The 115,343-nt window shown below is 42.1% G+C and carries 97 protein-coding genes, 7 tRNA genes and 3 pseudogenes (2 of these 107 running past the window's edge); 24 read left to right on the top strand and 83 right to left on the bottom strand.

All coding sequences use genetic code 11. From position 1 onward, the window contains the following. The 3 genes from HXT57_RS01040 to HXT57_RS01030 all read right to left on the bottom strand — a co-directional run. A protein-coding gene (locus HXT57_RS01040; RefSeq protein WP_102703341.1) for a peptidase crosses the window boundary here: on the bottom strand, positions 1-2,697 show its 5' portion. It extends 156 nt beyond the left edge of the window; 2,697 of the gene's 2,853 nt are visible here — the first part of the coding sequence; the start codon lies at positions 2,695-2,697; the stop codon falls past the left edge of the window. A 306-nt stretch (positions 2,698-3,003) separates the two neighbouring features. Further along, positions 3,004-3,090 (bottom strand) — tRNA-Ser (locus tag HXT57_RS01035). Positions 3,091-3,202: 112 nt separating this feature from the next. Then, positions 3,203-4,135, bottom strand: a complete 933-nt coding sequence (locus tag HXT57_RS01030) for an EamA family transporter (protein ID WP_004105538.1) — start codon at positions 4,133-4,135, stop codon at positions 3,203-3,205. Between the two features lie 109 nt (positions 4,136-4,244). Between HXT57_RS01030 and dinB the strand changes: the two genes are divergently transcribed. Continuing rightward, positions 4,245-5,555: a DNA polymerase IV gene (gene dinB / locus HXT57_RS01025; RefSeq protein WP_064621618.1), complete on the top strand. Its 1,311-nt coding sequence runs from the start codon at positions 4,245-4,247 to the stop codon at positions 5,553-5,555. 34 nt (positions 5,556-5,589) lie between these two features. Here the strand turns inward: dinB and fdxA are convergent, their stop codons facing one another. The 10 genes from fdxA to HXT57_RS00975 form a co-directional block, all read right to left on the bottom strand. Further along, positions 5,590-5,922: a ferredoxin gene (gene fdxA / locus HXT57_RS01020; RefSeq protein ID WP_004109733.1), complete on the bottom strand. Its 333-nt coding sequence runs from the start codon at positions 5,920-5,922 to the stop codon at positions 5,590-5,592. Between the two features lie 122 nt (positions 5,923-6,044). Next, positions 6,045-7,676 carry an amino acid permease gene (locus HXT57_RS01015; RefSeq protein WP_116431935.1) on the bottom strand — a complete coding sequence of 544 codons (1,632 nt, stop codon included), beginning with the start codon at positions 7,674-7,676 and terminating at the stop codon, positions 6,045-6,047. A 290-nt stretch (positions 7,677-7,966) separates the two neighbouring features. Next, a complete protein-coding gene (locus HXT57_RS01010; RefSeq protein WP_421783603.1) occupies positions 7,967-9,238 on the bottom strand; it encodes an FAD-binding protein in 1,272 nt (423 codons plus the stop codon). A 124-nt stretch (positions 9,239-9,362) separates the two neighbouring features. Then, a complete protein-coding gene (rpmG, locus tag HXT57_RS01005; RefSeq protein ID WP_004105548.1) occupies positions 9,363-9,533 on the bottom strand; it encodes a 50S ribosomal protein L33 in 171 nt (56 codons plus the stop codon). A 53-nt stretch (positions 9,534-9,586) separates the two neighbouring features. Beyond that, positions 9,587-9,660 (bottom strand) — tRNA-Met (locus tag HXT57_RS01000). Positions 9,661-9,664: 4 nt separating this feature from the next. Next, positions 9,665-9,736 (bottom strand) — tRNA-Thr (locus HXT57_RS00995). Position 9,737: 1 nt separating this feature from the next. Next, positions 9,738-9,819, bottom strand: a tRNA-Tyr gene (locus HXT57_RS00990). Between the two features lie 110 nt (positions 9,820-9,929). Then, entirely contained in the window at positions 9,930-11,027 is a 1,098-nt protein-coding gene (gene hisC / locus HXT57_RS00985) for a histidinol-phosphate transaminase (RefSeq protein ID WP_076002616.1), read from the bottom strand. A 193-nt stretch (positions 11,028-11,220) separates the two neighbouring features. After that, positions 11,221-11,514 (bottom strand): co-chaperone GroES, encoded by a 294-nt coding sequence (groES, locus tag HXT57_RS00980; protein WP_004114319.1) that lies wholly within the window; start codon positions 11,512-11,514, stop codon positions 11,221-11,223. A 172-nt stretch (positions 11,515-11,686) separates the two neighbouring features. Continuing rightward, on the bottom strand, positions 11,687-12,769 hold the full coding sequence (locus HXT57_RS00975) for a hypothetical protein (protein WP_421783601.1): 1,083 nt from the start codon (positions 12,767-12,769) through the stop codon (positions 11,687-11,689). 309 nt (positions 12,770-13,078) lie between these two features. Between HXT57_RS00975 and HXT57_RS00970 the strand changes: the two genes are divergently transcribed. Then, positions 13,079-13,255: an FmdB family zinc ribbon protein gene (locus tag HXT57_RS00970; RefSeq protein WP_004574103.1), complete on the top strand. Its 177-nt coding sequence runs from the start codon at positions 13,079-13,081 to the stop codon at positions 13,253-13,255. A gap of 112 nt (positions 13,256-13,367) precedes the next feature. Beyond that, positions 13,368-14,147 (top strand): SAF domain-containing protein, encoded by a 780-nt coding sequence (locus HXT57_RS00965; RefSeq protein ID WP_421783599.1) that lies wholly within the window; start codon positions 13,368-13,370, stop codon positions 14,145-14,147. Positions 14,148-14,278: 131 nt separating this feature from the next. On the opposite strand, the gene HXT57_RS00960 is transcribed toward HXT57_RS00965, so the two are convergent. The 21 genes and pseudogenes from HXT57_RS00960 to HXT57_RS00860 all read right to left on the bottom strand — a co-directional run bounded on the left by HXT57_RS00960 (position 14,279) and on the right by HXT57_RS00860 (position 40,094). Continuing rightward, positions 14,279-14,482 carry a hypothetical protein gene (locus tag HXT57_RS00960; protein WP_004109746.1) on the bottom strand — a complete coding sequence of 68 codons (204 nt, stop codon included), beginning with the start codon at positions 14,480-14,482 and terminating at the stop codon, positions 14,279-14,281. After that, positions 14,479-18,237, bottom strand: a complete 3,759-nt coding sequence (locus HXT57_RS00955) for a helicase (RefSeq protein WP_421783597.1) — start codon at positions 18,235-18,237, stop codon at positions 14,479-14,481. Before HXT57_RS00955 ends, HXT57_RS00960 begins: the two co-directional genes overlap by 4 nt. Before the next feature lie 17 nt (positions 18,238-18,254). Next, positions 18,255-19,604 (bottom strand): FHA domain-containing protein, encoded by a 1,350-nt coding sequence (locus HXT57_RS00950; RefSeq protein WP_116773827.1) that lies wholly within the window; start codon positions 19,602-19,604, stop codon positions 18,255-18,257. A 553-nt stretch (positions 19,605-20,157) separates the two neighbouring features. Beyond that, positions 20,158-20,331: pseudogene (locus HXT57_RS00945) on the bottom strand (peptidase); the annotation flags it as partial. A gap of 150 nt (positions 20,332-20,481) precedes the next feature. Next, a complete protein-coding gene (gene rplL / locus HXT57_RS00940; protein WP_004105575.1) occupies positions 20,482-20,862 on the bottom strand; it encodes a 50S ribosomal protein L7/L12 in 381 nt (126 codons plus the stop codon). 97 nt (positions 20,863-20,959) lie between these two features. Further along, entirely contained in the window at positions 20,960-21,481 is a 522-nt protein-coding gene (gene rplJ / locus HXT57_RS00935) for a 50S ribosomal protein L10 (protein WP_004109752.1), read from the bottom strand. 389 nt (positions 21,482-21,870) lie between these two features. Next, entirely contained in the window at positions 21,871-23,265 is a 1,395-nt protein-coding gene (locus HXT57_RS00930) for an NCS2 family permease (protein WP_076002611.1), read from the bottom strand. 253 nt (positions 23,266-23,518) lie between these two features. After that, positions 23,519-24,298: a phosphate ABC transporter ATP-binding protein PstB gene (pstB, locus tag HXT57_RS00925; protein ID WP_004109757.1), complete on the bottom strand. Its 780-nt coding sequence runs from the start codon at positions 24,296-24,298 to the stop codon at positions 23,519-23,521. Positions 24,299-24,386: 88 nt separating this feature from the next. Beyond that, entirely contained in the window at positions 24,387-25,424 is a 1,038-nt protein-coding gene (gene pstA, locus HXT57_RS00920; protein ID WP_004109758.1) for a phosphate ABC transporter permease PstA, read from the bottom strand. Next, positions 25,425-26,372 (bottom strand): phosphate ABC transporter permease subunit PstC, encoded by a 948-nt coding sequence (gene pstC / locus HXT57_RS00915; RefSeq protein ID WP_421783762.1) that lies wholly within the window; start codon positions 26,370-26,372, stop codon positions 25,425-25,427. Between the two features lie 106 nt (positions 26,373-26,478). Beyond that, positions 26,479-27,705, bottom strand: a complete 1,227-nt coding sequence (gene pstS / locus HXT57_RS00910) for a phosphate ABC transporter substrate-binding protein PstS (RefSeq protein WP_004109760.1) — start codon at positions 27,703-27,705, stop codon at positions 26,479-26,481. Between the two features lie 206 nt (positions 27,706-27,911). Next, positions 27,912-28,622 carry a 5'-methylthioadenosine/S-adenosylhomocysteine nucleosidase gene (mtnN, locus tag HXT57_RS00905; RefSeq protein WP_415697934.1) on the bottom strand — a complete coding sequence of 237 codons (711 nt, stop codon included), beginning with the start codon at positions 28,620-28,622 and terminating at the stop codon, positions 27,912-27,914. Then, a complete protein-coding gene (locus HXT57_RS00900) occupies positions 28,615-29,121 on the bottom strand; it encodes a hypothetical protein (RefSeq protein WP_415697933.1) in 507 nt (168 codons plus the stop codon). Before HXT57_RS00900 ends, mtnN begins: the two co-directional genes overlap by 8 nt. Before the next feature lie 113 nt (positions 29,122-29,234). Further along, a complete protein-coding gene (locus HXT57_RS00895; RefSeq protein ID WP_064621722.1) occupies positions 29,235-30,416 on the bottom strand; it encodes a 3-deoxy-7-phosphoheptulonate synthase in 1,182 nt (393 codons plus the stop codon). 271 nt (positions 30,417-30,687) lie between these two features. Next, the gene (locus HXT57_RS00890) at positions 30,688-32,022 is read right to left on the bottom strand and encodes a C1 family peptidase (protein WP_103013784.1); all 1,335 of its coding nucleotides are present in this window, start codon (positions 32,020-32,022) and stop codon (positions 30,688-30,690) included. Between the two features lie 111 nt (positions 32,023-32,133). Beyond that, positions 32,134-33,558 carry a cell division protein gene (locus tag HXT57_RS00885; protein WP_033888563.1) on the bottom strand — a complete coding sequence of 475 codons (1,425 nt, stop codon included), beginning with the start codon at positions 33,556-33,558 and terminating at the stop codon, positions 32,134-32,136. A 176-nt stretch (positions 33,559-33,734) separates the two neighbouring features. Further along, positions 33,735-34,700 carry a polyphenol oxidase family protein gene (locus tag HXT57_RS00880; RefSeq protein ID WP_116431943.1) on the bottom strand — a complete coding sequence of 322 codons (966 nt, stop codon included), beginning with the start codon at positions 34,698-34,700 and terminating at the stop codon, positions 33,735-33,737. 14 nt (positions 34,701-34,714) lie between these two features. After that, a complete protein-coding gene (locus tag HXT57_RS00875; RefSeq protein WP_076002605.1) occupies positions 34,715-35,578 on the bottom strand; it encodes an aldo/keto reductase in 864 nt (287 codons plus the stop codon). Between the two features lie 246 nt (positions 35,579-35,824). After that, complete coding sequence (locus tag HXT57_RS00870) at positions 35,825-38,605, bottom strand: polyribonucleotide nucleotidyltransferase (protein ID WP_116431944.1); 2,781 nt, start codon at positions 38,603-38,605, stop codon at positions 35,825-35,827. Between the two features lie 345 nt (positions 38,606-38,950). After that, positions 38,951-39,220: a 30S ribosomal protein S15 gene (gene rpsO, locus HXT57_RS00865; RefSeq protein WP_004109774.1), complete on the bottom strand. Its 270-nt coding sequence runs from the start codon at positions 39,218-39,220 to the stop codon at positions 38,951-38,953. Between the two features lie 130 nt (positions 39,221-39,350). After that, the gene (locus HXT57_RS00860; protein ID WP_119504599.1) at positions 39,351-40,094 is read right to left on the bottom strand and encodes a teichoic acid transporter; all 744 of its coding nucleotides are present in this window, start codon (positions 40,092-40,094) and stop codon (positions 39,351-39,353) included. Positions 40,095-40,321: 227 nt separating this feature from the next. Between HXT57_RS00860 and HXT57_RS00855 the strand changes: the two genes are divergently transcribed. Both HXT57_RS00855 and HXT57_RS00850 read left to right on the top strand, forming a co-directional pair. Further along, positions 40,322-41,008, top strand: a complete 687-nt coding sequence (locus HXT57_RS00855; protein ID WP_004109778.1) for a DedA family protein — start codon at positions 40,322-40,324, stop codon at positions 41,006-41,008. Positions 41,009-41,123: 115 nt separating this feature from the next. Further along, a tRNA-Ala gene (locus HXT57_RS00850) sits at positions 41,124-41,196 on the top strand. A gap of 89 nt (positions 41,197-41,285) precedes the next feature. Here the strand turns inward: HXT57_RS00850 and HXT57_RS00845 are convergent. The 10 genes from HXT57_RS00845 to HXT57_RS00800 form a co-directional block, all read right to left on the bottom strand. Continuing rightward, complete coding sequence (locus HXT57_RS00845) at positions 41,286-43,619, bottom strand: hypothetical protein (RefSeq protein WP_421783593.1); 2,334 nt, start codon at positions 43,617-43,619, stop codon at positions 41,286-41,288. Positions 43,620-43,645: 26 nt separating this feature from the next. Then, entirely contained in the window at positions 43,646-45,559 is a 1,914-nt protein-coding gene (locus tag HXT57_RS00840; RefSeq protein ID WP_421783591.1) for a serine/threonine protein kinase, read from the bottom strand. Between the two features lie 190 nt (positions 45,560-45,749). Further along, positions 45,750-47,111, bottom strand: coding sequence for a UDP-N-acetylglucosamine 1-carboxyvinyltransferase (gene murA / locus HXT57_RS00835; protein ID WP_004109784.1), 1,362 nt, complete (start codon positions 47,109-47,111; stop codon positions 45,750-45,752). Positions 47,112-47,202: 91 nt separating this feature from the next. Further along, positions 47,203-48,495, bottom strand: a complete 1,293-nt coding sequence (locus HXT57_RS00830; protein WP_410310238.1) for a metallophosphoesterase — start codon at positions 48,493-48,495, stop codon at positions 47,203-47,205. A gap of 531 nt (positions 48,496-49,026) precedes the next feature. Beyond that, a tRNA-Gln gene (locus HXT57_RS00825) sits at positions 49,027-49,098 on the bottom strand. A gap of 40 nt (positions 49,099-49,138) precedes the next feature. Next, positions 49,139-49,211 (bottom strand) — tRNA-Glu (locus HXT57_RS00820). A gap of 185 nt (positions 49,212-49,396) precedes the next feature. Then, positions 49,397-50,959, bottom strand: a complete 1,563-nt coding sequence (gltX, locus tag HXT57_RS00815) for a glutamate--tRNA ligase (protein ID WP_102155476.1) — start codon at positions 50,957-50,959, stop codon at positions 49,397-49,399. A 56-nt stretch (positions 50,960-51,015) separates the two neighbouring features. After that, complete coding sequence (locus HXT57_RS00810; RefSeq protein ID WP_102155478.1) at positions 51,016-51,984, bottom strand: hypothetical protein; 969 nt, start codon at positions 51,982-51,984, stop codon at positions 51,016-51,018. 28 nt (positions 51,985-52,012) lie between these two features. Beyond that, positions 52,013-52,705 carry a histidine phosphatase family protein gene (locus HXT57_RS00805; protein ID WP_004109791.1) on the bottom strand — a complete coding sequence of 231 codons (693 nt, stop codon included), beginning with the start codon at positions 52,703-52,705 and terminating at the stop codon, positions 52,013-52,015. A gap of 34 nt (positions 52,706-52,739) precedes the next feature. Continuing rightward, the gene (locus tag HXT57_RS00800) at positions 52,740-53,246 is read right to left on the bottom strand and encodes a GtrA family protein (RefSeq protein ID WP_033888629.1); all 507 of its coding nucleotides are present in this window, start codon (positions 53,244-53,246) and stop codon (positions 52,740-52,742) included. Positions 53,247-53,330: 84 nt separating this feature from the next. On the opposite strand from HXT57_RS00800, the gene HXT57_RS00795 reads away from it, so the two are divergent. Further along, a complete protein-coding gene (locus HXT57_RS00795; protein WP_004574134.1) occupies positions 53,331-53,678 on the top strand; it encodes a phenylpyruvate tautomerase MIF-related protein in 348 nt (115 codons plus the stop codon). A 113-nt stretch (positions 53,679-53,791) separates the two neighbouring features. Here HXT57_RS00795 and brnQ read toward each other — a convergent pair whose 3' ends face one another. Both brnQ and argS read right to left on the bottom strand, forming a co-directional pair. Next, positions 53,792-55,348: a branched-chain amino acid transport system II carrier protein gene (gene brnQ / locus HXT57_RS00790; protein WP_100066718.1), complete on the bottom strand. Its 1,557-nt coding sequence runs from the start codon at positions 55,346-55,348 to the stop codon at positions 53,792-53,794. Positions 55,349-55,605: 257 nt separating this feature from the next. Further along, positions 55,606-57,402, bottom strand: coding sequence for an arginine--tRNA ligase (gene argS / locus HXT57_RS00785; protein ID WP_012913790.1), 1,797 nt, complete (start codon positions 57,400-57,402; stop codon positions 55,606-55,608). A gap of 112 nt (positions 57,403-57,514) precedes the next feature. On the opposite strand from argS, the gene relB reads away from it, so the two are divergent. After that, on the top strand, positions 57,515-57,754 hold the full coding sequence (gene relB / locus HXT57_RS00780) for a type II toxin-antitoxin system RelB family antitoxin (RefSeq protein WP_119504603.1): 240 nt from the start codon (positions 57,515-57,517) through the stop codon (positions 57,752-57,754). Positions 57,755-57,853: 99 nt separating this feature from the next. Here relB and valS read toward each other — a convergent pair whose 3' ends face one another. The 4 genes from valS to HXT57_RS00760 form a co-directional block, all read right to left on the bottom strand. After that, positions 57,854-60,631: a valine--tRNA ligase gene (valS, locus tag HXT57_RS00775; RefSeq protein ID WP_410310953.1), complete on the bottom strand. Its 2,778-nt coding sequence runs from the start codon at positions 60,629-60,631 to the stop codon at positions 57,854-57,856. A 48-nt stretch (positions 60,632-60,679) separates the two neighbouring features. Next, the gene (locus HXT57_RS00770; RefSeq protein ID WP_415707474.1) at positions 60,680-62,167 is read right to left on the bottom strand and encodes an ABC transporter substrate-binding protein; all 1,488 of its coding nucleotides are present in this window, start codon (positions 62,165-62,167) and stop codon (positions 60,680-60,682) included. A 130-nt stretch (positions 62,168-62,297) separates the two neighbouring features. Then, positions 62,298-62,972: an endonuclease III gene (gene nth, locus HXT57_RS00765; protein ID WP_415707399.1), complete on the bottom strand. Its 675-nt coding sequence runs from the start codon at positions 62,970-62,972 to the stop codon at positions 62,298-62,300. Further along, positions 62,972-63,763: a winged helix-turn-helix domain-containing protein gene (locus HXT57_RS00760; protein ID WP_421783588.1), complete on the bottom strand. Its 792-nt coding sequence runs from the start codon at positions 63,761-63,763 to the stop codon at positions 62,972-62,974. Before HXT57_RS00760 ends, nth begins: the two co-directional genes overlap by 1 nt. Before the next feature lie 240 nt (positions 63,764-64,003). Between HXT57_RS00760 and HXT57_RS00755 the strand changes: the two genes are divergently transcribed. Next, positions 64,004-64,795, top strand: a complete 792-nt coding sequence (locus HXT57_RS00755) for a beta-carotene 15,15'-monooxygenase (RefSeq protein WP_415707398.1) — start codon at positions 64,004-64,006, stop codon at positions 64,793-64,795. Positions 64,796-64,938: 143 nt separating this feature from the next. On the opposite strand, the gene HXT57_RS00750 is transcribed toward HXT57_RS00755, so the two are convergent. Continuing rightward, positions 64,939-65,433, bottom strand: coding sequence for an inorganic diphosphatase (locus HXT57_RS00750; RefSeq protein ID WP_004105658.1), 495 nt, complete (start codon positions 65,431-65,433; stop codon positions 64,939-64,941). Between the two features lie 321 nt (positions 65,434-65,754). On the opposite strand from HXT57_RS00750, the gene HXT57_RS00745 reads away from it, so the two are divergent. The 5 genes from HXT57_RS00745 to HXT57_RS00725 all read left to right on the top strand — a co-directional run bounded on the left by HXT57_RS00745 (position 65,755) and on the right by HXT57_RS00725 (position 73,300). Next, positions 65,755-68,181, top strand: a complete 2,427-nt coding sequence (locus HXT57_RS00745; protein WP_119504654.1) for an acyltransferase family protein — start codon at positions 65,755-65,757, stop codon at positions 68,179-68,181. A gap of 103 nt (positions 68,182-68,284) precedes the next feature. Beyond that, on the top strand, positions 68,285-69,865 hold the full coding sequence (gene zwf / locus HXT57_RS00740) for a glucose-6-phosphate dehydrogenase (RefSeq protein ID WP_064621464.1): 1,581 nt from the start codon (positions 68,285-68,287) through the stop codon (positions 69,863-69,865). Beyond that, positions 69,862-70,803, top strand: coding sequence for a glucose-6-phosphate dehydrogenase assembly protein OpcA (locus HXT57_RS00735; protein ID WP_004109831.1), 942 nt, complete (start codon positions 69,862-69,864; stop codon positions 70,801-70,803). The genes zwf and HXT57_RS00735 overlap by 4 nt, the downstream gene beginning before the upstream one ends. A 54-nt stretch (positions 70,804-70,857) precedes the next feature. After that, on the top strand, positions 70,858-71,682 hold the full coding sequence (gene pgl / locus HXT57_RS00730) for a 6-phosphogluconolactonase (protein ID WP_004109833.1): 825 nt from the start codon (positions 70,858-70,860) through the stop codon (positions 71,680-71,682). A gap of 280 nt (positions 71,683-71,962) precedes the next feature. Then, entirely contained in the window at positions 71,963-73,300 is a 1,338-nt protein-coding gene (locus HXT57_RS00725) for an ATP-binding protein (protein ID WP_004109838.1), read from the top strand. 89 nt (positions 73,301-73,389) lie between these two features. Here HXT57_RS00725 and gndA read toward each other — a convergent pair whose 3' ends face one another. Next, complete coding sequence (gndA, locus tag HXT57_RS00720) at positions 73,390-74,844, bottom strand: NADP-dependent phosphogluconate dehydrogenase (protein ID WP_004109841.1); 1,455 nt, start codon at positions 74,842-74,844, stop codon at positions 73,390-73,392. A 425-nt stretch (positions 74,845-75,269) separates the two neighbouring features. Between gndA and nrdH the strand changes: the two genes are divergently transcribed. The 5 genes from nrdH (at position 75,270) to HXT57_RS00695 (ending at position 80,486) form a co-directional block, all read left to right on the top strand. Further along, positions 75,270-75,530: a glutaredoxin-like protein NrdH gene (gene nrdH, locus HXT57_RS00715; RefSeq protein ID WP_033888558.1), complete on the top strand. Its 261-nt coding sequence runs from the start codon at positions 75,270-75,272 to the stop codon at positions 75,528-75,530. A gap of 3 nt (positions 75,531-75,533) precedes the next feature. Then, the gene (gene nrdI, locus HXT57_RS00710; protein WP_004109846.1) at positions 75,534-76,034 is read left to right on the top strand and encodes a class Ib ribonucleoside-diphosphate reductase assembly flavoprotein NrdI; all 501 of its coding nucleotides are present in this window, start codon (positions 75,534-75,536) and stop codon (positions 76,032-76,034) included. Between the two features lie 103 nt (positions 76,035-76,137). After that, positions 76,138-78,363 (top strand): class 1b ribonucleoside-diphosphate reductase subunit alpha, encoded by a 2,226-nt coding sequence (nrdE, locus tag HXT57_RS00705; RefSeq protein WP_415697922.1) that lies wholly within the window; start codon positions 76,138-76,140, stop codon positions 78,361-78,363. Between the two features lie 82 nt (positions 78,364-78,445). Beyond that, on the top strand, positions 78,446-79,525 hold the full coding sequence (nrdF, locus tag HXT57_RS00700) for a class 1b ribonucleoside-diphosphate reductase subunit beta (protein WP_421783585.1): 1,080 nt from the start codon (positions 78,446-78,448) through the stop codon (positions 79,523-79,525). A 367-nt stretch (positions 79,526-79,892) separates the two neighbouring features. After that, positions 79,893-80,486 carry a hypothetical protein gene (locus tag HXT57_RS00695; RefSeq protein WP_041160459.1) on the top strand — a complete coding sequence of 198 codons (594 nt, stop codon included), beginning with the start codon at positions 79,893-79,895 and terminating at the stop codon, positions 80,484-80,486. Between the two features lie 212 nt (positions 80,487-80,698). Here the strand turns inward: HXT57_RS00695 and HXT57_RS00690 are convergent, their stop codons facing one another. Continuing rightward, the gene (locus HXT57_RS00690) at positions 80,699-80,986 is read right to left on the bottom strand and encodes an addiction module antidote protein (RefSeq protein ID WP_004109873.1); all 288 of its coding nucleotides are present in this window, start codon (positions 80,984-80,986) and stop codon (positions 80,699-80,701) included. Continuing rightward, entirely contained in the window at positions 80,980-81,258 is a 279-nt protein-coding gene (locus HXT57_RS00685; protein ID WP_004109878.1) for a type II toxin-antitoxin system RelE/ParE family toxin, read from the bottom strand. Before HXT57_RS00685 ends, HXT57_RS00690 begins: the two co-directional genes overlap by 7 nt. A 408-nt stretch (positions 81,259-81,666) precedes the next feature. Between HXT57_RS00685 and HXT57_RS00680 the strand changes: the two genes are divergently transcribed. Both HXT57_RS00680 and HXT57_RS00675 read left to right on the top strand, forming a co-directional pair. Further along, entirely contained in the window at positions 81,667-81,879 is a 213-nt protein-coding gene (locus HXT57_RS00680) for a hypothetical protein (RefSeq protein ID WP_004105675.1), read from the top strand. Between the two features lie 189 nt (positions 81,880-82,068). Beyond that, on the top strand, positions 82,069-82,329 hold the full coding sequence (locus HXT57_RS00675; RefSeq protein WP_174182684.1) for a hypothetical protein: 261 nt from the start codon (positions 82,069-82,071) through the stop codon (positions 82,327-82,329). A 38-nt stretch (positions 82,330-82,367) separates the two neighbouring features. Here HXT57_RS00675 and HXT57_RS00670 read toward each other — a convergent pair whose 3' ends face one another. Then, positions 82,368-83,585 carry a histidine kinase dimerization/phosphoacceptor domain-containing protein gene (locus tag HXT57_RS00670; RefSeq protein ID WP_248893081.1) on the bottom strand — a complete coding sequence of 406 codons (1,218 nt, stop codon included), beginning with the start codon at positions 83,583-83,585 and terminating at the stop codon, positions 82,368-82,370. Continuing rightward, the gene (locus HXT57_RS00665; protein WP_421783583.1) at positions 83,579-84,319 is read right to left on the bottom strand and encodes a response regulator transcription factor; all 741 of its coding nucleotides are present in this window, start codon (positions 84,317-84,319) and stop codon (positions 83,579-83,581) included. The genes HXT57_RS00670 and HXT57_RS00665 overlap by 7 nt, the downstream gene beginning before the upstream one ends. A 194-nt stretch (positions 84,320-84,513) precedes the next feature. On the opposite strand from HXT57_RS00665, the gene HXT57_RS00660 reads away from it, so the two are divergent. Both HXT57_RS00660 and HXT57_RS00655 read left to right on the top strand, forming a co-directional pair. Next, entirely contained in the window at positions 84,514-85,017 is a 504-nt protein-coding gene (locus HXT57_RS00660; RefSeq protein WP_116431960.1) for a hypothetical protein, read from the top strand. A 179-nt stretch (positions 85,018-85,196) separates the two neighbouring features. Next, positions 85,197-85,433 carry a hypothetical protein gene (locus HXT57_RS00655; protein WP_004109891.1) on the top strand — a complete coding sequence of 79 codons (237 nt, stop codon included), beginning with the start codon at positions 85,197-85,199 and terminating at the stop codon, positions 85,431-85,433. A 12-nt stretch (positions 85,434-85,445) separates the two neighbouring features. Here the strand turns inward: HXT57_RS00655 and HXT57_RS00650 are convergent, their stop codons facing one another. The 13 genes and pseudogenes from HXT57_RS00650 to HXT57_RS00590 all read right to left on the bottom strand — a co-directional run bounded on the left by HXT57_RS00650 (position 85,446) and on the right by HXT57_RS00590 (position 100,898). Beyond that, positions 85,446-86,045, bottom strand: coding sequence for an FMN-binding protein (locus HXT57_RS00650; protein ID WP_103013773.1), 600 nt, complete (start codon positions 86,043-86,045; stop codon positions 85,446-85,448). 44 nt (positions 86,046-86,089) lie between these two features. Continuing rightward, positions 86,090-86,935, bottom strand: a complete 846-nt coding sequence (locus HXT57_RS00645) for an ABC transporter ATP-binding protein (protein WP_103013772.1) — start codon at positions 86,933-86,935, stop codon at positions 86,090-86,092. A gap of 40 nt (positions 86,936-86,975) precedes the next feature. Continuing rightward, positions 86,976-88,343, bottom strand: coding sequence for an ABC transporter permease (locus HXT57_RS00640; RefSeq protein WP_410310247.1), 1,368 nt, complete (start codon positions 88,341-88,343; stop codon positions 86,976-86,978). After that, positions 88,333-89,667: an ABC transporter permease gene (locus HXT57_RS00635; RefSeq protein WP_421783581.1), complete on the bottom strand. Its 1,335-nt coding sequence runs from the start codon at positions 89,665-89,667 to the stop codon at positions 88,333-88,335. The genes HXT57_RS00640 and HXT57_RS00635 overlap by 11 nt, the downstream gene beginning before the upstream one ends. Before the next feature lie 12 nt (positions 89,668-89,679). Continuing rightward, positions 89,680-90,951, bottom strand: coding sequence for a DUF2318 domain-containing protein (locus tag HXT57_RS00630; RefSeq protein WP_012913769.1), 1,272 nt, complete (start codon positions 90,949-90,951; stop codon positions 89,680-89,682). A gap of 72 nt (positions 90,952-91,023) precedes the next feature. Then, the gene (locus tag HXT57_RS00625; RefSeq protein WP_012913768.1) at positions 91,024-91,668 is read right to left on the bottom strand and encodes an iron transporter; all 645 of its coding nucleotides are present in this window, start codon (positions 91,666-91,668) and stop codon (positions 91,024-91,026) included. Positions 91,669-91,763: 95 nt separating this feature from the next. Next, positions 91,764-93,482: an FTR1 family iron permease gene (locus HXT57_RS00620; protein WP_410310248.1), complete on the bottom strand. Its 1,719-nt coding sequence runs from the start codon at positions 93,480-93,482 to the stop codon at positions 91,764-91,766. 239 nt (positions 93,483-93,721) lie between these two features. Continuing rightward, entirely contained in the window at positions 93,722-97,012 is a 3,291-nt protein-coding gene (locus HXT57_RS00615; protein ID WP_421783580.1) for a type I restriction endonuclease subunit R, read from the bottom strand. A 58-nt stretch (positions 97,013-97,070) separates the two neighbouring features. Then, entirely contained in the window at positions 97,071-98,024 is a 954-nt protein-coding gene (locus tag HXT57_RS00610; protein WP_102703316.1) for an Abi family protein, read from the bottom strand. 111 nt (positions 98,025-98,135) lie between these two features. Beyond that, the gene (locus HXT57_RS00605) at positions 98,136-99,347 is read right to left on the bottom strand and encodes a restriction endonuclease subunit S (RefSeq protein WP_102703315.1); all 1,212 of its coding nucleotides are present in this window, start codon (positions 99,345-99,347) and stop codon (positions 98,136-98,138) included. Next, positions 99,344-100,258, bottom strand: a pseudogene (locus tag HXT57_RS00600) (type I restriction-modification system subunit M); the annotation flags it as partial. The pseudogene HXT57_RS00600 and the gene HXT57_RS00605, both read right to left, overlap by 4 nt. Positions 100,259-100,334: 76 nt before the next feature. Then, entirely contained in the window at positions 100,335-100,496 is a 162-nt protein-coding gene (locus HXT57_RS00595) for a hypothetical protein (protein WP_421783577.1), read from the bottom strand. A 201-nt stretch (positions 100,497-100,697) separates the two neighbouring features. Then, on the bottom strand, positions 100,698-100,898 hold the full coding sequence (locus tag HXT57_RS00590) for a hypothetical protein (RefSeq protein WP_033888430.1): 201 nt from the start codon (positions 100,896-100,898) through the stop codon (positions 100,698-100,700). A 238-nt stretch (positions 100,899-101,136) separates the two neighbouring features. On the opposite strand from HXT57_RS00590, the gene HXT57_RS00585 reads away from it, so the two are divergent. Both HXT57_RS00585 and HXT57_RS00580 read left to right on the top strand, forming a co-directional pair. Continuing rightward, the gene (locus HXT57_RS00585; RefSeq protein WP_004109026.1) at positions 101,137-102,033 is read left to right on the top strand and encodes a hypothetical protein; all 897 of its coding nucleotides are present in this window, start codon (positions 101,137-101,139) and stop codon (positions 102,031-102,033) included. 62 nt (positions 102,034-102,095) lie between these two features. Then, on the top strand, positions 102,096-103,673 hold the full coding sequence (locus tag HXT57_RS00580; RefSeq protein ID WP_102703314.1) for an Eco57I restriction-modification methylase domain-containing protein: 1,578 nt from the start codon (positions 102,096-102,098) through the stop codon (positions 103,671-103,673). Positions 103,674-103,678: 5 nt separating this feature from the next. Here HXT57_RS00580 and HXT57_RS00575 read toward each other — a convergent pair whose 3' ends face one another. The 14 genes and pseudogenes from HXT57_RS00575 to HXT57_RS00510 all read right to left on the bottom strand — a co-directional run. Next, positions 103,679-103,864, bottom strand: coding sequence for a head-tail adaptor protein (locus HXT57_RS00575; protein WP_080551010.1), 186 nt, complete (start codon positions 103,862-103,864; stop codon positions 103,679-103,681). After that, on the bottom strand, positions 103,861-103,989 hold the full coding sequence (locus HXT57_RS00570) for a hypothetical protein (protein WP_255408308.1): 129 nt from the start codon (positions 103,987-103,989) through the stop codon (positions 103,861-103,863). The genes HXT57_RS00575 and HXT57_RS00570 overlap by 4 nt, the downstream gene beginning before the upstream one ends. 12 nt (positions 103,990-104,001) lie before the next feature. Then, positions 104,002-104,289, bottom strand: a complete 288-nt coding sequence (locus HXT57_RS00565; RefSeq protein WP_199172869.1) for a terminase TerL endonuclease subunit — start codon at positions 104,287-104,289, stop codon at positions 104,002-104,004. 640 nt (positions 104,290-104,929) lie between these two features. Further along, positions 104,930-105,622 (bottom strand): annotated as a pseudogene (locus HXT57_RS00560) (type I restriction-modification system subunit M); the annotation flags it as partial. A gap of 248 nt (positions 105,623-105,870) precedes the next feature. Continuing rightward, the gene (locus tag HXT57_RS00555) at positions 105,871-106,920 is read right to left on the bottom strand and encodes an FAD:protein FMN transferase (protein ID WP_012913760.1); all 1,050 of its coding nucleotides are present in this window, start codon (positions 106,918-106,920) and stop codon (positions 105,871-105,873) included. Positions 106,921-106,950: 30 nt separating this feature from the next. Continuing rightward, positions 106,951-108,201: a Fic family protein gene (locus HXT57_RS00550; RefSeq protein ID WP_012913759.1), complete on the bottom strand. Its 1,251-nt coding sequence runs from the start codon at positions 108,199-108,201 to the stop codon at positions 106,951-106,953. A 294-nt stretch (positions 108,202-108,495) separates the two neighbouring features. Next, positions 108,496-109,215: a Fic/DOC family protein gene (locus tag HXT57_RS00545; protein WP_012913758.1), complete on the bottom strand. Its 720-nt coding sequence runs from the start codon at positions 109,213-109,215 to the stop codon at positions 108,496-108,498. A gap of 18 nt (positions 109,216-109,233) precedes the next feature. Continuing rightward, positions 109,234-109,419, bottom strand: a complete 186-nt coding sequence (locus HXT57_RS00540; RefSeq protein WP_012913757.1) for an antitoxin VbhA family protein — start codon at positions 109,417-109,419, stop codon at positions 109,234-109,236. A gap of 739 nt (positions 109,420-110,158) precedes the next feature. Then, positions 110,159-110,473 carry a F0F1 ATP synthase subunit epsilon gene (locus HXT57_RS00535; RefSeq protein ID WP_033888552.1) on the bottom strand — a complete coding sequence of 105 codons (315 nt, stop codon included), beginning with the start codon at positions 110,471-110,473 and terminating at the stop codon, positions 110,159-110,161. A gap of 2 nt (positions 110,474-110,475) precedes the next feature. Further along, on the bottom strand, positions 110,476-111,963 hold the full coding sequence (gene atpD, locus HXT57_RS00530; RefSeq protein WP_012913756.1) for a F0F1 ATP synthase subunit beta: 1,488 nt from the start codon (positions 111,961-111,963) through the stop codon (positions 110,476-110,478). 6 nt (positions 111,964-111,969) lie between these two features. Further along, positions 111,970-112,974, bottom strand: a complete 1,005-nt coding sequence (locus HXT57_RS00525; protein ID WP_004574170.1) for a F0F1 ATP synthase subunit gamma — start codon at positions 112,972-112,974, stop codon at positions 111,970-111,972. 3 nt (positions 112,975-112,977) lie between these two features. Beyond that, a complete protein-coding gene (gene atpA / locus HXT57_RS00520; protein ID WP_012913755.1) occupies positions 112,978-114,639 on the bottom strand; it encodes a F0F1 ATP synthase subunit alpha in 1,662 nt (553 codons plus the stop codon). Between the two features lie 16 nt (positions 114,640-114,655). After that, positions 114,656-115,237 carry a F0F1 ATP synthase subunit delta gene (locus HXT57_RS00515; protein ID WP_064621453.1) on the bottom strand — a complete coding sequence of 194 codons (582 nt, stop codon included), beginning with the start codon at positions 115,235-115,237 and terminating at the stop codon, positions 114,656-114,658. Between the two features lie 99 nt (positions 115,238-115,336). Continuing rightward, positions 115,337-115,343, bottom strand: the end of a protein-coding gene (locus HXT57_RS00510) for a F0F1 ATP synthase subunit B (protein ID WP_004109948.1). It continues 536 nt past the right edge of the window; only the last 7 of its 543 coding nucleotides appear in the window; its start codon lies beyond the right edge, outside the window; the stop codon is at positions 115,337-115,339.

Below are 115,343 nucleotides of genomic sequence, written 5' to 3'. Positions count from 1 at the left end.
AGAAGCACCAGTAACAGCAAGCGATGTTGGAATTGTATTACTTCGATTAACATAATTCTTATTAGCATTTTCGTTGCTATTTGTGCTGTCGTGTTGATTGGAAGCATTATCATTCACATCATTTTTCGAATCAGTTGAATCATCACTGCTAGCCGTTTCATCACTGCCAGTTTTACTATGATTTTCTTCTACATTTTCTTTGTTTTCTTTATTATTCTCCTCATTTTCATCATTCTTAGAACGATCCTCGCCGCCGGAAACTTGCACAGTCTCTCCTTCTACACCCAATGCGTGAGTTGCTAAAGGATTACCCTGAGCATCGTAAACTTCAGCTTTCCAATAAACAGTTCCTTCATGATCTAATGTAATATCTGCAGAACTTACAGAAATAGAAGACTTTTTACTTTCTTCAGCTTGTTTATTTGTAATATTTACGCGAGATTGAGGCATTTTTTTCTCAATTTCAGCAGATATTACAGTTTCCTTAGTCTCTTTAGTTTCCTTAGCTTCCTTAGCTTCCTTAATCTCCTTAGTTTCAGAATCACTGCCCTTCTTAGCATCACCATTCTTAGCATCGCTACATTTAGCTCCACTAGAATCACTCTTATTCCCCTTACCATCTTCATACTCGTATGCACTAAACACTACGTAACTTCCTTTTGGCAACGTGCCAGTAATACGAGCATTATCGTGAAACTTTTCACCAGCCTTAACTTTTTCATCGCTTACTCTAGTTGTAACAGATACAGGGGTAGTTAAAACATCCGGTTCAACTAAGGCACGGCTCCACAATCCGTCATACGCGGATTTATGAGCTAAAGCGCGTGAAGAACCAGGAAAATCATAAACAAACACATACCATCCTGACTCACTATTTTTATTAGCGCGAATATGCACGTTATTTTCCAAAACTTTCGGCTCAGTAGTAGACCTATCAGTTCCAGCAATAGGTCTAAGCGTAATATTTCCGTTGCCAATCTTGTACACGCCATTAACTGCAGGAACATCCCACTTTGCAATCAAACGATGATGACTATCTTCTTTTGGCTCTTGATAAGACGGCTCGCCTTTAGATCCCGGCATATAATTTTCGTTGTCTTTTTTAGTAGGATTTTCGCTACCTGCACCAGCCCACCAAACGCGAATATGCGCTTTTTTATCTTCATTAAAGCCGTAACTGTTATTTCCCTTAAAAGATCCGTAAGTTTCAGGAAGACCTCTTACAGTAATCTCATTAACAATTTCCGTATTAAGCCCAACAGTTTGCTGCTTAGCAACAATATCTGAGCTCACGGTTGCTTGATGAACAGCCGTAGTGTCTGTAGAACCAAATAGCTGCACAACATCATCTTTCAGAAACTCTCGGTCAGATTTATTCTGAGAATCGCGAGAAATAATCCAAACCCATGTGCCAAACAAACCTGCTTCTAAATCATTTACTTTATAAGCTTCTGCTTTATCAAGATCAGATGATGTAATATCGCCATTAGCGCGTTTTGCTACTGCAGTTATAGTTTCGCCAGAATTAGAGAAATTAGCTTTAGCCGCAGCAACTTGGCGCAAATTAGGCATAGAACGCATGCGATTCAAGTACTCTTTAGCAGATTCACCACTATTTCGCTGTTGAATATGCAAAATATCTTCAGCTGAACCTACAAAATAGTAGCCTTGCGCGCGAAGACGAACATTTTCTGGCCAAGAATCATTTCCTGCAACACTGCTAGTTACAGTACTATCTACCTGCTCTCCTGCACGCAGCTCATGCTTTGATATTTTCGACTTAAGTAACGGCTGGAAAGTTTTTTCTACACCAAAAGAAAAATCTTGCGGATACCATGTATTTTCAAAAGATCTAATCACATCTTGACCATCTGGAGAGAATAAACGTTCAGCTTTTGGAGCGTTAAAAGAAACTTCAATTCGAGCGTTTCCAGCATCAAGTGCGTTCCAAGTAATATCTAAACCTTCTTTTTTAGATTTTCCTTCAAAAGACTCAGATCCGTTAGCAAATTTAATAAGATTATTTGAGGATTTTACTTTAATAGGTACTCCTCCTAAAGAATCTCCATTAGAATTTTGCAGACTAATATGCATTACGCCAATGCGCTTGCCCTTAGTGTAATCATTTTTTAGCACAGCCTTAACCGGAGTTTCTTTAACACCCTGCTGCCACAACTTATCTGCCTTATTCCTTAAAGTTTCTGTTTCAACGTCTACAAATCCGTTTTCAACAGCCTCCTTCCATCTATCTTGATTAATATCAAAATGATTATGAATCATAAACGCCAAAGCAGCCTGAGTTAAATCATCGTCATTGTTGTTGTGCGTTTTAATAATATTTGCAGCAATACGATAATCTTCACCATTCATCTGCTTAATATTGCCTTTGTAATCTATAAACACGGAAGATTCCATGCAAAAAATAGAATTCTTTCTACCCTCCCACTTATCCGTAACAGGACCGAGCCTTAGCCTTGCAATCTTTTCGCTTAGCCATTCAACAGTATTCGACTTTTTGTAATAATAACCCGTTAATTTATCGACAGATCCCATAGCAATTTGCGAACAAAGCACCGAAGGAACTAGTACTGCGGAAGTAAACAATGCCAACATTTTGCGAATATTTTTTTGTTTCATGAGGTTTCGCAATTTATTCGCACAACTAAAATTAGTATGCTTCCCCAAATATGTTTCCATAAAAATCTCCTTTAACCCAACCCTTAATGCAATAGCGAATTATGAGAATAATTTTCTATTTGCATTGAACACTAGAGTAAGCGCTCATGACATCAACTATGACTTTAGAAAAGATTTGCGTAAATATTTTTTTAGTATTGTGGTTAAAAGGTAGTATTTGGATAAAAGTTATGCACAAATCCACAATTTTGCTTAAATCTCTTGCCTAAATTTTTGCCGTTTACCCGCCGCTTACCCAATTTTTTCATGTGGAGATTTTTAAAAAACAAAAACTCCGGACTGCAAAAAGCAATCCGGAGTAATCCGCGGAGTCAGAGAGATTCGAACTCTCGAGCCGCTTACACGACTAACACCTTAGCAGGGTGCCCCTATCGGCCACTCAGGCATGACTCCACTTGTTTACTGTACATAACAGCAACAGATTGACACTATAGCACCTCTTAAGGACTGTAAACAAGCTTGGCGACACACTTTAAGATAACATTTAATATAACAATATCCAGTGCTACACAGGATTGTGATCTCCAGAAAACGTTACAACTACAGCAAACATAACAAGAATTATTCCTGCAATATCAGTCAATGTTGGAATTTCACCAAATCCCATTCCAATAATAACCGCGATTGCAGGATACAACGCTTGCATAACAGAGTATTTTGCAGAAGTAACACGTTTCAATAAAACCTGATCAAGCAAAGTTGGGAAGAAAGAAGCACATATTGCAATAACCAACATTAACGCAAGTAAAGCAAAAGAACCACCAGGGCGAGCAGCCCAAGTAGCTTCTGGTTTAGGCGAAATAACATGCTGCACTGCAGGAACAGCAAGAACAACAGATTGCAACAGCCAACCAATAAGAGCTGCAACACTTACACGATCAATAGCGTGCGAACTTTTTGCCAACATGCGACCTGAAACAATATATAGGCCCCACATTGAACCGCCAACAAGAATGGCGAATAACCCAATTAGAAAATGCGGGCTTACTGAACTATGTATAGAAGCGCTAGCTAACAGCATAATGCCACAAACAGCAATCACAATTCCCACACGCTCTCGCCATTCATGACCTGTAATAACAGCTACAAGCAAGGGACCTATGAATTCTATAGTTACCGCAACACCAACAGCCATGCAACTAATAGCAACATAGAACATAGTGTTCATAGCAACTAACGACACGCCAACAGCTGCAACAATCCCCCATTCTCGTAGCGTTTTTGGCAAAAGACTACGTTTGCTGCGAGAAAATGGTCTTCTCCAAGCCAAAAGCAACAATGTCATAAATCCTACGCGATACCACACTGCATACAGAGGATCCAATTGGCTAAAAGCTACTTTTGCAACAGAAGTTGCTGTATACACCATTGAAGCCTCAATGACGATAATAAGCAGCACAGGCATGCGATGTAAAAGATTGACGACAAATTGCTTCATAGCAACAACCCTACATGAATATTGATTCGACATACGCTTTTTTACAAAAACATTAGTTTAATCCACAAATTTTTTCCATAAAATCGAACGTTTGTTCTATTATAAACTTATGAGTACAGCACCGAGAGTACAAGCAGCGAAACGTGATTGGGGGCACGACACCTCAGGTTGTAACATACTTCATGTCGACATGGATGCATTTTATGCTTCTTTAGAAGTTGCAAGACACCCGGAGCTTAAAGGAAAGCCGCTTATTATCGGCACAGGCAATCGCGCTGTTGTTTCTGCAGCAAGCTACGAAGCGCGCGCTTACGGCGTTAATTCCGCTATGCCCGTTGTTAAAGCTAGAAATCTTTGTCCACAAGGAGTTTTCTTGCCAGTTGACATTCCTTACTATTCAAGCGTTTCCAAAAGTATTTTTGAAAATATTTTTTTGCATATTACTAATCAAGTTGAAAAAGTTTCTGTTGACGAATGCTATATGAATGTTAAATCGGCTTTATTACAGTGGAAATCGCCTGTAAATATTGGAACTTGGGTACGAAAAGAAGTATTTGAAAAGTATCATATTACATGCTCGGTTGGCATTGCCAGCAATAAACTTATTGCAAAGATGGCTTCAACTAACGCAAAACCTAACGGAATGCTTCTTATTCCGCAAAAATGTAATGAAGATTTTGTGTCAATAATGCCATTGCGCGCAATACCAGGAATTGGCTCATCTTTAATACATAAGCTTGAGGATTGGGGCTTATCTACTGTTGCGTCGCTTAAAAATGTTGACGAAGCAACGCTTACTCGCATAACGGGTTCGCAAATCTTAGCAAGAATGATATATCAATCAGTTAGGGGCATAGACGAGCGCACTGTGACTGCACATGCCCCTGAAAAATCCATTGGAACTGAGCGAACTCTTGATACAGATACCACGAACGAGAATGCTGTTAAACAATTACTACAGCAATGCTGCAGCGAAGTAACTCAACAGTTGCGAAACAGAAAACTTATGGCACGCACTATAACGTTAAAACTACGCTTTGGCGACTTGCATTATGTTACTAGATCTTCTACTTTGCAAAACGCAACTGATTCAACACACGAGTTTTACGAGCATGTCGTTGTTTTGCTTTCTAAAGCTAATCCAACTGTGCATAATTACATTCTTGGAGGCAATAACACAAAGCTTTTAAGCCCAGTTCGTTTAGCTGGTGTTACAGCGAATAATCTTGTGCCAGCAAACAAAGTTTCACTTCAGCCTTCTCTAAACGATATTCTGGAGGAAAATACTCGCGAATCTAAAAATCCTACACAAAACATCATGTCCACAATGAATAAAAATACTAGATTGCGTCACGCAGAACACGCTTTAGATGCCGTTCGCAAAAAATACGGCAACAACGCTGCCCACATTGGATTGTAAACTCGCGCCACATTAAATAATACTTTGCAAATAATTAATTACTTGCTTTATCTGAACGCGGAGGCAAGGCTGCAACGCGAGCTTCATCCCATCCGGAAGCTCCAGCATCTGTAGCTCCTCCCAAATCTCCGAGCTTGTCGAAATAATCAACCGCAGCATCGCGATACCACTCCCAGTCTTCTGGCAAATCATCTTCATAAAAAATAGCTTCTACTGGGCAAGCCGGTTCACAAGCTCCACAATCCACACACTCGTTTGGGTTAATATAAAGCGTTCGATCGCCTTCATAAATGCAGTCTACAGGGCATTCATCTACACACGCTTTATCTTTTACATCAACGCAAGGCTCTGCGATTACATATGGCATAACGCCCTCCTTTCTGCTTTTATGCAACTTTTCTATTATAGAACATTTTTGAAAAGTCTATGACACAAAAAGTCGGCATGCGATATAACCGTATGCCGACTTCTTGCTAAATAAATAATTTATTAATTTTGACTATCTTGCGAGGCCGCAGCAGTCGCCTCAGCTTGAGCTTCTGCACGAGCCTGCTCCTCTGTTTCTCCTTCAGCTACCTTCTCTGCAGCAGCAGCATCTTGAGCAAACAAAGTTTCAACCGGAACACCGAGCTGCTTAGCTTTACGCAACTGCCTGCCAAGCAAAGAATTGCGGTAAGAGTAGCCGAAGTATACCGCAAAGCCTATTGCCAGCCACACTGCAAAACGAATCCAAGTCAATACAGACAAGTTAAGCATGAGCCAGAATGTAGAAAGCGCTGCAAACAGCGGAAGCCATGGATTGCCAGGAACGCTAAATGAACGGTGCAAATCTGGTCTGCGCATACGCATAATCGGCACACCAGCAGAAACAAGCAGGAATGCAGAAAGCGTACCAATGTTCACCATGTCGGAAAGAATGCCAATATCGAGAGTGGAAGCAACGACTGCCACAACAATACCAGCAACAATCTGAAGTCTTGCAGGAATACCACGCTTGCTTACCTTAGAGAAGCTACGTGGAAGCAAGCCATCGCGGCTCACAGCGAAGATAATGCGCGTAAGACCGAGCAAAAGCACCATCACAACGGTTGTTAAACCAATAACAATACCGAGGGAAATAATCTTTGCAGCCCAAGTAGCACCCACAAGTTCGAAACTTGTAGAAAGCGAAGGAGCGGCTTGCTTTGCCAAATCCTTGTAGGAAACCATACCAGTTGTTACGACTGCGACGAGGATGTAAAGAACAGTAACAATAAACAATCCAAGACCAATGCCTCGTGGAATGTTCTTGTGCGGATCCTTAGTTTCTTCTGCTGTTGTTGCAACAACATCAAAACCGATGAATGCGAAGAACACGAGAGCCGCGCCGGAAAGAATACCTGGAACGCCATAAACAGCTGGCTGCATGCCTGTTACCCACTGCCACAAAGGTTGTGCCATAACCCCAGAGACTTCTATTCCCTTTACACTTGCAGCGTCGGTTGCAGGTGGCACAAATGGCGTAAAGTTGGAAGCTTTAATGTAGAAGAAGCCCACAACAACCACGAATAGAACGATACCAATCTTCAAGATTGTTAAAGCGCCGTCGAAGCGTGCAGAAAGCTTAGTTCCAAGGACAAGCATAGTTGTAAAGAATGCAACGATTATGATTGGAGCAACATCAATAGTGAAACCACCTAAGTTAAAAGTCGTGGTCATATTCAAACCGAAAAGCTTCATTAAATCGTTAAGATAAACGCCCCAATACTTTGAAATTACTGAGCCAGCCATCAGCATTTCCAGGATCATATCCCAGCCAATAATCCAAGCAATAAGCTCACCAACTGTAGTATATGTAAACGTATAAGCAGATCCAGCAACTGGAATCATAGATGCAAATTCCGCATAGCACATTGCAGCAGAACCGCATACAATGCCTGCAATAATAAAGCTAATAATTACAGCAGGACCAGCATGGAATGCTGCAGCCTGAGCGCCGACAGAGAAAATACCGGCACCAACAGCGACAGCAACACCCATAACTGCCAAATCCCAAGCATTTAATGTACGTTTAAGATGGCGTTCACCATCCATAGTCTCAGCGATAGTCTGTTCAACAGACTTTTTTCTCCATATTTGCATAATAAACGCACTTTCGTTGAGGTATAGGTATAAAGGTATGCCGCAATCAGAAGCGCATCAACAAATTTGCGAAACAGTTGCGACTTCACCTATATAAAATTTCTACTTACTTTTCTTTATTTATTCCTGTAAATGTAATTAAATAAAAAATTTATATAGATAATGTAGGTAAATATTACACAAAACATTGCTTACACGGTAGTTTTACCGTGTGTTCCTTTATTATTTGTGAAAATTTAAATAATAAACTTATATATTACTGCATAAAACGCATCATATTCGTAAAATTTTCAGTTTATAGAAATATTTATTACAACAGGTTCAGGAATAAGCGTTACACCAAACTTACTTTGCACACCACGGATAATAGTTTTTGCCAAATTTGCAATATCTTCACAAGAAGCATTATTACGATTGGTAAGTGCCAAAGTATGCAATGAAGAAAGCCCCGCAGGCGAAGGTTTCCCATTTTCTATAAGCCTAAAACCCTTATGGAATCCAGCATGGTCAATAAGCCAAGCTGCAGAAGTTTTTATACCATGCGATCCATCTTGCATAATTGCATCAAATTTAGGAGCATCTTCTGGCAAAGTATCGGCTTCACTAGTACTAAGCATTGGATTCATAAAGAAACTACCGCAACTATGACGATCACTGTAAATATTATCGCCCTCTAAAAATTCGCCAGTAACATAGTCTTCACTTTGCAATCGCAAAGCAAATTCAACACCTTCAGCACACTTTGTACCACGCATCCACGGCTTATCGTAACGAGAAGCATCCTCAAGCATGCCTTTAGAGGCACGAACGCGCAAAACTTCACGACGTATTGCTGCTGTTTGCATGCGCTCACCCAATTCTACGTGCAAAGCATTAGCTAATTGCGAATGAGAGACAACGCCGGTTGAATTATGTTTCAAACAAAAAGTAACAGACAGCACAACGTAACGAGGAGTAGGAAAATACGAGTCCGCAGGAACTCCTACTGAAGAGTACATGCTTTTTTTAAGCAATGAAGTGCGATACCCAAAATTTAAAGCATCCTTCTGCAGCTCTATAGTTGATTTTGTTTTGCGGTCCCAGACTTCTACGGAAGTAACACTTTGAGATACTTCTTGACCATAAGCGCCAATATTTTGCACAACAGAAGCCCCAACAGTGCCTGGTATGCCAGAAAGACCTTCTACACCCTCTAAGCCAAGAGAAATCGTATGGGAAACAAAATCATCCCAATTACAACCAGCTTCAGCATTGATATGCACTAAATGAGCACCACTTTGCAAATCAATGCCATCTTCTGAAGGTGCTGCTTCATCAAGCACATGAATATCACGTCTAGCATCTCGCACAACAACGCCATTGAAATTCTCATCGCTAACAAGCATATTAGAGCCGCCACCGATAACGCATAAAGGCAGACCAAGCTCATCAGCATCTTCTACCGCTTCAATAACAGCAACGCGACTTTTTGGCTCTATAAAACGCGCAATTTTGCCACCTACGCCAACAGTTGTTATATCTGCAAAGGATGGATTACTTACTAAAGATGCTTGCATACTCATGGTTTAAATATTAACAGCAATAAATAACAAAAACCCCGCATTAAGCGGGGTAATAAGCATAAAATCTGCGCAACCAGCAATAAGCTTAAACAAGCCAAAATCGTGAGCGCAGTAAGCTGAAGATTCAGCGAGTCTCGCGATGAAGCGTATGCTTGCCGCAGCGTGGGCAGAACTTGTTCAACTCAAGACGATCAGGCGTATTGCGACGATTCTTCGTCGTGATGTAATTACGCTCTTTGCACTCCGTGCATGCCATCGTAATGCCCGGACGGATGTCGGCGCTCTTGCTTGCCATTTCGTTCACCTCTACAATTCATTATTGGCCAGCCAGTCTCCTACTGGCCGTTGTAGCGAGGAAGAGACTCGAACTCTTGACCTTACGATTATGAGTCGTACGCTCTAGCCAGCTGAGCTACCCCGCCAGAGAGCCTCGAGTGAGAATCGGACTCACGACCTCTTCCTTACCAAGGAAGTGCTCTACCACTGAGCTATCGAGGCGTGGCGGGTAGTGGATTCGAACCACTGAAGCACGAAGCGGCTGATTTACAGTCAGCTCCCTTTGACCACTTGGGAAACCCGCCAGCAGTCTCCGTAAGAAGTGAACTTCAAACGGCAACTTTGTTATTTTGCCACGAAATCGCGACTAATGCAAGATTAAGACACGCCGAAAGCAAAACTTTTATGCAAAAAGCTAGTTATTTAGCGAAAAACCTTCTTTTTTTAAATTTTCGCAAACTGTCAAAACCCTGTCATTAGCCTCGCGCTCGCCGATACTAATGCGAATACCTTCACCAGCAAAAGCGCGAACAGACAATCCTGCAGCAATAAAATGTTCTGTTGCACGCTCGGTATCTGCCCCAAATGGCATCCAGAAGAAGTTTGCATACGCATCTTCAATATTCCAACCTTGCTCGCGCAAAGCTTCAAGAATGCGCTCACGCTCAGCAACAAGAGATGCAACACGAGTACTCATCTCCTTGCTTGCGTCATCTTCCAAAGAAGCCAAAGCTGCGACCTGCGCTATTTGAGACACTCCAAATGGCACAGCAACTTTACGCATACCGTCTACGACTTCAGCCGGAGCAATACCATAACCAATGCGCAAACCTGCCAATCCATAAGCCTTGGAGAACGTTTGAGCAACAACTACATTTGGATACTCATGGTACAGTTTTATGCCATTTGCAGTGCCTTTTGCTGTGTTAAACTGCACATAAGCTTCGTCAATAAGTACGAGAACGTCGCTTGGCACAGCATCTAATACCTTGCGAGCTTCCTCCTCGCTAAGCGAAGCAGAAGTTGGATTATTAGGATTATTCAAAATAACCAAACGCGTGCGATCGCTAATAGCTGCAATCATAGCGTCAACATCATGGGAACCATCAGCACGATTAGGAATCTGAACGCTTGTAGCACCAGCTCCAGTCACAATAATCGGATAAGCTTCAAAGCTTCTCCAAGGATATATGACCTCATCTCCCGGACCTGCAACTAAATCAACAAGCTGCGTAATAACTTCCGTAGAGCCGCAACCAAGCACTACTTCGTCTGCAGTCACACCAAAACGCTTAGCAAGTTCTTCAACAACTTCTGTGCCACGCATATTAGGATAACGGTTTATTACATTAAGAGCGCGATTTGAGATCGCTTCTTTTACGCTTTGCAAAGGCTCATAAGGATTTTCGTTACTAGAAATCTTATACGCACGAATGCCGTCTAATTTAGGAGCTGGCTTACCCTGCTTGTAGCTAGGAATTGTATCTACAATATTGCGGTGTTTGTATGTCATACTTCTCCATCATACTCTACACATGCCTTAACTGTGCAATAGTAAAAATCCGACCAAAACCTTACAACCGCGTAAAGTTTCTGCCGCCTATCCAAATATTCCACAGACATTCTTACGTACCGCAATAAAAAACGCTGGGAACAACGTTTCCGTCATTTCCAGCGTAAGTTTTATTGTTTCAACCGGCTAAATACTAGCCAAGAATTGCAAGCACATCACGAGAAGACACGATTAAGTAGTCCTCACCTTCATAATGCACTTCAGTTCCGCCGTACTTGGAATAAAGAACCTTGTCTCCAACCTTAACATCCATAGGAATGCGCTCGCCCTTATCGTCGCGACGACCAGGACCTACGGCAAGAACTTCACCCTGCTGTGGCTTTTCCTTGGCATTATCTGGAATATACAAGCCAGAAGCAGTCTGAGTTTCCGCTTGAGCTTGCTTAACAATAATCTTATCCTCCAACGGTGTGAGCTTAATCGACACTGTTGCCACCCCTTTCATAAGAGATACTATTTCGTACGCAAGAAACAATCCGACGAGGCTGACGATCACGTCCGCAACCGCACTTACGTTCTATGCCTCATAATACCGCGAATTTAGCACTCTAACAACTCGAGTGCTAATCTTTTAAGAAAATTTTTAGAAAACTCTTAAATCATGCATTTCGACGAGCAAGAACATCATGCAAATTTGCCACGCCGAGTGAGTCTTCAGAACTCTCTGGGGCATCCACTTCGCTCACTTTTTCTTTTTCGTGGAACTGAGAAGAGTTTGTAGCAGCAAAATTAGCAGCGTCATCGGCATTATCAACATTAGCAACTGGTACAGCTTTAACTACTTGCTTAGTTGACTTAATTTCCAAACTTTCTGGAGTACGAGATGCTAAATTAGCATTACCTGAATCAGACTTAGTTTGTGAATCAAGCGAGAACGAAATTAAATCTTGATTAGACTGATAGTTTTGCTCCGAAGCCACAAAAGCGTTAGAAGAATCGTATGCGTCTTTATTTTCCGCCTCAACGATATTAGACTCTTTAGATTCAGATTCTTCTTTATACAAACGCTCACGCAACGCTGCATTGCGCTCTTGCTCCGCACGATGTAACGCAACACGAATTTCGCTCTGCTCCATAACCGAAGTTTCAGTATTGTCACGAGACGCATCATTTCGAACAGGCACTACAGTCTGAGATACAGAATATTCAGCACTGTCGTTTTGAGAAATCGCATCACTACTGTTGATTTCTCCATTAAAATCAGAATCAGATGCAGAAGAATAATCTTTCAACTGGCATATAACAGCACTATTGTGGCGTTCGCACAGCTCATCCTCAGCTTTGCATTTCGAAGCAGCGCGCATTGTTGCAATACGCGCCTCCCAAGCACGAGCATGCTTAGAAGCACGAGCTCCAAAATAAAGCACTACTGCCAATATAGCTCCAGGAATAAGAGCAAAAACTGGAGAAAATATACCAGAGCATCCTGCTAAGAATACAACAAAAGTCAAGGCAGCAAGCGCAACTACCAACACACAACGGCGGCGTATTGCAGCACGCCTAGCAGCGCGAATGCGCGCAATATATTCAGGAGTTAATGTTCGTTTTTGTTGTGTCGGTTGCATACAAGCCCCTTTTGCCAACATACTAGTACCGTCGCAAATGCGCGCAGTACTCCACTCACCTACAAGATGAAGTGTTGGTGAAAACCTATCCTCGCGATGTTCAAGCATAGACTTCATGCCGTTAACCGTGCGTTTAGGCAACCACCCGAACCATAAGGCTACGAGGATGACTAATACGAGTACCGCACTCACCGATTCATAACCCATAACTATTAATATAAAGAAGTCATAGGATGTGTAGCAACATAAACATTTCGGCGTGTCGCCAAAATGTGGGATTATTGCGCGCGACATCACACAATATGCTGTGCCGCAATCATTCACTAAGCAAATTTAACACCTATAATAACTGTCATAGTATGTACTAGGATATGTGAAGGAACAGTAAGTTTCTACTTACGTGCTCGTGTAACTTCGGAGGGACTTTTGCCTACTTATCATTATCGTTGCAAGCAATGCGGATACGATTTTTCAGAACATCAATCATTTTCAGATGACCCTATTACCATTTGCCCTCAGTGCGGAAAAGATGCAGTGCACAAAGTGTACTCTGCTCCTCCAATCAACTTTAAAGGCAAAGGCTTTTATCGGACCGATAAATGATTTTGTAAAATTATAAATATTAATTATTGTTTAAATATTGCGCGCTAATAGGTTTTATCCACAGCGCGCAATTTTTCTTGCTCTTGCATTTTTTATATTTCAAAATGCAGGTATGAGCATAAATTTTTCTTTATTTAAATCTCAAAATAACGCAAAAAATAGTGCGTTATTGCAGCGAAGACAACGCGCTTTCGTGCGGAAAATCATTATTGTGCTATGTGCTGGAATGATGGCTTTACTCGTTGTGTCAACTATTATTGACTCACAAGAAACTCAAGTTATAGCAGTAGCTAAACACAATATTCAGCAAGGTTCACGCATTAGCGTAAACGATATTGCATACGTTCGAGTGCCTAAGCATAAAGTATTTAATCAAGCGCTATCTAATAATATAAGCGCGAATGCTTCTATTATTGCAACATGCGAAATACGTAAAGGCATGCCAATTTTGCAAACACTATTGAGTAAAATTCCGCGCATTCCAGAAGGATTCACTTCTATTACCATTCATTTAGCTAGTGCAGATCACACACTGCTTCCTGGCGAAAAAATTGATCTAGCTTTTAGCAAGCCGGTACAAGATGAAGAAATTTCTAACTCTAAAAATGCAGAAAGTCACAACAGCGAAAAATCTAAAAGCAGCACTGTAGAAAATAACGATAAAAACAAAAACCAGGATATTGAAGAAAACAATATTTCAGAAATTGATGAACACTATGTTAGCGTAGTTCATAATGTTACGGTAATGCAAATAACTCAAAGCACCCAAGTTTCACAAAATCAGCAAAATACTACCACTCTTGCTATGCCTGCTGCAGATGCGTTGCGATTATTACAAGCTCAGTCTGCAAACCCCTCTTTGGCAATTGTTGCCATGAAATTGTCACAATGAGATTGCCGTCATGGAATACGTACACGATTAGTAGAAATCAGCGGTAATTATTAGCAATTAGCGATAATGACCAGTCAGCAACAAGCAGCAACAAGAATAAATCATTCTGCTACTTCTCGCGTATTTCAAGCTCAACTAATACGCTCGGAAAACACCGCCCAGTGAGGCGGCAATTCGCTTAAAATACGATTATCGTCGTCTTGATTACGCTGTTGCAAAGTAAGCTCGTCAGAAGGCTCGAGTTTAACGCCATCTGCATCAAAAAGCTCCGAGCCTTCACGAACAACCCTAACTGACCTGCGGGGAGATCTTCTATTGGGATCGTATTTACTCATTCGTTGTCACCATACAATTCCCCGAGACGAGAAACAACACGATCAACCTCTTTTTCAGGATTGACAAAAGCTCCAACGCTCCACACTGTCATAACTGACCAGCCCAAGGACTCCAAATCCTGAATAATCATGCGATGACGTTCACGAGTTGATTGCACGCTCATAAATTGCGCATCATCCGTAAGCACAGCAACAGCAAATGACTTGTCCGCAAGTCCAACTACTAGAGGAATTCTAACGCCATTATCGAAGCCATAGTTGACTGCAACTTTTAATCCACGCGAGCGAATACGCTCAGCTAAATCAGTAAATAGCACATTTCTTTGTGCAGCTTCTGCAGCAATTTGCGCTTCAACATCGTTGGCATCTTCTGGACGAAGCGGCTTATCACTTAACTTCTCAGCCCATTGCAAAAGGTTCTTCAAAAGCTTTGGACCATCTTGGTGCAAACGCTCATCTTCCATATCTTTAGATGTAAACGCACTAACAATATCTAGATGACGACGAGCTAGAGCCAAAGCGTCAAGAAGCATACTGCTTCCACCTTCTTCTTCAAGCAATCCAAACTGCTGAAGAAGTCTGCCATGAGATGTTTTTGCATAGCAAAGCGACATAATTACATCTGTTGCTATTGCTCCAGAAGCTTCATTAACGCCCAAAAGTCTCACATGTCGCAAGAATCTAGCCATGTTTTCGTCTTTAATAGACAAAGACTTCAACTCTGCTCCCAAACGACTGCGGAACACGTTTGTCAACGTAACTACGACAAGCACATAGCTTGAAGGAACAACCGTAAACGTATTCGCACGCTGACGAATAAGCTCAACTACTTCATCAATTTCACGCTGGCTGCTTTCAATAAGCCCAGAAGACATTACTGGAACTCCAGTTGCTTCAATTTGATGCAAACGAACTTTACCTTGCAAACGCTCAACAGGAACGTCGTGACGCAACTTTCCGTAACCATGTTCTTCCAAGAATCGCGCTAAACGAAGCGAGCGCCTTGTTGCTCTAGAAACTACTGTTACAGATGGTAGTAATGAAATAAGCGAACGCAAACTTTCAGAACTTACTGTTTGCTTATGCGCTAAAACTACTACTTGACGAGCACGAGACAAAACAGATAGCAACTCAATATTTGATATATGAGATGCCGAATCAATTATTACAGTATCTGCAATAGGTCTCAACGGAGTCATCATAGTAAGAGTAGATGGCATAGCTACAAGTATTGGTTTCGCAGCCAACACAAGTTCCGCATAATTGCGCAATAATTTATTAAAAGTAATTCCAGAACGGTTTCCTGCAAGCATAGTATGTAACTGATTAGCTTCTTGCGTGTGCGAGAACAATAAATCGCACAAATGCCTCATAGCTTCTTGCTGAACCATTGGACCGATTGAACGCACATGTTCTGTATCAACTTGCACGAATCGATCAGAGACATCTTGCATTGCGGAGCCATCTTGGTGAGAAATAATTGCAGAAGAATTAACGATATCTTCAAAAACAGTAGTCCACCAAGCCAATTGCAACTCACCGTCAATTGCATTACCCGTAACGTTGCGACGACGCAAATCGCTAACTAAATCAGATAAGCCCGCTTTGCTGAACTCACGCTCCAAATTGCAACGACCAGGGAGAGTATCTAGAGATGCTCTGTCGTCATGCAAATCTTGCAAACGAGCTTCAAGCTGCGCAAATTCAATATTTTCAAGATCTGCGCCCTTAAGAGTTGTTGCTAACACTGCATCAAGAGCAACTAAATGCCTTGCTAATAATTCTTGAGTATTTACAATATCATCCAATTTTGGAGGCAAAACAGGCCATCCGCCGTGAGGCACGAAAGTACGCCACTGAGCTGCTTGCTGCGCAACAATCTTTAATGCCTCATGCAAATCATCGACTTTAGCTCCAACTCTTAGCAAGCTGCGCGCTTCTCGAACATGATGTCTACGTTCCCAGAAGCCCATAATTGTGCCTTCGGCTTTACGCTGAACTTTCGGCTTACTCGCTTCAATCATTGCATCTAAATCGCGCTCAAAAATTTCAGGCTGGAATACGTCAAGTACACGTCGCAAATTTTTGAGAACTGTAACTTGACGACTCCACTCACGAGCTGTTGTTGGCACAGGGAAACCACAGCTTTGCACAGTGCTTTTAACTTGTTCTCGAGTTGCTGGAAGAAGCTTAAGAAGCACGTCTACAACACGCTGATATACAGATATAGCTTCATTTTCGTCAAATATCGACGCGCCAAACCAAGGAGTATCTTCAGGATTTATCCTAAACTCTCCAAGTTCATCGGCTTGGTGGAATTTCTTCGACCACTCTTCAATATGACCGGTCATGGCGTGCGCTGCGGAAACATCTAAACGCACATGCGTAGACGGATGGGTTGGAAACATTGCAATTGCTGCAAGATTCTGGATTGTTTGATATGCAGATACTCCCCAAGTTTCGTTGATACCATGAAGATCGCCTAAATAACGAGTAAGGCGAGAACGCACTCCAACCAACTCATCTGCAACCTGCTCAAATCGTGAAGTCGCAATACTATGTCTAGCACCAACTGCTGCAATCAACTGCGCATCGACATGCTTAGCAATATGACCATCCGCAACGTCTAATGCTAATGAGGAAATTTCATGCGTATTCAACGTGTAACGGAAACGCCTCTGCTGCTCAACAACATTAGGCACATACAACACAGAACGTCCTGCAATCACAGAACGAGAAGCAATCGCAGCAGCAATCGCAGCTGAATCTGAGCCCGAATCAATATCCACGAACAGAGAATTTCCAGAAGCAACAAGATCCGCTGCATAACGCACAACGTTATCTACTTCACCAACTTCGCATTCGCTATGAGGATCTGCGTCGAAAGGACTATATTCTAGCTTATTTGCAGACTGAAGCTTATGAATAGCTCGATCATCGCCAGCCATAGCGTCAATCATCGCATTTCCAACATTGCCAGATTGCAAAGCGTTAATAATTTGTTCACTTTCTGCTACAAAACGCGAACCAGCATCTGTAAAGCAGCCAAGTATAATATCGCGCTCAATATCAAAATCTGTAAAAGCTGATCGAGCTTGCTTACAAATAGCATCAAACACTACAGAAGTTTCTGGCGTTCCACTTTCATATTGAGATCCGTCGAATAAAACATCTTCCCTAAGTTGAACACCACGCTCACTTAAACGCGACACAAGCGAATTGTTCAGCCCAACACTTCCAGAGAAATAAATAGTGGCGGAGGTCTCATCTTGATTAGTGTCACGAACAACTTTCACAGGATACGTAAGAACAGGCACATGGTTGCCATTCCACGATGCAACACCAACTATTAAAGAAAGTTCGGAAACGCCACTTTCGTGTGCTTTTGCGTCTCTATCTTCAAAAACTCGATCTAGCCTTCGCCCAGCAGCCCGCAACATTCCAGCGTCTCGGAATAAAGATTTTAATGTTACTTTTCCGCTTGCAAAAAGTTGCGCAATTCCGGAAGGATGAGCATGCGTCAACTCTAATTGTGCAGCAAGTTGCGTTATATCTTCTAGTGGAGAAGGAGATAGCTGAGCCTGATATTGCTGCTTCCACCCAACTATATGTTGTAAAGCGTTAGTACGAGCGCTGTTGGTATTGTTAGAGCCAGATTTTTCTAAAGAATCATCTTCTGACGTAGTATTTTCAACTACTGTATCAGTAAAAACTTGCTCTGACGAATCCTGCTCCACGTTGTTTGTATCACTCATATTCCCACCCTACTTGCTTACTGTTCAATAGCTTTGCGATATGCACTATAACCGCTGTTTCTAGCTAGTGCAGCATCTACTTCAGAATTACCTTGAGCTGCGAGCCACGCGTATAAGTCATCATATAACCCAGTGTTTGCAGCCAAAAACGGAAGCAACTGCGAATATTGCGCCATCTCAAATTGCTTTGAAAAATCACTACTTTCTTCAGCTTCTTTTGACGTAAATCCGCCGGCTTCCACTACATTTTCTTGAGAGTCAAATTCGCCTTTTGATACTTTTTCAAATACGGAGCCTGGCTCAAATGCAGGTGTGTACTCCGCATCAGAATTGTTAATATCGAGATTATTAGAGTCGAGATTTGTAGTACCGAGATTCGTAGAGCCAAAACTGTTAATATCGAGATTATTAGAACCTGTATTTGCACCATTAAAAGCTGAAGTATTGGCAATATTTTCAGCAAAAGTTTCAGTTGAATTTAATGGAGATACTGGAAATTCTTGAGAACTTTCGTTTTGCAATACATTTGTTTCCGGATTAACTGGCGTAACCGGAGAAGCTTGAGCAACCGGAGAAACCTGAGCAACTGAATCAGCTTGATCAACTGCAGAAACCGAAGAAATCACAGAATCTTGTTGCGAAGGTTCTTCTTTAGTTGAACTTTCTTGCTGAATCGCTTGCGCATCTGCAAATAAATTACGCGGCTCTACAGGAGCCTCCTGCTGTTCTCGCATAACAGGCAAAGTTACATCATGATTGATTGGAGCAACATCTGTTTGCGAATCATCATTGAGCTGAGTATGATTCTGCATGCCTTGTTTCCAAGACAATCCAGGATGCGAAACTGATTGAGCATGGAAAACACCTGTTGGCTCACCAGCGCGCAAATCAAGAATTTGATCTACTGATAAATCTGAAGCTGCAGGCTCATCATGCGATTCATCTGTAGCATAAGAGAACAGATTACGCACTGCGTTATCTTTTTCAACTTCAGCAGATTCTTCTTCTACACGCACAAAATCAACAGGAACATCACCGAATTGCATGCGCATTAAGTTATCTGGAAGCTGAAAATCAACATCAGGCTCTAGACGCAGCAAATCACCATTTGCGCTGACTAAATATGTACCGTTAGTTGAATGCAAATCTCGTATTGTTGCCACGCCTCGCATGTCTACAATTAGCAGCGCATGCCTCTTTGACATAGAACGTTTATTATCCACTATGTCGACGCGCGCGAAACCATCTTCACGCAACGGGCGTATAGGCTTTCGACCAATCTCTACAGACTGACCTGCACCCACACGTGCCTGCTCGACACCACCAACTGTAATCATCCAGCGCTGCACGGTTTGTCGCTCACTCACGTGATCTGCTCCCTTCAAAAAACACACTACTGACTATTGTGTCATGCTTTGTGTATATTGCGCTAGTATTTGTTGATTTTAAGCATAAAAATATCACATATTCATATTTGAAGATTTTACAAGAAAATTTATAAGGAATTTTACTAGAACTTTTGCAAAGAATTTTATTTGCAATAATTTTTAAAATCTTTATGCAAATGGAAATAACAAAAGGCTCGGAAGAAACTTCCGAGCCTCGAAACTTGCGATATTACCAACCGTCCCTAGCGGAAAGCAACAACGCAAAGTGCTCAGCATTAATCGGTTAACGAAGCCTGAATCAATAGTAAAAAAGGAAATTTGGCAAACCATATCAACAAGCAAACGCAAACCAATTAATTGCTGTATAAAACTAAAAGATCTACACAGCGTGCAGAGCACAAAATTTTTTACAAAAGCACTTAGTCTAGCGCACCTTTCAGCACACTAGACTAAGTAATTCACAGTAAAACCGATTCAACGATCAACCAGTAAGCTAAAGCACAAATGATTCATCGCTGAATCAGATTTCAGCTTAGTGACGGATCTTGCGAAGAGCAGCACCCATGCCAGCAAGCACAGAAGCAGCAACAGCAGCCAAAGCTACAGCAGCACCGGTCTTAGCCAATGGAGCAGCCTTCTTCTCGGAAGACTTCTTAGCTTCAGACTTCTTATCAGACTTCTTTGCGGCAGCCTTGTCATCAACCTTCGCATAACACGCGCGGCAGAAACTTTACGCGCAAGTAAAGAAAAGGTCGCAGCGCAACAAAAAAGGCGGCAGGAATAATCCTACCGCCTAATTTTCACTATACACGCACGCATAAAACTGCGTTACGCGCAAAGCAACAAAAAGTTAGAACTACTTAAGTTCAACGGAAGCGCCAGCCTCTTCGAGGGCAGCCTTAGCCTTCTCAGCGTCTTCCTTCTTAGCCTTCTCGAGAACAGCCTTTGGAGCGCCGTCCACGAGAGCCTTAGCTTCAGCCAAGCCAAGGCTGGTCAAAGCACGCACAGCCTTGATGACTGCAATCTTCTTATCGCCAGCAGCGGTGAGAACGACGTCAAACTCGTCCTTCTCTTCCTCAGCAGCACCAGCAGCAGCTGGAGCAGCGGCAACAGCGGCTACAGGAGCAGCAGCTTCGACATCAAACTTATCTTCGAATGCCTTGACGAACTCAGAGAGCTCAACGAGGGTCATTTCACCGAAAGCTTCAAGAAGCTCTTCGTTAGTGAGCTTAGCCATAATTGGCTTCCTTTCTTACTTGGCCGGGCATACCTTATGCCTTACGACCATAACATTTTTACATTTGGTTGGTCTCATGCAGCAAGCTGCAAGGGAATCAAGCGGCCTTTTCCTGCTTCTCGCGCAAAGCGTCGATTGTACGAACTGCCTTGGTTGGCAATGCGTTGAACAGGTAAGCGGCCTTGGACATGGTGCCCTTGAGCGCGCCGGCCATTTCGGAAAGCAACTGTGGGCGCGACTTCAAGTCGGCGAGCTGCTTTGCACCTTCGGCATCGTAAACGGTTCCATCTGCGAAACCGCCCTTAATGACGAGGGCTTTATTCTCTTTGGCAAAATCACGCAAGGTCTTAGCAGCCTCAATGAAATCACCCTTAACGAAGGTGACTGCAGTTGGACCGGCGAGAAGCTCGTCGAGACCTTCAATGCCCGCTTCCTTAGCAGCAATACGAGCAAGCGTGTTCTTAGCCACAGAGTAGGAAGTATCGCGGCCTAGCTTTTCGCGCAGAGTAGAAATCTGCGGAACGGTAAGCCCGCGGTACTCGGTGAGGTAGATAGCGTCTGCATTACGGAAAAGTTTCGTAAGCTCGGCAACTACCGCTTCCTTTTCGGGCCTCTTCATGGCGTTCCTTCCTAAATTGGCCGTAGGTGAAAGAAATGCATCAAGCGTAATAAACAGGGCAATAAAAAAGCCCTGCGCACTGGCAGAGCAACATAAGAAACACTAAAATGTGCTTAAATTTTCGACTCATAACGAAATTCGCTATAAATCATCGCTCAACCTGTGCTGGCCTGACACATCAATTTCAGGAATTTTTAATTCCGCCAACGGTCTGTGGTTTACGTTGGGTAAGTCTAATACGCCGTTAGGACAATGTCAAGAGAAATACTATAGAAATAAAAAAGAGGGCATGTAATTTACATACCCTCGAATTTTTTAATTTTTACTTTTATATTTTATGTTTCACAAGTTCACTACTTGCAAAATGCGCCTTACATTAAATGCACATTTTACAGCACTGCATTAGCAACGAAATCAAGCAAGAACAGCAAGGAAACAATCCAAAGCATTGGATGAACTTCCTTAGCACGCTTCTTGCAAGTCATAACTAAGCAGTACATGATGAAGCCTGCAGCGATGCCGTAAGAAATGGAGTAAGAGAACGCCATAAATACGGCAGCAAAGAATGCAGGAATTGCTTCGGAAATATCGTCCCAAGCAATTTCCTTCAAGGAGCTTGCCATCATGCAACCAACAACAACAAGCACGCCTGCAGTTGCTGCAGCAGGAACTGCAGAAGCAAAAGGCGCAAGAACAATAGAAAGCGCGAAGCAAATAGATACAACTACGGAAGTCAAACCAGTGCGACCACCGGCACCAATACCAGCAGCAGATTCTACATAAGTAGTGGTGTTAGAAGTACCGCAAATTGCGCCAACAGAAGTAGCAATAGAATCAGCAAACAATGCGCGATCCATCTTGGAGCTAAATCCGGAGCCGTTTTCAAGAGCCTTTTCGTCAGTCTCAGAGAAGATACCTGTACGACGGCCAGTACCAATAAAGGTGCCGAGAGTGTCAAAAGTATCCGACATTGAGAATGCGAAAATAGTTACCAACACAAGCGGCAAACGAGCAGGATCAGCAAACAAAGATGCAAAACCCTTATCGCTAAAAATAGCACCGAAAGTAGTTGGAAGCTGAGCAAAAGCATCAGTAACAGACACTGCATTGTTCAAAGAAGTCAATCCCAAAGGAATACCAATTAAAGAAGTTGCAATAATTGTAATAAGCAAGCTTGCGCGAACTTTAAGAACTGTAAGAACAATAGCAAAAAGAAGTCCAATAAGGAATAACCAAAGCACAGGGTTATTCATAACAGCAAGACCTGGAATAGCAGCAGTTGGTTTACTCTTTGCAGCGGCGGCAGGATCCTTGGAAGTAAAAGTAATCAAGCCAACACTCATCATGCCCACATAGGCCACAAATAAACCAATGCCACCGCCGATTGCTTGTTGAAGCGAAGTCGGGATGGCACGAATAATCATTTTACGAATTTTAGTAACGGTAATAATAATGTTAATTAAACCGCACAAGAACACCATGCACATGGCCTCTTGCCAAGTAAAATGCAGGCCGAAGCAAACTGTGTAAGTAAAGAATGCGTTAAGACCCATGCCAGCAGCCTGTGCGTAAGGTACGTTAGCAAACAAGCCCATAACAAGGGTACCAATGATTGCTGCGATGATTGTAGCGAGGAAAACGCCACCTTTAGGCATGCCAGTTTGGCTTAAAATCATTGGATTTACGACGATAATATACGACATTGCGAAGAATGTAGTGAGACCTGCAGTGATCTCCGTTGATACATTCGTGCCGTTTTCTTTGAGATGGAAGAACTTTTCCATATACTCTCTGTTCCTTGGTTTACAAGCGCAAAAGACCAGAAAAGCGCGGCGAAAGCACTTGAGCAATCGCGTACGCAATTACATTTGGGCATTCACGCAGAGGTTACTGCGACTCGTCGAATGAACGAAAGCATCACAAAATCTCACATAAAATTATGAAAATTGCGAAACCTTTGAACAACCGAACAGCTCTGACCTTACGCGCACGTGCTGACCAAGGAAATACACCGAAATCAAAGAAGTATATAACAACTCAGCCAAAACGACCGGAAATATAACGCTCAGCTTCAGCGTTGCGCGGATTGTTGAACATAGTAGTTGTGTCTGCAAAGTATTCCAAATGCCCCGGCTGACCTACAGCTTTCAAATTAAAGAATGCCGTGTAATCCGCAACACGCGCAGCCTGCTGCATGTTGTGAGTCACAATCACAATCGTGTAGTCACGCTTAAGCTCATTAATCAAATCTTCTACAGCCAATGTAGAAATAGGGTCAAGAGCTGAGCAAGGCTCATCCATAAGTAAAACTTGCGGATGCACAGCCACAGCCCTAGCAATGCAAAGTCGCTGCTGCTGACCGCCAGAAAGACCAATACCCGGCTTATCTAAGCGATCCTTAACTTCATTCCACAAGTTCGCGCCTCGTAAAGCCCACTCAACTAAATCGTCAGCATCACTCTTAGCAATTTTGCGATTATTCAAACGAACTCCAGCGAGCACGTTTTCTCGAATAGACATTGTTGGGAAAGGATTTGGACGCTGGAAAACCATGCCAACATCGCGGCGGACAGCCACAGGATCCACGTCTTTACCGTATAAATCGCGGCCTTCAAGAAGCACTTGACCTTCTACTCGCGCGCCAGGAGTGATTTCGTGCATGCGGTCTAAAGTGCGCAAAACTGTTGATTTTCCGCATCCGGAAGGTCCGATAAAAGCCGTCACTTTATTTGGCTCAATATTAATATTTACATCTTCTACAGCAAGAAAATCACCATAGTAAATATTTAAGTGCTTCACATCAATTCGCTGACCCATTTTATGCTCACTTTCTAAAAATTTAATTCGCTTTGCTTTGTTTTATTTTGCTTTGCTTTAACTCACTTTATTTAAGATTTACTTCGCTTTATTTCGTCTTTACAGAAAACACTCGAGCCACAACTCGCCCCAAAATATTTAGCAACAACACCAACACAATAAGCGTTAAAGCTGCAGCCCACGAGCGCTCCATCGGAATTGACGTTACACAAGAAGCCGGCGCATTAGCTGGACAATTCGCAGAAAGTTTGGAATATTCTTGGTAAACGTACACCGGCAAAGTCGTCATTTGCCCATCAAATAAATTGAGATTCGTGGAAGCAATAAAGCCTGAAGCCATAAGAAGTGGCGCAGTTTCGCCAATAACGCGCGCAACCGCAAGAATACAGCCAGACACAATTCCCGGAAGAGCAGTGCGCAAAACGATTTTTGTAATTGTGCGCTGCTGAGTAACTCCCAAAGCAAGAGACGCCTCGCGCAAATCGTTAGGCACGATTTTTAGCATTTCTTGAGAAGACTTCACAACTGTTGGAATCATAAGAAGTGAAAGAGCCACAGATCCTTCAAAACCATTGATTGTGCCAGGACCAGCAAGAAGAGCAAACATAGAAAATGCAAACAATCCAGCAACAATAGACGGAATACCACTCATAACGTCAACAAGCAGATTAATTATGCGCGAAATTTTGTTTCCGCGAGCATACTCAACCAAATAAACAGCACACATTAAACCAATCGGAATTGAAATAACCATAGCTCCTAGCGTTATTTCAAGAGTTCCAATAATCGCGTGCAAAATTCCGCCGTAACCGCCAGTTCCAGTAGCATTTCCGCCCACAACGTAAGTCATGTTATGAGTGAGAAAATCAAAATTTAAACGCTTAATACCATTGATAATGGTTGTTAAAAGCAAAGAAATAAGCGGAATAAGTGCCACAACAAAAGACAAGAAAATCAGCACGCGCATAAGCATGTCTTTACGTTTGCGCGCAGCTATGTGTGAGCGAGTTGGGCGGAATTTGTTGAAGTCAATAACCGGAGCCGCAGAATTTTCTGCGCGATTTTCTACGCAATTTTCTGCGAAGACTTCAGCACCTTCGTTAGATTTATTAATTTGATGCTCCATTTATGCGCCCGCCTTTCCGGTAATTTTGCGAGCAATAAAGTTGACTGCAAAAGAAATAACGAACAAAACTAAGCCGGTTGCAATAAGCGCACTTACACCAAGTCCGTTCGCTTCCGGATACTGCGCTGCAATATTTGCTGCAATAGTTTGATTTTGAGAAGCCTTGAAAATATTGATACCAAAAGTAAATCCAGGAGACAAAATCATCAAAACTGCCATCGTTTCACCCAAAGCACGACCCAGCCCAAGCATAGAAGCCGACACAATACCAGACTTTGCAAACGGCAGAACCGCTAATCTAATCATCTCCCACTTTGTAGCGCCAAGCGCGAGCGCACCTTCTTGCTGCAAACGCGGAGCCTGCTGGAAAATATCGCGAGCCATAGAAGTAATAATCGGTAAAATCATCACAGCCAAAACTAATGCAACCGTAGCAGCAGAACGAGAAGGATTAGCCGCCGGACCAGAAAATAGCGGAATCCAGCCAAAAAGTTTAGAAACCCAATCCCAGAAAGGATACATAGCTGGAACCAAAACCAATCCGCCCCATAAACCATAGATTACGGACGGAATCGCAGCAAGCAAATCAATTACTCCACTCAAAAGCGGAACAATTTTTTTAGGCGCATAATACGAAATAAACAGAGCAATACCAATTGCCACAAAAAATGCGAACAGCAGCGCGAGCGCAGACATAAGCACTGTGCCAAAAATAAGCGGAGCCACATAGCTTATAAAATCATGCGCTTTACCACCAGTAAAATCAGCAAACACATGACTTACTTGATTGTGATTTCCACTTAATAACGGCAAAGCACGAAACAGCAGAAATACTGCAACTGCTGTAAGAACAAGCAAAATTAGCATGCCACAGCCTGCAGCCACGCCTTTAAAAAGACGGTCTGCAAGATGAGTGCCAACATAATTTTTGCTATTGCTCTCAGAAATTTGAGCAGTTTCGTTTGCACTATTCGCAACTGCTTTCGCATTTTTCGTAGAACTCAATCATTCTCCTTTATAACCGATACGTTCATAATATCAGTTTGTAAAGTTTTTACTTTCCTGTTTTAACAGACTTAATCGATGCGTTAATTTTGCTTACCAAATTTTGTGGAAGTGGAGCCGTTCCAGCAGCAGAAGAAGCAGCATTCTGCCCTTCCACGCTAGTTACGTAGCTAAGCCAAGACTTCACAAATCGAGCAGTTCCAGCATCTTTATAAACCGGGCAAGCAATATCGTAAGAAACTAACACAATTGGATAAGCACCCTTAGATTGCGTATTGTGATTAATTTTCATAACAACACGATTAGGATATTTTGCAGAAGCGTCTGCGTCAATTTCAGAATCAGCTAAAGTTTGCGAAGCAGCTTCCGGAGAAATCTCATTGTAAGTATCCCCCACCTTCACTGCAACAGTACCGAGCTTACCGACCTGTGAAAAATCAGCGTAACCAATCGCACCATTTGCCATGCGAATAGTAGATACAACGCCCGAAGTGCCCTTTGCACCTTGACCGACACTATTTGGCCAGTTTTCAGAAAGATCATATTTCCAATCGTCCGGAGCAGAGTCTTTCACATAGCTTAAGAAATTCTGCGTTGTACCGGACTTATCGGAGCGGTGAACAACAGTAATCGGGGTGTCTGGAAGCTTTAGCTTAGGATTCTGCTTCTTGATATCGTCATCATTCCAGCGCGTAATTTTTCCGTCGAAAATTTTAGCAATCGTCGAAGCGTCCAAATTAATATGCTTGCCAGCATCCGAAACACCTTTAAGGTTGAAAATAATCGCAATTGGTGAAACATACACGGGCACATCGAAAGCCGTAGTTCCATGAGCACAAACCGACTTAGACTTTTCAACTTCGTCATTACTCAACGCTTTGTCTGAACCAGCCCAAGCCGTGGCACCAGTCATAAAAGTGGTAACGCCAGCACCAGAACCAGTAGGATTGTAAGCAATTTTTGCACCCGGATTTTTAGATTGGAATCCTGCAATCCACGCTTCCATTGCAACCTGCTGGGAAGAAGCACCCGAGCCTTGGAAATTGCCGGAGATCTTAGTGTTTTGCGAACCTGACGCATTGGAATTATCAGCAGGAACATTGTCTCCGCAAGCAGCGCAGGTTGCACACAAGCCGAAAGTTAGCGCCGCCGCAGCAATACTGCGGAACTTAAGTGCGCTTTTAGTCGTATTAAATTTATTCATATTTGACTTATTCATATCGTTACGCATATTCTTCTTTCCTTTCGCGAAGAATTGCCTTGCGCCCCACCACATTTTCGCGTTCCTATAGCCGTATTGCGAATTGGGCGCATTTTCTTAATTAATCCCTATCTTTTTTTATTAACGCAACCATCGTAAACAGGTGGGTAAAACCTCACCGGCAAAAATAAAGTGGGTACCAAAAATGGCGGTATTTGGCGCTATATTTAACGCGACTTAAGCAAAATGAAGGTCGGCGACCACATCAGCGTGTCGAAATGCTACAAATTGCGAAGAATATTTACCGTAATTTTTGCAGCAGTGTCCGCATACTCGGAAATATCAAAAGTGTGAAAATCCTCGTATTTTGTATCCGCATTATCGCTCATTGCGCGCACAACAAGTGCAGGAACGTCGTTACGAGCAGCCACATGCAAGACTGCTGCGCCTTCCATTTCCACAGCATCCGCTTGAGTAGCTGCAATTACCTCCGCTACTTTTTCTGGCGAATCAACAAAATATCCGCCAGATGCAATAGTGCCAGCAATATGCGTGATTTTCATATCGGTAAGCACTTTGCTAGCTACTTTAAGAAGATAATCATCCGAATGAAACTCGCTTGCAAACGGCTTCCATTGACCGATTAAGCGCATATCGGTATCGAGATATTTTACAGTTTTTCCAAGAACAACATCGTTCGTATGCAAATTTTTATTAAGATTTCCTGCAATACCAGAAAAAATTACGACTTGAGGGTTATATGCGTCAATAAGATATTGCACAGTTGCAGCAGCATTAACCAGACCCATTCCGCCAACAGTAGCCGCGACTTCGATTTTACTGCCATTCGCCGAGTCAAGAGTGCCGCAAGATACATCAAGACTTGCAGAGTGATCGTGAGTCACGTTTTCAAGCGCACTGGCAATATGCGCAACTTCTTCCTCTAAAGCACCAACAACAGCGACTTTCGTAATTTTCTCAGTACTAGACATTAGCAGAATCATCCTTTTTTACTTCGCTACTTACGCATTTATCGTTATTCTTAACCAAAAACACGCATACTAAAGTCATAATAACAAAAGTCAAAGTCGCAATTTTCAGCAATGCTCCGCACGTAAAATCAAACCAAGGATTCACAACAGGAACATTGAAAAACGCAATAATTTGATTCTGCAGGGCAAGAAAAGCGAAAAATCCGGCTATAAGCAATACACAAACTAAAGTGCCAACAATGCGACGCCATCCGTTAGCAAAAACAAGCAAAGCAATTCCAGTTACAAACGGCATAAAAACGCTAAACCACAATGCAGAAAACGTAACAAGCGTATAACCAGCACTATGCGTGCCACGATACCATGCAAAAGCCAACAAAATAACACCAGTTGCAATCAAAGCTAACAATATATAACGCACCACCGGTAGTGCTTTACACATAAAACCTTTATTCGCATTATTCCCATTATTCGCTTTATTCAAGTCTTCGTTATACATTTCAACACACTCCCTTGTACGCAAAATATAATGCAAAAATAGGCGGCAAATACAGTAAGGAACATAAGCCAAGTAGAAATTAATTGAGATTATCTTACTACAATCTCTAAGCTCTAAGCTCTACGGCGAGTTGCTACAGATTTATCTAAAATTCTTAGCAAATTGGCAGTATCTTCCCAAGAAATACAACGATCCGTAATAGACTTCCCATATTCAAGTTCGCTAAGAGGAGCAGGATCCTGATTACCACCCTGTAAGAAGCTCTCCATCATCACGCCCTTAATACCCTGCTCACCCGCAGCCAAACGATCCGCAATCTCACGCACAACCTCAATCTGGCGACGCTCATCCTTGCCAGAATTACCATGCGAGCAATCCACAACAACACCATGCGAAGCCATGCAACCAGTACCCAAACGCAAACGAATTGAAGCCACAGCAGAAGCAACCGACGCAGCATCATAATTCGGCCCCTTACTAGATCCGCGCAAAACCACGTGACAATCAGGGTTGCCAAGAGTCTGCACAGCACAAGCGCGACCAAGATGATCAATACCAAAGAACGTATGATGCTGGCTCGCAGCTAAGCAGCCATTTACAGCCGCAGAAACAGAACCATCCGTAGCATTCTTAAAACCAACCGGCATAGAAAGACCACTAGCAAGCTGACGATGAATCTGAGACTCAGTATTACGCGCACCAATCGCACCCCAGCTCACAGCATCCGCAATAAACTGAGGGCTGGTCGGCTCCAAAAATTCAGTAGCAGCAGCCAAACCAGCATCCAACACGCCGAGCAAAGTCTTACGCGCAAGCAACAAACCCTTATGAATATCATGCGTTCCGTCAATATCCGGGTCGTTAATCAAACCCTTCCAGCCAAGAGCTGTGCGCGGCTTTTCAAAATACACGCGCATAACAATAAGAAGCTCATCTTCAAGCTCCGAACGCAACTTAGCTAAACGACTCGCATAATCAAGAGCAGCCTTAGGATCATGCACAGAACACGGGCCAACAATAACCAACAAGCGATCATCTTCGCCATTCAAACAGCTACGAATCTCATCGCGCGACTCAGCAACAATATCCTGCGCATACGGCGACAATGGCAACTCACCAAGCACCTGAGCAGGAGTTGGCAAAGGCTCCAGCTCAAGCACGCGGCGGTTTATTATGCGATCCACACCAACCTGGTCTTCCCAGCGCTGAAACTTCGCGGAATTAAGAGGGTTACGCCCCTCCTCAACTTCCTTCTTTACCGCGCGAGAAGTACGCTGCTCAGCTGTAGAAGCCATTTGTCACCATCCTATAAAAACTGTGCTTGGTGTGATCGGTGGGTGCGAGGAGAGAATCAACCTAACTTGGTGGGGTCGGTGTACGCATCTTGAAATAAAGATGCGTGCACCGCCGAGCTTGCGTTGAAAGCACAACCACATTTGATGTGGTCGGTGCTTGCATCTTGAATAAAGATGCAAGCACCGCCGAGCTCACGCGAAAAGCACACTGTGCTTTTCGCAATAGTGAGCGCGGCGCTTTGGCTTAGCTTAAGCGCCCAATGCGCTTAAGCTAAGCCAAAGCGCCCATTGGATCCCACGCCGGTAATACGATTGCTGGTTCTTCTAGGGCTTTGCGATATTCTTCCGGAAGCAGATTCTTCGGCACTGCAACTTCGTACACATACTCGGTAAACCAGTCGTCACTCATCGTAAAGTAACCCTTATCTGCAATATCAGTGCCCCAAGAGTTCTCTACGCGCCAACGGCGAGTAGTCGTACCATCATCAGCAACATCCACACCAGCAAAAGCCATAGCGTGATTCATCGCAGAATCAGCAAAACGCACACGCGCTTCCTTATCCAAATCAAAATCAACGCCATAAACGCGACCATACTCGAACAAATCAGTAGCCCAAGCGCCATTCTCGCGATCCATCATAGGATGGCAATCGGCACCAAACCACACTGGAATGCCCTTCTCAACCAAAATCTTACGCACGCAATCCTTCATAAACTGGTTTGGCACGTTCAAATATTCGGTTGCGTCTCCGCCAGCAACATTACCCAAATGCTCAATAGCAATCTTCTTGCCCTTAGGATGTTCAGCTCGAGGATCGTCAACCAAGCACACATAATCCTCAAGACCAGCATTCACGTACTTCTTCCAAAACTCAACTGGCGTAATCTCACCATCGCGATGGAACTTGCCGTCGCTATCAGTCCACTCCCAATCGAAGCTCTTAGGTGGCTCACCCAAGTGAATTGTCAAAATCCTGTGACCTGCAGCAGTAGCATCCGCAATAATCGCATCAATTTCAGTGGCATTCGCATACATATGAGCAACAGCAGTATGCAAAAGCGCACGCAACTGCGTATTCATAGCACCAGTATTCTTAGAAGAAGCAGTTTCTGGGAACAAATCCTTAGGAACAGCACCATACTTCTTGTAAACATTCATAGCCATGGTCCACTGGCCGCCATCGCCCATAACGTCATGCAACAAATGCTGAATCAAACGAGAATCTGAAGGCTCACCTGCACGCACCAAAGCAGCAACATCCTTCAAGAAGTAGTTAATTCGCTCAAGCTTGTCGTAGTACATCGCATAGTTTTGAGAAAACTCAAATTCCTTCAATCCAAGGGATTTCTTCGCAATGAAACGAGCCACGTTCAACGAACTAAACAGCCAGCAACGGCCAGAACGATCCTGATGTGTTGCATCTCCGTTATCAACAATGGTAGAAAAACGACGCTGCAATAAGCGCGCACGATCATAATTACGCGCGACTTTATCAATACCAGCAGCAGTCACACCATTCATAGCTAAACGGTTTAAAGGATTTGCGTCAAAATCCTCACGCAAACCTTGTAATTTTTCATCAGTTAGAGCAGTGATTTCAGTCACAATGCTACCTTTCCTGTTAATTATCAATATTTATTTCAAATATTTATTCAAATACCAGCACATTCTAGCGTACGATGTTTAAGCCAATCTACAAATTTTACAATATTTTCTTTATTGATTATCTGTGTCTTGGTCTTCTTGAGACTCGTTAGCTTCTTCAGATTCAGCCAACGCAGCTTGAACATCTCGCTGAGCCTGCTTCGCATCTGCAGAAGATTGAGCATCCGACGAATCCTCATTATCGTCAGAAGCTTGCGCAACTTGTTGGTTTTGTTGAGCATCCCCAAAATCAAATCCAGAGAAAGCATTCGCAAACAGCGAACGCAATTCCGTAACGCGCTGCGTAATAGTTGCCTCACGATGCTGCAATTGGGTTAATCGAGTCGTCATGCCATCAAGCTCTTGCTGCGCTGCAGCTCTACGCTCTTCAACCTGAGCAGTTGCTTCCTGCATAGCTTTGCGCACAATATCAGCAGCCTGACTATCCGCAGCCTGATGCGTTTGCGCTGCATATTCGTCAGCTTCTTGATGAACAGTTTTTGCGCGAGCAACCAAAGCATCTGCTTCTTCCTGAGCTGCTCTTTCTTTCTCTTTCAAACCAGAAAGCAAGGCATTGACTTTCTTTGTAGCTTCCTCCTGTTGAGCAGCAATATCTGCTCGAATCTGCTCAACTTCTGCACTAACTTGGCTTAACGTACGCGTGCGTTCAACTTGAGCATCATCTGCAATTTCTTGAGCTTTAGCAGCAGCAGCATCCGTAATTTCGCCAGCTTTGCGCTGTGCGTCAGCCATCATCTTCGAAGCGTGTTCGCGCATATCAGCAAGCTTTTTATTTGCTTCTGCAAGAGCAGATTCAATCTGATCGTTTGTTTCAGCTTTAGCACGTGCAATCTCTTCGTTTGCAGCCGCACGCTGCTCAGCAATTTTTTGCGCAGCTTCCGACTTAAGTTGCGAAATGCTGCTTTCTTGCTGAGCGCGCTCAGAAGCCATGCGCTTCGTATGTTCTTCTTGAGTGTTTTGTAAAGCTAATTCTGCAGCGTCTTTTTGAGCTTGCACATCTTTAGCAGTAGTATCGCGCAAACGTGCAGAATCTTCTTGTGCAGCTTGCATAAGTTGTGTCGACTTTTGCGTGGCATTGGAAAGCATTGTGTCTGCTTTAGTTTGTGCTTCTTGCATTAAATGTGCAGCATCCAGTTTTGCATTGTTCAGCAAAGTTCCAGCTTGTGCTTGTGCATTCTTTTTAATTGATGCAGCATCTTGCTTAGCGCGCTCAAGCAATTGAGAACTAGTCTGCTCTGCAGATGCCAGCAATTGTTGCGCATTTGCACCTAAGGATGCAAAAGTATTTCCGCTTTTTGCACGTTTTACATTATTTTTTTCTTCTTGCAATTGCGCTTGTAATTGCAAAATTGATTCATCGCTTGAACGCACTTGTTCACGCAGACGAGAAATAGTACGCTCATAGTTTGCAAATGCTTCATTTACCTTGTCTTTATCGTACCCACGCAACGCGGTTGGAAATAAATCAGCCACCATAATATTCCTTTCACAAGCCCCCACACAGCTGCACAAAACGCTGTGCTACACCATCAGAATCAACGCTATCACTTACAAGCAAAAAACACTCGTGTGTTGCGCACGTTTTTGCTAAGCTCACACAACTGCACTTACTACCTAGCTCAAATACAGTAATGTTTATATAGCATATGCGATTATTTGTCGCGAATTACTAAAGCAAGAAGTCTACCTTCATGCGATTTTCCAGCTAAACTAGCACGTCGATGAGAATACCATAGCGGATTTTCCAAAGTGCACATTGGGTTTTGCAAATTTTGCAAACGTTCCGGCAAAGACTCGCCTTCCCCATCTACTTCGCAAATCGCGCGCAATTCCTCATCTTCCTGCAAATATTGCGTAGCTGCAGTAACTCTTGGCAAAGCGTCAACAATATTCGCAACTCCTGCGAGCGCTAAATCAATGCGTGCAGCTTCAGCAATATCAATACCAATTCCACCGAAACGCGTTTTTGTTACAGTTTGCGGATAACGTTTTTCAAAATCGCGCGCAATACTCTCACCAACTTCGTAGCAATCTCCACAAATACACGGACCGAGCACTGCTTCTATACGAGAACGCTCAGCTCCCTTTTCGCACATTGCTTCGATGACAGCATCAAGCACTCCAGCCATCAATCCTTTTCGTCCACAATGCGCTGCAGCGATTACTCCAGCTTCGTCGTCCGCAAGTAAAACTGGCAAACAATCTGCAGCAAACATTCCTAATGCAAGCGAGCACGCAGTTGAAACTTGCGCATCTGCTTCAATTCTCAATTGCGAATCCGCAAAACCTGTTGCATCAAAGCCGTAAGAAGTATTCCATGAATCTACTACACTATCTGCGTCAAATACTTCTCTGCTATGAACTTGAGCAACAAGCGACAAGTCAGCTTGCAAAGCTTTTTGTAAAGCTGCGCGATTGCTTGCTACAGCCTCCTCACTATCTCCTGCGCGTCCGCCTAAATTAAGTGAAGCAAATAAGCCTTCAGAAATTCCACCCAATCTAGTAGTAAAAACTGCATGAGTGCGAGACCCTAACGGCACTGGAATGGTTACAGGAATTGGCGTACCGTCCTCATCTTCGTGCGGCAATGGCATACCAGTTACGCTTGTTTCTTGCATTTTATTGTTTTCTTTCAGCCTAAATAAGCCAATTCTTCATTGCTTAATTGCAAATCAGAAGCTTTCAAACTATCTAAAATTGTAGCTGGTCTGTGAGCTCCAGGAATGACAAATATGTGATCGCCTTTAGCGAGCTCCCAAGCCAAAACTACTTGCTGATAACTTACGTTATGATCTTCAGCAACTTTGCGGAATGGATCGAAAAGATGCTCGTCATAAGGATGACGGAATCCACCTAATGGACTCCAGCAAACAAAAGCAATTCCAAGCTTTTCGCAATATTGCAACGTATCTTCATTCTCTAAATGAACTGGAGAATATTGATTTTGTACTGCTACTAGCTTTTCTCCTAAAATGTTGCGCGCAATATCGATTTGCTCCACAGAAGCGTTAGAAATACCGATTTCTCGAGCCACACCTTCATCAAGCAACTCTTGCATTGCTTCAATAGACTCATTGTATGGAACTTCTGGATCTGGCCTGTGGAAGTAAAGCAAGTCAATAGTGTCAACGCCTAGAGCCATTGCAGACTCTTTGGCATGCGCAATCAAATGCTCTGGCTTACCATCCTTACCCCACGTTGGTCGCCCGTCAGTAAAGTTACGGAAGTGACCGACTTTAGTAGCAACCAAAATAGAAGATTTGTCGCCTTTCCAGCTTTCTAAAGCCTCACGAACAAGCTTTTCGCCAGTTTGTTCTTCACCACCAGAGCAGTAATATGCCCAAGCTGTGTCAATATGCGTACAACCTGCATCAAGAGCTGCGTGAATTGTTTCAATTCCCATATCGTGACCAAGATTGTTTTCTATTGTCAATGGCATTTCGCCAAAACCAATAGCGGTTGTATCAAACGAACCTAATGCGCGATGCATAACCATATTTCACCCCTATTTTGTAAGTTTTATATTTTTCGTAAGTATTTATTATTGCATTACGCTACTTTACGCAGTCACAATATTTTACTACTTTTTATATTTTATTTTATTGCACAGATTGCATAAAACATTTAAATAGCTATCTAAAAGAAATGCCTCCAAACGCAAACGCAGCTTGAAGGCATTTCTACGAATATTTATTTTTATTTAGTATCTAGCAATAATTTTGCTTTAATACTATTTGCGCAATTAATCTTCCTCAAATGGATCAAAATCGCGACGCACGCGGCGACGAGGACGCTCTGCGCGCTCTTCACGAGCCGAACGATACTCGTCATAGTGATCGTCATCAGCTGCATAACGCGGCTTTCTATCAGATACGCGACGATTTTCTGAATCTCGACGATTTGAGCGATCTTCACGGTCGTCACGATCTGCACGATCTTCACGGTCGTCACGATTTTCGTAACGATCGTCACGATCATCGCGCACGCGGCGACGAGGACGTTCATCAAAATCGTTATCGCTGTAACGGTTATCGCGATCCGCACGATCTGCACGACGGTCGTCTCGACGAGTGTTGCGGTCATCATAACGGTTATCGCGATCCATGTATCGGTCATTTCGATCCATGCGATCTCGATCGTCACGGTCATCGCGCATGCGGCGACGAGGACGCTCATCGCGATCTGCACGATCCGCACGGTCATGATTATCGCGATCGTCACGGCGAGAACGACGGTAATCGCCACGAGAGTCACGAGAATCGCGATCGTCGCGAGAACTGCGGGAACGATTTTCACGCGCTGCTGGAGCAGAAGATTCTTGATCTTCAAAACCTGGAATAGCCAAAGAAATTTTGCCACGCTCATCTACGCTTTGTACGATAACTTCAACATTATCGCCTTCCTTCAGCACATCTTCAACAGTGTCAATGCGCTCACCATTTGCTAAATTGCGAATCTGTGAAATGTGAAGCAAACCGTCAGTTCCAGGAGTCAAATTCACAAAAGCTCCAAAGCTTGTGGTCTTAACAACCTTGCCTGTGAAAGTTTCACCAGCTTTTGGCACACGAGGATTTGCAATAGAATCGATGATTCCCTTAGCTTTCTCAGCAGCTTCTCCGCCTTCAGAAGAAATGTAAACAGTACCGTCATCTTCAATAGCGATTTCAGCACCAGTTTCTTCCTGAATTTGGTTAATCATCTTGCCCTTAGGCCCAATTACCTCACCAATCTTGTCTACAGGAATTGTGGTTGTAATAATGCGTGGAGCGAATGGACTCATCTCAGCTGGGCAATCAATGCATTCGTTAATAACTTCAAGAATCGTTGCACGAGCTTCATGTGCCTGCTGCAAAGCGGCAGCTAAAATATCAGCTGGAATACCATCAAGCTTCGTATCGAGCTGCAAAGCAGTGATGAATTCAGAAGTACCAGCAACCTTGAAGTCCATATCACCAAATGCATCTTCTGCACCGAGAATATCAGTCAAAGTCTTGAAGATATGCTTTCCATCAACATCACCAGAAACTAAGCCCATAGCAATACCAGCAACTGGAGCCTTCAAAGGCACGCCAGCAGCAAGCAAAGAAAGCGTAGAAGCACAAACGGAACCCATAGAAGTAGAACCGTTAGAACCAATAGCTTCAGACACCTGACGAATAGCGTATGGGAACTCTTCGCGACCTGGCAAAACTGGAACCAAAGCCTTCTCAGCTAAAGCACCGTGACCAATTTCACGACGCTTTGGAGAACCAACGCGACCAGTTTCACCAGTGGAGTATGGAGGCATTTCGTAATTGTGCATATAACGCTTAGTCTGTGGACCAGAAAGCGCATCAACCTGCTGCTCCATCTTAAGCATATTCAAAGTAGTCACACCCAAAATCTGAGTTTCACCACGCTGGAAAAGTGCAGAACCGTGTACGCGAGGCACAACATCAACTTCTGCAGAAAGCGTACGAATATCGCGCAAACCACGACCATCAATACGATAATCTTCAGTCAAAATACGACGACGAACAATTTGACGCTGCAATTCTTTAAACGCATTGCCGAGTTCCTTTTCCTTTTCGGCTTCGTCCATATCAGTGAATTCTTCAGCGATTGCAGCACGCACGCCTTCCTTAATTTCAGCGATGCGATCTTGACGAGGAAGCTTTTCAGCAATAGAAAGAGCTTCATTCAAATCAGCATGAGCAATCTCGTCAATACGAGCATAAAGTTCGTCAGTATATTCTGGGAAGAGTTGGAATTCCTTAGTTTCCTTAGCTGCAATACGCTTCAACTCATTTTGAGCATCGCAAATAACCTTAATAAATGGCTTTGCAGCTTCCAAACCTCCGGCTACGACTTGCTCATCTGGCTTGGTTTGACCATCATTGTAAATCAAATTCCAAGCATTCTTACCAGCACCAGCCTCAATCATTGCAATAGCAACATCGCCGTTTTCAATCACACGACCAGCCACAACAATCTCAAATACTGCACGCTCGCGCTCACTCCAACGTGGGAAAGCAACCCACTGGCCATCAATCAAAGCCAAACGAACGCCAGAAACTGGGCCCTCAAATGGCAAACCAGAAATCATAGTAGATGCAGACGCCGCATTCAAAGCAATAACATCGTAAGCATCATCTGGATTAATTGCCAAAATTGTTTCAACAACTTGCACTTCGTTACGTAAAGTGTGTGGGAACAACGGACGCAACGGGCGATCAATAATACGGCATGCCAACGTTGCTTCGTTAGAAGGACGACCTTCACGGCGGAAGAACGAACCTGGAATCTTTCCAGCAGCATACATTTTTTCTTCCACATCAACAGTTAATGGGAAGAAGTCGTAATTTTCCTTCGGACTAGATCCTGCAGTCGTCGTCGACAAAATCATGGAATCGTCATCCAAATATGCGGCAACAGCACCATCTGCTTGCTGAGCAAGTCGACCAGTTTCAAAGCGTAGCGTACGCTTACCAAATGAACCATTATCAATAACGGCTTCTACAGCCTTAATTTCGGGACCCTCCACGGGTTCCTCCTTTTCTTAACTTACCTAATCAACCAACATGCGTAATAACATTGACGACTTCGCATTATTACTTATATGCGAATATTTGCACTCTTTGCAACACTTGCGTTACGTCAATATTTCGTAGTGTTTTTTGTTTCGGTTACTTCAATCATCCGTATTCAGTTATACATCAATCTTTAATTATTTTTTGAATTATTCGTTAATTCTTTTTAGTTATAAATTTTAAATATTGTTCACAACACTTACCCCAAATCTGTGAATATGTGAACAATTTTTATGCGTACACGTACCTGCGTACAGCACAAAGAATACAAAAGCCCGAGCTAAGCCCGGGCTACAAGACTATCGACGCAAGCCAAGTCGTTCAATCAAAGAACGATAACGGTTGATGTCAACACGCTTCAAGTAATCGAGAAGACGACGACGATCACCAACCATGAGCAACAAGCCACGACGAGAATGATGATCGTGCTTGTGCTCCTTCAAGTGCTCAGTAAGGTCAGCAATGCGCTTGCTAAGCAAAGCGACCTGCACTTCTGGGGAACCCGTGTCACCCTCGTGCGTCGCGTATTCGTTGATAATATTCTTCTTATCTTCAGCCGTTAATGCCACGGCGTCCTCCTTAATATCACTGCGCGGTGCCACAACCTTCTGCTGTAGCGCTCTCAATCCGCGGGCGTTACACGCCAAGTCTCTATCATACAACCACTTGCAAACAACTTATTTTCGCAAAATCCAAATATTACATTGCGGTCATAAAGCCACCAAATAACACAACTAGAATTGCCAAAACCTCAATTGCATAAAACATTATGAACGACGCCCAACTACGCGTAAGAACATTCAAAGCCGAGGTTTTAGGAACAATGACAAGCAAACCAACAAAAATGACAGCAAATACAGCTACTCCAATACCTGCAGAAATAATGCCAAGATTTGCCGCATTCGCTAAACCTGAAGCATGACCATAGACCACATACGTCGAATACCAGAAGCTCATGTTTAGCATGCATAATCCGGCAATAAGTTGTTCTAAAGCCAGAAAAACAGCAAACATTATCCGCCAAATCCAACGATGAGTGTCAATCAACGCCATAGCAAGACTTGTAAAAGCAGACACTGTGATTACCCACGAAATAAAAACAACACCTTGCGAAGATAATCCAGAGCAATGCGAAATAACCCACGAAGTATGACGAGCTGCCATAGTGCGACCAATCCAATACGGAATAACAATAGCGACAAGCAGAACGCCAAAATAAATCCACCAATTCTTTGGATTAGAATGCTTACGAGAAAAATCAGCAATCGACAAGTCTGTTTCCGGCAAACCAATGTTTACATATTCGTCAGGAATGTTGCTTTTCGAATCATCATTCTTTTTTAAAACTTCATTAGCATTGATTACACGAGCAGAACGTTTCCTAGGCTTTAGCGGAGCAAAACTTTGTGGATATTCACCATCATGCTCATCATTTAACTTCATACGTTACTTCTCCTGCCAATCTTTAATTGCCAAGCAATTTCTCAAGTTTTAACCATGCAACATTACATTACTAACTATTATTGTATGTTATAACGCAATTAACTGATAGCGTGTGCACAAAAAGTGTCAACCGTTTATGGCGACTGCTAGGCTCAAAATAACAGTTGTTTCGCTTGATTTTTAATTAACAAGCGTCACTAAATACGCAAAATTTATGACAGGACATTATGGGATTTATTCATTTTATTGTTAACCTACTCAAGGATCCACGCTCAGCTATTGCAAGTTGGATTGCAATGGGCACAGCTCCAGCATTAGGCCTTATTTTTCTCATTGTTTTTATTGAAACAGGCGTAGTATTCTTCCCATTCCTTCCAGGAGATTCACTTCTTTTCGCAGCAGGGTTTTTTGCAGCTCCTGACGCTCAAACAGGTCATAGCGCGCTTCCACTTCCACTATTACTTGCCGTAGTGTGGCTAGCCCCAATTATTGGCGATCAGTGCAATTACTTTATTGGTCATTTCTTCGGACGAAAGATTGTAGAATCCGGGAAAGTAAAAGCGCTCACTCCAGAACGAGTTGCAAAAACCGAAAAAATGATTGATAAATGGGGTCCGCTGGCAGTATTCTTGGGTAGATTCTTCCCATTCATACGCACTTTTATGCCGTTCATCTCCGGAATTTCTGGAATGCGTTGGATACGCTTCACACCATTTTCTGTACTAGGCGGTCTCGTTTGGTCGTCGCTTTTCACATTTCTTGGATATTTCTTCGGCAAGATTGATTTCGTACAGAAGAATTTTGAATTAGTAATTGTTGCAATTTTGCTTATCTCGCTTGTGCCAACTTTTATTGGTTTATACAAAGCGCACAAAGCAAAGAAAGCAGCAAAACTTAATAAAGAAAACAAATAAACTAGTATTTTAACTTACGACACTCAAGCACGCTGCACTACAAGAAATGTTGTTTTTATACAAGCTTTGTAGTACAGTGTGCAGAGTTGTCGTAAGATGATTTGTCTTAGACATTGGGGCTATAGCTCAGTTGGTAGAGCGCTTCGTTCGCATCGAAGAGGTCGTGGTTTCGATTACCATTAGCTCCACTGAGCCCACTGCATTCATTCCACCGCAGTGGGCTTTTTATTTTTCTCGCACAATGCCTGTCAAATCTAGCAAAACTAATTAGAATAGTTTACTGATTGCTAATTTTCTTTTTAAAAATAATGCTAATTCCTAATGCAGCACAAAGAATTGCTATAATTCCAGTGCCAATATAAGCCACAATTTCTATATAATTTACCGATTTTCGCTTAAAGGAATCAGCATTTTCAAAAGATTTTTCCGATTTTTTCACTTGCGAACGAGCTATCCAATCATCGTTATCGGAGCTATTGTCGGAATCATCATCTAAACCATCATCAGAACTATCAGCATCTTTACTCTCGCTATTTTTAGATTTTTTATCTGCTTCAGATTTTTTTACAAGCTTATTTGCAATAGAAACAATTTTTACATTTTTATATTGCAAAGTTGTTATATTTCCCGCATAATCTGCAGCTTTTACTAATACGTCGTGAGTAAAACCGTCTGGTTTTAGTTTTATAGATAAAACTGATTTATTCACATCTTTACCGCTCCAAATACGATTTGTTTTACCATCAACATCGATTGTTACATATTGCAATGCTATGTTATCTTTTGCACTAATACGTAAAATTTTTCCTTCTTTATTAGTGCGATAAGTAGAATTATTTTGCATATCAAACACTGTTGTGATTGGAGCAAGATTATCTACTGTAAATTGCATGGAAGCTGGTGCAAATTGCAACATTCCTTCCTTTTTGCTAACTGCACTTTCGCTACAAGAATGATTGCCTGCCTTGTCTACTGACATAATGCGCACACGATAATGAGCGTTATCGGCAAAATTCCGTTTAAAAATAGTGTAAGTCAATCGTTGCCAGCCACGATCTGTGCGACTGTTTACAGAAAAATCCTGTTTTGATAAAATCTTCTCTACACCGTCTTGTATAACACTAATTTTTGCAGGACTTGCCAGTCCGCTAGGATTGAGTTCTTCAATATGAATATCTTTAGCATTTTGCAATTGTTTACGATTCATTGCTTTAGTGGAACTATCTATACTAAATGAGGAACCGCTTCTATTTATAGAAAATTGCAACTTACCAGAAATAACATGATCTACTAAATCTTTAGCACTCCACTGAAGCTGATATACGTCATCGTCTTGAATTCCATTATAAAAACCTGCGTATTGCACACTTACGCTTTGCGAATCAGCTTTTCTAGACACAAAAGAACGCAATTCCTTAGCATATCGCATTCTTCTCAGCGAATACGTTACGCTTGCAGGTTTTAGCCAACGATCTTTTATAACTAATGTTGGAACTACAGCATGAGAATACGCTCCGCCTTGTTGCACTCCAGTAATAGAAACAGTTGGCGAAAGCGTATCAATAATGAATTTATTACTGATAGAAGAACTCGCATTACCCGATAAATCTTCAACACAATAGCGAACATCCCAAGAAGCATCCCCCGAAAAAGAAACATCAGCATACCACACGTTTGTATGCACACCATCGTTTTTAAAGCTTTTAGCTGTAAGTACCATAACCTGTTTACCATCAGCAAAAACTTTCGCAATAGGAGAAGAATCGTGAAGCAAATACGATAAAACGAACAAATCGTCCTGTATCAATATTCTTGAAGCTCGATTATTACGAAAATATTTGCCTTCATACGATGCGTTGTTGTCATAGCTAACACTCAAGCGAGGAGCAGTTTTATCAATAACAATATATCGTGAACGCTTGCTATAAGAGTTATCTTTTGTTAAATCTGAAGCATTCAAAACTGAATCAGGAATACTTAATATTGGCTTACGAGAGCGCAATTTGTTGCCAGAAAGTTTACTTTCATTAGAAATATAGTTAGTTTGCTTTGAAACATGAGAATTAGAGTCAACTCCTCCCCATATGCGTTTAGGATGCATTGTTACAGCAGCAAGTCTTATAGAGATATCTTGCAAATCGTATATTCCTTCTTTTTGCAATTCAACTCTTACTATTCCTAATACTCGAGGTCGGATCTTATAACGAATATTAACTAGCGACGACACCGCCTCAATCTTAGCTAAATCAGCTTTGGCACTCACTATTTGATATCTTCCAACGCTAACAGTAGCTTTATGCGCGTTCCTGATTTCCGAAGCGTCCAATCCATCAAAAGTTATAAGTAGCGAAGCAGCGCGTTTAGTAAACATGTACTCGCCTTGAGTGCGAACAGTTTTCTGTTTTGTCATAACAGAAACATTTGCTATATGCAATCCTTTGGCTGCGTTATAGCTGCTTTTTGCATACGCAATAGAATTAAGTGGCAATAATGCAACAACTATAGCAGCACTAATAAATACAATAATCCCAATATAAACGCCAATGCGAGCGCAGCCGCATTTAAATCGCTTGAAAAACCACAGATCCCCCAAATTTCTTTGTTTACACATTTATTCCCCCCTTTTTATTATTTCTTTTATTTCTTTTGCAAAAAAGCTAGATTAATTTCGTCTTGAACTTTTTTGACGCTATCAATTGCGTTTTTCTTTCTACTTACAGCCTCATCATTTGACACATGCGCTTGTTTAAGAAGATATTCTGCCTTGTCGCACATTCGCTGGATCTCTTGTTTACTGGCTCCGCTTTCTAGGAACATCGGCAACCACGAATGAATTGACTGCAAAACTAGTTCTCCAGTATCCACGAATAAGACGTCTCCGTGATCTTTCTCAACAATTTGCATTAACTGCTGTAATTGATTCACATAATTTTTATATGTTTCTACGCTTGCACAATCTTTAGAAACATCAACAAGTTGCACATAAGCGTCAGAAATAGCGATGTACGCGCTTAACATTTTTTGATTTGAAACAGTATGCGATATGTCATCAGAATTAGTTTCTACATCTTGCGAAGACGCTTCATTTGCATCCTTTTCATATTTTTGAGCCTCTTGGAACCATACTTTTGCTACTCGCATACGAGATAATCGTTCTGTTTGCGAAACTTTTCCAGAAAATCCTGCAAAATAGTACCAATACGCTTTGCCTATTTCTATAGAAATATTCAACCAATCTTTATTTACAGGACGCAAGTTTTGCTCGTATTTATTAATCAAACCAACAAAACATTGCTCTTCGTTGGCACTCCATTGCTGATCTGCAAGTTGAATTTGCAATAAAATTTGGAGAGGTTTAAATGATATTTTGCTTATATATTTCTTCTTGATCATACTATTTTGCACTTGCATTGCATGAGAAATATAGCGACACGCAATATCCGAATTGCTTTCACGCTCAGCTAATTGCATGTAAGAATCGTAGCTTTTATTATTTTTGCGTATTACCTCAATTCTTTTACTACTTGGCTCACCATCAAAAGATTGCTTATTTCGATTTACAAAAGCATTCCCAACAAATAAACCTAAGCAGTTGAATAAAATTACTATAAAAACTAGTACTACAACAATTAATGCCGTAATTGCATAGCGCTTTTTTCTAGGCTTAGAACTATTTTTGCATTGTTTGCGTCGCAATACATTCGTAGAAGTGTCGCATTGTTGTGAATGTTTTTCTGTATGCTCACACGCTTCCAGTGCAGAAAACATTTCGTCGCAATCTTTATATCTATGAGATGGTTTAATAGCTGTAGCTATTGCGAGCACAGACACTAATTGTTCTACTACTTCACGATTCTCATGAGGCAATAGTACAGCAGATTGCACGTTTGTTTTAGGCACTTCAGTTGGCAATAATGCGTAACGCAATGTCATTCCAATCGAATACACATCGCTTGAAGTAGTTGCTGCAGAGTTTTCGTTCAAAATTTCAGGAGCGGTAAAAATATTAGTAGCAAATCGCGCGTCGCACTGGTCTATTGTGCGTAAATCAAGCACTCCCCCGTTTGCGTATAATTGCGTTGCAGCACCAAAATCAATCAAACGGACTGTGCCATCTTCTGAAATCATAACCTGAGAAGGCTTAAGATCACCGTATATAATTGGCGGATAATGCGAATGTAAATAAGAAAGTATTGAGCAAAGTTGCATACCTAAATCAAGAACAGTTTCAACATTTTGCAATCCAGATTCTTCTACAATAGATTTTAAAGAACGTCCCTTTACATAATCGCGAACAGCATAAGCTCTACCATTTTCTTCAAAAAAATCAACAATTCGCGGAATAGCTGGATGATCGCATTCCTTTAAAACATTCGCTTCAGCGCGTAAGGATTGAATAATATGCTGTTGATATTCTTCGTCTCCTTGCAGAAACGTTTCTTTAACAGCCCATTGCTTGTGCAAAACGGTGTCAACAGCAAGAAAGACTGTTGAAGTGCCACCACGCCCCAGCTCACCAAGCAGCTGATAGCGTCCGCCTACACAAACCATCGTTACGCCTCCGCAATATTGAAAACTCCAATTACTCATCAAATATTTCAGTTAATTTTTTGAGTAATTGAATTACAGTTGCGACTACTGTACCGATAAATTTATGCGTAAAAAAGCTTTTTCTGGCATTGTGGATAAAAGCTTATAAGCCTACAAAACTCACGTTTTGTAGAAGAAATAGAAGAATATATCAGTCGATATTAGCACCCAAAGCTAAAAGTTTGCCTCTAAAATCTGCATATCCTCGATCAATTAGCGAAATTCCGCGCACATTCGACGGACCTTGAGCAGTAAGAGCTGCAATCAAATGGCTAAAGCCTCCGCGCAAATCAGGTACGTCAATATCTTGACCTGTCAACGGAGTAGGCCCGAAAATAACTGCAGAATGCTTGTAATTGCGCTGCTGGAACCTACAAGGAAGCGAACCTAAGCATTCACGATAAAGCTGAATCATAGCTCCCATTTGCACAAGTGGCTTTGTGAAGCCAAAACGATTTTCATAAACAGTTTCATGCACAATACTCAAACCCTTCGCTTGAGTAAGCGCAACGACAAGAGGCTGCTGCCAATCAGTCATAAAACCAGGATGTACATCGGTTTCAATAGCAACCGGATGCAAATCCCCACCCGGATGCCAAAAACGAATTCCTTTATCTGTAACATCAAACTGTCCGCCAACTTTACGGAACACATTTAAGAAAGTCATCATTTCTGGCTGAGTTGCGCCCTTAATAAACACATCTCCGTGTGTTGCAAGAGCAGCAGAAGCCCAAGAAGCTGCTTCGATGCGATCAGTTAATGACGTATGAGTGTATCCTTGAAGCTCTTTTACTCCCTCAATACGGAAAGTACGGTCAACATCTACAGAAATAATCGCACCCATCTTTTGCAAAACGGCTACCAAATCCATGATTTCTGGCTCAATTGCAGCTCCGGAAAGCTCTGTACGACCTTCTGCAAGAACCGCTGCAAGCAAAGTCTGTTCGGTTGCGCCGACAGAAGGATAAGGCAAATGAATTTTAGTGCCATGTAAGCCATTAGGTGCAGTAATATGAATACCATCCTCGTGATCTTTATCTACATTTGCACCAAGTTTACGCAACGTCTCAAGATGAAAATCAATTGGACGGCCGCCAATATTGCATCCTCCAAGCGCAGGAATAAACGCTTCTCCAAGACGATGAAGAAGAGGACCAGAGAAAAGAATTGGAATACGAGACGAACCAGAAAGAGTGTCGACGTCAGCTACATCTGCGAGCTGCACTTTTGTGGCATCAATTGTTACAATGCCTTCAGGTCCATTAACTTCAACGTCAACACCATGCAAACGCAACAAATCAGAAACTACATGAACATCGCGAATTTCAGGAACGTTTTTTAGAACAGACTTGCCAGGTGCCAACAAAGCTGCAACCATAGCCTTGCTAACAAAGTTTTTTGCGCCACGCACTTTAATAGTGCCATTAAGCGGCTTACCACCTTCTACATGCAACACATCTGCAGCGTCAATGCCACTATTGTTGTTCTGCTCAGCCGTATTGTGTGCGGACACATTTACCTCTTTCGTTCGCGCTAAAACACTATTCACTATAATACCGGCATATTTGCCAACGCGCTCATGCAATCTATTAAAACTGATTAAATTAGCGCGTAGATCGTTGACGCCATCGACGAATCAATCTAGTAAGTAATGATGGTTTACGTAATAAATCCACTTCTGGCAATTCATGCTCAGACTCAGCTGTAAGAGCATAAGTATAGGCTTTTTTGGAAGAAGGTTTGCCAACAAGATTCCCAAATTCAAGCATTTGCGTACGCGGTTCAAACGGGTGACGAATATCAAATTCAAGCAAGCGCACGCCTCTTTTAGCAGGTTCAGGACCGTAAGATCCAAAACCACATGTAGGAGTGGCAACAAATAGCATATTACTCTCGGGATCTTTAGCTGCGAAAGAATTGCGGTGATCGTGACCGGCAATTAGCGCAAAAGCTCCTGCATCAAGCAAAGCAGCGTATTCACCACTATCGACGTCAGGGCAGCTGATTCCTTCACCTAAATACCCATCGGGCAGAACATGTTTTTCGTCAAGAGCATAATAGCGACCAGCAAAAGTACGATACCCTTCAATAGCATGTTCGCGCGCAGCAAGTTCTTGCGGAACTTCACGAAGAACACGATAATATTGCGGCAATGGAAAATGCTGAAAAACACAAATATGCTCAGGCAAATAAGAAGAAAGACCAGAAATAAACTCGATAGTTTTTTTAGAAGGGCTACCATATCCGCCGGATTTAGCATAATCTCCAGAATCAACTAAAACTATTGAAAAAACAACCTTTTCATGCTTTTCATCCATAACAGGCAAGGCAAAAGTACCAGGCTCACATGTAAAAATAATCTGCTTTGGCAACACACATTTTGTCGATTGCATAGCACTTGCAGAAGATACATTAGAAGCACTGCGATTCATGCAACATGGAAAATCTTGATATATCTTATCAAGCTCTTCATTACTCAGACCGCACTGGAAATCATGATTCCCATAAGTAACAACCCACGGAATACTGCGATCTTCTAGTGGCTTCATTAACTTAGCAACAAATTCGTGCACCTTATCAACCAATTGCTTCTTATCAGAAGCTGAAATATTGGAAGATTCCTGCCAGAGTCTACGCTGAAAAGTTTTTGCAAATACTCTTTCATAACCTGCAATCTGGTTTCCAGTAAAAACTACAAGATCTGGTCGCACAGCATCGCAAGCAGAAGCAATAAGTCGAATAGTATCTTGTGAAATACGTAACCCATCTTGAACATCTGCACACTGAAGCACCCGGAATTTACCAGAAAGATGGAACTGCAAACGTCCTAAACGAGCCGAAATAGATAAAGGAAGTGCCGCAGATGCATGAGCTTCAGATTGTGCAGAATCAGTCATACTTTAAGCATACGGCAGATATGCCGCGACTCACTCAATTTTGTGCGCAAGTTTACATAAATTATTTACATTCAAAAATACTAAATTAAGCAAATACTGATAATAAATAACCTAAAAGCGATAAAAACGTGCAATTTCAGTAAAATAGTTACAAATTCACAGACAATTCACAGGTAATCGCATTACTGCACTCAGCATAAGGTGGTTATTATATATACATCAAAGGGAAATAAACTACAAGCAAGTAGTTGAATTTGACTTTAATAACTTAAACCTCTCTTCTTCTCTTCTTTCTCTAACCCCGGTCACGCACCGGGGTTTTTGATTTTAAGGCTACATAAGAAGCGTGCGGCAAGCGTGGTAAACGGGAGTAAACGGCAAAAACTGAGCATGTATGTAAAGAAACTGCCGCTTTCACGCCAACAAGCGGCAGAAACTTTACAGCCGTGTACAGAAAAGGTCGCGCGCTGAGACAAATCGCAGTAATACAGATAGATAACAAAAAAGCTCTCGTTCTACGAGAGCTATTCGCTGGGGTACCTGGACTCGAACCAAGAATGGATGAACCAGAATCACCTGTGTTGCCAATTACACCATACCCCAATTGGCAAGCTTCGCGGCTCTTGGAACCGTTCCGTCTTCGTACCCCCGACCGGATTTGAACCGGTGTTGGCGCCGTGAGAGGGCGTAGTCCTAGACCGCTAGACGACGGGGGCTTTCATTTATCAGCTACGCCTCTTGACGCAACAAATAGCGACTTTACAACATAAAGCAAATACTTGCAACCGCGGCGTGTCGAAAATATATTAAGCATAAAACAAATAAAAAGGCGGAAATGCAGCAATAGTGCCACACTCCCGCCTTATTCAAATTTTATTTGCGCTTATAAATTATTTGTAATTTACAAATGCTCGCGCAAACCAGCCAAACGCGCCAAAGTCACGTCTTTGCCCACGATTTCCATGGACTCAAACAGTGGAGGCGAAACGCGACGACCAGAAAGTGCAACTCGCACAGGGCCAAACGCCAAGCGCGGCTTGTAGCCAGCTTCCTCAACAAGCTTCTTGTTCAAAAGCTCGTGCAAGGAATCAGTATGCCAATCAGAAGCATCAACGTCCTTCAAGGCAGCGAGCGCAGCGTCAAGAACCTCTCCTGCAGATTCCTTCAACTGCTTACGAGCGTCGTCATCTGGAGCAATGTAGCCATCTTCACTTAACAGGCTGCCAACCATTCCAGCGACCTCGCCAAGCAAACGCACGCGAGGCTGTACAAGAGGCGCAGCAGCGGTGAGTACTTCACGCTCGCGGTCAGTTAACGCATCCCAATTATCCGCACTAACTACGCCATCCTTATGCAAGTAAGGCACAGAACGGTTCAAGAAATCTTGCGGATCGAGCATACGAATATGCTCAGCGTTAATCGAAATTGCTTTATCCAAGTCAAAGTGTGCAGGATTTGCCTTAACGTCGCGCACATCGAACTTTTCAACCATCTCGTCCATAGTGAACACGTCACGATCAGGCGCAATAGACCATCCAAGCAAAGCCAAGTAATTCAGCAAGCCTTCTGGAATAAATCCGTTATCCCTATGCAAGAACAAGTTGGACTCTGGATCTCGCTTAGAAAGCTTCTTCTTACCTTCGCCCATAACGTAAGGCATATGGCCGTAAAGTGGAGTTTCCTTAGCAATACCCATTTCCATAAGGTAACGGTACAGCACAATCTGACGAGGTGTGGAGCTCAAAATATCCTCACCGCGCAAAACCACATTCACATCCATTAACGCATCATCAACAGGGTTCGTAAGCGTATAAAGTGGATCGCCATTCGGACGCACAATCACATAATCTGGAACAGATCCGGCTTTAAAAGTAATTTCACCACGAATTAAATCGTTAAAAGTAATGTCTTCATTTGGCATCTTCAAGCGAAGTGCAGGTTTGCGACCTTCGTCGCGGAAAGCTTGCTTCTGTTCTTCCGTAAGATTACGATCGTAGCCATCGTAACCAAATTCAGCAGGACGGCCAGCAGCAATATTACGCTCCTTAATTTCTTCAGGAGTAGAGAAGGATTCATAAGCGTATCCTGCTTCAAAAAGCTTTTGTGCTACGTCTTTATAAATTTCCATGCGCTGGGACTGGCGATACGGTCCGTTATCTCCGCCAACATCAATGCCCTCGTCCCAATCAATATTGAGCCAACGAAGAGCCTCAATAATCTGCTGGTAGCTTTCCTCACTATCGCGCTCATTATCGGTATCTTCAATACGGAAAAGCAATTTGCCGTGAGTATGGCGAGCCTCCGCCCAGTTAAATAGCGCGGTACGAACCATACCTACGTGAGGTGTACCGGTTGGCGAAGGGCAAAAACGCACGCGAACATTCTTTGGAAGTTCAGGCTTTGCGGATTTTGTTGCATTATTAGCAACTTCTTGAGTTTCCTCGATATCAGTCATAGGTTCCATTGTGCCGCGCGTTACGGACGTGCAGCATTCGCATCAAACATAAGTCAACCTAAAAACTAATCAAGTGCCTGCGTAGATTCTTTATTACCCTCAACGTGCGCAAACTTCGCAGCAAGAGCCTCGCGGGACTTTCTATCATCCTCTTCTTTTGCGAGCTTCTTCGCAACTTCAGGATCCCACAGCACGTCTTCACGATGCTTTCCCCACTCTGAAATAAGCAGCGGCGAAATAAAATTGACCAACGCACTTATATCGCCACTTATATCACAATTACACTTATCGCTAGAATTGCGCACACAATCAACAATCTCACGCCATTGAGCATCCTTGAACATCATTCGCGGCAAACCAGCACACTCACATATTTCGTTAATATATAAGAAGATTGGTAAAGTTTCGCAAATCTCGTTAGTTTTTTTAATTAGATTTGTTAATAAGCTTAAAACTACAATAATTTTTTGCATTTCCAATGATTTATTTTCATAACAAGAAACCATTTGTTTCGCATAATTAATTGCAAAGTCAATATCGCTAATACTCCAATTACCTTCAACATTTAACGTATCGGCTGCTGCATTTATTGCATTAGAATCTTCGGCAGAATGAGATGCAATCTTACTAAAAATGGAATTTATATTATTACTATTTTCTAGTATTGCTTCTTCTGCTTCATCATAGTTAGGCTCATAGCATGAATCCATATTGTCGTAAGCATCGGCGGCAGCAAGTAGCGCGTCTACTATTTCTTGCGGACGTCCAGGAATTTCATCCGCACCTTCATACACAAATTCAGCATCCGGCACAGTAACATCAAGATTCGTGAGTATTCGTGCTATTGCTCGCATTGAGCGCACCTCAAGATTTTCCGCATATTTTGCGTCGTTATCTAAGTGTCGCGCTTCCGTCAATGGCCATAATTCCGTTAGTTTTGCGGCAGATTGCGCTGCATCATTCAGCATTAGCATACTTTTTTCATTATTTTTAATATCTTCAGAATCTTTGACAGAATCAACAGAACTAACCATTTCAATGCTCCTTCGCATTATATGTTACTTACTTCACTCGCCCAGCAGGATCAACATACGTAATTGAAAGCACACGCAAAGTCTCGCAATCGTAAGTAATAGAAGTAATCGAAGCTAAAGCCGTGTGACGAAGAAGCATATTATGTTCAGCGTGGCCGGTTTCCAGTAGGTGTCTATAAGACCAGATTGGCGACTCATGAGTAACTGCAACGATTTGCTCACCCGGATGCTTACGAACCTGCTCGCGCACAAAATCGCCAACTCTAGTGGCAATACTTCTGTAGCTTTCTCCCCAACTTGGCTTCCACAAATTCGCAACAAGCTTCCAATTGTTGTTTTTCCACAGTGCGCCTTCACCGTAACCTATGCGTTTCCCGCGGAAATTATTTCCAGCTTCAATTAAGCGTTTATCTAAAATAATGTCGCTTTCTTGAGATTGCGCAGAATCTTCGTCACAGTGCGCTTTTACATAGGCAGAATCTGCAATATTGCGCAAAGCATTTTCGATTTCACGCGCTGTTTCACGTGTTCGCTCAAGAGGAGACGAATAAATTGCAGTAATTCCGCGCATTTGCGGAACAGTGGCAATATATTTTGCTGTAGCTTGCGCCATTCTCACTCCGCGAGCAGAAAGATGAAATCCAGAAAGACGCTCATACAACACGTGATTTGGATTATCAACTTCTCCATGACGCACAAAATGAATTGTCGTAGCTGGCATTGCGTTCTACTTTCTGTTTAAAAGATTAAATCAATTACTTGCGATTTTTTGTATGATTAAGCGACCACATTCCCAAACGGTGAGCAAAACTCGTATCTTCTTGCGCAACATACCCAGGCTGTTGAGATTTAGTATCATCGAGCAGCCACTTTCGTATAACAAAATTCCACACAGCAACAACAACAGTAGCTACAAGTTTTCCTATATTTGTGCGCAAAACGTATACTGCAGATCCGCGTAGGCTTTCAACCATTCCTAACGTACTAGCCCAAATAATCAAATCGTTTATAAGCAAACCTATAACTGCGGAAATAACAAAAATCAGAAGCTCCATCCACTTTGCCATATCTTCACGATGTTTAAAGACGTATTTCATACTGGCAATATAGTTGAAGATAAGTGAGATTACGAAAGAAATCGTACCCGCAACCACATTATTTAAGTGCGCAAGCATTAATAAATTGAGTAACGCAACGTCAATAATAAGGGCAATAATGCCAACAATTCCAAACTTTACAACCTGTTCAATAAGCTTTTTCATAATATCCATTAAACACGCGGCTGCTAACAAATAACATATAATTGTTACGTAATAAAGCTTACCAAATTTAGCAAAGGAGCGATTATGCCAGTTATTCATACTCATGTTTCTGTAAGCACAACACCTGCCCAGCGCGACGCATTAAAAGCTGCTTATGGCAAAGCAATTAGCGCAGTTCCAGGAAAAAGCGAGCATTGGCTCATGTGCCCATTCGAGGACAATATGCCGATTTATTTTGCAGGAGACAATACTAAGCCTGCAGCTTACGTTGAGGTGAACGTGTTTGGTTCCAGCGTGCCAGGGTCTGCTTGGGAAAAGTTAACTGAGCAGATTATGGCAGCTTTAGAGCGAGAGCTTGGGATTCCACAGGATCGCACTTATATTCGTTACACTGCAACTACTGACTGGGGTTGGAACGGCGGCAACTTCTAGGCGCAAGTCGCAAGCCTCAATTAGCAAGTCGCATAAAATCGCCATATCTTGTTACGTAAAATACGCATCAAAATATGGCGATTATTATGACGTCTACGCGACGCTACAAAACTTTAGGATTGCTCACTAAAATTAGGTTCGTCAACAGTAGATTTAGCGGATACAGCGAAGTCAGCAGGCTCGTTAAACTCAGCATCGCTTGAAGAATAATAATCGTCGCTAGCAACACTGCCTTCAAGATCTGGACCAGCAGCTAGACGAGCCACCTCTTCCATGTCCTTGTTTTCAAATAAAACCATGCGGACATAACCAACAACAAATCCAACAACAGCAGGGCAAACCCACGCCATGCCAAATTCTGAGAACGGTAGCCAGTTTTGAACAACCACCAACATATCGTTCATATGCAATGCACTGCGTAAAGCTTGTGGCAAACTATTCAAAAAATCATATACCGCTGCAACACCAGTAAAACCAAGCGTCCAAGCGTACACGACTTTGGAATTTCCAAAAAGTCGACCGCACAAAGCCAAAAGAATCAATACGATTGACAGTGGATACAAGAACATCAATACTGGAACTGCATATTCGATGATTGTGCTCAAACCAAAGTTTGCAAGGCCAAACGAAACAAGCGTAATCAACACAGACCAAACGCGATAGCTAGGACCCTTAGGGAATAACTTAGAGAAGGTTTCCGAGCAGCTTACAATTAAACCAACTGCCGTCTTTAAGCATGCAAGAGTAACAGTTGCAGCAAGAACAAGCAAACCAACGTTTCCAAGATGGTAGCGTGCAACTTGCGCCAAAGTTACGCCACCGTTTTCAGCAGGCTTAAACAGTGCACGGCTACGCACACCGACAACAACAATTGCGACGTAAATCAACGCCATAAGCAAGCAGCTAAAGAATCCAGATCGCACAGTATTCACTGCCACATCTTTAGGGTCTTTTACGCCAAAGGATCGAATAGTACTAACAACTATAATGCCAAAAGCCAAGCTAGCTAAAGCATCCATTGTATTGTAGCCATCTAAGAATCCTGTAAAGAATGATTCATTAACATACTTCCCTATAGGAGCAGCATCCGCAGAAGCGCCGCTTACAGGAGAAAACAGTGCAGTAAATACCAGAATACCTAAGAAAACCAGGAATATCGGCGTAAGAACTTTACCAACCCATGTAAGTATTCCGCTAGGCTTCATAGCAAAGAAGAATGCTAACGCGAAGAAAACCACAGAGAACAAGAACAAATACAATTGACCGTTTCCGTCTTGTGGAATAACGCGCTCCAAACCAACAGTGTACGAAGTTGTTGCGCAACGAGGAATTGCAAAGAATGGTCCGATTGTTAAATACAGCACACAAGTAAAGAACATGCCGTATTTTCTGCTCGGCTTACTAGAAAGTTCAAAAAGACCGTTTGCACGACTCATTGCAAGAGCCGTAACACCAAGCAATGGCAAACCAACGCCAGTAACAATAAAGCCAATTGTTGCAGGCACGAAATTAGTTCCTGCATTAGCTCCAAGGAACACAGGGAAAATCAGGTTTCCTGCGCCAAAGAACATACCAAACAACATGACCGCCACGTACGCGGACTCAATAATGGTCAAGTTCCTTTTTTTCGGGGCACTATCTGTGCTGACACTTTGTGTTGTGACGCTCATGCTTACACCTCCCATAAGGATAAATTTGTATTTACATACTATTCAGCTAAATCTCTTACTTTGTAATTTTGTGGATTTAAAGCAAAAATAATATTAGAGGGTATATTAATAAATTGCATGTACTTAATCGATAGAAACTTATAATTCGTGCGTGTCTCTAATAAAAAATAAAAAAGGACGCTGGCAAGCTACCAACGTCCTATGTAATCAAAAATGCTCTATAGCTTTGCTCTAAATCTTATATAAAATAAGCAAAATCACATCTTTTCTGGAGCAGAAACTCCAAGCAAATCAAGACCAGTTGCAATAACTGTGCGCACAGCAGCGTTAAGCTTTAAGCGAGCTGCAGCACGAGCTGGCTCTGGGCACTTTGCAATGCGCTGAGCTTCACGCTCGGCTTCTGGCAAACGATTTTCAGGGTCAGTTAACTCCATTGGTACAACACGCTCAAGGTTGTACCACTTGTGGTAACTTGCTGCCAAATCCTCAAGGTAATGCGCAACTCTGTGAGGAGCGCGCAAATCGCCAGCTTGAGCCAAAGCAGCAGGCCATTGAGCCAAAGCAGCCAACACTTCGCCGTCAGTCTCGGTATTAAGCAAGCTTAAATCAGCGCCATCTTGCGTAATTCCAGCGTCAGCCGCATTGCGAGCCACATTGCAGCTGCGTGCGTGAGCGTATTGCACGTAGTACACAGGATTATCGTTGCTGTGAGAAGCAAGCAAATCCAAATCAATATCAACGCTTGTGTTGTAGTCGGTGCGAGCAAGCGAGTAGCGCGAAGCGTCAACGCCAATTGCATCAACTAAATCGTCAATCGTAATAACGTTTCCAGCACGCTTGCTCATGCGCACAGGTTTTCCGTCCTTCATAACGTTTACAAGCTGACCAATAAGAATCTGCATGTTTTCGCCCGGCTTGTCGCCAAAAGCCGCGCACATTGCCATCATTCGGCCAATATATCCGTGATGATCCGCGCCGAGCATGTAGATTGCTACGTCTGCAGGATTCTGCTCGCGGTGACGCTTGTTGCGATAGTACGCAATATCAGCAGCAAAGTAAGCGTAGTTTCCGTCGGACTTAATAATTACGCGATCCTTGTCGTCGCCATGCTTAGTGGATTCAAACCAAGTTGCGCCGTCTTTTTCGAAAATATCTCCACGCTCACGCAAGTCTGCAATAGCGCGCTCAACTTCGCCATCCTCGTACAGGCTGTTTTCGTGGAACCACACGTCGAAACTAACACGAAAATCGCGCATAGACTTACGAATTTCCGCAAACATCATTGGAACTGCGCGCTTGCGGAACTCTTCGCGCTGCTCGGAATCGCCTTCGCCAAGAGGCAATCCTTCCTCGTCTTTTCCAAGATCAATTCGCGGCAATGAAAGAACATCAACGCCGTCCGCATTCGCTTCTTTTATAACAGAGTCCGCAATTTCGTTAATATACGCGCCTTTGTAGCCGTCTGCAGGCGTTTCTTCGCCATGAGCTGCAGCAACTAAAGACTTTGCAAAACGGTTGATTTGCTCACCGTGATCGTTGAAGTAGTATTCGCGCACAACTTTTGCGCCGTTCGCTTCCAAAACTCGAGCCATAGAATCGCCAACTGCAGCCCAGCGAGTTCCACCAATGTGGATTGGACCAGTTGGGTTTGCGGATACAAACTCAAGATTCAAAGTTTTGCCGCTCAAATGCGTATTCTTGCCAAAAGCCGCACCCTGCTTTAAGACTTCGTCTACGACCGCCGCCGCAGAAGCAGAATCAAGCGTTATGTTAATAAAACCAGGACCTGCCACTTCTACGCGCGCAATACCTTCCGCTTCTTGCAAACGCTCAGCAAAAAGTTCTGCTAAATCGCGAGGCTTCATACCAGCTTTTTTAGCGAGTTGCATAGCAACGTTCGTAGCCCAATCGCCGTGTGCACGATCTTTTGGTCGCATAACTGCAAGTTTTTCGGCAGCAGGAATCAAATCTTCTGTTAGATTGCCAGCTTTACCACTTGCTACTAAATCTTTAGCAATTTTTTCAATTAATTCACTTAAGCTTTCTGGATTCATGGTTTACAGTCTAGCGTTACCGCGCGATGCTTCGCGATTACAACCCATTGGATTGCATTATTCTGAGTGTAAGGTAATATATGTTTTACACGTTTTACATTGGAGATTAAAAATGGTCGCAACAATTACAGGATTAAGAGTACCCTCTAACGTTTTAGATCGTTATGATCAGCTCGCTAAAACCACTCACCGCACCCGTTCATTTTACATGAATCAAGCACTAGAAGCTCAAATTGATGAACTTGAACATGAATATGGTCTAATGGCAGATATTGAAGCATACAAACGTGGAGAATTAGAAACATCCCCACTCGACGACGTGGTGAAGCGCCTTGACTTGGAAAAGAAATAAGTGACGATGCTTAGTTATTAAATACACAAAAAGCGCTGGAGTCGAAGATTGACTTCCAGCGCTTTTGTTTTGCGATTAATTATTTTCGGTTACTTGCAACTACTTCTTTTTTGCAGGAGCTTCGCCGAGTTCGCTTTGAGCAACTGAAACGTTTACGTTAGCTGCATCAGATTCTGCAGAATCAGAAGCAGATTCAGATTCAGAAGCAGAAGAATCTCCAGCAACTGCAGCCTTAACAGCGTTAAGCTTTACTTCTCCAGTAACGCGACCAGCTTCAGCAACGTCATCCAAAGTCTCCTCAACAGCCTTGTAAGCGTTTTCTGCAACGTTCAAAGTTACTTGCAAAATAGGAGTCTTCATAGAAACTTTTGCTTCAGACTTAATCTTGCGCAAAGCAGCCAAAGCTTCACCCGCGTAAGCCAAAGTGTCTGCAGAAACTCCGTTTGCAGCAGCCTCATACGCCTTAGCGCATGGCCAGCTAGCACGATGCACGGATCCTTCGCCGTCATGCATCCAGCTCCACACTTCTTCAGTAGCGTAAGGCAAGTAAGGAGCAAGCAAGCGAGCCAAAGCATCGAGTGCAAGACCAAGAGTTGTGCGAGCAGACTTCACAGCAGCTTCACTTGGAGTGCGTCCAGTGGATTCTGCAGTACCGTAAGCACGATTCTTTGCAAGCTCAATGTAATCGTCACAGAACTCCCAGAAGAATGTTTCGATTGCTTCCAAAGCCTTAGAATGCTCGTAAGATTCAAGCGCATCAGTCGCAGTACGAATAACGGATGCAAGCTTTGCCATAACAGAGCGATCCAAAACTTCCGTAACATCTGCAAAATCCCAATCCGCGCTGGCAGACTCAAGAACCTGATGCTCATCATCTTCGCGACCAATTGCGAGCGCAAACTTCGTAGCATTCAAAAGCTTAATCGCTAAACGTCGACCAATCTTCATTTGACCTTCGTCGTAAGTTGCATCCAAGCCAAGTTTTGCAGAAGTTGCCCAGTAGCGCACAGCATCCGCACCAAACTCTTCGATTGGCTTATTTGGCACAACAACGTTGCCCTTAGATTTAGACATCTTCTTGTGGTCTGGGTCTAGAATCCAGCCAGAAAGCGCAGCATGCTTCCAAGGCAAGCAGCCGTTTTCAAGATGCGCGCGATCAACCGTACTAAACAGCCAAGTACGAATAATATCCTGGCCTTGTGGACGCAAATCCATTGGGAAAGTAGCCTTAAACAAAGCTTGATTTTCCTCACCTGGCTCTTCCCAACGAGTCACAATTTGTGGAGTTAAGGAAGATGTGGCCCAAGTGTCCATAATATCCTGCTCAGCAGTAAAGCCATTTGGCTGGTCGCGCTGAGATTCGTCGAATCCTTCTGGAACATCGATAGTTGGGTCGATTGGCAAACGATCTTCGCTAGGCGTCAAAGGATGCTCGTAGTCAACTTCCCCATTTTCATTTACTGGATACCATAATGGGAATGGCACGCCGAAGAAGCGCTGGCGAGAAATAAGCCAGTCACCGTTCAAGCCGTGAACCCAATTCTCATAGCGCACGCGCATAAAGTCTGGATGGAAGTTAAGTTCCTTACCGCGCTCAATAAGCTCAGCGTTCAACTTTTCGTCCGTACCGCCGTTCTTTAAATACCACTGGCGAGAAGTGACGATTTCCAAAGGCTTATCGCCCTTTTCGTAGAAGTTCGTCATACGCTTTGTTGGCTTTGGATCACCTTCCATATCTCCAGCTGCTTGCAAAGCTTCAACAACTTCCTTGCGAGCGGAGAACGTGGTTTTACCGGCAATTTTCTCGAACATTTCGCGGCCAGACTCATCCGTAATCCAATCAGGAGTGGTCATCACAATGCGGCCGTTTCGCTGAATGATTGGTCGAGTTGGGAGATTCAAGTCACGCCACCACTCAACGTCGGTTACATCACCGAAAGTGCAGCACATTGCAATGCCTGCACCCTTGTCCATTTGGGCAGCAGAATGCGCCAAAATTGGAACTTTCACCTTAAACAGTGGCGAATAAACTTCCTGACCAAAGTACTTCTTGTAACGCTCATCTTCTGGATTTGCAATCAAAGAAGTGCATGCAGCAAGCAATTCTGGGCGCGTAGTTTCAATATAAATTGGCGTGCCATCTTCAAAACGGAACGCGATCTTATGGTAGAAACCAGGATATTCGCGCGATTCAAGCTCTGCTTGTGCAACTGCAGTCTGGAAAGTCACATCCCACAAGCCAGGAGCATCCTTCTGATAAGCCTCTCCGCGAGCAAGATTGCGCAAGAACGCTTTTTGTGCAACTCGGCGAGGCTGCTCACCAATAGTGTGGTAAGTTTGCGACCAGTCCACAGAAAGACCAAGCCTACGCCACAAAGCTTCAAAAAGCTTCTCATCCTGAGAAGTTAAGCGTTCGCAAAGCTCAATAAAGTTCTGTCGGCTTACAGGAACCTGATCTTTTGCCTCAATCTTCTTACCTTCAGTACCTTCAAAAGGAGGCTTAAAATCAGGATCATATTTAAGCGAAGTGTCTACGCGCACGCCGTAATAGTTTTGCACTCGACGCTCTGTTGGCAAGCCGTTATCGTCCCAACCCATTGGGTAGAACACGTCAAAGCCTTGCATGCGCTTATATCGCGCAATGACATCCGTATGCGTGTAAGAGAATACGTGACCAACGTGCAAGTGGCCGCTAACTGTTGGAGGTGGAGTATCGATAGAATATACGACCTTACGGTCGCGAGAATTATGGAATGCGTAAGTCTTAGCTTCGTCCCAATTGCTACGCCACTTGTCTTCAAGACCATCAACACCAACCTTGTTAGGCAATGGTGTTAAATGTGCGTGTTTTACTGCGTTATTATCCTGTTCACTCATGAACTGAATATTAGAAACTCAGCGCGACAACGCAAATCTTACGCTTTTCTATTTCACCACTATGCTCTGCAATGGCAGAAGCTGATCCGTCATATTTTTCGTATAGCCGCTTACATTAGACTTTACAGCCATAATGCTCTTTCGAGCATATAACCAGTGAGCTGCAGCATTATTGCTTACTTCGCGCGCATATGCACGAGCATTTGCCTCATATTCGTTTGCATTCTTAGAATGAACCGCATCGGTCCAAGCTTGTTGAGCACGCGCGTCTTGCAAAACGAACGGAGAACCACTTTCTGCAAACATGCCTTCATCTAAAGTACGATTGCTTGTAGTAAGCGCAAGATCATACTTACCTTCACTAATACGTTTACGCATAGTTTGTTGATCAACTTCTTCAAGATTGACCTTAAAACCGCTCACGGAACTAATCTGTTTTGAAAGCTCGTGCCCAACTCCACCTTCGCCCTGTGGAACAAGAAAATTAATAGTTCCTAAATAGCTTGCGCTAAAGTAATGGAACAAGGGAGCAGCTTTGCTTGGATTATAAGGGTACAATCCATTTAAATCTTCATAACCAGTTGAAAGAGGATCAATAGGCCCTCCTACTGGAACACCACCATTGCCATCAGCTGCAAGTACAGTTTGCGCATTCAAAGCGTATCTCGCAGCTTTACGAGCCTGCTCATCGCAGAAAATCGACGAAACTGTTGTATTTATTGCAATAAATCGTACTCTTGTGCTCTGACCCTCTACCATTTGCGTATTAGCAACAGCAGCAAGACGCTTATTTTCGTTACCTTCAAGCGGAACTGCCATTTGAATATTGCCCTTTTCCATTGCCTCAGCTAGAGCAGTATCGCTATTGAAATATTGCAAAGTAATACTTGCACAAGAAGCAGGGGTTCCCCAATATTTATCGTTGCGAAGTAATACTAAAGAATTGCCTTTATTGTAGTCACTTACAGTGAAAGGACCTGTGCCAAGAGCAGCACTTGCATAGTCGATCATCGATTTTGTGTCATAGACAATGCCAACACGTCCAGCAAGACGACGTAGAAGTAAAGCATCTGGATTATTAAGTGTAATTACTAAAGTGTAATCATCCGGATTATTAACAGTTTTAATATTTGTAAGTGCGCTATAACCAGGATAATTATTTGTGATGCCTTGTTTCAAAGATTGTAATACGGAATTTGAAGTCATCTCACTACCGTTAGAGAAATGCACACCTTGACGCAAATTAAAACGATATGTTAAGCCGTCTTTCGAAATATCCCATGACTTCGCGAGACCTGGTTGCAAACTATTATCATCGCCACGTTTAACAAGAGTTTCGTAAACATTACCAATTAAAGCTTGCTGTAAAGCGTCACTGTCGTCGTTTCTAATATCAAGAGATTCAGGAGCAGTACGTAGACCAACTTTTAGCACTGAGTTACTAGCTGGATGCATTATTGCAGCAAAAGGCGAATGACCCTGGTACATTTGCCATCCACACCACAAAATGCCGCTCATTATTACAGACACAACCACAAACACAACCCATGGTATCCAGTCTGCACTAGTACGAGTATGATATGACCTGGAAGCGTGACACGCATATTTGCCTGTTCTTGACATAACCTACAGTCTATATCAATATCTGAATTGGGAACAACACGCTTTAAATAATTGCCGACGGACATGTTGTATTTAAAGGGCATGAAACACATTTTGGATTCCGAGCAGTGCAAATTTTTCTGCCATGCAAAATAAGTCTATGAGAGAGATTAGTCCACTCTTTAGGAGCAAAATAAGCAGTTATTTCGCGCTCAATAGCAACAGGATTTGGACGATTCTGAACCTTACGCCAACCAAGACGACCTGTAACACGTATTACGTGAGTATCTACAGGAAACCCCGGTAATCCAAATGCGTTGCCAAGAACGACATTGGCAGTTTTACGACCAACACCTGGCAACGATATTAAAGCTTCCATATTTGATGGCACTATACCAGAAAAATTATTAAGCAAACATGCAGATAATGAAATAATGTTCTGTGCTTTTACTCTATAAAATCCGAGAGGGTAAATAATTGACTCAACTTGAGATACAGGAGCAGCAGCTAAAGAACTCGCGTTGGAGAAAATAGAAAAGAGTTCAGGCGTCACGATATTCACACGCTTATCTGTAGTTTGCGCGCTTAATACAGTAGCAATTAGTAGCTCAAATGGATTTTTGAAATTTAATGCACACTTAGGTTCCGGTATTTCTTTGCACAATAAATCGTACTCTGCATAAATACGAGCTAATTTCGCTTGTTTTGATTCTCGCATATTAGAACTTTGATAAATCATTATTGCGCAGACTGCTTATCTGCATCATTTTCAGAATCATCTTCAATGCTGCTTTCGGAAATCTCGCTATTCTCATCTGATTCCGAAGGATCGAAGCGATAGCCAACATTACGCACTGTGCCAATCAAATGTTCATATTCAACACCAAGTTTTGCGCGAAGCCTACGAATATGGACATCTACAGTACGAGTGCCACCGTAGTAGTCGTAGCCCCATACTTCTTGCAACAAATGAGTGCGAGTAAACACCCTGCGCGGATGCTGCACAAAGTATTTCAGCAATTCAAACTCTTTATAAGCTAAATCAACAGGATGACCATGCAAACTCACTGTGTAGCTACGCATATCTACAACAAGATCTCCAGAACGCATAGTTCCATTGTCTGAATTGAAAGAATCATCAATTTCAGAGCCTTGCGAATGCACAAATAAATCATCAGAAGATCCGTGTTGCAAAGAAGCCAAACGCAAACGACCCTCTACTTCTGCCGGAGAAGCATTAGTAAGCACAACATCAGAAATGTTCCACGAAGGATTTACTACAGTAAAACCACCCTCAGTTATAACTAATATGACAGGAACCGTGATATTTGCAACACGCAGAGAAGAACACATTGATTTAGCGAGAACTAAATCCTCACGCGCATCAAGCAAAAGAATGGTTTGTGCAGGTAGTTTTGCCAAACTTGACGTATCCAAAGAAAGTAAACGCACTTTATGAGATAACAAAGTAAGTGAAGGTAAAACTGAAGAGGGAGAAGCACACGAAGTCATCAATGTGATATCAGTCATATGATGCCTCCAACAAACAATTGATGTAGTAGCAAATTCAGCCTTTACAGGAATTGTAAACCATACTGCGAAAAATAGCGATAAGCGCAACACTTGCATTTTCCAAAGATAAAAAATATCAACACAATAAAGCACAGTGCAGGTTATAGGCTACATTAGTAAATAAACAAAGTAATTTGTTAATGTTTTACGGACATATTACGCTTTATAAATATAAAATTACGGCACTAGGGAGTGTGTATGAGCAATGAAACACGTATCTGCAATGACAAGATGCAGAAAAATGATAATTCTTGCGTAAATGTTCAAAAACATACCCGTATACCTAGCATGAACGCATTAGCGATGTTTGTAAGCCAAATTTTTGTTGTAGTACTTCTCGCAATTGCAGCAATATTGCCAATCGCAACAGCAAAAATAACACTTATATTATGCCTTATCATAATGCTTACATTTATAGCGTTGTGGCCACTGCACGGAAATGTAATTGACCGAGCTATTGCATTATGCGCAGGAATTGCTTCTACATGGTTTGCAACCGGAGTATTAAAGGGATGGCCACCAAAAAGCGTCATTATCGATAACGAAACTGTGTCAATGAGTAAGTTCATTGCTGCAATTCACCCTTACGAACGTTGGGCTGTATCTTTTGCTCTAATTCTTGTAGCAGCAACATTTGTAACATTCTTGAGGCAAATGCTGCGCGAGAATCGCACAAATTTAGTACGAAATCTTTCGCACACGTTGACTGCAAGTATTGCTTGTGCAGCACTTCCGGGTTGGCTATTTTTGCCGTCAATTATTAGTTTTATGCCATCGCTTCGCAATTTAGACGGTGGAATACTCGTTATAGTACTGTGCATATTTATGCTAATCGCGCTATCAGGTCTTTCATATTTATGGGTTCGCAACAATTATGAAGAATACGAAACTGGAATAGTTTCACACGATATCGCCATTTCTATATTGCCAATAATGCTTTCAGGAATGCTCGTGTATATTGCAGGCCTTGGAATGCTAGTAGCTGCTTAAAATTATTTAAAGCCTATGTAACGTTACGTTTTAATTTACTTTTGAAATCACCTGCTTACATAAAAACGTCGAAAACACGGCATGTGTCTTCGACGTTTTATTTAACTTTTAATTTTTATTGTTTTACTCATTAAAAGCGAAACTTATTTTTCGCTTTCTTCCAAGCGCTTGCGAGCTGCAACGATTTCCTTCTCAGCCTGCTCAACGCCAGCCCAGAAGTCACCAGGAAGAACTTCCTTACCTGGTTCCAAAGCCTTGTACTGCTCGAAGAAGTGCTTGATTTCAGCCTTGTGATACTCGTTCACGTCATCGATATCCTTGATGTCGTCGAAACGAACGTCCGCTGGAACACACAAAACCTTGTCGTCTCCACCGGCTTCGTCAACCATGTGATACAAGCCAACAGCGCGGCACTCAACAACGCATCCTGGGAACACAGAATTTGGAATCATAACAAGAGCGTCGAGTGGATCGCCATCTTCGCCCAAAGTGCCATCAATATAACCGTAATCATCTGGATAACCCATAGCTGTGAAAAGGGTGCGATCCAAGAATACGCGACCAGTTTCGTGATCCACTTCATACTTGTTCTTAGAACCGCGTGGAATCTCTACCACAACGTTAAAAGTTTCTGCCATATTGGCTCCTTTGATAACTTTAATAACAATTCATATAACTGTTCTATCTCACTTTAGCGCGCACCGACGAACGACAGCAATAGAGCATATAAAACAAAATTTTGTTAACAAATTTCGTTAAATAATAAACGTTTTGTATCACTTACAGAAGTAGCATAAAATCACATATTTCTAGCACATCCTAGGCATAGCAACAAGACACGCTTTAAGCTATAAAAGTGTCTCAATACACAGTTACTATTGCTACGTTTTACACACGATATGTTGCATACATACCAGTATGGTTACCGAAGCGTAGGCAAGATGACAAAAAAGAGATGCGTGAACACTTCCACTGCTTCACAAGCAGGTCAATCCTTCAAAACAAAGAAGGTTCCTACAGAAAAAAATGCTAGTAAAACGACCTCAACTAATCTTTCAGCAAACGCAAATAATACCGTAGAAAAAACTATTACCGTAGAAAAAACTATTAATAGCGCAAAAGCTGAAAATAAACAATCATCTACTTTACCTACAAATACTGTTTCGAAGCGAAATAAAGCAATAGACGGTTTAAGAGCTCTAGCAATTATTGGTATTGTATGCTTTCATATGCGTCCAAGCCTTCTTATGGGAGGATTCCTTGGAGTAACACTGTTTTTGGTATTGGCAGGATATTTTTGCACGAGATCAGTTCTGCGCTATTTAAACGCAGATGAAAACGCAAAAAATGCAAAAAATATCGAAGATAATAATAAAAATACTCAAGGAATCAGGCATTACTGGGAGTATTTACTAAAGCGCGTAAAAAGAATTTGGCCGCCAACACTTGGAATTATCGCTATAACAGCACCAATTATGTGGCTTTTTTCGCCAAGTCTACTACCAAAGTTACAAGCGGATGCTCTTTCAGGCTCCGGATTCTTTAGCAATATAATGTATGTTGCCCGTAAACTTTCATATTTTGAACAGTCCGGACTACCTTCTCCTATCAAACATCTTTGGTATCTCGGACTTTTAATGCAGGCTTTTGTTATATGGCCTATTATCCTTGCTGCACTTATTAAATTCGTGCGTAGCAAGCTAATACGCATGTATATCACAGCAGGTTTAGCCATACTTTCTTCTATTCTTACTTTTACTTTTGCCTACTTATTTAACAATTACACAACTCCAGCTCGCGTCTACTATTCTCTAGATACGAGAGCATCAGAATTCTTAATGGGTGCAATGCTAGCAATGTACGGTGCTTGGTTTGCAAAACATTCATTCCACGCGTGGCTTATTCATGCATTACATTTGCTAATGGGCAAAAAGAACATATCGGTCAGCTTAGCTTCATCAGTTAAGTTAGACAGTAGTGTAGATAATTCAGCACTAACGAAAAAATCAGATAAATCCTGCGCAAATAAAGAAAAAGAGTTTATTGAAGATGGAATACCTGCTGACTTGCGCGAAGGATTACAAATTGATTTATCAGATAATAGCGTAGCTCCAGATATACAAGAACTTCCAAATAACGCATTCAATAAGCCAAAAACTGTTTTTTATAATCCACTTCATGCATGGCAGAGATCTTGCATTGGACTGTTGGCAACAATTGTGTTGTGCTACTGCTTTGTGTATGCAGAAGGCACATCTTCAGTATTTGTTTTTGGCGGATACACAATAACAGCAGCCGCTTGCACACTAATACTGTGGTCGTGCACGCAAACTGATAATATTTGCTCGAGAATATTTGCATGGGCTCCGCTCGCTTATATCGGCAGACGCTCTTTTGCAATTTATTTAGTTCACTTCCCTGTTCTTGAATTATTCAACCCAGCAAATAGAACAACTGCTGTATCTACAGGAGAGCAAGTCTTGCAAGCACTAGTAATAGTTGTACTTGCAGAATGCTTGTATCAATTATTTGAAAAGCCAATACAAGATCAACAATTATTTAAGCTTATTCGCTCTGTCTCACTAACTTTGTGCTGCATAATTATTGTGTCGTTAATTATCTTGCCAGTAAATTGGCAGGATATAGCTAAGCATAGGTCAATGCAGCTTCGCCCAGAATTGACAGCACAAGTAGAGCAATCTTCATCGTCAAATAAAAAACCTACTGCTTTTGACAAAACTAATTCTAAGCAAGAAACAAAAGAAAAAGCAGTTCCAAAAGGTGTGCAAAAGAATGTAGTAAAACAGTCTCTTCCACCTACACCATCGAAGTATCGCATTCTCTTCCCTATTGCAGAAAAAGTTCCACGAAATCTTGTTACTACTCATACGCGGATCGACAAACGACGCAATACTTGTTCCGTAAACTTAACTATGGTTGGAGATTCTATTACTGAAGGCGCTAAACCATATTTGATGCAAGTTATGCCTAACGCTTATATAGATGGAAAAGTGAGTAGACAAATTTTCCACGGAGCTGATGAATACGAGAAAGATATTTCGGTAAAACACGCTGGAGATGTGGTGATTTTCGCTCTTGGAACCAACGGTCCTCCTCATGACGATAGCGTGCTTCAACACATGGTTGATGTCGCAAAAGGTAGACCTGTTTATTTCGTTACCACACGAGTTCCGCAACCTTGGCAGGATGCAACGAACGATAGCTTACGCAAGTTCGCAGCAACTCATCATAATGTTGGCATTATAGACTGGCATGGTTTGAGTAATGGTCACTCGGAATATTTGACTGACGATGGAGTTCACTTAACTCCAATCGGCGGTCCACAATACGCGAAGATGATTCGTTTAGCTGTATGCGGCGGCTGAAAATTAGAGTTATAACGCGCTAAAACTTTTTAATACTGTTATTAAGCATAATAAATTGCGTTTTGCGTGGTGAAAATAGCTACGAAATATTACGATAGTATCTATGACTGAGTTGAGGACACTACGTGATTCGCAAGACGCTAGGGAAAGCGTATCTACTTGGACGAATCCTTTGCGCGATCCGCGTGATTTGCGTTTAGCTCGCATTGCGGGTCCGTGCAGCCTAGTAATTTTTGGCATTACTGGCGATTTAGCACGCAAAAAACTTATGCCAGCAGTATATGATTTAGCTAATCGCGGACTTTTGCCTCCAGGATTTGGTTTAACTGGTTTTGCGAGACGCGATTGGACGGATGAACATTTCGTAAACTTTGTGCGCGAAAATATTGAGCAGCATTGCAGAACGCCATTTCGTGAGTCAACTTGGATTAATCTCGCTAAAGGCATACGTTTCGTACGCGGCACCTTTGATGATGCGTCCGCATTTGAGCGTTTAAGCAAAACAGTGAACGAACTTGATCGAGACAGAGGTACTCGCGGAAATCACGCTTTTTACATGTCTATTCCGCCTTCCAGCTTCCCAGTTGTTGCCCAACAGCTTGCAGCATCAGGTCTTTCGCACTCTTCTGAGCATGCTTGGCGACGCGTAATTATTGAAAAACCTTTTGGCCACGATTTAGCGAGCGCACGAGAATTGGATCGCGTCGTTTCTGAAGTTTTTGATCCTAATTCTGTATTCCGAATTGACCATTATTTAGGCAAGGAAACTGTGCAAAACTTGCTGGCTTTCCGCTTTGCTAACGCAATGTATGAGCCGATCTGGAACGCAAATTACGTCGATCACGTGCAAATTACGATGGCTGAAGATATTGGCATTGGCGGAAGAGCCGGATACTACGACGGAATCGGTGCTGCTCGTGACGTGATTCAGAACCATTTGCTTCAACTTATGGCTCTTACTGCTATGGAAGAGCCTGTAAGCTTCCGCGCTAGCGATTTGACTGCTGAAAAAACAAAAGTATTATCTGCAATCCGACTACCTCAAGACTTGGCTGCCAACACTGCTCGAGGACAGTATGCAGCAGGATGGCAGGGCTCTTACAAAGCTGTTGGATACTTGGAAGAACAAGGCATTGATCCTCAAAGCACTACTGAAACGTACGCTGCAGTGCGACTTGACGTTGATACTCGCCGTTGGGCTGGAGTTCCGTTCTACTTGCGAACCGGAAAACGTTTAGGCAAGCGCGTTACGGAAATTGCTGTTATTTTTAAGCGCGCTCCGCATTTGCCGTTTGAGTCTACTGCTGTGCGCGAACTTGGCAGTAACGCTATTGTGATTCGAGTTCAGCCGGATGAGGGCGTTACTATGCGTTTCGGCGCAAAAGTTCCTGGCGGCACAGCTATGGAAGTTCGAGACGTTTCTATGGACTTTAGTTACGGACGCTCTTTTACTGAAAGTTCCCCTGAAGCTTACGAGCGATTAATTCTTGACGTACTTCTTGGCGAACCACCGCTATTCCCAACTACGCAAGAAGTAGATTTAAGTTGGAAAATTCTTGACCCTATTGAGGAATTCTGGAGTTCGCTTGGCACACAACCGCAACCGTATCGCGCTGGAACGTGGGGTCCAGCAGAAGCTGATGCTATGCTTGCTCGAGATAATCGCCATTGGAGATTGCCATGATTATCAACCTTCCTGATACCAATACAAGCAAAATTGCAGCAAAAATCGACGAATTGCACGAAGAGCGCGGCGAATCCGCTACTGGTCGAGTGCTCACTTTGCTTATTGATACAACTCTTAAAGAATTAGAGCATGCACTTGATGCAGCAAACGCAGCTAGTCGCGAGCATCCTTGCCGAGTTATTGCAATGGTTCGAGATTGGTCTAGCGAACACGCTGCTGAGCGCGGTGAAGTTGTGCCAAATCTTGATGCTCAAGTGCGTTTTGGCGCAGATGCTGGAGCTGGTGAAATTATTATTTTGTATCCGCACAACGGTTTAGTTCGTCATCCGGATACGCTTGTTATTCCACTACTCGTGCCAGATGCGCCGATTGTTGCATGGTGGCCAACAAACGCTCCTGAAGATCCTGCTCACGATTTGCTTGGAGCTATGGCAAGTAGCAGAATTACTGACGCACAGCGAGCAGACGATACTCTTAAAACTGTGCAAAACTTGCGCAAAAACTGGTCTCCGCAAGATGCAGATTTGTCTTGGACGCGTTTAACTCCTTGGCGCGCGTTACTTGCTTCTATGCTCGATCAACCTCCACATTTGCCTATTCTTAGCGCGAAGATTGTGGGTCCTACTCATTACGTATCTTTGCACTTACTGGCAGCTTGGCTTAAGAGTAGCTTGCATGTTCCTGTAGAAATAGTTGAAAATCCTGAAGCTCAAGCTATTACTTCCGTAACTTTAGAACGCGAGGATGGCACATTGTCACTCACTCGCCCTGCTGGCGGAGATCAAGCTTTGATTAGTCTGCCTGGACAGGCTGCACAACCTATTGCGCTTCCTATTCGCACTCTGGATGATTGCTTAAGCGAAGAATTGCGACGCATTGATCCTGACGAAATTTACGCGCAGTTGGTGCGAGATAATCCTGCAGAAAATGCGTGAATCATTACGTGAAACAATTCGTGAAACATTTTCAATGGCATAAAAGGAACAACTATGACAAATAATGAAGTTACTTTTGCGCATAACGCAAGTATTTACGGATACGATAATCGCGATGTGCTTGCAGCTGTTGCAGCCCAACGCTTGGTGACTCTTATTATGGAATCACAGAATGATGTGCAAAATCTCAATAAACCATTCCATTTACTTCTTACTGGTGGCACAGATTCAATACGCATGTTCCAAATGCTTGCTAGCAATCCACTTTTACCAGCAATTAATTGGAATTTAGTGCATATTTGGTGGGCAGATGAGCGTTTCGTAGCTTATGATAGCGAGGATCGCAATGCACGCAAGGCTCGCGAAATGTTTCTTAACTTACTTACTTCTAACAAAGCTTTGGCAGAATCTCATATTCACGAAATGCCTGCAGATGAGCGTAATGCGGAGGAAATTGCAGCAGCCAGCGACGCTGAAAATGACGCTATTTTAGATGCTGCAGCGCGCGACTATGAGGAAGAAATTGTGAGCATACTTGGCAAAGAGCCAGTGTTTGATTTAGCAATTCTCGGTATGGGGCCGGATGCGCATATGGCTTCACTTTTCCCAGGATTACCGCAGGTTAATAATCGCGATCGCATTGTTGTTGGAGTAAATCACTCCCCTAAGTTGCCGCCTATGCGCTTAACTCTTACTGTTCCTGTATTAGCTCACAGTCACTGCACTTGGTTTTTGACTGCCGGAGCAGAAAAGGGCGCTGCTTTAATGAATTCACTTTCGGGAGCTAATAATCCTGAATATCCTGCGTCTTTTGCAAACGGAACAGACGAAATCTCTTGGCTAACCACCGCAGAAACTTTGCAAGCTGCTATTGAATAACTGCATAGTTTTCTAGCAATATGCATAATATTCAGCAAGTCAAAGATTAAATGCGCTACACAAATTGGCGCAAATGCGAAAATAGCGTGTTCAAAACATGGCGCATTTGGGAAAATCGACCCCTAAAAACATGGCGCATTTGGGAAAATCTGCTTGACAAAATATGTCGCATTTGGGAAAATCTTTATAAAACCGTTGAAATTACAAGGAAAACCGCACTCGGCAACACTTGAACAAATCAAGCGCAAATTTGTAATAAAAGAAAGAGCACAAAAATCGCATGTTTGATAGAAAAATATACAAAGAAATGCTGAAATGGAAGCATGAATATGCGCCAAATTATGCGCTTTTTCTTAAAGGAGCAAGACGAGTTGGCAAAACAACATTAGCTGAAAAACTTGGCAAAGAAGAGTATAAGTCTTATATTCTTATTCGTTTCGATCAAACCGAAGAAGACATTAAGCAACTTTTTATAAACAGTCTAAGAGATTTAGATACTCTATTTAACACAATACAGTTAGCTTATAATACCAGACTTTATAAGCGAGAATCTCTTATAATACTTGACGAAATACAACTATTTCCGCAAGCTCGGCAAGCAATAAAAACTCTGCTTGAAGACGCTCGCTATGATTACATTGAAACAGGCTCACTTGCTTCTATTACAAAGAAAAGCAAGGATATTCTCATACCCTCAGAAGAGTACACGCTAGAAGTACTTCCACTTGACTATGAAGAGTATTTATTAGCGAACAATAACAACATGATTTTCCCTACTATTAAAGATCACTTTGAATCACTTAAACCTATGGGCAGTATGCACCAGAGCATAATGAAGTCTTTTAGAGAGTACATGTTGGTTGGAGGAATGCCACAAGCTGTTCAAGCATATGTTGATACAAAAGATTTTGCGAAGGTTGACTTTGCTAAACAACAAATAATCAATCTTTATAAGCAAGATATGCAAGACCAGGAAGAAGAAAACCCTAGTTACGTAACTAATTTTTTCGATAGAATTCCAGCAGAGCTTTCCAAACATGACAAACGTTACATGCTATCTCACGTAGATTCCAACGCGCGCATTAAAGAGTATAGGGATCCAATACGCTGGCTTGAAGAAGCGATGATAGTAAACATTGCAAACAGCGTTGAAGATCCGAGTGTAGCTTTGAATCTATCTACTATCAATCCTTCTTTCAAATGCTACATGATGGATACAGGACTCTTAACTTCGTTAGCATACAAAGATAAGCCTTACCTAGAAAACGAACTTTATAAGGCAATTCTGCTAGACAAATTACACATTAATGAAGGAATGATAATAGAAAATATTGTCTCACAGTGCCTAAAAGCAAATGGACACAACGCGTATTTTTACAAAAAAACAAATACCAATACCAAAAAGACAGTAATGGAAATAGATTTTCTCTTAAGAAAAAATAACAAGATTATTCCGATAGAAGTAAAATCTGGCAGCAGTAAAAATGTAAAGTCAATTACAAACTTTATGGAAGCTTTTAGTAAAACCAGCAGCGAAGGAATCGTGCTTCACCACGGAGAAATTAAGCGCGAAGGCAAACTGCTTTACCTACCGTACTACATGGCTTCTGTATTGTAAAAAGAAAGCGTCGCATGCAGAATAACAACGCATGTGACGCTTTTTACATAATTGACATTTTAAATTTTATATATACACTTTTACATGCACTAATCTTGCTTTACTTCTGGGCGATTAGGATCTGCCCACAAAGTGTGGAATACGCCTGGCTCGTCAATACGACCGTAAGTATGAGCACCGAAGAAATCACGCTGAGCCTGAATAAGCGAAGCCGGCAAACGCTTAGAACGCAAACCATCGTAGTATGCAAGCAAGCTAGAGAATGCTGGCACAGGCACACCATGCTCCACCGCACGCGCAATAACCCTACGCCAAGCAGCTTGAGACTTTTCAATTGCAGCCTTAAAGTACGGTGCAAAAAGCAAAGAAACGCTTGCTTCACCGGACTCAAAAGCCTCGGAAACGCGGTTCAAGAACTGAGCGCGAATAATGCAGCCGCCTCGCCAAATACGAGCAACTGCAGCCTGGTCAATCTTCCAATCATGCTCAATTGCAGCAGCCGCAATCTCATCGAAGCCCTGAGCATAAGAAACAATCTTAGAAGCGTACAAAGCTTGGCGAATATCCTCAATAAACGCCTTACGCTCAGCATCGTTCAAATCAAAATGCACATCCGGACCAGTCAAACCTTGACTTTCGGCAGCTTCTCGCAAAGCAACCTGACTGGAAAGTCCGCGAGCAAACACGGCTTCAGCGATACCCGTAACTGGTATGCCAAGCGAAAGCGCAGATTGTACAGTCCAAGTACCAGTGCCCTTCATGCCAGCATGATCCACCATCATCTCAACCAAAGGCTTACCAGTCTTAGCATCCTTCTGGCGAAGCACATCCGCAGTAATCTCAATCAAATAAGAATCAAGCTCGCCCTTATTCCACTCGCTAAACACATCCGCGATTTCGTCGGACTTCATGCCCAAACCGCGAAGCATTAAATCGTAGCTTTCGGCAATAAGCTGCATATCCGAGTACTCGATGCCATTGTGAACCATCTTCACAAAATGACCAGCACCATCGGTACCAATATGCGTTACGCAAGGCTCACCTTCAGCAACAGCAGCAATAGACTTCAAAATAGGACCAAGAGTCTTCCAAGATTCCTCAGTGCCACCAGGCATCATCGAAGGACCACGCAAAGCACCTTCTTCGCCACCAGAAACACCGCAACCAACGTAATGAAGACCACGCGCGCGAATGTCACGCTCTCTGCGAATCGTATCTTCAAAATAAGAGTTTCCGCCGTCGACGATAATATCTCCAGGCTCCATAGCATTTGCAAGTTCTTCAATAACAGCATCCGTAGGAGCACCAGCTTTTACCATAATGATTGCGGTGCGCGGACGCTTTAGAGAAGCCACAAATTCTTCAACAGTTTTTGAAGGCACAAAAGCACCTTCACTGCCATGCTCATTCATTAAAGTTTCAGTGCGCGAATAATGACGATTGTAAACAGCTACTGTATTTCCATGATGCGCAAGATTACGCGCTAAATTCGAACCCATGGCAGCCAAACCAACAACACCAATATTTGCCTGAGCTTGAGTCATAATGACACCTCTTATCTTGTACTTGTTTTGTTATTTGCACGCATGCTTTGCGCACCCAAGCAATCTGCATTATCTACAAAATACACAATTTTTTATTTTGCGTTACGCCCCTTCAAGAAACGCACTTAATAATTTTATAGGCGGATATGCACAAGGCTTAACAATATGCAAGTTAAGTAGTTTTAAATATAAATTTTGTGAAATAAATTACATTTTTAATCGTTAAAACTAAGCTCATATTTACTTCATAAAACACGACACGCTTACAAACACGCTATTTTTAGCTATTTTAATAATAACTATATATAGTGTTTACACAGTCGACACACCACTATAAATAGTGCTTATTCAGAGTAAGCTAACTACTTGGCTTTTGTCGATACAACACGGAATTGTAAAATTCCCCATCACCAGAGGAGATTGAAATGACTATCACAGTGTTTACTAAACCTCATTGCCCACAGTGTGATGCAACTAAGCGACAGTTCACAAAACTTGGCGTGAACTTCGAAACTGTAGACTTGTCAAAAAGCCCCGAATCACTCGAACAGCTAAAAAATGCAGGATACCGTCAAGCTCCAGTAGTCATTGCTCCCGACGCATCCTGGAGTGGGTACCGTCCAGATTTAATTGCGCAAATTGCGGATAAACTCGGAACTTCCGCAGAGACAGCAAAAGAAGCATAAGAAATGTGTGAGCAAGAAAATATAACACAACAAAGCGAACCAGAATCTAGCGCACAAGGCGAATCAATCGGAGCTGTAGTCTACTTTTCCTCAGTTTCGGAAAACACGTTAAGATTTGTGCAAAATTGCGATTTTCCAAGCAATAACGTGAACGTATATCGCATACCGCTTCGTCCTAAAGAGCCGGAATTAAACGTGCGCGAACCGTACGTTTTGATTGTTCCAACTTACGGCGGTGGAAATATTGCGAAAGCAATACCGATGCAAGTTCGCAAATTCTTAAATAATCGCGAAAATCGTTCGTTTATTCGCGGAGTAATTTCTTCCGGAAATACGAATTTTGGAGAAGCATATTGCGCTGCAGGTGATCAAATTGCAGGAAAGTGCGGAATCCCAAATATGTACTCGTTTGAACTTACGGGAACTGCAGAAGATATAGAAAAAGTAGCGCAGGGCATACCGAGATTTTTAAAACAACTCAAAGAAACAGAAGAAACAAAATAAACAAAACAAACGAAACAAACGAAACAAACGAAACAAGTAAAAGAAACAAAACAAAAAGCGTTTAAAAAAGCAAAAATAACGCATGAAGAAAGGAACAAACCCCATGAATAGCACGGATCCGATGAGCGAATCTACTTCGCTTAATCTTGATCACACTGATTCTGCAAGCACAACTGCCAGCACAACAGCAGAGCGCATTCGCAACAGTCGCGACTACCACGTTCTTAACGCTATGCTCGGTCTTTTTGACCCAGAAAAAGGCATTCAGTTTGATAAAGATCAGGAAGCAGAAAAGCTTTACGTTTCGGGTTACGTGCAAGAACACAGCATGAAGTTTGCTTCAACTCGCGAGCGCTTGAACTATTTGGTTGACAACTACTACTACAACAGCAATGTGTTCGGAAAGTACAGCGACGAGTTTCTCGATAAGTTCTACGAGCATGCGGAAGCTGCCCACCACACTTTTGGCACATTCTTGGGTGCTTTTAAGTTCTACACTTCTTACGCTTTGAAGACTTTCGACGGCAAGCAGTATTTGGAAAACTTCGCTCAGCGCGCAGCTGCTGTTGCATTGGAACTTGCAGATGGTGACGAAAAAGCAGCGACCAACTACTTAGACGAAATGCTTGCAGGCCGCTTCCAGCCAGCCACCCCAACGTTCTTGAATCTTGGTAAAGCTCAGCGCGGCGAAGCTGTGAGCTGCTTCCTCGTGCGTTTGGAAGATAACATGGAGTCTATTGCGCGCGGAATTAATTCTGCTTTGCAGCTTTCTAAGCGTGGCGGCGGCGTGGCTCTGCTTCTTACGAATTTGCGCGAACTTGGCGCTCCTATTAAGCGAATCGAGAATCAGTCGAGTGGCGTTGTGCCTGTTATGAAGCTTTTGGAAGATTCATTCTCTTACGCTAATCAGCTTGGCGCTCGACAGGGTGCAGGTGCAGTGTATATTAGCGCGCATCACCCAGATATTATGCGTTTCCTCGATACTAAGCGCGAGAACGCAGACGAGAAGATTCGCATTAAGTCGCTTTCTTTGGGTGTTGTGATTCCAGATATTACTTTCGAGCTTGCTAAGCGTAAGGAAAAGATGGCTTTGTTTAGTCCTTACGATGTTGAGCGCGAATATGGCAAGCCTTTTGCAGATATTTCTGTTACCGAGCATTACGATGAGATGGTTGCAAATCCTCGCATTCACAAGAAGTACATCGACGCTCGCGAATTCTTTATGACGATTGCAGAAATTCAGTTCGAGTCTGGCTATCCTTACATTTTGTTTGAGGATACTGTGAATCGCACGAATCCTATTGAGGGTCGCATTACTATGAGCAACTTGTGCTCAGAGATTTTGCAAACTCAGGAAGCAAGCACTTATAACGCCGACTTGTCTTATAGCCACGTCGGTCGCGATATTTCTTGCAATCTTGGCTCTCTTAATATTGCTAAGACAATGGATGGCGACTTGGGCACAAGCGTTGATTTGGCTGTGCGTGCGCTCACTTCTGTTTCGGAGCATACTTCTATTGATTCTGTGCCTTCGATTCGTCGCGGTAACGCGGAAGGTCACGCTATTGGCTTGGGTCAAATGAATTTGCACGGTTTCCTTGCGCGTGAACACATGCAGTACGGAAGCGAGGAAGCTCTTGACTTTACAGACATGTACTTTATGACGGTTGCTTACCACGCTTATAAGGCTTCTCACGCTTTGACTGTAGAGCGCGGCCACGCTTTTGCAAACTTTAAGACGAGCGCTTACGCTAAGCCTGCAGGAAAAGGCAACTACTTCGATAAGTACACAGATGGCAGCCGCTCGCTTGAGCCTAAAACTCAAAAAGTTCGCGATTTGTTTGCCCGTTTTAACGTTGCGATTCCAACCGTCAGCGATTGGGAGCAGTTGCGCGACGAGATTTTGCGCGACGGCATTTATAACGAGTATTTGCAAGCTGTTCCTCCAACTGGCTCAATCTCGTACATCAACCATTCCACAAGTTCAATCCACCCGATTGCTTCTCGCATTGAGATTCGCAAAGAAGGCAAGGTTGGACGCGTCTACTACCCTGCTGCATACATGACGAACGACAATATGCAGTACTTTAAGGACGCCTATGAGATTGGCTGGAAGGCAATTATTGACACTTATGCCGAAGCAACTCAGCATGTGGATCAAGGATTGTCGCTTACTTTGTTCTTCCCAGACACTACGACTACTCGCGATTTGAACAAGGCTCAGATTTACGCATGGCGTAAGGGCATTAAGACTCTTTACTACATTCGTATTCGCCAGAAGGCTTTGGAAGGTACGGAAATCGAAGGTTGCGTAAGCTGCACGCTGTAAGTCGTAACGCTGTGAATTTTTCGCACGCCAAATCAAAAACTTAAAAATTTTATAAAACGTAAACACAGAATCAGGAGTAATAATGACAGAACTCAGCCCAACCGAGCTTAGAAGTAGCCTCGATAAGCCTTTCGGCACAAATCGCGTAATCGCAGATGACGCTATGATGGCAGCTTCTATCACACCATCTCAGTACCGCTACCATCACGGATCGCGCGTACGCCCAGTTAATTGGAATAATATTGTTGACGACAAGGATTTGGACGTTTGGAATCGCCTTATTGCTAACTTCTGGCTTCCAGAAAAGGTTCCGCTGAGCAACGATATTCCTTCTTGGCGTTCCCTCACCAATCTTGAGCGCAAGACCACTACTCGCGTTTTTACAGGCTTGACTTTACTCGATACCAGCCAGGCAACTATTGGCGAGCTTTGCCAAATTGAGCACGCTCGCACGGAGCACGAGCAGGCTATTTACACGAATATTGCTTTTATGCAGTCGATTCACGCTCGCTCCTACTCCTCTATTTTCTCTACTCTTTGCTCTAGCGAAGAGATTGACGAAGCTTATCGTTGGGCTGTTGGCAACGACGTTTTGCAGCAGCGTGTTACCACAGTGCTTTGCGAGTATGAGAGCGAAGATCCGCTTAAGCGCAAGATTGCTGCAACTATGCTTTCTTCGTTGCTTCTTTACGCGGGATTCTACCTTCCGCTTTATTTTGCTTCTCGCGGTAAGATGATGAACACTGCAGATATGATTCGTTTGATTTTGCGCGATAAAGCGATTCACGGCTACTATTCTGGCTACAAGTTCCAGCGCGGTTTGGAGCTTAGAAGCGAGAACGATAAGAAGAATCTTGAAAAGTTCACTATGAACTTGCTCGACACTTTGTATGATCTGGAAGTTGAGTATTCTGGTCAGATTTATGAAGGATTTGACTTCCATGATGACGTTTTTGACTTCGTGCGCTACAACGCTAACAAGGCTTTGATGAATCTTGGTTACCCTGCCAAGTACAGCGAAGAAGAAACTCACGTAAGCCCAGAAATTCTCGCTGCTCTTTCTCCTGCAGCCGACGAAAATCACGACTTCTTCTCCGGCTCTGGTTCCAGCTACATTATGGGCAAGTCAGTTGAAACCGACGACGATGATTGGGATTTCTAATCAAATAGTTGATTTACTAACTGATTTGCTGAATAACTGAATAACTAACTGATTGGTTAACTAATTAATTTAATTAGTTAACCAATTTTAATTTAGTTAGGTTAATTATTGCAGCTAAATAGAGTCTATATAAAAAGCTAAAAAGTCAGAAAGCAACACAGGTCACTCAGCCTTTATGGTACACTATGTGAAAAGGAACTGGTCTTGTTGATTCGTTTATGCAAAAATCGGCAGCGATTATCACTTCCTACTCACGTTCAAACCAAGATTTTTGAACTGAACTGAGCAGGCACTAAAGTTGGAGTTCAAGTTTATAAAGATGACTAACATCCGTTAGACGCATCTACAAGAAGAAAGAAATCCATTTATGGGGAAAATGACTTATAAAAAATTACTTTGTGTTGTAGTGCTCTTCAGCTCGCTAGTGGGGCTAGCAGCCTGCGGTAACTCCGAAGCAAACAAACCAGTACCAACAAAAATAAGCCGTCATTCTACCAAAAAACATTCAAAACCAATCAAAAAAGCCTCAAAAAAGAAAATCGCCGAAGCTTTTGTAAAGGGACAAGAAGGGACTTTGGAAGCCCTAGGTGAAACTAAACGCGTTATTTGGGACGCTTATCCTGATCAGTTGGCTTACGTTAAAGATGCTTTCTATCACTGGACTCTTCAAGACGACTGGTTCCAGGTTAACACTGGCCATTATATGGTTGTAGACCGTTTGAACAGTTCAGGCATCTTATTAAAGAAACTCCAAAAAGGCATGCCAGTTAAATTAAACGGCAAAGATTACAAAGTGGCGGATTATAAAGACTTTGAGGGTGGCGGAAGCTCGGATAAGTTGCTAAAAGTATTCAAAGAGTACGTTGAGCAATTCCCTAAATCTGCTTACTTTATTCAAACTTGTCTCGATGCCAGAACTTATGGCGGACAACGTTTAGTAGTTCTTGACGTAGCAAAATAGTAAACGATTTAGCAATATAACTTAGATTAGTTTCCAAATTTTGTTGTCTTGAAAATATTGCCTGTTCATCAATATCGTTGATGAACAGGCAATATTTTTTAACTGATTACGCGACTGTATCGCATAACTTTAATTGCACAGTCGCTATGCTATACGAGTTATCGTGGCAAAAATTGCAAAATTAGCAAAAACTGCCACGATAACTTGGTATGTCACGCATTTGCTGGTTCTATTGCAATGCGTCCACCTAACGCTTGAACAACTTTCGCAATAGTTTGAAAGCTAGGATTGCCATCTCGTCTTAGGCTTTTGTAAAGGCTTTCCCTTCCAACCTCAGCTTTTTGAGCAATCTCTTTCATGCCTCGAGCTTTTGCAATATCGCCTATAGCAGCTTGCAACAAACGAGGATCGTTAAGTTCTGCTGCAGCATTGAGATACGCAATAACATCATCATCGTCCTCAAGATACTCACTCGCATCCCATTTACTTATATTTACCATTTTTTCTCCTCAATTAATTGTGCGAGAAGTATCTTCGCTTGCTTAATATCTTTACTTTGACTACTTTTATCTCCACCAGCAAGTAATAGCATTAGTTTTAAGCCTTTTTGTGCAAAATACACACGATACCCTGGTCCAAAAGTGAAACGCAGTTCACTAATACCATTGCAAACTGGATGTAAATCACCTACTGGCTTACCTGCAATTTCGCATAATCTCAGTCTCGCGTTAATTCGAGCTTTAGATTGAGTATCGCGAAGTTTTTCATCCAATTGCGATACTCATCTGTTTTAAGTATCTCCATAAAAGCATTTTATCCTGTAGGATACAGTTTTGCAATAATAAGTAAACAATCATATCAGTTATCGTGGCAGTTTTTGCTAGATTTGCAATTTCTGCCATTATAACTGATGTGTTTAGGTTGATTTTGCAGCATAAAAATTGCTACTGTGTCAAAAATAACAATTACAAGTATTTCCAATTTTACTGTGTCACTAAAAATAGTTACAGCTGATTACATGACAGTATTTTTTATTACACTGAGAGCCATTGCACAATTTATTTGTGCAGCAAAATAGCGTTTTAAGTAAGGAGTTATGCGGTGAAGTGCTTAGCAAAGACAGTAGCTGCAGTAGTTACAACAGTGACAATGTGTCGCAACCAGTGGTAGGTAAATCATTATGAAAAAGCAAATCTTGGCTTATTTTAAGCGACTTATCAAACGAGAAGCTACTTATATGCCGTTAACATTTATTGGCTTGCTTGGAATTTTTGCAATATTTAGTGGCAATACAATTGCTTACATTTCATCTCCAAATAGGTGGATTGAAACATTTGTTTTTACACTTATTGTTGCTTTTGCACGTGCCTTTATACCTGATGATCGTTATTGAACAATTTATTTCATGAAGATTAGCGAAATGCACACAGCACTTCGCTAATCTTCTATTTCATATTTTCTCAGTTATATTACGGTAGATTTTAATCCTATTTGGTTGTTTTTATTTATCAGTAACTTTTCGGTTGCTGCCTAAGATACTAATATGCAATATCCATAGATTACATTAAGAAGAAGGAATGTCATGAGTCAAAATTTTGGAGTAAAAAATTGGAATCCATCTGCTGCAGCAAATACTAGTGACGATGACGATAATCTTTCTGAAGAAGATTTTGATAAATTGACTGCAGAGCTTGAGCAATTCTTTACCAAGTATGTAGTGTTAGAAAATAATAAGTTTGTAGTTCATGACGATGCGATTATTGCCGATGGTTATGGAGAATATTTAGAAGGCTTTCACATCTTAGCAGAAAAATTCACTGCTGGTCTTGAAGAGGACAGGTAGCGTAAATTAACCACGATAAAGCGAGAGTCTGATTGATACTAGTTTAGCGGAATAACAACATTGACCAACCATGCATCATCATCTTTTTGCGCGTTTAAAGATCCACCTAAACGTTCCACGGATTTTTTGTGGAATAGTAGTCCTTTGCCAAAAACAAGTCTTCCACCAAACTTATTCGACAACGAATTCATACACATTATTTTGCATTCTCGCTCATCAACAGTAACGTTCATAGAAAAGTCAACGCTAGTACTGCAATGCTTACGAATATTAGTAAGCAACTCACTGCACATGCGAATAGCACATTGAGCTTTTTCAGTACTAACAGTTGCAGATGCAGCAAAATCACCACTCCCCGAACTTTTATCAACCACTGTTAGAGAGCCATAGTACCCAAGCTGCTCACAAATTTGCCGTTCAGCCTGTAAACGCGCACGAATATTGCATAAGAAATCAGCCAAATTCATGCAATCATTGCTATTAGAACTATAAACAAACTGCGTACTAGCAATATTTGAATCTAAAGAATCATCATACTTTTGTTCAGTTTGCTCAAGCAGGCTGATAACAAGTCTCGCTTTGGAAAGTGCATTACGCGAATGTTCAATAATCTGCTCTAACGATTCTTTTGTATGTTCATTGTTCTCAGCATATAAAGCATCCGTTGCAAGCAGTGTAATATCCGTAATCTCATTGTTCACATCGTCATGCAATTGCAACGCAACCGACGCAATATAAGACTGGAACTTACTCCGTACAATATCCATTTTTGCGCGATTATTTTCTTCCAACATGTTCAAATATTTGCGCAAAACGTAACCACAAATCATGGAAATAAGAATAAAACAAGGAAAAGTAAACGGAATGTACGCCATTTTTGCAAAGTACATAATATTCAGCGAAACTATGTACGCACAAAGCAAATACTTCCACGAATCATAAAAGCCTGCAACAAACATGCTAGCAATCAGCGCAAAAAGCACGCACGTTGCATTTACACCTGGTACTGCTAACGTTACGCAATACAAAATCGGAGTTACGAGTGATACTTGACGCGGAAAAGCAATCAAAAGAAATATTGCAAACATCCAAACGTATTGACATGCAGATTGCTGCGGGTTATGCCACAGCCCAGCTGTATTGCACGATTGCACATCCATTGACACTACAAGAATCGCCAATATTATGAATAAAGTTCGCTGAATTTTCCAGCTTTTAACCAACTCAATAACGCGCGAAAATGTTTTCATTAACATGCGTTATCCGTTTCTTGAGAAGGATTCGGATGACTCTGCAGCGAATCATTCAAATATTGCAGATTGCTAGTTTGCTCACGATTTTGCATTGCAGCAAACGCGGATATTGCTTGCACTCGGTTAGAAACATGCAATTTTTTGTAAATCCTATGAATATGTGTGTTAATAGTGTTTGGCATAAGACCAAGTTGAGCCGCAACCTGATTTGTTGTGCAACCTTTAGAGAGCAGATCCATGATTTTTAGTTCTTGAGACGGCAAAACGCTACGCGACCTTGATTTAGAAAGCCTAATAAAAGATTCTTGCGGAGTAGCAAAATCGTAAGCAACATCCTTAACACATCGACAGCCATACACGTTTTGATTATCGCAATATTGCAAAGCTTCTGCTAACCCTTTGAAATTGTCTTTAGCAACCATAGCTTGCCCACCAACTTGCGCAACCATCGAAGCGTAGGATCTACAATCGTACGAAGTCATGCCAATTAAAATGATACTGTTGTTTTGCTCACGAATTGCGCGTATTACGTCTACTCCAGACATGTCTTTCATTGACATATCTATCAAAATATAATCTGGAGTTGTTTTTGCTACTTGGCAGTATTTCAAAGCTTGCACGCCTGATTTTACGCACCATTTGCACGCGTACTCGCTCGGCAAAAGCTTGCTGAGCACGTTTCGCATAACCGCTAAAACTAGCGGGTCGTTATCTACTATTGCATACGTTTTTTGCATAATGGCTTTCTTGCAATCACACGCTACTTTTCTTATATTCTACTTTATAAACGCGCGCAAAGTAGGGCAAATCGTGTAGTAAAAAATGATTACAAGTACTGCGCGTAAATCATATGTGCTTATAATAAGTAACAATATGTGACTTTTAGTTGCGTTTGAAAATGCAGTTTCAATAATGATTGCAGCAGGATTATATGACAAAACGATTAGTAGTATTGCACTCCGCAGAAGTAGCTGCGATGGCACTTGCCTCAACAGCTGCTTTTATGCGTAGCTTTGGCTTTTTCGTTTTGTGGCTTGTTTTAGGACTTCTTTCTGTTGCATTGTATTCTTATGCATATTTTTTCTTGCGCAAAAGCGTTATTAAAGCAAAAAATGCGTATATAGAAAATAATATATCTAATCTTAACGGCGCAGGCGCTAACAGCATAAGTAGTGATGTTGAGAATATAGAAAACAACAAAGATTACATAACAACTCTTGAGCAAAAACGCAAAAAAGTCGAATCACAAAATAAGCAAATACTTAGCAATTATCTAAATAATTTAACAAATATTATTTCATGCTTTATTTGTGGGCTTATTCACGTTCCTTGGATTTATTACTACGGAATTGCAAATGGCGTCTTAACATTGGTGATTTTGTGGCGAGTAATAAAGCGTCCACAAGGTCACCCTATTGATGAAAGCGATTTGTAAAGATTTAAGACTTATTGGCAATCTACCATTACGATGAGTAATAACTTTTGAGTACATCGTATTGCTCGAAGACTTGCGGCATTTATACTAGAAATAAAATACATACGAACGAGAAGCAACGTACGCTAATTAGCTACAATGCTCACGAACAAAACAGCAAATTGGAAAGAAGGCAACTCATGAGCAAGGACTCTATAAAAGTTATTAAAAAAACGCTTATTTGGATTCTTAAGTGGGCATTATTTACAGCAGTTGAGTTCCTTCTTTTGTATGTTGCAATTATTTCTTGGAATCATGATTTTGCACAGTTCATGGACGAATACAGTGATGCTATTATTCCATTTATGGCAGCAACCGGAGCCATGGCAGCAACAATGATTCGCGACGAAGGCACTATTCTTGAAGTCAAAGATTAAGGTGGTTGTAGATTATTTTGCGGATGCGATTGAAGCCTCTTGGCGAGCAACGTCAAGTGCTTTGTTGAAGGCATCGCTAGTCCAACTTGCTCCAGCAACAACTGAAATATGCAAATCTTTCAACGGCTTTCCAACGATTTTTCCTGGAATAGCCTTTGAGAATGCATCCATATGGCCTCTTGAAATCGGCGTAAACGGATGAGGCGTCATTTGCACATCGCTAACATTCCCATTTGCAACGCTTAAGCGCACATCGAAACTGTCTTCTGCAACCGGACCATACGTAGCTTTGACTTTATAGTCGCCATCTTTGTAATTGCCAGTGTCTGTTTTAGGCTGATTCTGCTGGTTCTGAGAATCCTCACTTTGCGCAGAAGATTTAGATTGCTGAGCACCAGCATCGTACTTTCCAGAAGGATTACCGCCATCATCCGCGCTTTGACCAGAATTACCAGCGAACTCATCGTTCATTGGTACAGCACTCGGCTCACCGCAAGCAGACAACATAGCAGACGATGCAGCTACAATTGCAAGCGTAGCAACAGTTTTTGCAACTTTTTTGGATTTCAAATCGTCGCGTGAAACATCGTGAAACATATTATCTGAAACCATAAAATCATCGCCTTCAAATCTTGTATATTTTAAAACCCACGCAACTAATCATCTAAATTCGCTAATTTAGGCGACTTAGTAGGCTCATGGTCTTGCAAAGCTTCCACAACACTTTCATCAAGGTGAGCACTCGTAAACGCAGGCTTGCCACCAATCGCCTCATACGCTTTGCGAGCATCCTCGTTATTCCAACGCTCACCAACAAGCACACCGTGGTTGAGCATAATTTCTCGATCTGCACATTGAGCAACCAAAGAATCGTGAGTTACAACAATAATCGTCGTACCTTGATTGTGCAGCTGCTTAAACAAGTCGAGCACAATCTGCTCATTTTTTTCATCCAAATTACCAGTCGGCTCATCCGCAAGAAGCAACTTAGGGCAGTTGATAAGTGCACGAGCAACGCAAACACGCTGCTGCTCGCCGCCAGAAAGCTGGCTTGGCAGATGGTGAGCGCGATCCTTCAAGCCCACGCGATCCAAAGCGTCCATTGCTTGAGCTTCGTCAACAACAGAATGATAGTATTGCGCAACCATCACATTTTCAACAGCTGTTAAATGCGGAACAAGATAAAACTTTTGAAAAACTAAACCGATTACGTTTTTACGAACGTCAGCGAGTTGACCGGCATTCAAATCCTCAAGTTTGCGACCTTGCAAAGACACGGAACCTTTAGATGGTGAATCCATGCAGCCAATAATGTTCATTAACGTTGTTTTGCCAGAACCACTGGAGCCAACAATAGAAAGCCACTCGCCTTCTGGCACAGTGAGCGACAAATCGTCAACAGCTCGAAGAGATCCGTAAATCTTGGAAATATGATCCAACGTCAACAGCATTTTTGGCTTAGACTCCGCGCTATCTAACTTATTTTCTATATTCTCTGTCATATTAAATCCTTAACTAATCACTCTAAAATCACTCTAAAAGCTATTCTTCTCGAAGCACAATCGCAGGGTCGATCTTTGAAGCACGCAAAACAGGCGGCAATGCAGCAACGCAAGACGCAGCAACGCTAAATACAATAGAGAACACGACTAGCCACCAATTCACGCCCAAATCTCTCGAGAACACCATTGCAGCAAGCAAGCGCGCAAACACATACCCTACCGCAGTACCAGCAATACCGCCAACGAAGCCATATACTCCAGCTTCAGCAGTAAACTCCACGCCAATACTCCGTGCGCTCGCACCCAAAGCTTTGCGCAAACCAATTTCATTTCGACGCTGCTGCACAATCGAAGAAATCGTAGTGCTCACGCCAACCATCATCAATACTAGAACAACTAGCGATACAATGCAGAACAGGCTGCGAAGCATAGTGATAATACCAGTGTCAGCAGCAGTAACTTTAGTAACTTGCTGAGCGCGCACGCGCATAGAAGTCATGTCGTTAATACTTCTAACAACCGCATCGACGCTAGGCGCAGAAGACGAGTAAGCAATCACGTCTGCTCCGCGCTTAACTCCCGTAAGAGTATTCACATCCGCATTAAGAGCGTAAAGCATAGAATCTTCAGCACCGCCCGTATCCAAAATGCCGCAAACGCGGAAAGTTGTGCCGTGAGTATCCATAATATCCGTTGAGACTCTGCCTTCAACAAGCTTTTGTTGAGAAGATTTTTGCGCAGACTGATCTGAAGAATTTGCAGCAGAATTTTGCGCTTGATTCTCTGCTGGCTTCTCTACAGACTGATTTGTAGACTTATTTGCAGATTCACTTGCAGACTTATTTGCAGACTTATTTGCAGACTTCTCTGCTGGCTTATGCGAGCCGGCAGTATTATCCGAAGATCTATACGCAATCGCAATTCGAGAACCTATTTTTAAGCCCATCGCAAGAGCTACATCTCGCCCAACCATAACATTTCCACTGCTAGGCCAAGAGCCGTCTACATTCCAATGCTTATTAAGCGACTTTACTGAACGAACGTCTATTCCTGCTAAAACATACGGAGCTGCGTTAATACGCACGTTTTCGTAACGATATGTAGCAGATCGCATAGCACCTTTTGCAAGAACCATATCGTTTGTGTGCAAAACCATCGCGCGATCAATACCGTTTTTCCACTCGCCCTCAATTGGAGTTACGATAATATTCGCTCCATAAGCACGCATTTCATCGCTCATTTGCTGAGGCACAACCAGGCAGATTGCAGCTAAACAAAACAGCGTAGCAGCACCAACAAGCGTTGCAATAACAGCCATCAAAGCACGCGATTTTCTACGAAATACCGCGCTAAATAGCATGGTAATAAACATAGAATTGTTGGAAGTCATATAAGATTTACCTGCCATGAAGCACCTCCGCAGGACGCACACTCAAAATCGAACGAATCGAAGAGCCTGCAGCCGCAAGCACAGTCAACGCAAGCAGCACGAACACCAGAACAAATACCATTGGTCGGAACAAAATCGAAGAGCCAAACACTGTGAAACCAATAATCTGCGCCACCGCAAATCCCAAAGCCATGCCGAGTAACGCTCCACCAAACGCAATAACCGCAGTTTCCATAAGCATAAGACGAGCAACAGCACCATCACGTGCACCCAAAGCCTTAAGCAATGCAAGCTCGCCAGAACGCTCAGAAATTGAAGCAGCCATAAGATTCGCCACAGCAACAGCAGCAGCAATTAAACTCAACGCAGTCATCAAAACCATAACAGCACGCGTCTTATTTAATACGTTACCCTGCAACGCCGCAACTTGACGAACCTGCTTTGCAACAGCTCCAGGAATTACCCCCTCAATTTGGTAAGTAATCGAACTCGGGTAAGCCGTGCAATACCAAGTTTCCCACTCTTCCTGGCTTAGCGCTGCCGGATTTTTAGCAGCCTTTCGCGCTAAATCATTTTCAGGAGTAGTAAGCGCCTTTACTTCAATCGAATCAACCTTATTCGGCTTATTTGCAAGGCCTTGAGCATCGCTAGAACCTGCGTAGATTGCGTTATTGTCGTCGTCGCCAGAATCGTATACGCCAACCAAGCGCAACGAAACCTCGCGTCCGTCACGAATCAAACGCAAACGCTGGCCAAGTTTTAAGTGCAAACGCTCAGCTAGCTGCGCACCTACCATTGCTTCAGATTTATTATCTTTTGCCCAACGACCTGCATTAATCTTCCACCAAGAGCGCAAACCTCTAACACCAACAACTGTTGTTTCCCCGGAAGCGAGCGCAAGCTTACGATTAAACCAAGTTCCAATAATAGGCACTACCAAATCGCCAGAAGATTTCGCTTCAAGATTTGCATGAACAATTATTTTCGGCGCAAAATTAGTGATATTAAACGCCCAGAAAATCATTTTTATTTTTGCAGCATCAGATTCTTTTAGCGAAGCAGTAGACTCGTGGCTTTCCGCAGCCTTTAAACTCTCAGAACCATTAGTATCAATCTGCTCTCGAGAAGCATACAAATCATTTACAACAGCGCTAGATTTTGGCTGAACCACAATATTTGAACCATATGAACTCAGCTCTGCGTTAATTTTGTCTCCAACGTCATACACAACGCTAAGCATTGACACGCTAACGCACGCGCTTAAGCACACTACGAGCGCAATTAACACACGCTTTTTCAATTGCCGCACAAGAGATCGAGCAACCATGCGCATCATAAACATAGCAACTCTCCCTTACTTAAAATGCGAACTGAGCACGTCTAAATCAGCAGTATGAATTGTGATTTTGCCATGCCCAGCCTTATACGGGAACGGAATCGGATTGCAACCACCTTTAAAACCGATAGTTGCCAAATTAATTGCTACGTCGCACTTACGGCAAATAATCTTACCGTCTTTTTCATAGTAGCCTGCATCGCCGCAGTTTTCGCAAGCATCCAATCCAACGCCATACGCTCCACCATTCTTTTTAATGATTATAAAACGCATAATAGTGCCGTCTTTTGCTTTGTATTGGAAACGATGCAAATGACCATCTGAAACTTGAACGTAATTAATAGTTGCAACACCATCGTGCAATTCATACGGTTCTGGAGGCGTAAGAGTTGGTTTAATATTCATAATAGATACGCCTACAGTAAGCGTAAGTATTACTGTGATAGCAGCCAAAAGAGCTGCGAGCGCAGACTTTCGAGATTTCCTTTTAAACGCTCGCTTCGTGCGAATTTCTGCTGCATTTTCACCAACTACAGCCGTTTTAAAGCCGATTATTACAGACGCAGCAGCAGGAATCATGAACACGCTAATTTGCGCCATAATCATTAATGGAGCGTTATTAATTAGCCAAACAAGCACGCTGAAAGAAAAGTCATCCATATAAAGCAGAATGCTTCCTTGCATAATCTGCAAAAGTGAAGTTATGTGCTGCACTAGCAAAATAATCATGCTTAAAACTACAGCAATTTTGAAGCAAATAGCGTTAGACGTAGTGCGCAAAGAACGCACCATAAGACTTAAGCAGATAGCAGCAATAACGCCAAGCACAAAACCAAGCGCGCGAAGTAACATGTCTGATGTAAAAGGCGGAGTGCTTGAATCTACGAAAATAGTAAGTTGCAAAATAACATCTGGTAAAGCATAAAACACAGTAAACGCTAAGCAACATGCACCAATCGCGTTACTTATGTGCATTAAAAGCGGGCAATTACGCCAATTTTTTATTATTTTGTGTGAAAAAATAACCACAATAATTGCAGCAATATCAAGCGGAACCGCAATACACAACGCCGGCATATTAATAAAGTTTCGCTGATTAATTACCACAGATGCGCGGAGTATAGCAAAAATAAGAGCTGCGACTGTGCCTGCAGACAGCCCATACAATCTCCAACGTGCACTCAGAGGCTTATCTCGCCCCTCGCCAACAGTAAGCGATGTGCTTAATCCCATTGTGAGTAGCGCAAGAGGGAGCAGCCCAGGCATAACTGCCACAAACAGTCTGAGCATAACTCCCTCCTTTGCTATTACTTATTATTTACTAAAATTATTAATTAATCGCTAATTATTAACTAGCTATCACTACCACTGACGAGGAGTGTACTTCCAATCGTCGAAGGTTGCCTTAATTGGCTCAGTCCAGAAGCGACCAGTTACGCCGGTAGCAGGATCGACGTGAAGCATCCAACCCTTCTTTTCTGGGGATTCAATAGAAAGCACGAGCTTGTAATTTCCAGCTTTGTCAAGCTTAACGTTTGCACCGTAGTGAGGACCATCGGAAGCGTTCATCTGCATAAACGTGCCCTTACCAACGGATTCGCCGCTTGCCTTATCGACAATCTCATAATTCACAGTCAAATCTGGAATGAACTCGCCCTTACCGTAGCCAAGCTTTGTACCTTTTTGGTTAGCGTGGATATCGGCTTCAAGGTGGAAGCTTGCTTCGCTTGCCTTCAAGCCCATGCCAGCTGGAACCATGTCCACTGGCTGGAAGTACACAGCGCCAATAGTAAGAGGTCCAATGTTCTGATCTTGGTGAGGACCAACTGGAACCTCCTCAAAGCCCTTATCACCGCCCTTGTCGTCAGCCTTGTCGTCAGCCTTCTGCTCGGTTGCTTGTGACTTAGCATCAGTTTTAGCTGAATTGCCATTAGAACCGCATCCAGCGAGCGCAAGCAGCCCAGCAAGAGCCAAAGCTGCAATTGCCATCATTTTATTATTCTTCATATCTAACCTTCTGTGTTTGTTGTTAGTTATTTTTATTTAATTGTTGTTATTGGTTGTTTATTAATTATTTATTAGTTGGTTATTTGTTGTTTTGCTTATTTATTTTCTATCGCGCGTTTCCCACGACTTCGCGCAATAGATACGCAAAGCAGTGAAATCACAACAATTGCTGCCACAATTTGAGCAACAATCGTCTCAACATACGGATAGAACCCAAGCCAATCGTTAGTTGGCAAGCCTTGAATATACATTCCTTCGAGAGCATCACCCTCGATTAACGCGTGCACACCACCGCCTGCAAAAATCACTACGAGAACAGACATAAGAGCACTTGTTCCAGTAAAGAATGGGCGAATTGGTATGCGCACAGATGCGAAACGAATCAGCAAGAATATCACTACAAGAACTGCAGCAGCAGAAATGAAGCCTCCCCAAATCATAGAGTCAGCTCCGTTTGAAACTGCAAAGATTGCTTGATAGAAGATTACAGTTTCGGCACCTTCGCGGAACACCGCAAGGAAACTCAATAACGCTAAAGAAACCAAGCTTCCCTTAGAAACTGCTGCCGTTGTTTGCTCACTAATATACTTATTCCATGCTTGCACTGAAGATCTAGAAATCATCCAATTACTCGTGTAAAGCAGCATAAGCATTGCGAACAATGCAACAACGCCTTCTGTAATCTCCTGCTGCGGACCAGAGCCATTAAATAGCAAGCCGAATAGTGCAGCTACAGCAAGAGATGCCACAATTCCAGCCGCAATACCTAAGTAAATATACTTCACCATATTCTTGTGACCGGATTTAACAAGGTATGCAATAATTGCTGCAACAACTAGCAACGCTTCCAAACCTTCACGAAGCAAAATCACGAAAGCTTGACCAAATGAGCTAGTTATGAATTGCATAAATGGATTTGCGCTTGAAGATGCGCCTTTGTCTAATTTTGCTGCGTCTTCAATAAGCATCGCTTTAAGATCCGTTACGAACTTTTTAGCTTGCTCAACAGTTGCACCGTTGTTCATTGTTTGGCGGCACTCTTTGAATTGATATTCGACAGTCGAAACGCGACTTCCGCTTATTGCATTCATCACGTTCTTCTCGAAACCAAGCTTTTCGTAATACTGGTAATAGGCTTCGTTAATTAAATCAACTGCAGATGCTACTTGAGTTTTATTACCTTTTGCAGACTTGTATTTTGCAACAGACTCGTCGAGAATAACGTTCATTTCTCGAGCAACTTGACCCCACGTACGACCATTGCGCCCGAGGTTTTTCTTTTTTGCAGCATCAAGCTTTTTGCGCTCTGCTTTAATTTGCGCACGCAACTTTTGTGCATAAACATTTGGCTTATCCACTTTTAAGTTGGCATCGAGACTAGATGCAGTTTGTGCAACATCCACTGAAAGAGCCGTTGAAACAGCACTTATTTGTGAACCTTGATTTTGCTGGTATACAAGCGTTTGTAGCTGCTGGAATTGATCAGTTTGTGCCTGAACTTTATTCTGCCCGATTGCATCTCGCACAACCGTAATCATGTTAGAAGCAACGTAAACGGAATTGTATGCTGCTTCAAATCGAGTTGCAGCTCCAGAATTGTTGCCACTATTGTATTCTGATTGACCTTGTAGCAATTCTTTGTTAATTGCTTTAGAAACTTCTGTCCAGCTAGTATACGAACGATCTGCATCTGTTGCAAAAGCTGGAATAGTTGTAGCAAACGAGCTCACTATGCAACCTACCAACATGCACACAGCCAGAATCAGTGCAGCCGAGTCACGAATAATTCGGCGCACTTTTACACACGCGCGCATAACATCTCCTCGCGTTCTTCCGCGTCTTCTTGCGATTCCGCACTTCTCACGCGTTTTACGCCTTTTGCGTTAACGCATTTCCTGCATATCTACGCGCTCTACCCCAAATTGAGCGCACCCAACTAAAACTTGCCATTACAAAGGCCCCACAGGTACATAATATCGACATATCAAGTAGATTGATATAGTTCAACGCAAAAAACACGCAAATATTACAAAAATGATATTGATAACGAGAATTATCTTTCGTTTTTACTAAAGCCGACAAGCCCAACAAACTCATTAAACATGTTTCTCATACTTTCTACAATGCGACTTTTCTTCTCAGCGCGCGCCTTAGCCGCAGCGCCAAATCTGCTCATTCTAGGCATTAAATCATTAATGTCTGTACCAAGCTCACTCACTTCGCCAGCGCTAAAAGATTTCTCCATAAACTTGCGAGTCAAAGCATCGTTTAACCCTTCGCTTTGCACGAGTTGCGCCAAATCATGATTATACTTTTGCTCAACATACTCGCTCCAGCAATCAACAATGCTCAACTTGTTTCCGTTAGAATCGTAAACGGTAATTGTATCGCCAGAATCCACAAGCTTATCAAGCTCATTCTCATTAAGCTGCGCAATAAACCCTTCAATAAGCTTCTTTTTACTACGCAACTGCGGGCTAGAGTCAACCGCAACCCTAATAGAGGCAAGAACATTTTTATCTTTACAATGCTTGCTATGGTAATGTTCTACTAACATCAAAATGTAGTCAATATTTACTTCTACTTGGCGCACAAGCTCCATCTCAAACACAACGTCATCCGTAATGTCGGCGACCTCGCCTTTTTGCTCTTTGCGCTTCCACTCTTCATGCAAATCTTGGTAATGCCCCAAGTAATCTTGCATATCACGCTCTTTGATTATTTCGTTGCCTTCAAATTGATCGAAAGCTTTCAGCATGTTACGCAAGCGCAAAATATTGCTAAAAAGCGATATAAACTTTTTCTGATTCTCTTCTCCAACAATGTTGAAGCCTTGCAGCGGATACTTTTCCATAAGCTCATTTACTAAATCACTGTATCCACAGCGCTCAATTCCTTTATCGTCAACGTAACCGTTGAAAATCTGCTCAAACGTAGGGCAAAGCACAATACCTTGCGCATCTTTATCTCCAAAAAGACTTACCGCTTCGTCAACTCTATAACTCAAATCCCTAAAGCACACAATGTTTCCGAATGTTTTAACGGAATTTAAGATTCGATTCGTGCGCGAAAACGCTTGAATAAGCCCATGCATGCGAAGATTTTTATCTACCCAAAGCGTGTTCAAAGTTGTTGCATCAAAACCAGTTAGGAACATGTTGACTACAATCAAAACGTCAATTTCCTTATTTTTCATGCGAATTGAAACGTCTTTGTAATAGTTTTGGAATTTGTTATTTGACGCATCATACGCAGTATTAAACATTTCGTTATAGTCTTTTATTGCGCTTTCCAAGAATTCTTGCGAATTTGCGTCTAGCTTTGCCGTGCTTTCGGAATTTTCTTCTCCAAGAGAACCCATGCCGTTGCTATACTCCGAAGAATCTGACTCACCCTCGTTTACTGCATAGCTGAAAATAGTTGCTACTTTTAAGCGTTCGCTTGTAGGCAAGTTTTGCTGCTGCTTTTTGAACTCGTTGTAATACGCTTTTGCAAGAGGAATGTCTGCAACAGCAAAGATTGAATTAAAGCCGTTTATGTCAACTTCTTCAGAAGATTTTTTAGTCTCTAAAGTATTATGCTTATCTGCAGCAAGTTCTTTAACGTTAATAATGCGCTTGTATTTGTAAGTCTTCTCGTTGCGATACGTTTTTTGAGTAAAATGCTCAATAATGTATTGAACAACATTATGCACGCGATCTTTATGCCTAATTACATCTGGTCGATTAATATCTTTAACCAATTCGTCGGTTGCTTTTTCCAGCTCGCTCGACGTTTTTACAGTAGCAACGTATTCCACGCGGAATGGCAACACGTTTTTATCGTTAATCGCGTTAATGATTGTGTACGTATGCAAGCACGGTCCAAAGGTTTGCTCGGTTGTGGAAAGATGCGCAGCGTCGGAGCCAGCAGCGTTCGCTTCAAAAATTGGCGTGCCAGTAAACCCAAAAAGCAGAGCATTTTTAAAGTGTTTTACAATATCTGCATGCATGCCTCCAAACTGGCTTCTGTGGCATTCGTCAAAAATAAACACTATGCGCTTTTTGTAAATTTCATGACTTGGGTTGTTGCTTATAAATTTACTAAGCTTTTGAATAGTGGTTATAATAAGCCTGCATTCTTCCGTATTGTCTTCTAGCTGTTTTGTAAGCACAGCTGTTGAAGTGTTACTATTTGCGGCTCCTTTTTCAAACCTGTCGTATTCTCTCATTGTTTGATAGTCAAGATCTTTACGGTCTACAACAAACAAAACTTTGTCAACAAGATTATTGCCTTCTGCGTCTTTCAAAGCTTTTACTAGCTGCGATGTTTTGAAGCTAGTTAGCGTTTTACCAGATCCAGTAGTATGCCAAATATATCCGCCCTTTTGACGCTCTGCTGCCGGCATTTTGCTCGCATTAGCAAACATGTATTTTACGCGATTCACTATGTTTTCTGCTGCAGTAATCTGGTATGGACGCATAACCATCAAGCAATCTTCTGCATTAAAAACGCAATATTTTGTGAGAATGTTAAGAATTACGTGCTTTGCAAAGAAGGTTTTAGCAAAATCGCATAAGTCGGAGATTATAGTGTTTTGAGCATCGGACCAATAGTTTGTAAATTCAAAACTGTTACTTGTTGTGCTTTTGCTAGATCCTTTACTTTTCTGCTCGTTGTACGCATTATTGCGAGTTGAGTTGGAGTAATACTTTGTTTCAGTGCCGTTTGAGATTACGAAAATTTGCACGTATCCAAATAGTCCGCTTCCAGCCCAAAATGAGTCGCGAGCATAACGGTTAATCTGATTGAACGCTTCTCTAATAGGCACACCTCTGCGCTTTAGCTCAATATGAACCATCGGCAAGCCGTTTACTAGAACAGTCACATCGTAACGATTGCTACGCGCAGGGCCATTTGCATCATTATTGTTTGCATTATCGTTTGCGTTAACAGCATATTGGTTGATTACTTGCACAATATTCTTGTGAATATTTTCTTTGTCAATAATAGTAATGTTCTTATCTACGCCGTCATCTTTTTTGAGTATTTTAACGTTATCTCGCTGAATAGTATCTGTTTTCTTAACTATATCGTCAGTGCTGTTTGCAATATTTTCTTTGAAAAATCTTTCCCACTCGTCATTCGAAAAATGGTAGTCGTTGAGCTTTTCGATTTGCACGCGAAGATTTGCTATAAGATCTTTCTCGCTGTGAATGTGAGCGTACTCGTAGCCTTGGGATTGCAAAATGTTAATGAACTCTTCTTCGAGCTGCGCTTCGCTTTGATAGCTGCCGTCGTTGCGCGCGCTTGGCGTAAACGTAGACATTACAGTGCTATCTTGATTCTCTAACACAATTTTCATTCTGCTTCCTTCTTTCTTACTTACTCACATAACGCATTGCATATTCTACAAATTTAAATTATCTCCAATGTAAATGGTTAAATATCCCATTTTTATATTCTTCATTTTTATTCAGAAAATCTTTTATTTCAGTCTCATAATTATGATTGTTTTCTATTTTTGATACTAAATACATTAAATTTACTAATGCTGCAGCAATAGATTTATCCGTATAACCATTTAATAAAGAAGAATTTTTAACATCACGAATTGAAGGAGTCGATATTACAGTTTCCTTATACCATAATCTACAATGATGAGAACACAAATTACGCAAGTAAACTATTGAATGGATTGCTTCAGAAGATTTACGAATTTCTGTTTTTAACCCCATTGAATCAAAAAGTTTTCGCAACACATTAGTATCTTCGTACAAAGAAATCATTCGTGAAATAGTATCAAATGGAAAAGCTTCAACAGCAGCCCATATTGGTATAGGTTGTTTCTTACTCTTGTAATGTTTTATACAAACTTCGTTAGATTTTTCCAGCCATTTATTCATATTAGATAAAAGATTATTTATGCTTATATTAGATTTTTTAATATACGAATCTGAATTGAAGTATGTATATGCTCCTCCAGAGTTTGCAACGTGATATGCAAATCTAGATCTTAATGTTAACTCTACTTGTGCGGTACCTTTAAGAATAATTGTTCGCAATTCTTCATCCATTTTGTACGGCACAAGAAAATCAACATCTTTGCTGCCTGGCTTAAACTGATTATTGCCAGAAGAAGGATCGACTTGAAACACTCGAAAATACCCAGATAATCTATAGTAGTTGCAGTTATATAGCATACTTTTTAAATTATTTTCATCTGTAACTACTAATCCTCGAGTTTTCATGAGTTGAATCATATCGTCAATAGATTTTGGAGGCTTTGAATCAGCTGAAAAACAAGAAGAACCCCCAGGTTTGAGCACTGTTAGTAGGCTTAGGGGGCTGCTGTTATCAGCAAGTCTATCAGACATTTTTTACCTCCTCAATCTCTTCGGCGAGTCTCACTAGAAATGTAATTTATATAAATTGTAATACTAGATACGCTTTTATAGGTTACTTTACATAAATTGTGCATAACTACATTACGCACGCTTGAAGGTTAGGAGTTGATCGCGATAGTACTCGTACTGCTTACGTCTAGCTTCGATTTCTGCAGGCAAACCTTGAGTTAAATCATTGCACAGAGCATCAAAACGATCCAGAATTTGTACGATTTGACGCTGTACTCCTAGAGGCGGAACGGGGATTGTTACTTTACTCATAACATTACTCATGAGTTTTGCATTACCCATGCCCGAACTTACATAGTTCTTCGCATGAATTGTCAACGCATAATACACATACTTAGTGTCAACTTGACAATCTGATATATCAATAACGCCACAAACATTTGTCACACTGAATTTACCGTCACGATAGAACACTGTTCCAGCATTAGCACCATCAGTTGTCCATGTCACATACTTACCGTCAAACATGTAAGTAGAAATCGCACCAAATTGACCATTATTTTCTGTTTGAGACGAGTAAACAGGATACTCACCTGAATTATCATTTATAAAGCTTTTCGACATTACTTTACCACGAGAAAGCGTAGCAATATCGCCAATCTTCTTATACTCCACACCGTTTGGGCAGTAGCGTGAGATAAGCGAGCGTAGGGGATTATTATCGTTAAAAGTGAGTAAGGTATCTCGATAATACTCGTATTGCTTTTTACGAGCTGTAAGCTCTGCTGTAAGCTCTGCTGTAAGCTCTGTGAAATTGTCCAATATGCGGACAATTTCACGTTGTACCTCCAGAGGAGGGACGGGGACTTGAATTTTAATGAAATCTTTTTGATTCAGATTGCTACGATCGCTAATAGTCATTTTACGTATATCAATCTTGCACTTATGTGAATTGAAATATGTGCATAAATAATACGGATAAACTTGATTAAAATCCTTTATTCTAGAGGTAATTGTAGTAAATCCTATAGATCCTGCATATTCATCAGTAATAACTGCCGACGTACCTACATCACCAGTATGAATAGTGATAATGTCATTCTTTCTTAGAAGTTTACTACTATTTTTTTTAGCGAATGAATCATCAATATGTTCAATATTTTTCAGTTCAATTCTACCTTGTTGAATATCTGAATTGTGAAGTAACAAAACGCCAGAATCTCTTTTATATTTTGTTACAGATGTTGCTAATCCAATACTAACATCAGCAATATCTCCAATTTTCTTATACTCCACACCATTAGGGCAAAGCTCAGCAATTAAATCCTCAAGTTTGCTAGTCATTGAGCCACCTCGCTATTATCAAAGTTAACGCTGCCAGCTTCAATCTCGCTTACAATCTTCTCAATTTGTTCGCGTAACTCTTGCTCGCGAGCGCAAACCGATGCAATTTGCGCGTTAAGCTCCGTAATATTAATCTTTTCGCGAGTATCTTCTACTTCAACGTACGTGGAAACGGAAAGATTGTATTTATTGGATTCCACTTCTTCCAAAGACGCTACGTGCGCAATATGCTCCACATCTTGCCTAGAAGTGTACCACTTAACAATTTGCTCAATGTTCTCGTCCGAAAGCTTGTTGCTATTCGTTGACTTTACAAACTGTTGGCTAGCATCAACAAACAATATAGAAGTGTCGTTTTGCTTGTTTTTACGCAAAACCATAATGCACGTAGCAATCGAAGTGCCAAAGAATAAGTTGCTTGGAAGTTGAATCACGCAATCAACAGCATTATGCTCAATTAAATATTGGCGAATCTTTTGCTCAGCTCCGCCTCTATACATAATCCCAGGGAAGCAAACAATTGCAGCAGCACCATCTTCTGCCAGATGCGCTAAACAGTGCAACACAAACGCCATATCCGCCTTACTTTTTGGAGCAAGAACTCCAGCTGGAGCAAAACGAGGATCGTTAATCATCAACGGATTAGAATCCCCCTCCCAACTCGTGGAATAAGGCGGATTAGAAACCACTAACTCGAACTTTTTATTAGCGTCGATTTTCGGTTTTATAAGAGTATCGCCGCAAGTAATAGTAAACTTATCAAAATTCACATCGTGCAAAAACATGTTCATGCGGCACAAGTTGTAGCTAGTAACGTTCTTTTCTTGGCCGTAAAAACCGCCATTAATATTTTCAATGCCTAGCACTTTTTTGGCTTTTAGCAGAAGCGAGCCAGAACCGCACGCAGGATCTAGTTTCTTACCCATTTGGATACAATGAAACCTTGACCTTGAACTCTGAAACTATTGTTCTGTACTCTGAAACCTTTTAATCGATACTTTCCTCATCTACAAATTTCCAAACATACCCACCAGCATGTCTTTGAACACCTTTTGCTGTATCACGAATGCTTTTAGAATTTACACCTGTTTTTCTTACTGCATCTGCAATTGTCTCAAATCTTTCGATGATGTTTCCCTCATCATCCATCTGGAATACTGAGCGACCAGCTTTGTTTTTAGTGGCTTTTTCTGATTGAGCACAAGTGCTTTTTTCTAGCTTTCGCCTTGCTTTAGACTCTTGCGTTTTTCCGTTCTCTCTGTTTTATCAATGCTTTAATGGCATTGTTTCGTCTGGTAATCAATTGACTAGTTTTCATATTAAGTTTTGCTAATCTCTTGATTCCTTCATTTAAGATATCAATTTCATTGTCATAGTCTTTTGTCTTATGGAATGCCATCGCATAGGATTCATACAGCGCTGAAGCACAATAGCCATTAAATCTAGCCTTGTCAAAACAATCAATTGCTTCATCAAAGCTTCCAGATTTTCTAAAGCTATCGCCTTTTTCCCAAAATGAATAGCCATCATCAAAGCCAGTGTCCCAATCATTTACATTACGTATTTTTGATAATGAAGCTCTGCTATGAACAGGATTAATCTCTATTTCTAAAAGATCACCATTGTGTTTTTCTTCTAGTTTCTTGAATATATATTTTATTATTTCTGATATTCGTAAGCGACTTTTGCCTATTTAAGCGACAATAAAATAATTGTTCGATTGAGCGAACCACTAATTTTATGTATAATAAAGACTAGATTTTTGTACTATGAAAGAAGATAAATTATCATGCTACATTCTAAGGCAGAATGGCTTAATGATTTTCGCATCTATTCAGATTCAGTTTTGGTGGCGTTGTCGCACACTCGAAAAAGTAAAAAAGATAAGGCAAGCGAAATCAATAAGTCCATTAAGAACTACCGCAATGAAAAACTATCTTTAATTCTTAGGAAGTCCCGTTCTGAAAAGTGGGATAATGAGCGCATTCTTAATGAAATTATGTGCATGACATATGCGTCATATATTGCAATGTTGGAATACCGCAATAAGGTATGGCCTTATGAATACATGGCGTTTGCTCGACGTATTGGGGAATTGTGGGAACCGTTCTGTCGTTTACCGTTTGAATATCCTATTAAAACATTACGTATTATTGAACCCCCAAAATTTGAAGATGTTCAATCTGGAATACAAAAGAACGCAACTGATTATATCAATTCATTGCAGCTAGCTGATGATATTAAAAAAGAGTTAAAGCGACACTATTCTATACCGTGGACTATGGTTGATAGCGGCGGCATAAAATTAGCGCTTGATCTTCACTTTGAGCAGAACGGTATTCACTATAACTGTGATTTTAAAAGTGGGTTTAGTTCAAACGAAAAAGGAAATACGAACCGTCTGCTTTTAGTTGCAAGTATATATAATTCGCTTGGTGCTGGCGAAAAAACACTTTTATTTGTTCGGCAGAACGAAGATGAAAACAATCATTATCTCCAAACATTAAAGAATTCGCCTTATTGGGATGTATATTGCGCTAATGATTGTTATGAAGCGATTAAGTCCTTTACTGGTTTTGATTTGCGTAATTGGTTAGATGTAAATGCAGATTGGAAAAAAGATATAAGTGCCGATTTCAAGCAACACTTACAAGCTAACGATCTACTAAAATACTTGACGTGGTAACAAAAACAGCATATACTTTATCTTAAGTTTTATCTTAAGTAATCGAAAGGCGTGTGCTGTGTATGAAAGATACTTTTTGTTCCTACTATACAAATTCAGACGAAATTACATCCTATATGGTTAACCGTTTGGAAATAGAGGAAAACGATATTATTCTTGAGCCGTCAGCGGGGGAAGGAATATTTATTGACCAAATTTTGAACTCTAATAAAATGATTCAAATTGATGCGCTTGACATCAATGCAGAAGCAATAAAAATTCTTAATTCAAAATATCAAGATCTTCCTTCCATCACTGTACGAGAAACAGACACTCTGTTAGATGAAAGATTAGATTTGCTAAGTTCTCCGGAATTGTGGATTAAGCAAACAGATACATTGCTTGATGAACAGCTTAATTTTTTTGGTTCAATAGGTGGGCATTACAACAAAGTAATAGGCAATCCGCCTTATGGGGCGTGGCAAGATTATGATAAGAGGGCACAACTAAAGAAAAAATATCCGGGGCAGTATGTAAAAGAAACATATTCACTTTTTTTATTACGTTGCATTTCACTGTTAAGAAATGGTGGTCGGCTTTCATTCATTATTCCCGACACGTACTTGTTTTTGAATTTACATGCGAAATTACGTGAACTGCTGCTAACATCAACAAGGATAGTCGAAATCATTACTTTCCCTTCAAAATTCTTTCCGGGTGTTAGTTTTGGTTATTCTAACTTGTCAATCATAACATTAGAACGAACAAACAAAGAAAATGCTTTAAATAATACCGTAAGAATTGTACAAGGTTTTGAATCTGCTAATGAATTTCAGTTGCTATTAAATGATTCACAGCTTCCAGATAATCTTAGTACCTTTTTTGTAAAACAGTCGGATGTTCTTACAAACGACAAGCACCGTTTTATTCTTGCAGATAGTTCAACGAATGCAATAATAAACACTGCTTTAATTCGTCTTGGCGATATTGCAAACATTGTTACTGGATTTTATACAGGTGACAATAAAAGATTTATTCGCGCTGCTGATGATAGCGTGAAAGGCAGCAAGAACTATGAGAAAGTAAATCCTTCACAAATATTTAATTGTAGTTCATTATCAGGAATCAAAGAAGTTTCAGAAGGCTACATTCCTTATGTAAAAAGTGCTTCAAAAACTAGATATTATCGCGAAAAAGATGAATGGTTTGTTCGATGGGATGAAGATACTATTGAATATTATAATAGTCATCCAAAATCACGGTTTCAAAATTCAGCATTCTATTTCAAAAAGGGCGTTGCAATACCAATGGTTAAGGCAAGCACCATACGTGCGTTCTATATCGAAAATAGAGTATTCGATCAATCTATTGTCGGAATTTTCCCGAAAGATCAATCGAAGATACTGTACGTGCTTGCACTTATGAATTCAGATATTGTGAATGAACTAATTCATACTATCAATCCAACTGCTAATAATTCAGCCAACTACATTAAACAAATTCCTTATTTTGAACCGCCAAAATCAGTTTTAGAGAAAATTAACAATAAGGTAAAACATATTCTTTCCCTTGGGGAGAAAGGAAAAATTACAGAATGTGAAAAGCTACATTCTGAATTGAATCATACAATAAATGAACTGTATTCTAATTTCAGAAAGTAAATTGCTTACTCTATCCGCCTACAGCATAACGTGAGGTCGCTTTTGTAGCCCTCGAAAACATCAACCCGTATTATTTCGTACAAGTTCCCCTTATATAGAATTACATGGGTTGTTGTTATATCCGTTCTGTAATTGATAATAAACGGGGCTTCTTCTTCAACATGCGTGACAGTGCCGCATAATTCTTTCATGGATAAATGCCGAAAATACGCCCACAGCGGCGGGGTAATGGGTGCAAACTCACTTTGCTATTGCCGTATTTATCATGCGTATAGGTCTTTCCTAAAATCTCTATTTTCTTATCTTTCAATTTCATGCTGCCACCCCCTTAGATTGCACTTGTATATTCGTTGTAATGCTCATATAGCCCCACATAGCAGTCAAGCAGTGCTGCCGTGCCGTCTATTCGCTGTTTTGGGCTTTGGTTCTTGATAGGAACGATATTTCCGTTTCCGTCAGTCTGCACGCCCGTATTCGTTAAGCACCATTTCAAAACCGGGTTATTGCCGCATATAACTTTATGTGCCTGTAAGTCTGCCCCTAACATCTGCATAGGCAGAGAAAGAGTTTTTGCCTCTTGTATGCAGCGCACCATATTAAAGCCCTGCATTTGCATTTTTCTACAAAATACCTTGCAAAATAGATGTAATAATATACCCACGCCGGTAATAATTCGTATTTTGCAACACTTTACAAAACTCTGTTGTTATATCGGAATAGTTGATTGCCTTTCCAGTGCAAAGACGTATCAAGCCCCGTTCATACCACTTGTCATAAGGGATTTCATCTTGCTGCACACGTTCTGTCAGACACTCGGTAGGAATCCAGTACAGTATACTGCTGACCAATTTGTTTATAACCAAGTTTTATTAATAATGCTTGAAGATTGTCTACTGTTATCATTTTTACCTCCTTATATCCATCCTGTACATTCAATCCGTCTCGATGCTACGCCTTAGACATTAGGCAGACACTCTCTTTTTGAGAGGTCGCTTTTTAATCTTATACATCACTCAGCCTCCGGAATAAGTCCAGCACTTATAGACCCCCTAAGAAGTAAAAGAGCACCCCCTTGCCTAAGTAGCACACACCCCTAAAACCAAAAAAGACACCCCATAAAAAGAAAAAATCCAGCGTCAATTCACGCCAGACCTTCATTCACGTTCTTCTGCTTAGCCAGCCTACAATAAACCCTTATTTACAGTGTTCTTTTAGGCAACAGCCAATAGGCTTGGTATCATTTCCTGTAAAGTTATCTCGTACACGCTGGAAATACTTGATTTTCCATTGGTTCCAAGGCGCGTGAGCAGCATTGAGACTTCTGCAGGCGTAAAGTATTCGCCACCAGACTTGCCAGCGTTAGAAGCGTACAAGCCCATCAAATATTCGTAAGCATCACCAAAAGCCTCAATCACGTTGTTGTTTACACTACCAAGCTTCATCTCACTAATCACTTGTAATAACTTAACAAAACGCTTATTTCTGCCTTCAACAGTGTCTGCAAGCTTAATGTTATTCACATCGTAATCGGAGAATAATCCCTTAAAATCACCAGACGAATCAGTTCCTTGAGAAGAAGCTTCAATATTGCGGAACACGCGGCTCAACGTTTCGTTTAGATTGCTATCTTGAGGAGCGTTCTTAAGCACATTGCAAAACAGCTCGCTAGGAAGTATAAAGAAGCCTTTTTCACTAATCATTTCACTGCGAAGAGGCTCGGCATCTTCATCGCTTATTTTTGCATAATCAAAGTCTGGATCGCCGCCTTCAGATTCGTGCTCATCTTTATTGATATAATCGCATAAATTCTCGGAAATATAGCGATAAAACATTGTGCACAATACGTATGCTTTGAAGTCCCAACCATCAACAGAACCTCGCAAATCGTCTGCAATCTTCCAAATCGTGCGATGCAATTCCGCGCGTTCTTCTTCTTTGCGAGTGTCCATTTTGCCGCTCCCTATTTGTGCAATTTGTGCAAGCGCATGCGCCATAATTAAATAAACTCAATAATTACGCAATAATTACGCAATAATTAAATAAGCGTTCTTTAATATTCTACTGTAAACGCGCACAATCAGCAGCGATGTTATTTGCATAATGTTATTTTCATTGCTTGCGTCTAGCTTCGATTTTGTGCGCGCAAGCCTTGAGTTACAAAAGACACAACGCAACAACGCATTAGGCAATAAGGCGATTATTCAGCAAAAAAGCGCGCTGGGAAAGCACACGTTTTGCGAAGCGCATGATTTGGCTGCATTACAGCAAACTCAGCGCCGGTAGTTTGCGCGATTTTTTGCAAATCGCTTTCTTGCGAAATAAAAAGCGCAGTTGCGAGCGCATCGGCGTAAGCAGTCGGAAAAGCACATGTTTTAGCAGGAACGTAAGTCCAGCTTGCAGAAAGTTTTTGCGAAGGTACGCCATCTAAAGCGTTGATAAGGTGAGTTGCAACTACATTAGATTCAAAAGCATCAGCTGCAAGGCAATTTGTGTCTTTTACTTTCCAGCGCCTTCTTGCAGCAGACGAAGCACACAACGCTCCGCTTGCGATTGATGCCACACCTACCGCTTGCGTTGTGTCAAAAGGATTTTCTAGCGCAACTTTTATTTGACTATTCTTTTTGCTAAAGCAAGCGCGCATATCTCCGCCTGCGTTTACCAAAAAATCAAAATCCGAAGGAAAATAATTATTCGCAGTCGAATCGTCACTAAACTCCTCTTTAATAATCTGCATTACAAGATCTACAAAATAGCCCTTACCGGCTGCACCAAAATCAAGCTGCACTGGCTTATTTGTGTGAAGCGTTGCGCCGCCGTCATCTCGCGAAATATCTGCCCACTTAACTGGCAGAGCGCGGCGATAGTTAGAGCAACTGTAGCTGCTGCTATTATCGTTCTTGCCTGCGCTAGCTGCCGACTCCGGAACGAATTGCACAGAATTGTTGTAGCCAAGCGCAAGCAGATCCGCACCAATACAAGCGTCAAAAGCACCGTGCGTGGCATCGTAAAACTCGCTATAGATCGCAAAAAGCGGCTGAGCCCACGTTGGAAACTCAAACTCGCCGCCATGCTCCGCACAAGCCATGCGCGAAACAAGCGAATCCGCACGAAAGCGCGAAAGCACCGATTCATACTCTTCAATAAAATCGCGAATCCGATTCTGCACGCGCTGCGAAATCGGCACGCTGCTAGAGATAATAATCCCCGTGCCAAGCGCGCGCTCAATCGCCATTACATTCCCAAACATCACTTTCCTCACACAAAAACATCGCTTGCCTCACGCAAACATTTCATTCGCTTTTTTAGAAAGCTCATACCGAATAGGGCGTTCGCCAATAGAATCAACCATTCCAAGCTCAATCAAACCGTTAAGCGCACTCACAATCTTTCTCTCACCAACCTGCTCAGCAATTGCATTGCCAACATATTCGCTTAATTGCTTGCGAGTCATCGGAGTTGGATTATACGAAAAAAGCTTATTTTGCAACAAAATAGACAGAACTTCACGCTGCACTTTAGAAATTTCTTCCTCTGAGAAAAGCTCACGCAGCTTACCCATACAGTAAATAATGTGCTTTAATTGCACACTAATATTCTCAAACACTTCGCCCTGTGCTTTTACAATATATTCCAACATTGTGCAACAAAACATAGTTAAATCATTGCAATTAAACAGCTCCTGAGCTTTAGAAAAAGCAGCATAGTATCCAGATTTTTCTGCATAAATTATAGAGCTTAAGCTCAAAATTGTTGGCATCGAAAGATGCTCATGCAATTGCAAAGCAAGCAAAAACCGCCCAGTTCTACCGTTTCCATCGTAAAACGGGTGCACGCTCTCAAAAGCATAGTGGCACATGCACGCCTTAATAAGCGTTGGAACTTCGCTGCTATTCATCAAACTCAACATCTGTGTTAAATGATCTTGAATTTCTGCTTCCGTTGCATCGCCATCGTGCACTACATTATTTGCACCATCACGAATACTTACTTTTCCACTCCTAAAAATCTCGCCATCTGGAATATTATTTGCTTCTAATTCGCCCTGCATAATACTGTCGTAGATTTTTCGTATATCTTGCAAGGTTTGTGGAATCGAAGTGTCACATTCATTTGAATCCGCAAGCTCGAGAAAAAGCTTAGTAAATTCACTAAAACGCGTATGATTATTCTGCTCGTTTGCAGCATCAAGTGCTTTGGAAAGCTCTTTTCTAGTGCTGTGAACACCTTCAATAATGTTGGTATTTTGCACTTCTTTTGCAATAAGTTGCATTAAATACTCGCGCTGAGCAAACCGCGGCAACTCGTTCCACGCTTTTTCAACCGCTTTTTCAGTATTCGCAATATAATTCATATACGTCACAAGATCCGTTACGCACATTGCAAAAATCTCATGCGCATCAAATACGATTCCAGAACGATACGTCACTGGATTATCAATGCGCAAGCAATACTCTTCTTCCGCAATATCACAAGGTTTTGCATTACTTTTAGACATTGCAACTATTTTGCGTATTGTTTTGTAATCCATAATGCGACTCCGTTTACATTATTGCGTTTACATTATTGAGGATTTTGTAGTGATGTCTTGCAATATTTTGCTTGCGATATTTTGCTTATACGCAAATAACGCATTTATCACAAAATGATTGCATAACTAATATAAAAGTCTATTCTATACCTACATTTTGGCAAAATGAAGGCATAGCACACAAAAAACATTCGTCTATACCGACATTTTGGCAAAAACGCGCTATAGAAACATCGGAAGCATTGGCAACATCACACCACTCGTTTCGGCGTTCGCAATACTCAAACGCTAAATTCAATCTATGCCGTAACGCGTTTTATACGCAGCGTAATCCTTATCTTGCAAAATACTAGCCACATTCGGAGCGTATTCGTATTCTTCTTCAACAAGATGCGCAAACTGCTGCTGAGCTAAAAGCTCAACATTCAAAGGCTTTGTAATAATGTGGAACATATCCTCAAGAAGCTTCGTATCGTTAGCATCTTTAGCCTGGATTGAAGCTTCGTCGTTAACACGCTGCGTTATTAATCCCCAATCGAAATGGTATCCAGCATCTCGCGCAACTATATCCCAAAAAACGCGTTGCGTTCTACCATTGCCCTCACGAAATGGGTGTAAAACATTAAAATTATTGTAATTTACACTTAGCTTACTAATAAACTCGTCAATAGATAAACCTTGCAATAAATTATCATTTTTAAGCGTTTGCTCACAGTAACGAATCCCAACGCCCATGTATTCAAGCGGATGAAACGGTTCGCCGCCGCCTTTAGTCATATCTATAGTGCGAATCTGGCCAGCCCAATCGTAAACATCTTGAAAAAGATAATGATGAATCCACTGCAATTGCTTAACAGTTCCTTCAGCATGTGGCAAGTTTTCGTACAAAATAGAACATCTTGTGAGAACAGCATCGTTCTCATATTTATCTAATTCAATCTGATTATTTATATTAGATTTGTTCTTCAATACCCTTGTGTGAGGAATAAGATAAGGGTCAAAAACTGTTTCCACGACACACAACCCAATAACTTAATCCATCACGCCATATCTAGAACGCATTCTAGCAACAAATTCATTGCTACTTATAAGACCATTAGCATATTGATTTGCGTCATAAAGAAACTCTTTTGAAGGCGAATTGCCTTCAAGTTTGCCTGAAGCTATTGCAAGACCCAAATTTTCTTGACGCCTACGTTGCGTTTCTTTATCAATCATTTCTTCTCCCTGCCAACACACGCACCCAAATCAAAAACAACTATTAACTATTTTACTATGCACGATACATTTTGATTACAACATATTCAATTACAACACATTTTACTTACAGCACATTCTGCGATTTGACGAATCTAGCATCGGCAACATAACGCCGCTCGTTTCGGCGTAGATTATTCCAAAGATAAGCGCCATGTTATAGCTAAATCTTTACTTATTTGCACATAACAACAATAAAAAGTAAAGATAATTGCAATCTTGCATATTGAAAAGTAAAGATTCGCAAAACTTAAGCAAAAAGAAAGAGCCTTCGCACACGAACGCAAATAGGCACTCACTTTCAAAAGTGAAAAAATTTTACAGTTTTGAAAGTGAAAGTGCGAATCTGCTTGCAAACACTCGCCACGATTCTTACGACATTGAAGGAATCCGCGTAATAGACATAGCGCAATGGCTGCTCGAAACAAACACGTCGTTTCGTTTGTGAGCGTTACTTTCTCAGTCGGCTAACTGAGTTTTTAACAGTGTTTTGCCAATCACCGTTACTTTCTCAGTTCGTTAGCTGAGTTAGTAACAGTGCTTCGCCTCTGAGATCTATTTTCTTTACAAACGCGCTATAAAAACAAAAAGGCAGGAGCTTGAGAATATCCCAAACTCCTGCCTTAGAAGAGATTACCTTGCTTACACAAGTTCATAAACTTACAAAAGCAACAAACTTACATAAGCAACAAAAGCAACCTTAAATCACCTTAGCGTTAGGCAGCACGTTGCCGTCTTTATCAACGTTACAACTATGCTCAACAGCAATCGTAATATTGTCAGAGTCAACCGAGTAGAAGCCATCCGTCACCTTAAAAACGTGACGCACGCCTTTCAAATCGTCAACCTTCACAAAACCGTGATCAATCAACGCAAGCACAGCCTCATGTCCAGGAAGCACGCCCATTGCGCCATTCACAGAAGGAATAACCACAAACTTGGCGTCACCTTCCCAAACAGGATGCCTGGCTGCCACCACACTAACGTGCAGCGATTTTACTTGCTTCTCCGACATAATCACGCACCAAACTCTTGCTGCATATCGTGCCAACGACGCTCAAGATCATCAATGCCACCGATACCAGAGAATGCCTGCTCAGGAATCTCATCGTAAACACCATCGCAAATGCGAGTGAATGCCTCAATGGTTTCGTCTGCTGGCACATAAGAACCTGGACGACCAGTGAACTTTTCAGCCACATAGAAGTTCTGACCAAGGAACTGCTCAATCTTACGAGCGCGGCTGACAGTAGTCTTATCTTCCTCACCAAGCTCATCGATACCAATCAAAGCGATGATGTCCTGAAGCTCCTTGTTACGCTGCAAAATAGCCTTAACGCGGTTCGCGCAATCATAATGAGCCTGACCAACGTAACGCGGATCCAAAATTCTAGAAGTAGAAGTCAAAGGATCCACAGCTGGGTAAATACCCTTAGCTGCAATATCACGCGAAAGCTCAGTAGTTGCATCCAAGTGCGTAAAGGTTGTTGCAGGTGCAGGATCAGTGTAATCATCTGCAGGAACGTAAATAGCCTGAAGTGACGTAATGGAATGGCCGCGCGTAGAAGTAATACGCTCCTGTAATGCACCCATTTCATCTGCCAAGTTTGGCTGGTAACCAACTGCGGAAGGCATACGACCAAGCAGCGTGGAAACCTCAGAACCAGCCTGAGTAAAGCGGAATATGTTATCGATGAACAGCAACACATCCTGATTCTGCACATCGCGGAAGTACTCAGCCATAGTCAAAGCGGTAAGAGGCACGCGAAGACGAGTCCCAGGAGGCTCATCCATCTGACCAAAGACAAGCGCTGTTTTCTCCAAAACGCCAGCATCAGCCATTTCGCCAATCAAATCGTTACCTTCACGGGTACGTTCGCCAACGCCAGCAAACACAGACACACCACCGTGATTCTGTGCAACGCGCTGAATCATTTCCTGAATCAACACAGTTTTACCAACGCCTGCACCACCGAACAGACCAATTTTACCGCCCTGAACGTAAGGGGTAAGCAAATCGATAACCTTAATACCAGTTTCGAACATCTGAGTCTTAGACTCAAGCTGATCAAAAGCAGGTGGGTTACGGTGAATTGGCCAACGCTCAGTTATTTCAATGTGCTCGCCAGGCTTAGCATTCAAAATGTTGCCTGTAACATCGAACACGTGACCCTTAGTAACATCACCAACAGGTACAGAGATTGGGCCGCCAGTATCTCGCACTAAAGCACCACGAACCAAACCGTCAGTAGGCTTTAAAGCAACTGCACGCACAGTCGAATCACCAAGGTGCTGCTCAACTTCCAGCGTAATCTCGTGGACGGTATCTCCCTCGGTGTTTCCAACGGTGTTGATATCGACTTTGAGAGCATTGTAAATATCCGGCAGATAGCCGACCGGGAATTCAACGTCAATCACGGAACCCTGAACGCGGGTTACGCGACCAGCTGTTGGATCGACCTCCTGCTCAGCTTCTGGAGGCGCTGTGGTCTGATTTTCAGCCATATGCTCCTAATCCTCCTCATTATTCAGCGCATCAGCGCTGCCGATAATTTCGGTAAGTTCTTGAGTAATGGATGCCTGACGAGAAGCATTAAGCTTTCTTGTCAAATCATCCACCAAATTGCGGGCGTTATCTGTAGCCGTATGCATAGCGTTCTGTCTGCTTGCCGTTTCGGAAGCAGCAGAAGTAAGTAAGCACTCGTGAATACGAGACTGAATATACTTCGGCAAAACAGCATCCAATACTTCATCCGGGCTTGGTTCGAAGCAATACTCCACAGCTTCTGGATTGCTGCGGCTCACTGCTTCTTCACGAGCCGAAACTGCGCTCGTAGACGACAATGCTGCTGAAGGACCAGAAGCTGCTTCATAGTCAGGACGATGCATAGAAAACTCTTCACCGTCCTTCAAAGGAACCAACTCAACTGGCAGCATGCGTAACGTACGAACTTTTTGCCTCACCATATTTATAAATTCAGTGAACACAATATACAGTTCCGAAACTCCGCCTTCTGCTTCCGGCGTCATATAAGCGTCCATTAAAGTATCGGAAATCTTTTCAGCAATAGTAACGTCTGGGTGGTCAGTAGAACCTTCCCAAGTACCTGCCACATCGCGATTGCGATACTTGTAGTAAGTTGCACCGCGTCGACCGTACACGTACAGTTCTGCATGCTTACCTTCTGCATCGAGTTTTGCAAGAAGTGCTTCAGTCTCACGAATAATCGAAGACGTAAACGCACCTGCCATACCACGATCAGAAGTAAGAGCTAAAACTGCTACACGATTGCCAGCATGCTCTTTACCAAAAATAGGATGCTTAATATTTGCTTCGTGATGAGCTACCAACGCCTGCACGGCATCGAAAATTGCGTCACTATAAGGCTTAGCATTAAGCGCAATATCTCGCGCTTTAGCGATATGAGAAGACGCAATCATTTCCTGAGCCTTAAAGATTTTACCCAAAGACTGTGTGGAAATAATTCTCGATTTCAATGCAAGTTGGGAGGACATACGCTACTTCCCCTCAGGCTCGCGACTGTCTGCTTTCGGCTTAGCTACGAGCTGTTCCTTCTCAACAGGAGCAGGGTTTTCAGCCGGCGGCAAAGAATCCTTTACAATCAAAGGCTTGCCAGCAGATGTCTTAAACGTCCTACGGAAATCATCAATGGCTGCATCAAGCTTAGCTTCAGTTTCCTTAGTGAAGTCTTCAGTATCGCGAATTACTTGCAAAATGTCGGTTCCCTTATCCAAGTAATCCAACAATTCGCTTTCGAAACGCAACACATCCTTCACAGGAATATCGTCAAGCTTGCCATGAGTACCAGCCCACACAGAAACAACTTCTTGCTCCATTGCTCGAGGAGAGAACTGCTTCTGCTTAAGTAGCTCAGTCAAACGAGCACCGCGAGTAAGCTGCGCCTTTGAGGCTGCATCCAAATCAGAAGCGAACATTGCGAAGGATTCCAAAGACTTGTAACGAGCCAAGGAAATCTTCAACATGCCGGAGACTTTCTTCAAAGCCTTAGCCTGAGCTGCACCACCAACACGAGACACGGAAATACCAACGTCTACTGCTGGACGCTGACCGGCGTTGAACAAATCAGACTGCAAGAAGATCTGACCATCGGTGATAGAAATCACGTTGGTTGGAATGTATGCAGAAACATCGTTTGCCTTGGTTTCGATAATTGGAAGACCGGTCATAGAACCGCCACCCAAATCGTCAGAAAGCTTAGCACAACGTTCAAGCAGACGAGAGTGCAAGTAGAACACGTCGCCTGGGTAAGCTTCACGCCCAGGTGGACGACGCAAAAGCAAGGAAATTGAACGGTATGCTTCTGCTTGTTTCGACAGATCATCGAAAACAATCAAAACGTGCTTGCCGTTATACATCCAGTGCTGACCGATTGCAGAACCAGTGTAAGGTGCAATGTATTTAAAACCTGCAGAATCAGAAGCTGGACTTGCCACGATTGTGGTGTACTTCATAGCTCCTGCTTCTTCAAGGCTTTGGCGCACTGAAGCAATAGTAGAACCCTTTTGACCGATTGCTACATAAATGCAGCGAACCTGTTTCTTTGGATCTCCAGTTTCCCAGTTAGCACGCTGGTTAATAATCGTATCTATTGCGATTGCAGTCTTACCTGTTTGACGGTCACCAATAATCAACTGGCGCTGACCACGACCTATTGGCGTCATTGCGTCAATAGCCTTCAAACCAGTAGACAATGGTTCATCGACTGGATGACGGTGAATAACGTCTGGAGCCTGGGCTTCAAGAATACGACGCTCACTGCACTCAATCGCACCCAAACCATCGATTGGATTACCCAACGGATCCACAGTACGACCAAGATAAGCGTCACCAACCGGCACAGACAACACCTCGCCTGTGCGGTATACTTCCTGCCCTTCCTCAATGCCTGTAAAATCGCCGAGAATAACGACGCCGATTTCGTGTGCATCAAGGTTGAACGCAAGACCCAAGGTATCGTTCTCGAATGTGAGCAGCTCGTTTGCCATGCAGCCGGACAATCCAGCTACGTGCGCAATGCCGTCACCAGCCGTAACAACATAGCCAACTTCTTGCGTTGGCATGTCGGTAGGCTTATACGAGTCAACAAACCCGTCGAGCGCCTTGCGTATCAGGGCGGGATCAATAGATAGTTCCGCCATAATTCTCCTTAATTTACTACTTCACTGCCTGTGTCCAAGCACCATTTCGCGCAGAACGCTGCAACTGCTTAAGCTGCATCAACATGGTGCGATCGGTTATTTGATCACCGATTTGTATACGCATACCACCAAGTACGTTTGGATCCACAATTGGGTTAATGTATGCACGATGACCCAACTTATTGCTGTAGATTTCAATCAAACGCTTAATTTGCTTATCTGTAAGCGGCTGAGCAGTAGTGACTGTAACCAATGTTTCGCCAGCTTCACGCTCAAATCCTGACCAAGCACCACCGAAGCTACCGGTTTTACCGCTTTCGGCACCTCCGTGCCAAGTTCCTACTAGATAATGCATAATGCGCAATACAACAGGGTGCGCCTTACCTCCAATAAGCTCGTCAATAAGGCGAGACTTATCTTCCGAAGACCTATTCGGATCAGTAATCGCATCAGAAAGCTCAGGATACTTATCAATCATGTCCATCATTGACGAAAGCTCGTCTGAAATGCGCTGCGCTTCATCGTGCGCATCTGAGATGGCCTGAGCAAGCGAAGAACGCGACAAACTATCGTTTACTCGCGATGCCTTTTCTGGCATTCTTACCTCCTCGTTTCTGTAAAAAACGAAGTAATGCAAATAATACAAAATGAAATAACCGTAATTTTATTTTGCGATTATTCAGTTTTGTACATTACTTTACTTG

The sequence above is a fragment of the Gardnerella sp. KA00771 genome, assembly GCF_049244045.1.
GTDB classification, from domain to species: Bacteria; Actinomycetota; Actinomycetes; order Actinomycetales; family Bifidobacteriaceae; genus Bifidobacterium; species Bifidobacterium swidsinskii.
The sequence above is the reverse complement of the archived record's forward strand: the minus strand, read 5'-3'. Positions and strand labels throughout refer to the sequence as shown.

Coding starts and splice junctions, on each gene's coding strand:
- HXT57_RS01030 (WP_004105538.1), bottom strand. CDS start 4,135: ATGAAGCAATTTGTCGTCAATCTTTTACATCGCATGCCTGTGCTGCTT.
- dinB (WP_064621618.1), top strand. CDS start 4,245: ATGAGTACAGCACCGAGAGTACAAGCAGCGAAACGTGATTGGGGGCAC.
- fdxA (WP_004109733.1), bottom strand. CDS start 5,922: ATGCCATATGTAATCGCAGAGCCTTGCGTTGATGTAAAAGATAAAGCG.
- HXT57_RS01015 (WP_116431935.1), bottom strand. CDS start 7,676: ATGCAAATATGGAGAAAAAAGTCTGTTGAACAGACTATCGCTGAGACT.
- HXT57_RS01010 (WP_421783603.1), bottom strand. CDS start 9,238: ATGAGTATGCAAGCATCTTTAGTAAGTAATCCATCCTTTGCAGATATA.
- rpmG (WP_004105548.1), bottom strand. CDS start 9,533: ATGGCAAGCAAGAGCGCCGACATCCGTCCGGGCATTACGATGGCATGC.
- hisC (WP_076002616.1), bottom strand. CDS start 11,027: ATGACATACAAACACCGCAATATTGTAGATACAATTCCTAGCTACAAG.
- HXT57_RS00975 (WP_421783601.1), bottom strand. CDS start 12,769: ATGAAGTCTATGCTTGAACATCGCGAGGATAGGTTTTCACCAACACTT.
- HXT57_RS00965 (WP_421783599.1), top strand. CDS start 13,368: ATGAGCATAAATTTTTCTTTATTTAAATCTCAAAATAACGCAAAAAAT.
- HXT57_RS00960 (WP_004109746.1), bottom strand. CDS start 14,482: ATGAGTAAATACGATCCCAATAGAAGATCTCCCCGCAGGTCAGTTAGG.
- HXT57_RS00955 (WP_421783597.1), bottom strand. CDS start 18,237: ATGAGTGATACAAACAACGTGGAGCAGGATTCGTCAGAGCAAGTTTTT.
- rplL (WP_004105575.1), bottom strand. CDS start 20,862: ATGGCTAAGCTCACTAACGAAGAGCTTCTTGAAGCTTTCGGTGAAATG.
- rplJ (WP_004109752.1), bottom strand. CDS start 21,481: ATGAAGAGGCCCGAAAAGGAAGCGGTAGTTGCCGAGCTTACGAAACTT.
- HXT57_RS00930 (WP_076002611.1), bottom strand. CDS start 23,265: ATGGAAAAGTTCTTCCATCTCAAAGAAAACGGCACGAATGTATCAACG.
- pstB (WP_004109757.1), bottom strand. CDS start 24,298: ATGGGTCAGCGAATTGATGTGAAGCACTTAAATATTTACTATGGTGAT.
- pstA (WP_004109758.1), bottom strand. CDS start 25,424: ATGGAGCATCAAATTAATAAATCTAACGAAGGTGCTGAAGTCTTCGCA.
- pstS (WP_004109760.1), bottom strand. CDS start 27,705: ATGTGGTGGGGCGCAAGGCAATTCTTCGCGAAAGGAAAGAAGAATATG.
- mtnN (WP_415697934.1), bottom strand. CDS start 28,622: ATGTCTAGTACTGAGAAAATTACGAAAGTCGCTGTTGTTGGTGCTTTA.
- HXT57_RS00900 (WP_415697933.1), bottom strand. CDS start 29,121: ATGTATAACGAAGACTTGAATAAAGCGAATAATGGGAATAATGCGAAT.
- HXT57_RS00895 (WP_064621722.1), bottom strand. CDS start 30,416: ATGGCTTCTACAGCTGAGCAGCGTACTTCTCGCGCGGTAAAGAAGGAA.
- HXT57_RS00885 (WP_033888563.1), bottom strand. CDS start 33,558: ATGGTGGCTGATTTATTTCCAACCGCGTTGCGTGGGTACGATAAAGAC.
- HXT57_RS00880 (WP_116431943.1), bottom strand. CDS start 34,700: ATGCAAGAAACAAGCGTAACTGGTATGCCATTGCCGCACGAAGATGAG.
- HXT57_RS00875 (WP_076002605.1), bottom strand. CDS start 35,578: ATGGTTATGCATCGCGCATTAGGTTCGTTTGATACAACCGCTATTGGT.
- HXT57_RS00860 (WP_119504599.1), bottom strand. CDS start 40,094: ATGAAGTTAAATGATGAGCATGATGGTGAATATCCACAAAGTTTTGCT.
- HXT57_RS00855 (WP_004109778.1), top strand. CDS start 40,322: ATGGGATTTATTCATTTTATTGTTAACCTACTCAAGGATCCACGCTCA.
- HXT57_RS00845 (WP_421783593.1), bottom strand. CDS start 43,619: ATGTGTAAACAAAGAAATTTGGGGGATCTGTGGTTTTTCAAGCGATTT.
- HXT57_RS00840 (WP_421783591.1), bottom strand. CDS start 45,559: ATGGTTTGTGTAGGCGGACGCTATCAGCTGCTTGGTGAGCTGGGGCGT.
- HXT57_RS00830 (WP_410310238.1), bottom strand. CDS start 48,495: ATGACTGATTCTGCACAATCTGAAGCTCATGCATCTGCGGCACTTCCT.
- gltX (WP_102155476.1), bottom strand. CDS start 50,959: ATGGAACCTATGACTGATATCGAGGAAACTCAAGAAGTTGCTAATAAT.
- HXT57_RS00810 (WP_102155478.1), bottom strand. CDS start 51,984: ATGGTTAGTTCTGTTGATTCTGTCAAAGATTCTGAAGATATTAAAAAT.
- HXT57_RS00805 (WP_004109791.1), bottom strand. CDS start 52,705: ATGCCAGCTACGACAATTCATTTTGTGCGTCATGGAGAAGTTGATAAT.
- HXT57_RS00800 (WP_033888629.1), bottom strand. CDS start 53,246: ATGAAAAAGCTTATTGAACAGGTTGTAAAGTTTGGAATTGTTGGCATT.
- HXT57_RS00795 (WP_004574134.1), top strand. CDS start 53,331: ATGCCAGTTATTCATACTCATGTTTCTGTAAGCACAACACCTGCCCAG.
- brnQ (WP_100066718.1), bottom strand. CDS start 55,348: ATGAGCGTCACAACACAAAGTGTCAGCACAGATAGTGCCCCGAAAAAA.
- argS (WP_012913790.1), bottom strand. CDS start 57,402: ATGAATCCAGAAAGCTTAAGTGAATTAATTGAAAAAATTGCTAAAGAT.
- relB (WP_119504603.1), top strand. CDS start 57,515: ATGGTCGCAACAATTACAGGATTAAGAGTACCCTCTAACGTTTTAGAT.
- valS (WP_410310953.1), bottom strand. CDS start 60,631: ATGAGTGAACAGGATAATAACGCAGTAAAACACGCACATTTAACACCA.
- nth (WP_415707399.1), bottom strand. CDS start 62,972: ATGATTTATCAAAGTTCTAATATGCGAGAATCAAAACAAGCGAAATTA.
- HXT57_RS00760 (WP_421783588.1), bottom strand. CDS start 63,763: ATGACTGATATCACATTGATGACTTCGTGTGCTTCTCCCTCTTCAGTT.
- HXT57_RS00755 (WP_415707398.1), top strand. CDS start 64,004: ATGAGCAATGAAACACGTATCTGCAATGACAAGATGCAGAAAAATGAT.
- HXT57_RS00750 (WP_004105658.1), bottom strand. CDS start 65,433: ATGGCAGAAACTTTTAACGTTGTGGTAGAGATTCCACGCGGTTCTAAG.
- zwf (WP_064621464.1), top strand. CDS start 68,285: ATGACTGAGTTGAGGACACTACGTGATTCGCAAGACGCTAGGGAAAGC.
- HXT57_RS00735 (WP_004109831.1), top strand. CDS start 69,862: ATGATTATCAACCTTCCTGATACCAATACAAGCAAAATTGCAGCAAAA.
- pgl (WP_004109833.1), top strand. CDS start 70,858: ATGACAAATAATGAAGTTACTTTTGCGCATAACGCAAGTATTTACGGA.
- HXT57_RS00725 (WP_004109838.1), top strand. CDS start 71,963: ATGTTTGATAGAAAAATATACAAAGAAATGCTGAAATGGAAGCATGAA.
- gndA (WP_004109841.1), bottom strand. CDS start 74,844: ATGACTCAAGCTCAGGCAAATATTGGTGTTGTTGGTTTGGCTGCCATG.
- nrdH (WP_033888558.1), top strand. CDS start 75,270: ATGACTATCACAGTGTTTACTAAACCTCATTGCCCACAGTGTGATGCA.
- nrdI (WP_004109846.1), top strand. CDS start 75,534: ATGTGTGAGCAAGAAAATATAACACAACAAAGCGAACCAGAATCTAGC.
- nrdE (WP_415697922.1), top strand. CDS start 76,138: ATGAATAGCACGGATCCGATGAGCGAATCTACTTCGCTTAATCTTGAT.
- nrdF (WP_421783585.1), top strand. CDS start 78,446: ATGACAGAACTCAGCCCAACCGAGCTTAGAAGTAGCCTCGATAAGCCT.
- HXT57_RS00695 (WP_041160459.1), top strand. CDS start 79,893: ATGGGGAAAATGACTTATAAAAAATTACTTTGTGTTGTAGTGCTCTTC.
- HXT57_RS00690 (WP_004109873.1), bottom strand. CDS start 80,986: ATGGTAAATATAAGTAAATGGGATGCGAGTGAGTATCTTGAGGACGAT.
- HXT57_RS00680 (WP_004105675.1), top strand. CDS start 81,667: ATGAAAAAGCAAATCTTGGCTTATTTTAAGCGACTTATCAAACGAGAA.
- HXT57_RS00675 (WP_174182684.1), top strand. CDS start 82,069: ATGAGTCAAAATTTTGGAGTAAAAAATTGGAATCCATCTGCTGCAGCA.
- HXT57_RS00670 (WP_248893081.1), bottom strand. CDS start 83,585: ATGTTAATGAAAACATTTTCGCGCGTTATTGAGTTGGTTAAAAGCTGG.
- HXT57_RS00665 (WP_421783583.1), bottom strand. CDS start 84,319: ATGCAAAAAACGTATGCAATAGTAGATAACGACCCGCTAGTTTTAGCG.
- HXT57_RS00660 (WP_116431960.1), top strand. CDS start 84,514: ATGACAAAACGATTAGTAGTATTGCACTCCGCAGAAGTAGCTGCGATG.
- HXT57_RS00655 (WP_004109891.1), top strand. CDS start 85,197: ATGAGCAAGGACTCTATAAAAGTTATTAAAAAAACGCTTATTTGGATT.
- HXT57_RS00650 (WP_103013773.1), bottom strand. CDS start 86,045: ATGGTTTCAGATAATATGTTTCACGATGTTTCACGCGACGATTTGAAA.
- HXT57_RS00645 (WP_103013772.1), bottom strand. CDS start 86,935: ATGACAGAGAATATAGAAAATAAGTTAGATAGCGCGGAGTCTAAGCCA.
- HXT57_RS00640 (WP_410310247.1), bottom strand. CDS start 88,343: ATGGCAGGTAAATCTTATATGACTTCCAACAATTCTATGTTTATTACC.
- HXT57_RS00635 (WP_421783581.1), bottom strand. CDS start 89,667: ATGTTTATGATGCGCATGGTTGCTCGATCTCTTGTGCGGCAATTGAAA.
- HXT57_RS00630 (WP_012913769.1), bottom strand. CDS start 90,951: ATGCTCAGACTGTTTGTGGCAGTTATGCCTGGGCTGCTCCCTCTTGCG.
- HXT57_RS00625 (WP_012913768.1), bottom strand. CDS start 91,668: ATGAAGAATAATAAAATGATGGCAATTGCAGCTTTGGCTCTTGCTGGG.
- HXT57_RS00620 (WP_410310248.1), bottom strand. CDS start 93,482: ATGCGCGCGTGTGTAAAAGTGCGCCGAATTATTCGTGACTCGGCTGCA.
- HXT57_RS00615 (WP_421783580.1), bottom strand. CDS start 97,012: ATGAAAATTGTGTTAGAGAATCAAGATAGCACTGTAATGTCTACGTTT.
- HXT57_RS00610 (WP_102703316.1), bottom strand. CDS start 98,024: ATGTCTGATAGACTTGCTGATAACAGCAGCCCCCTAAGCCTACTAACA.
- HXT57_RS00605 (WP_102703315.1), bottom strand. CDS start 99,347: ATGACTAGCAAACTTGAGGATTTAATTGCTGAGCTTTGCCCTAATGGT.
- HXT57_RS00595 (WP_421783577.1), bottom strand. CDS start 100,496: ATGGATGATGAGGGAAACATCATCGAAAGATTTGAGACAATTGCAGAT.
- HXT57_RS00590 (WP_033888430.1), bottom strand. CDS start 100,898: ATGATTGGGACACTGGCTTTGATGATGGCTATTCATTTTGGGAAAAAG.
- HXT57_RS00585 (WP_004109026.1), top strand. CDS start 101,137: ATGCTACATTCTAAGGCAGAATGGCTTAATGATTTTCGCATCTATTCA.
- HXT57_RS00580 (WP_102703314.1), top strand. CDS start 102,096: ATGAAAGATACTTTTTGTTCCTACTATACAAATTCAGACGAAATTACA.
- HXT57_RS00575 (WP_080551010.1), bottom strand. CDS start 103,864: ATGAAAGAATTATGCGGCACTGTCACGCATGTTGAAGAAGAAGCCCCG.
- HXT57_RS00570 (WP_255408308.1), bottom strand. CDS start 103,989: ATGAAATTGAAAGATAAGAAAATAGAGATTTTAGGAAAGACCTATACG.
- HXT57_RS00565 (WP_199172869.1), bottom strand. CDS start 104,289: ATGCAAATGCAGGGCTTTAATATGGTGCGCTGCATACAAGAGGCAAAA.
- HXT57_RS00555 (WP_012913760.1), bottom strand. CDS start 106,920: ATGTTTGGGAATGTAATGGCGATTGAGCGCGCGCTTGGCACGGGGATT.
- HXT57_RS00550 (WP_012913759.1), bottom strand. CDS start 108,201: ATGGATTACAAAACAATACGCAAAATAGTTGCAATGTCTAAAAGTAAT.
- HXT57_RS00540 (WP_012913757.1), bottom strand. CDS start 109,419: ATGATTGATAAAGAAACGCAACGTAGGCGTCAAGAAAATTTGGGTCTT.
- HXT57_RS00535 (WP_033888552.1), bottom strand. CDS start 110,473: ATGTCGGAGAAGCAAGTAAAATCGCTGCACGTTAGTGTGGTGGCAGCC.
- atpD (WP_012913756.1), bottom strand. CDS start 111,963: ATGGCTGAAAATCAGACCACAGCGCCTCCAGAAGCTGAGCAGGAGGTC.
- HXT57_RS00525 (WP_004574170.1), bottom strand. CDS start 112,974: ATGTCCTCCCAACTTGCATTGAAATCGAGAATTATTTCCACACAGTCT.
- atpA (WP_012913755.1), bottom strand. CDS start 114,639: ATGGCGGAACTATCTATTGATCCCGCCCTGATACGCAAGGCGCTCGAC.
- HXT57_RS00515 (WP_064621453.1), bottom strand. CDS start 115,237: ATGCCAGAAAAGGCATCGCGAGTAAACGATAGTTTGTCGCGTTCTTCG.